Origin of the sequence: Pseudomonas fontis, assembly GCF_028656955.1 — a bacterium.
Taxonomy (GTDB): Bacteria; Pseudomonadota; Gammaproteobacteria; order Pseudomonadales; family Pseudomonadaceae; genus Aquipseudomonas; species Aquipseudomonas fontis.
Map to the genome: position 1 here is coordinate 1 of NZ_JAMDGY010000027.1, position 115,343 is coordinate 115,343.

The 115,343-nt window shown below is 63.5% G+C and carries 92 protein-coding genes, 3 pseudogenes and 1 riboswitch (1 of these 96 running past the window's edge); of the genes and pseudogenes, 37 read left to right on the plus strand and 58 right to left on the minus strand.

The annotated features are described in order from the left end of the window. The coding region (locus M5G11_RS11820; RefSeq protein WP_273925283.1) for a hypothetical protein at positions 1–203 on the plus strand (203 nt) is incomplete at its 5' end. A 115-nt stretch (positions 204–318) separates the two neighbouring features. Here M5G11_RS11820 and M5G11_RS11825 read toward each other — a convergent pair. From M5G11_RS11825 to M5G11_RS11855, 7 genes are all read right to left on the minus strand, one after another. Further along, positions 319–2,121: a monovalent cation:proton antiporter-2 (CPA2) family protein gene (locus tag M5G11_RS11825; RefSeq protein ID WP_273911688.1), complete on the minus strand. Its 1,803-nt coding sequence runs from the start codon at positions 2,119–2,121 to the stop codon at positions 319–321. 183 nt (positions 2,122–2,304) lie between these two features. Beyond that, positions 2,305–3,516: a YeeE/YedE family protein gene (locus M5G11_RS11830; RefSeq protein ID WP_273911687.1), complete on the minus strand. Its 1,212-nt coding sequence runs from the start codon at positions 3,514–3,516 to the stop codon at positions 2,305–2,307. A 103-nt stretch (positions 3,517–3,619) separates the two neighbouring features. Continuing rightward, positions 3,620–4,138: a sterol desaturase family protein gene (locus tag M5G11_RS11835; RefSeq protein WP_273911686.1), complete on the minus strand. Its 519-nt coding sequence runs from the start codon at positions 4,136–4,138 to the stop codon at positions 3,620–3,622. Positions 4,139–4,210: 72 nt separating this feature from the next. Then, positions 4,211–4,516: an addiction module antidote protein gene (locus tag M5G11_RS11840; protein WP_273911685.1), complete on the minus strand. Its 306-nt coding sequence runs from the start codon at positions 4,514–4,516 to the stop codon at positions 4,211–4,213. Positions 4,517–4,518: 2 nt separating this feature from the next. Continuing rightward, positions 4,519–4,812 carry a type II toxin-antitoxin system RelE/ParE family toxin gene (locus tag M5G11_RS11845; RefSeq protein ID WP_273911684.1) on the minus strand — a complete coding sequence of 98 codons (294 nt, stop codon included), beginning with the start codon at positions 4,810–4,812 and terminating at the stop codon, positions 4,519–4,521. Between the two features lie 158 nt (positions 4,813–4,970). Then, a complete protein-coding gene (locus M5G11_RS11850; protein ID WP_273925285.1) occupies positions 4,971–5,357 on the minus strand; it encodes a lysozyme inhibitor LprI family protein in 387 nt (128 codons plus the stop codon). Positions 5,358–5,375: 18 nt separating this feature from the next. Then, positions 5,376–6,281 carry a LysR family transcriptional regulator gene (locus M5G11_RS11855; protein WP_273911682.1) on the minus strand — a complete coding sequence of 302 codons (906 nt, stop codon included), beginning with the start codon at positions 6,279–6,281 and terminating at the stop codon, positions 5,376–5,378. A gap of 93 nt (positions 6,282–6,374) precedes the next feature. On the opposite strand from M5G11_RS11855, the gene M5G11_RS11860 reads away from it, so the two are divergent. Beyond that, on the plus strand, positions 6,375–6,854 hold the full coding sequence (locus tag M5G11_RS11860; RefSeq protein ID WP_273911681.1) for a DMT family transporter: 480 nt from the start codon (positions 6,375–6,377) through the stop codon (positions 6,852–6,854). Here the strand turns inward: M5G11_RS11860 and M5G11_RS11865 are convergent. From M5G11_RS11865 to M5G11_RS11890, 6 genes are all read right to left on the minus strand, one after another. Further along, positions 6,851–7,408: a hypothetical protein gene (locus tag M5G11_RS11865; protein WP_273911680.1), complete on the minus strand. Its 558-nt coding sequence runs from the start codon at positions 7,406–7,408 to the stop codon at positions 6,851–6,853. The genes M5G11_RS11860 and M5G11_RS11865 overlap by 4 nt on opposite strands. Positions 7,409–7,461: 53 nt before the next feature. After that, complete coding sequence (locus M5G11_RS11870) at positions 7,462–8,025, minus strand: GNAT family N-acetyltransferase (protein WP_273911679.1); 564 nt, start codon at positions 8,023–8,025, stop codon at positions 7,462–7,464. A 124-nt stretch (positions 8,026–8,149) separates the two neighbouring features. Next, the gene (locus M5G11_RS11875) at positions 8,150–26,236 is read right to left on the minus strand and encodes an autotransporter-associated beta strand repeat-containing protein (protein ID WP_273911678.1); all 18,087 of its coding nucleotides are present in this window, start codon (positions 26,234–26,236) and stop codon (positions 8,150–8,152) included. Positions 26,237–26,492: 256 nt separating this feature from the next. Then, positions 26,493–26,870 (minus strand): YkgJ family cysteine cluster protein, encoded by a 378-nt coding sequence (locus M5G11_RS11880; RefSeq protein ID WP_273911677.1) that lies wholly within the window; start codon positions 26,868–26,870, stop codon positions 26,493–26,495. A gap of 205 nt (positions 26,871–27,075) precedes the next feature. Beyond that, positions 27,076–28,275, minus strand: coding sequence for an alanine transaminase (gene alaC / locus M5G11_RS11885; protein WP_273911676.1), 1,200 nt, complete (start codon positions 28,273–28,275; stop codon positions 27,076–27,078). A gap of 208 nt (positions 28,276–28,483) precedes the next feature. Next, the gene (locus M5G11_RS11890; RefSeq protein WP_273911675.1) at positions 28,484–29,611 is read right to left on the minus strand and encodes a hypothetical protein; all 1,128 of its coding nucleotides are present in this window, start codon (positions 29,609–29,611) and stop codon (positions 28,484–28,486) included. A gap of 164 nt (positions 29,612–29,775) precedes the next feature. Between M5G11_RS11890 and M5G11_RS11895 the strand changes: the two genes are divergently transcribed. Beyond that, on the plus strand, positions 29,776–30,111 hold the full coding sequence (locus M5G11_RS11895) for a YbaY family lipoprotein (protein WP_273911674.1): 336 nt from the start codon (positions 29,776–29,778) through the stop codon (positions 30,109–30,111). Between the two features lie 67 nt (positions 30,112–30,178). On the opposite strand, the gene cyoE is transcribed toward M5G11_RS11895, so the two are convergent. From cyoE to hmpA, 7 genes are all read right to left on the minus strand, one after another. Further along, complete coding sequence (gene cyoE / locus M5G11_RS11900; protein ID WP_273911673.1) at positions 30,179–31,066, minus strand: heme o synthase; 888 nt, start codon at positions 31,064–31,066, stop codon at positions 30,179–30,181. A gap of 11 nt (positions 31,067–31,077) precedes the next feature. Beyond that, entirely contained in the window at positions 31,078–31,407 is a 330-nt protein-coding gene (gene cyoD / locus M5G11_RS11905) for a cytochrome o ubiquinol oxidase subunit IV (RefSeq protein WP_273911672.1), read from the minus strand. Further along, on the minus strand, positions 31,408–32,031 hold the full coding sequence (cyoC, locus tag M5G11_RS11910; protein ID WP_273911671.1) for a cytochrome o ubiquinol oxidase subunit III: 624 nt from the start codon (positions 32,029–32,031) through the stop codon (positions 31,408–31,410). Between the two features lie 3 nt (positions 32,032–32,034). After that, positions 32,035–34,053 (minus strand): cytochrome o ubiquinol oxidase subunit I, encoded by a 2,019-nt coding sequence (gene cyoB, locus M5G11_RS11915; protein WP_273911670.1) that lies wholly within the window; start codon positions 34,051–34,053, stop codon positions 32,035–32,037. Between the two features lie 3 nt (positions 34,054–34,056). Further along, the gene (gene cyoA / locus M5G11_RS11920; protein WP_273911669.1) at positions 34,057–35,004 is read right to left on the minus strand and encodes a ubiquinol oxidase subunit II; all 948 of its coding nucleotides are present in this window, start codon (positions 35,002–35,004) and stop codon (positions 34,057–34,059) included. A gap of 560 nt (positions 35,005–35,564) precedes the next feature. After that, the gene (locus M5G11_RS11925) at positions 35,565–36,071 is read right to left on the minus strand and encodes a disulfide bond formation protein B (RefSeq protein ID WP_273925286.1); all 507 of its coding nucleotides are present in this window, start codon (positions 36,069–36,071) and stop codon (positions 35,565–35,567) included. Between the two features lie 262 nt (positions 36,072–36,333). After that, positions 36,334–37,515: an NO-inducible flavohemoprotein gene (hmpA, locus tag M5G11_RS11930; protein ID WP_273911667.1), complete on the minus strand. Its 1,182-nt coding sequence runs from the start codon at positions 37,513–37,515 to the stop codon at positions 36,334–36,336. Positions 37,516–37,669: 154 nt separating this feature from the next. On the opposite strand from hmpA, the gene norR reads away from it, so the two are divergent. From norR to M5G11_RS11945, 3 genes are all read left to right on the plus strand, one after another. Further along, positions 37,670–39,223 carry a nitric oxide reductase transcriptional regulator NorR gene (gene norR, locus M5G11_RS11935; RefSeq protein WP_273911666.1) on the plus strand — a complete coding sequence of 518 codons (1,554 nt, stop codon included), beginning with the start codon at positions 37,670–37,672 and terminating at the stop codon, positions 39,221–39,223. A gap of 81 nt (positions 39,224–39,304) precedes the next feature. Then, positions 39,305–40,192: a chemotaxis protein gene (locus tag M5G11_RS11940; protein ID WP_273911665.1), complete on the plus strand. Its 888-nt coding sequence runs from the start codon at positions 39,305–39,307 to the stop codon at positions 40,190–40,192. 157 nt (positions 40,193–40,349) lie between these two features. Then, positions 40,350–41,123, plus strand: a complete 774-nt coding sequence (locus M5G11_RS11945) for a YkgJ family cysteine cluster protein (protein ID WP_273911664.1) — start codon at positions 40,350–40,352, stop codon at positions 41,121–41,123. A 6-nt stretch (positions 41,124–41,129) separates the two neighbouring features. On the opposite strand, the gene M5G11_RS11950 is transcribed toward M5G11_RS11945, so the two are convergent. After that, on the minus strand, positions 41,130–42,194 hold the full coding sequence (locus tag M5G11_RS11950; RefSeq protein ID WP_420793826.1) for a methyl-accepting chemotaxis protein: 1,065 nt from the start codon (positions 42,192–42,194) through the stop codon (positions 41,130–41,132). A 240-nt stretch (positions 42,195–42,434) separates the two neighbouring features. Further along, a pseudogene (locus M5G11_RS27565) lies at positions 42,435–42,782 on the minus strand (PAS domain-containing protein); the annotation flags it as partial. A 160-nt stretch (positions 42,783–42,942) separates the two neighbouring features. Between M5G11_RS27565 and M5G11_RS11955 the strand changes: the two are divergent. The 7 genes from M5G11_RS11955 (at position 42,943) to M5G11_RS11985 (ending at position 53,040) form a co-directional block, all read left to right on the plus strand. Then, the gene (locus M5G11_RS11955) at positions 42,943–44,115 is read left to right on the plus strand and encodes an efflux RND transporter periplasmic adaptor subunit (RefSeq protein WP_273911662.1); all 1,173 of its coding nucleotides are present in this window, start codon (positions 42,943–42,945) and stop codon (positions 44,113–44,115) included. Further along, positions 44,112–47,213: a multidrug efflux RND transporter permease subunit gene (locus M5G11_RS11960; RefSeq protein WP_273911661.1), complete on the plus strand. Its 3,102-nt coding sequence runs from the start codon at positions 44,112–44,114 to the stop codon at positions 47,211–47,213. Before M5G11_RS11955 ends, M5G11_RS11960 begins: the two co-directional genes overlap by 4 nt. Before the next feature lie 9 nt (positions 47,214–47,222). After that, a complete protein-coding gene (locus M5G11_RS11965) occupies positions 47,223–47,897 on the plus strand; it encodes a heavy metal response regulator transcription factor (protein WP_273911660.1) in 675 nt (224 codons plus the stop codon). Next, on the plus strand, positions 47,872–49,254 hold the full coding sequence (locus tag M5G11_RS11970; RefSeq protein ID WP_273911659.1) for a heavy metal sensor histidine kinase: 1,383 nt from the start codon (positions 47,872–47,874) through the stop codon (positions 49,252–49,254). The genes M5G11_RS11965 and M5G11_RS11970 overlap by 26 nt, the downstream gene beginning before the upstream one ends. Positions 49,255–49,522: 268 nt before the next feature. Next, positions 49,523–49,735, plus strand: a complete 213-nt coding sequence (locus M5G11_RS11975) for a hypothetical protein (RefSeq protein ID WP_273911658.1) — start codon at positions 49,523–49,525, stop codon at positions 49,733–49,735. A gap of 210 nt (positions 49,736–49,945) precedes the next feature. Continuing rightward, the gene (locus M5G11_RS11980) at positions 49,946–51,274 is read left to right on the plus strand and encodes an OprD family porin (protein ID WP_420793825.1); all 1,329 of its coding nucleotides are present in this window, start codon (positions 49,946–49,948) and stop codon (positions 51,272–51,274) included. A 272-nt stretch (positions 51,275–51,546) separates the two neighbouring features. Then, on the plus strand, positions 51,547–53,040 hold the full coding sequence (locus tag M5G11_RS11985) for a sensor domain-containing diguanylate cyclase (RefSeq protein ID WP_273911656.1): 1,494 nt from the start codon (positions 51,547–51,549) through the stop codon (positions 53,038–53,040). A gap of 80 nt (positions 53,041–53,120) precedes the next feature. On the opposite strand, the gene M5G11_RS11990 is transcribed toward M5G11_RS11985, so the two are convergent. Beyond that, positions 53,121–53,597, minus strand: coding sequence for a PA2169 family four-helix-bundle protein (locus M5G11_RS11990; RefSeq protein ID WP_273911655.1), 477 nt, complete (start codon positions 53,595–53,597; stop codon positions 53,121–53,123). 203 nt (positions 53,598–53,800) lie between these two features. Here M5G11_RS11990 and M5G11_RS11995 point away from each other — a divergent pair, with 203 nt between their 5' ends. Together M5G11_RS11995 and M5G11_RS12000 are read left to right on the plus strand one after the other, a co-directional pair. Further along, entirely contained in the window at positions 53,801–54,031 is a 231-nt protein-coding gene (locus tag M5G11_RS11995; RefSeq protein WP_273911654.1) for a DUF3820 family protein, read from the plus strand. Between the two features lie 15 nt (positions 54,032–54,046). Continuing rightward, positions 54,047–55,246, plus strand: coding sequence for an aminotransferase class V-fold PLP-dependent enzyme (locus M5G11_RS12000; RefSeq protein ID WP_273911653.1), 1,200 nt, complete (start codon positions 54,047–54,049; stop codon positions 55,244–55,246). Between the two features lie 7 nt (positions 55,247–55,253). On the opposite strand, the gene M5G11_RS12005 is transcribed toward M5G11_RS12000, so the two are convergent. The 3 genes from M5G11_RS12005 to ptsP are packed head-to-tail and all read right to left on the minus strand — an operon-like array spanning position 55,254 to position 60,795. Beyond that, on the minus strand, positions 55,254–56,984 hold the full coding sequence (locus M5G11_RS12005; RefSeq protein ID WP_273911652.1) for a PTS fructose-like transporter subunit IIB: 1,731 nt from the start codon (positions 56,982–56,984) through the stop codon (positions 55,254–55,256). Beyond that, the gene (gene pfkB, locus M5G11_RS12010; RefSeq protein ID WP_273911651.1) at positions 56,981–57,937 is read right to left on the minus strand and encodes a 1-phosphofructokinase; all 957 of its coding nucleotides are present in this window, start codon (positions 57,935–57,937) and stop codon (positions 56,981–56,983) included. The genes M5G11_RS12005 and pfkB overlap by 4 nt, the downstream gene beginning before the upstream one ends. Beyond that, a complete protein-coding gene (gene ptsP, locus M5G11_RS12015) occupies positions 57,937–60,795 on the minus strand; it encodes a phosphoenolpyruvate--protein phosphotransferase (RefSeq protein WP_273911650.1) in 2,859 nt (952 codons plus the stop codon). The genes pfkB and ptsP overlap by 1 nt, the downstream gene beginning before the upstream one ends. A 296-nt stretch (positions 60,796–61,091) precedes the next feature. On the opposite strand from ptsP, the gene cra reads away from it, so the two are divergent. Continuing rightward, positions 61,092–62,087 carry a catabolite repressor/activator gene (cra, locus tag M5G11_RS12020; protein ID WP_273911649.1) on the plus strand — a complete coding sequence of 332 codons (996 nt, stop codon included), beginning with the start codon at positions 61,092–61,094 and terminating at the stop codon, positions 62,085–62,087. 2 nt (positions 62,088–62,089) lie between these two features. After that, complete coding sequence (locus M5G11_RS12025; protein WP_273911648.1) at positions 62,090–62,866, plus strand: TatD family hydrolase; 777 nt, start codon at positions 62,090–62,092, stop codon at positions 62,864–62,866. 127 nt (positions 62,867–62,993) lie between these two features. Here M5G11_RS12025 and M5G11_RS27570 read toward each other — a convergent pair whose 3' ends face one another. The 5 genes and pseudogenes from M5G11_RS27570 to M5G11_RS12045 form a co-directional block, all read right to left on the minus strand. Continuing rightward, positions 62,994–63,923, minus strand: coding sequence for a methyl-accepting chemotaxis protein (locus M5G11_RS27570; RefSeq protein ID WP_420793887.1), 930 nt, complete (start codon positions 63,921–63,923; stop codon positions 62,994–62,996). Further along, positions 63,897–64,991, minus strand: a pseudogene (locus M5G11_RS27575) (methyl-accepting chemotaxis protein); the annotation flags it as partial. The pseudogene M5G11_RS27575 and the gene M5G11_RS27570, both read right to left, overlap by 27 nt. A gap of 201 nt (positions 64,992–65,192) precedes the next feature. Next, positions 65,193–66,026, minus strand: a complete 834-nt coding sequence (gene ampE / locus M5G11_RS12035) for a regulatory signaling modulator protein AmpE (RefSeq protein WP_273911646.1) — start codon at positions 66,024–66,026, stop codon at positions 65,193–65,195. Next, a complete protein-coding gene (gene ampD / locus M5G11_RS12040) occupies positions 66,023–66,589 on the minus strand; it encodes a 1,6-anhydro-N-acetylmuramyl-L-alanine amidase AmpD (protein WP_273911645.1) in 567 nt (188 codons plus the stop codon). Before ampD ends, ampE begins: the two co-directional genes overlap by 4 nt. A gap of 79 nt (positions 66,590–66,668) precedes the next feature. Continuing rightward, positions 66,669–68,864 (minus strand): DUF1631 domain-containing protein, encoded by a 2,196-nt coding sequence (locus M5G11_RS12045; RefSeq protein ID WP_273911644.1) that lies wholly within the window; start codon positions 68,862–68,864, stop codon positions 66,669–66,671. 261 nt (positions 68,865–69,125) lie between these two features. Here M5G11_RS12045 and nadC point away from each other — a divergent pair, with 261 nt between their 5' ends. Then, positions 69,126–69,974: a carboxylating nicotinate-nucleotide diphosphorylase gene (nadC, locus tag M5G11_RS12050; protein ID WP_273911643.1), complete on the plus strand. Its 849-nt coding sequence runs from the start codon at positions 69,126–69,128 to the stop codon at positions 69,972–69,974. Positions 69,975–70,054: 80 nt separating this feature from the next. Here nadC and trxB read toward each other — a convergent pair whose 3' ends face one another. Together trxB and M5G11_RS12060 are read right to left on the minus strand one after the other, a co-directional pair. Continuing rightward, complete coding sequence (gene trxB, locus M5G11_RS12055; RefSeq protein WP_273911642.1) at positions 70,055–71,017, minus strand: thioredoxin-disulfide reductase; 963 nt, start codon at positions 71,015–71,017, stop codon at positions 70,055–70,057. A gap of 128 nt (positions 71,018–71,145) precedes the next feature. Continuing rightward, positions 71,146–71,745 (minus strand): peroxiredoxin, encoded by a 600-nt coding sequence (locus M5G11_RS12060; RefSeq protein WP_273911641.1) that lies wholly within the window; start codon positions 71,743–71,745, stop codon positions 71,146–71,148. Positions 71,746–72,001: 256 nt separating this feature from the next. Between M5G11_RS12060 and cysZ the strand changes: the two genes are divergently transcribed. Then, on the plus strand, positions 72,002–72,730 hold the full coding sequence (cysZ, locus tag M5G11_RS12065) for a sulfate transporter CysZ (RefSeq protein ID WP_273911640.1): 729 nt from the start codon (positions 72,002–72,004) through the stop codon (positions 72,728–72,730). 97 nt (positions 72,731–72,827) lie between these two features. Here the strand turns inward: cysZ and M5G11_RS12070 are convergent, their stop codons facing one another. Then, on the minus strand, positions 72,828–74,144 hold the full coding sequence (locus M5G11_RS12070) for a methyl-accepting chemotaxis protein (RefSeq protein ID WP_273911639.1): 1,317 nt from the start codon (positions 74,142–74,144) through the stop codon (positions 72,828–72,830). A gap of 177 nt (positions 74,145–74,321) precedes the next feature. Between M5G11_RS12070 and M5G11_RS12075 the strand changes: the two genes are divergently transcribed. Continuing rightward, complete coding sequence (locus M5G11_RS12075; protein ID WP_273911638.1) at positions 74,322–75,539, plus strand: glycosyltransferase family 4 protein; 1,218 nt, start codon at positions 74,322–74,324, stop codon at positions 75,537–75,539. Here the strand turns inward: M5G11_RS12075 and M5G11_RS12080 are convergent. The 3 genes from M5G11_RS12080 to M5G11_RS12090 form a co-directional block, all read right to left on the minus strand. After that, on the minus strand, positions 75,508–76,611 hold the full coding sequence (locus M5G11_RS12080; protein ID WP_273911637.1) for an NADH:flavin oxidoreductase: 1,104 nt from the start codon (positions 76,609–76,611) through the stop codon (positions 75,508–75,510). The genes M5G11_RS12075 and M5G11_RS12080 overlap by 32 nt on opposite strands. Positions 76,612–76,783: 172 nt before the next feature. Beyond that, positions 76,784–77,266, minus strand: coding sequence for a glutathione peroxidase (locus tag M5G11_RS12085; RefSeq protein ID WP_273911636.1), 483 nt, complete (start codon positions 77,264–77,266; stop codon positions 76,784–76,786). A 156-nt stretch (positions 77,267–77,422) separates the two neighbouring features. After that, positions 77,423–77,908: an FKBP-type peptidyl-prolyl cis-trans isomerase gene (locus M5G11_RS12090; protein ID WP_273911635.1), complete on the minus strand. Its 486-nt coding sequence runs from the start codon at positions 77,906–77,908 to the stop codon at positions 77,423–77,425. Here M5G11_RS12090 and M5G11_RS12095 point away from each other — a divergent pair. Genes M5G11_RS12095 through M5G11_RS12105 form a run of 3 tightly spaced genes read left to right on the plus strand, consistent with a single transcriptional unit; the run spans position 77,877 to position 81,243 of the window. Further along, positions 77,877–78,215, plus strand: a complete 339-nt coding sequence (locus tag M5G11_RS12095) for a DUF3565 domain-containing protein (RefSeq protein WP_273911634.1) — start codon at positions 77,877–77,879, stop codon at positions 78,213–78,215. The genes M5G11_RS12090 and M5G11_RS12095 overlap by 32 nt on opposite strands. 33 nt (positions 78,216–78,248) lie before the next feature. Then, a complete protein-coding gene (pta, locus tag M5G11_RS12100) occupies positions 78,249–80,345 on the plus strand; it encodes a phosphate acetyltransferase (protein WP_273911633.1) in 2,097 nt (698 codons plus the stop codon). A 4-nt stretch (positions 80,346–80,349) separates the two neighbouring features. Continuing rightward, positions 80,350–81,243, plus strand: coding sequence for an acyltransferase (locus tag M5G11_RS12105; RefSeq protein ID WP_273911632.1), 894 nt, complete (start codon positions 80,350–80,352; stop codon positions 81,241–81,243). A 105-nt stretch (positions 81,244–81,348) separates the two neighbouring features. Here M5G11_RS12105 and M5G11_RS12110 read toward each other — a convergent pair whose 3' ends face one another. The 9 genes from M5G11_RS12110 to M5G11_RS12150 form a co-directional block, all read right to left on the minus strand. Then, positions 81,349–82,041 (minus strand): YiaD family glycine zipper/OmpA-like lipoprotein, encoded by a 693-nt coding sequence (locus tag M5G11_RS12110; protein WP_273911631.1) that lies wholly within the window; start codon positions 82,039–82,041, stop codon positions 81,349–81,351. A 175-nt stretch (positions 82,042–82,216) separates the two neighbouring features. After that, positions 82,217–82,717: a methylated-DNA--[protein]-cysteine S-methyltransferase gene (locus M5G11_RS12115; RefSeq protein WP_273911630.1), complete on the minus strand. Its 501-nt coding sequence runs from the start codon at positions 82,715–82,717 to the stop codon at positions 82,217–82,219. A gap of 105 nt (positions 82,718–82,822) precedes the next feature. After that, positions 82,823–83,515: a sensor histidine kinase gene (locus tag M5G11_RS12120; RefSeq protein WP_273911629.1), complete on the minus strand. Its 693-nt coding sequence runs from the start codon at positions 83,513–83,515 to the stop codon at positions 82,823–82,825. Then, positions 83,512–85,119, minus strand: a complete 1,608-nt coding sequence (locus tag M5G11_RS12125; RefSeq protein ID WP_273911628.1) for a tetratricopeptide repeat-containing response regulator — start codon at positions 85,117–85,119, stop codon at positions 83,512–83,514. The genes M5G11_RS12120 and M5G11_RS12125 overlap by 4 nt, the downstream gene beginning before the upstream one ends. Positions 85,120–85,472: 353 nt before the next feature. Beyond that, complete coding sequence (locus M5G11_RS12130) at positions 85,473–88,202, minus strand: winged helix-turn-helix domain-containing protein (RefSeq protein ID WP_273911627.1); 2,730 nt, start codon at positions 88,200–88,202, stop codon at positions 85,473–85,475. Between the two features lie 379 nt (positions 88,203–88,581). Then, on the minus strand, positions 88,582–89,946 hold the full coding sequence (locus tag M5G11_RS12135; RefSeq protein WP_273911626.1) for a DUF1329 domain-containing protein: 1,365 nt from the start codon (positions 89,944–89,946) through the stop codon (positions 88,582–88,584). Positions 89,947–89,973: 27 nt separating this feature from the next. Next, entirely contained in the window at positions 89,974–91,857 is a 1,884-nt protein-coding gene (locus M5G11_RS12140; protein ID WP_273911625.1) for a DUF1302 domain-containing protein, read from the minus strand. 336 nt (positions 91,858–92,193) lie between these two features. Beyond that, complete coding sequence (locus M5G11_RS12145; RefSeq protein WP_273911624.1) at positions 92,194–93,876, minus strand: fatty acid--CoA ligase; 1,683 nt, start codon at positions 93,874–93,876, stop codon at positions 92,194–92,196. 137 nt (positions 93,877–94,013) lie between these two features. Then, positions 94,014–94,643, minus strand: coding sequence for a LysE family transporter (locus M5G11_RS12150; RefSeq protein WP_273911623.1), 630 nt, complete (start codon positions 94,641–94,643; stop codon positions 94,014–94,016). Between the two features lie 143 nt (positions 94,644–94,786). Here M5G11_RS12150 and M5G11_RS12155 point away from each other — a divergent pair, with 143 nt between their 5' ends. The 5 genes from M5G11_RS12155 to M5G11_RS12175 all read left to right on the plus strand — a co-directional run bounded on the left by M5G11_RS12155 (position 94,787) and on the right by M5G11_RS12175 (position 98,740). After that, positions 94,787–95,362 (plus strand): NAD(P)H-dependent oxidoreductase, encoded by a 576-nt coding sequence (locus M5G11_RS12155; protein WP_273911622.1) that lies wholly within the window; start codon positions 94,787–94,789, stop codon positions 95,360–95,362. A 153-nt stretch (positions 95,363–95,515) separates the two neighbouring features. After that, positions 95,516–95,878 carry a MerR family transcriptional regulator gene (locus M5G11_RS12160; protein ID WP_273911621.1) on the plus strand — a complete coding sequence of 121 codons (363 nt, stop codon included), beginning with the start codon at positions 95,516–95,518 and terminating at the stop codon, positions 95,876–95,878. 14 nt (positions 95,879–95,892) lie between these two features. After that, positions 95,893–96,855 carry a 2-hydroxyacid dehydrogenase gene (locus M5G11_RS12165; RefSeq protein WP_273911620.1) on the plus strand — a complete coding sequence of 321 codons (963 nt, stop codon included), beginning with the start codon at positions 95,893–95,895 and terminating at the stop codon, positions 96,853–96,855. A gap of 51 nt (positions 96,856–96,906) precedes the next feature. Next, a complete protein-coding gene (locus tag M5G11_RS12170) occupies positions 96,907–97,905 on the plus strand; it encodes a class I SAM-dependent methyltransferase (RefSeq protein ID WP_273911619.1) in 999 nt (332 codons plus the stop codon). Between the two features lie 38 nt (positions 97,906–97,943). Further along, positions 97,944–98,065, plus strand: a riboswitch (yybP-ykoY riboswitch). Between the two features lie 87 nt (positions 98,066–98,152). Then, the gene (locus tag M5G11_RS12175) at positions 98,153–98,740 is read left to right on the plus strand and encodes a TMEM165/GDT1 family protein (RefSeq protein WP_273911618.1); all 588 of its coding nucleotides are present in this window, start codon (positions 98,153–98,155) and stop codon (positions 98,738–98,740) included. A 77-nt stretch (positions 98,741–98,817) separates the two neighbouring features. Here the strand turns inward: M5G11_RS12175 and M5G11_RS12180 are convergent, their stop codons facing one another. Further along, positions 98,818–99,636, minus strand: a complete 819-nt coding sequence (locus M5G11_RS12180; RefSeq protein WP_273911617.1) for a M48 family metallopeptidase — start codon at positions 99,634–99,636, stop codon at positions 98,818–98,820. 1,241 nt (positions 99,637–100,877) lie between these two features. Here M5G11_RS12180 and M5G11_RS27580 point away from each other — a divergent pair. Together M5G11_RS27580 and M5G11_RS27585 are read left to right on the plus strand one after the other, a co-directional pair. Beyond that, a pseudogene (locus M5G11_RS27580) lies at positions 100,878–101,081 on the plus strand (HAMP domain-containing protein); the annotation flags it as partial. Positions 101,082–101,192: 111 nt separating this feature from the next. Next, positions 101,193–101,936 carry a methyl-accepting chemotaxis protein gene (locus M5G11_RS27585; RefSeq protein ID WP_420793888.1) on the plus strand — a complete coding sequence of 248 codons (744 nt, stop codon included), beginning with the start codon at positions 101,193–101,195 and terminating at the stop codon, positions 101,934–101,936. Positions 101,937–102,076: 140 nt separating this feature from the next. On the opposite strand, the gene M5G11_RS12190 is transcribed toward M5G11_RS27585, so the two are convergent. Genes M5G11_RS12190 through M5G11_RS12200 form a run of 3 tightly spaced genes read right to left on the minus strand, consistent with a single transcriptional unit; the run spans position 102,077 to position 103,150 of the window. Next, on the minus strand, positions 102,077–102,697 hold the full coding sequence (locus M5G11_RS12190) for an SOS response-associated peptidase (RefSeq protein WP_273911615.1): 621 nt from the start codon (positions 102,695–102,697) through the stop codon (positions 102,077–102,079). A gap of 10 nt (positions 102,698–102,707) precedes the next feature. Then, positions 102,708–102,968, minus strand: a complete 261-nt coding sequence (locus M5G11_RS12195) for a putative signal transducing protein (RefSeq protein WP_273911614.1) — start codon at positions 102,966–102,968, stop codon at positions 102,708–102,710. Continuing rightward, the gene (locus tag M5G11_RS12200) at positions 102,968–103,150 is read right to left on the minus strand and encodes a CPXCG motif-containing cysteine-rich protein (protein ID WP_273911613.1); all 183 of its coding nucleotides are present in this window, start codon (positions 103,148–103,150) and stop codon (positions 102,968–102,970) included. The genes M5G11_RS12195 and M5G11_RS12200 overlap by 1 nt, the downstream gene beginning before the upstream one ends. 120 nt (positions 103,151–103,270) lie before the next feature. Between M5G11_RS12200 and M5G11_RS12205 the strand changes: the two genes are divergently transcribed. Then, entirely contained in the window at positions 103,271–104,437 is a 1,167-nt protein-coding gene (locus M5G11_RS12205; protein ID WP_273911612.1) for a 1-acyl-sn-glycerol-3-phosphate acyltransferase, read from the plus strand. A gap of 99 nt (positions 104,438–104,536) precedes the next feature. Here the strand turns inward: M5G11_RS12205 and M5G11_RS12210 are convergent, their stop codons facing one another. Next, a complete protein-coding gene (locus M5G11_RS12210) occupies positions 104,537–104,797 on the minus strand; it encodes a hypothetical protein (protein ID WP_273911611.1) in 261 nt (86 codons plus the stop codon). Positions 104,798–104,962: 165 nt separating this feature from the next. On the opposite strand from M5G11_RS12210, the gene M5G11_RS12215 reads away from it, so the two are divergent. Continuing rightward, positions 104,963–105,169 (plus strand): hypothetical protein, encoded by a 207-nt coding sequence (locus M5G11_RS12215; RefSeq protein WP_273911610.1) that lies wholly within the window; start codon positions 104,963–104,965, stop codon positions 105,167–105,169. A 71-nt stretch (positions 105,170–105,240) separates the two neighbouring features. Here the strand turns inward: M5G11_RS12215 and M5G11_RS12220 are convergent, their stop codons facing one another. Then, entirely contained in the window at positions 105,241–105,825 is a 585-nt protein-coding gene (locus M5G11_RS12220; protein ID WP_273911609.1) for a YajG family lipoprotein, read from the minus strand. Between the two features lie 151 nt (positions 105,826–105,976). Between M5G11_RS12220 and M5G11_RS12225 the strand changes: the two genes are divergently transcribed. Beyond that, positions 105,977–106,210, plus strand: coding sequence for a hypothetical protein (locus tag M5G11_RS12225; RefSeq protein ID WP_273911608.1), 234 nt, complete (start codon positions 105,977–105,979; stop codon positions 106,208–106,210). A 608-nt stretch (positions 106,211–106,818) separates the two neighbouring features. Further along, positions 106,819–108,324 carry a malate dehydrogenase (quinone) gene (gene mqo, locus M5G11_RS12230; RefSeq protein ID WP_273911607.1) on the plus strand — a complete coding sequence of 502 codons (1,506 nt, stop codon included), beginning with the start codon at positions 106,819–106,821 and terminating at the stop codon, positions 108,322–108,324. A gap of 56 nt (positions 108,325–108,380) precedes the next feature. Here mqo and M5G11_RS12235 read toward each other — a convergent pair whose 3' ends face one another. From M5G11_RS12235 to M5G11_RS12250, 4 genes are all read right to left on the minus strand, one after another. Then, positions 108,381–108,668: a PA4642 family protein gene (locus tag M5G11_RS12235; protein WP_273911606.1), complete on the minus strand. Its 288-nt coding sequence runs from the start codon at positions 108,666–108,668 to the stop codon at positions 108,381–108,383. Between the two features lie 71 nt (positions 108,669–108,739). Further along, positions 108,740–109,210, minus strand: coding sequence for a hypothetical protein (locus M5G11_RS12240; RefSeq protein ID WP_273911605.1), 471 nt, complete (start codon positions 109,208–109,210; stop codon positions 108,740–108,742). Between the two features lie 154 nt (positions 109,211–109,364). Next, positions 109,365–109,838 (minus strand): WbuC family cupin fold metalloprotein, encoded by a 474-nt coding sequence (locus M5G11_RS12245; RefSeq protein WP_273911604.1) that lies wholly within the window; start codon positions 109,836–109,838, stop codon positions 109,365–109,367. A 3-nt stretch (positions 109,839–109,841) separates the two neighbouring features. Then, positions 109,842–110,399: a hypoxanthine-guanine phosphoribosyltransferase gene (locus M5G11_RS12250; RefSeq protein ID WP_273911603.1), complete on the minus strand. Its 558-nt coding sequence runs from the start codon at positions 110,397–110,399 to the stop codon at positions 109,842–109,844. 162 nt (positions 110,400–110,561) lie between these two features. Here M5G11_RS12250 and upp point away from each other — a divergent pair, with 162 nt between their 5' ends. Together upp and M5G11_RS12260 are read left to right on the plus strand one after the other, a co-directional pair. Continuing rightward, positions 110,562–111,200, plus strand: a complete 639-nt coding sequence (upp, locus tag M5G11_RS12255; protein WP_273911602.1) for a uracil phosphoribosyltransferase — start codon at positions 110,562–110,564, stop codon at positions 111,198–111,200. Between the two features lie 2 nt (positions 111,201–111,202). Continuing rightward, the gene (locus M5G11_RS12260; protein WP_273911601.1) at positions 111,203–112,477 is read left to right on the plus strand and encodes a uracil-xanthine permease family protein; all 1,275 of its coding nucleotides are present in this window, start codon (positions 111,203–111,205) and stop codon (positions 112,475–112,477) included. Positions 112,478–112,576: 99 nt separating this feature from the next. Here M5G11_RS12260 and hemH read toward each other — a convergent pair whose 3' ends face one another. Both hemH and M5G11_RS12270 read right to left on the minus strand, forming a co-directional pair. Then, on the minus strand, positions 112,577–113,593 hold the full coding sequence (hemH, locus tag M5G11_RS12265) for a ferrochelatase (protein ID WP_273911600.1): 1,017 nt from the start codon (positions 113,591–113,593) through the stop codon (positions 112,577–112,579). A 12-nt stretch (positions 113,594–113,605) separates the two neighbouring features. Continuing rightward, positions 113,606–114,508, minus strand: coding sequence for a TIGR01777 family oxidoreductase (locus M5G11_RS12270; protein WP_273911599.1), 903 nt, complete (start codon positions 114,506–114,508; stop codon positions 113,606–113,608). Between the two features lie 185 nt (positions 114,509–114,693). Here M5G11_RS12270 and M5G11_RS12275 point away from each other — a divergent pair, with 185 nt between their 5' ends. Further along, positions 114,694–115,343 carry the 5' portion of an NAD(P)/FAD-dependent oxidoreductase gene (locus tag M5G11_RS12275; RefSeq protein WP_273911598.1) on the plus strand. The gene runs 337 nt beyond the window's last position, so only the first 650 of its 987 coding nucleotides appear in the window; the start codon lies at positions 114,694–114,696; its stop codon lies beyond the right edge, outside the window.

Consider the following 115,343-nt stretch of genomic DNA (forward strand, 5'->3'; position numbering starts at 1 on the left):
GCTGCCGACAGGCTGCGCTGGAGCCCGTGAGGGCTCCCAAAGGCGGCGCCTGCGATGCAGGCGAGCGCAGCCTTACGGCAGCGGCTACGTTTCCCGATGAAGAGTCCAAGCCGGCGCCCACAGGATATTCACTGACCCTGCAGGAGCAACTGTCGCGCACCGTTTTTGTAGCCGCTGCCGACAGGCTGCGCTGGAGTCCGTGAGGGCTCCCAAAGGCGGCGCCTGCGATGCAGGCGAGCGCAGCCTGACGGCAGCGGCTACGCAGGAGCTGGCCTTGCCAGCGAAGTCATGGCAGCTACAGAGGGTCGGCCCAGACAGTTAAGTAGACCCAGTTTCACCATCTGACTCAAACAACCGCGCCAACTCGAACCGCGCTTCCTGCGTCGTCTGCATGACCTTGTCCCTATCGCCCAGTACCATACGCTGCGCCTCAAGCACCTGTTCGTCATGCTCGGTGAACAGCTGAATGCGTTGCTCGGCCTGTGCATTGCTCAGCCCCAGGCCCACCAGGGTACGCCGGGTCATCTCCAGGCTCGAATAGAACGTCTCGCGAATCGGCTCCGCCCCCGCCTCCACCAACCGGTGCACATGCTGCCGGTTGCGCGCGCGGGCGATGACCTTCAGGTGCGGGTACAGTCGCTTCACCAATTCGGCAGTCTTGGTGCTGATGTCCGGGTCATCGGTAGCAATCACGAAGTACTCCGCCTCCCCCACCTTCGCCGCATGCAACACCTCCGCACGCATCGGGTCGCCGTAGAACACCGGCACCTTTTCAAAGGTGCGGATCAGCTCGATGGTGTCCACCGAGGTGTCCAGCGCAATAAAGGGTACGTTCTGCGCCCGCAGGATACGCGCGACAATCTGCCCCATTCGGCCCATGCCGGCAATCACCACGCGCGGCCCATCGCCTTCGATGCGCTTGTATTGCTCAGGTACTTCTCGCACAGGTTGCGTCAGTTTCTTCGACCACTTCGCACAGGCCAGCATCAGCAGCGGTGTCACGGCCATCGACAAGGTGATGGTCAGCAGCAGGATGTCGTAGGTACGCGCATCGAACAGGCCCTGGTCCTTGCCCAGCTTGAACACCACAAAGGCAAACTCACCGCCCGCCGCCAGCACCACCCCCAAGCGCAATGCGCTGGTACGGTTCAAACCACCCGCCAAACGCCCGACCGCCATCAGCAAAGGCAACTTCACCAGAATCAGCAACAAGGTGAAGCCAACGATGACTACCGGTATCTCGGCCAGCAACGCCAGGTTCGCGCCCATCCCGACACTGATGAAGAACAACCCCAGCAGCAAACCCTTGAACGGTTCGATCTGCGATTCCAGCTCGTGGCGATACTCGGAGTCCGCCAACAGCAGCCCCGCAAGAAACGCACCGAGGGCCATCGAAACACCTGCCAGTTCCATCAGCCATGCAGTACCGATCACTACCAGCAACGCCGTGGCCGTCGACACTTCCGGCAAGCCCGAACGGGCAACCGTCCTGAATACCGGGCGCAGCAAATAGCGACCACCAATTACAACGATGGCAATACTGCCGACAACCTTCAAGACGCTATTGAACGTCTCGCCTTGAGCCACCTCCGGGCCGGTTGCCGCCAGCAGCGGCACCAGGGCAATCAATGGAATTGCCGCAATGTCCTGGAACAGCAGGATGGCAAACGCCAGACGCCCATGCGGGCTGGTCAACTGCTTGTTCTCGGCAAGACTCTGCAGGCCAAGCGCCGTGGACGACAACGCTAGCCCCAGGCCAAGCACCACGGCGGCCGGCAGCGACTGGTCGAAGAACAACAGCGCAATACCGCCAATCACCGCCCCCGTCACCACGACCTGCGCCAGCCCCACGCCGAACACGGCTTTGCGCATCAGCCACAAGCGCTTGGGCGACAACTCCAGGCCGATGATGAACAGCAGCAACACCACGCCAAGCTCGGAAAAGTGCGCAACGCTCTGCGGGTTGCCGATCAAACCCAGCGCCTGCGGCCCGATCACCACGCCGGCCAGCAGGTAACCCAGGACCGCGCCCAGCTTCAGGCGTTTGGCCAGCGGCACGGTGATGACTGCGGCGAGCAGAAAGATCACCGCGCTTTGTAGCAGACTGCCTTCATGTGGCATTGCTCATTCTCCATAAATGCTGAAAGCAGCTTTTCGAGTCAGTGTAACCGCGCCAACAAAAAGCCCGCCTGGTTCCGACCAGGCGGGCCTGTTCAACAGCCGATCAAGCGGGATTTGGGGATAATCCATCCAGGCCAACCCACTGGAAACCCGCCAATTCATCCACTAAACCCAGCAGTCCTTTCAGCAGCCGCTCAACGCCACCGGGCGACGCTCGCCCTCGAAGAAGAACGGGCGAATACGCACGCCAATCACGTTGCCGGCATACGCCGCGATCAACCACAACCAGCCATGCAGGCTGCCCGAGGCGATACCGCTAAAGTACGCACCGATGTTGCAGCCATACGCCAGGCGCGAACCGTAACCGAGCAGCAAACCGCCGATTACCGCCGCCACCAGCGAGCGTTTCGGAATGTTCAGGCTCGGCGCAAATCGCCCGGCCAACCCTGCCGCCAACAACGCACCGAGGATGATGCCAATGTCCATCACCGTGGTGACGTCCTGCCACAGCGGCGCAGCCAATGCCTTGGCGTTGCCCGGCATTTGCCAGAAAGCCCAACTGCCGACATCCACACCCAGCCCCGAAAGGGTTTTCGCGCCCCACAAGGCAAACGCCGAGGTGATGCCCCACGGGCGCCCGGCCAGCGCCAGGGTCGCGTAGTTCAGCAATGCCAACGCCACTGCGCCCCACACCAGCGGCCATGGGCCACGCAGGAAACGACGCAGGCCCTGATGCTCACTGGCAACCGGTGCCTCAAGCTGACCATGACGACGCTTTTCCAGCAGCACGGTCGCCCAGGCGATTACCGCAAATACCGCCAGGCTCAGCACCAGCGCAGGCGCTACACCGAAGGTCTGGACGATGGAGGTCGCCGGGAACGACGGCAGCGAGAACCACCAATCGACATGGTGCGTGGCCGTCACCGAACCGATGATGAAGAACAGCAAGGTCACCAGCATGCGTGCATTGCCGCCGCCCACGGTGAACAGGGTGCCGGAAGCACAGCCACCGCCCATCTGCATGCCGATGCCGAAGATGAAGGCGCCGAACACCACGGAAACACCGGCCGGGGCCACCAGGCCGGTCACCGGCTGACCGAACAAGGTGCCGGCACCCAGTGCCGGGAAGAACAGCAGCACGGCCAGCGCCAGCATGACCATCTGTGCACGCAGGCCAGCGCCGCGGCGCTCGTTGATGAACACACGCCAGGCCGAGGTGAACCCAAAGGCGGCGTGGTACAGCGTCAGGCCCAGGGCCGCGCCGACCATCAGCAGCAACACCTGCTTGCTACCCACGCTGGCGTTGAGGAATACAGCGCCGATCAGCAACAGCGCCAAGGCGAACAGCGGCGCACCGAAACGGCGTTCGGGCGTAACGGGGACGGAGAGACCCATGGCAATACTCGGATATAAATTGGGGAGCAGGCGAGTATAGCGTTGCAGGGCGGGGATGTGGCCTTGCCTGGCCCACTAGGGCAATTCTGTGAAGGCTGCGCCGTCAATCGCCGGCAAGTCCGGCGCCCATGGGGGGCAGTGTTTTGGCTGGGGTATTTTCGGCGCGACGGGCTGCGCGCAACTGACGCTTCAAGCGGTGGATAGGCGGCGCATACAGAAAACCGAACGACACGCTGTGCTCACGCCCCTGCACCCCGTGATGCATCAGGTGCGCGTGGTACAGGCGACGCAGGTAGCGATTGCGCGGCTTGGGCCGCAGCGGCCAATGCCGGTGCACGATGCCGTCATGCACGACCACATAAATGATGCCAAATGCCGCCACACCCGCGCCAATCCACTGCAAGGGATCATGACCGCTGTTGCCCAGCACAATCAGCGTGATCGCCACCAACGCCAGCACCAGCAGGTAGACGTCATTGGTCTCGACCGCGCCCAGGTGCTTCTCGTGGTGCGAACGATGCAAAAACCAGCCCCACCCATGCATCACATACTTGTGTGCCAGGAAGCCGACCGCCTCCATGGCAACCAGGGTGCAAAGAAACAGGGCGATATGGGCAATCATAGGTCAGGTGGCTCGGGGGAACGTCGCGCTCAGGGTAAGGGAAGCGTGGGCGCGGGTCCATGCCTGCGCCAGTCAGGTAGACGCGTGGGTGACACCGTGAGGTTGTGCACGCAGGTCGATACCCAAGGCATGTATTACTTTGAGCACCGTATCGAAACGCGGCTTGGCACCTGGGGCAAAAACCTTGTAGAGGCTTTCTCGCCCCAGGCCGGTAGCGCGCGCGACCTGGGTCATGCCACGCGCCTTGGCAACATGCCCAAGGGCACGCAGCAGTTCGTCGGTGTCGCCATCTTCAAGCACCTGGGACAGGTATTCGCTGATCGCCTCGTCGCTGTCCAGCAGCGCGGCCATGTCGAATGAAGTGAGTGCTACGGTCATGATCAAACCTCTTTTGCCAAACTGCGGGCCAATCGGATATCTGCTGCCTGGGATGACTTGTCACCACCCGCCAGCAGCACAATGACAACACCGGTACGCACCGTGAAATACACCCGGTAACCTGGCCCGGTATCCAGGCGCATCTCGGATACGCCCTCGCCAATACACCTGACATCCCCCAGATTACCCACCGATGCACGCTCCAGGCGCCGACCAATGGCGATCTTTGCCCGCAGGTCCCGCATGCCTTCAAGCCAGCTTCGAAAGCGTTGTGTCTGCTCGATGGTGTAGATCATGGAGTGCCCCTACTGTATCCCTGTAGATACAGACTGACAAGCGACAGATTGGAAAATCTGTGGGTGACAGCCTGCTTCCTTGAGCCAGATACCTTGAGGCAACACACTTGGTGCAGCTAGATAGACTGGTCGGGGTTTCGAGTAGGAGACTTCCGAGGTTAAAGCCCCTGCAGCGCTTCCAGCTCATCGGCCCGCGCCTTGGTCATGCTCAGGCTGCACCCGCCGCCATTGAGGATGTCCATGGTGCCGCCGGTCAGTTGGTAGTACATCGAGCAATTGCTGTCGCGGTACTTCACCCACAAGCGCTGCGCATCGCGCAGTCGCCCCTGGCTATCAGCCTCAAGCCCGGCCATGGCTTTCTTGTAAGCCTGGTTCAAGCGCGCATCCTCACGCTTGAGCTCGGCAGCGCTGCATTCGCTCATGCTGGCGGTGCTTTGCGCGCTCTCCATGCAACTGCGGTAAACCGCCGAATACTCCGGCGCGTCCTGCGCCCATGACGCCCCCGCCAGCACCGCCAATGCCACGCCTGCTACCCCATGCTTCATCGTCTATCTCCCTTGTGATTACTGTTCAACCTGACACGCCTGCAGTACCCGCCCACGCAACCAGCGATGCGCCGCATCACCCTCGCGCCGTTCATGCCAGGCCTGTTGGAAGGCAAAGGCACGGATCGCCAGCGGCGGCTCGAAGCAGCGTAGCTGACGCTGCCTGAAGCCCTCCAGGTTACGCCGCGCCACGGTCAGGATCAGATCGGTACCGGCGATCACTTCGCTGGCCGCCGTCCAATGCGGTAATGCCAAGGCTACCCGGCGGGTAGCCCCCAGGCCCGCCAATGCCTGATCAATTTCGTTGTCAGCCCCCGGCCGCACCGCCACCAGCACATGCGGGCGCGCCAGCCATTGCTCCAGGGTCAGCCCGCCGCGTGGCGGCAAGCGGTCGCGGTCTGCCAGGCAGGCGAAACGCTCCTCGAACAACTGCTCCGCTCGCAGCGGATCGGCCAGCGTCGGGAACACGCCCAACGCCAAATCAGTCTCGCCATCGAACAACTGGCTGAGCATCGCCTCGCGGCTGCCTTGGGTAACCACCAGATCGACACCCGGTGCGTCTTCGCGCAACCCGCGCATCAAACGCGGCAATACCACGCGCGCGCCATAGTCCGACATCGCCAGGCGAAAACTGCGGCGCGCCCGCGCCGGGTCGAAACCTGGGCTGCTGAGCAAGGCGTCAAGCTGCTGCAAGGCCTCCTGCAACGGCTGAATCAGTTCCAGTGCGCGAACGGTCGGCTGCAAACCACCGCCCCGGCGCACCAGCAACGGGTCGGCGAAGATCTCGCGCAATTGCGCCAGCGCATGGCTCACCGCCGGCTGGCTGCGATGCAGGCGTACTGCCGCACGCGAAACGTGCTGCTCAGCGAGCAAAGCATGCAGGGTCAACAACAGGTTGAGGTCGATGCGGCGCAGATCATCCATCTGGCGAATAGCTCCTGTGCAACGTTCGAATTTCCATCATTGGCATGGATAACCAAGACTGCACCGGTGTACCGCTCACTTCAAGGAGTTCTCATGAGCCTGAACATTGCCCCGGCTGTCGTCATCCCGCTGCTCATCGCCCTGCTCGCCGGCGCGGCCGTACCTTTCCAGGCCGGCAGCAACGCGGCGCTGGGCAAGCTGCTGGGGCACCCGCTGTGGGCCACGCTAATTTCGCTGGCGGTCAGTGTGCTGATGGTGTTGCCGGCGCTGTTGCTGATGCGCGCCCCTGCCCCGCAGCTGGCCGCTCTGGGGCAGGCGCCGTGGTGGGCGTGGTTTGGCGGCGTGGCGGGGGTCGCTTACATCACTGCGGCGTTGATCCTGACTCCACGCCTTGGCGCTGCCGGGTTTATCGTCTGCGTGGTGGCCGGCCAGGTGCTGTCGTCGCTGGCCATCGACCAGTGGGGGCTGATGGGCCTGCCGGTGCGCCCGGTGAACGGGCTGCGGATTGCTGGCGTGACGCTGATCGTGGTCGGCATGCTGCTGGTGCAGTGGGCGACCAGCGCACAGCGCTAGATCGCTTCATCCCGACGCGGGGCTTCGTACTGCCAGCTCGGTGGCGGCTCGAAGGCCCGCTCAAGCTTGAAGCGCAGGCTGTCGTTCTGCGTTGCCATCACCACAACCGCCACCAGCAGCACGGCCAGGCCGCCGTCCGGCAGGCTCCAGCGCGGCACCTCATCGCGGCCGCGATAACACCACCAGGCCTGTCCGGCACAGAAGGCCGCGATGGCCAGCACCCAGAGGTAATAACCTGCGGCAAAGCCGGTAACGTCGAAGAAGTCATAGCTGCGATTGTTCGGCAGACGGTCGAGGTTCCAGCTTGCCAGCGCCAGGTACAACGCCCAGCCAGCGATCACCAGCGAAGGCCAGCGAAAGCGCCGGCGCAGCAGCAACGCCAGCCCGAGCAACGGATTGGCAAACCAGCCGAACATGCCGAAGACCACGCCCCACGGGCCATAAATCAGCATCTGCAACGCCGCCATGCTGTTCCCGCCGGTCATCCTGACCGCATCGAAACACAGCGCCAGCAGGTAGATCAGCAAAGTAATGGAGACGTAGTACCGCGCCATGCGTCAACCTCATGAATAATCCAGCTCGCGACGATACGCCAAAAACCCCAGGCTCAGTTCGAGCGATTGTCGTCGGCCAGCAAACCGTAAAGGGCAGAGTCGGACAGTTCGCCATCAATGCACCAGCGTTCGCGCAGCAGCCCTTCGCGAACAAAGCCGAGGCGTTCAAGGCTACGGGCCGAGGCCAGATTGCGCGGGTCGATCTCGCCTTCAAGGCGACGCAGGTTGCGCTCGGTAATCAGGTAGGCGACGAAGCCGTCCAGCGCTTCGCTCATGAAGCCCTGGCCTTGCGCGTTGCTCGCCAGGCAATAGCCGATTTCGCCACGCCGCGAGCTGTCGTCGATATTGAAGAACTGGCACATGCCGATCAGTTGATCGTTGTCGTTGCGGTAGATGCCCAGCTTGAGGGACTGGCCGGCGGCATAGGCCGCGCGGTCTTGTGCGAGAGCGGATTCGGCTTCAGCAAGGGTGGCCCAGGGGGCGTGGTTCCAGTAACGCATGACCTGCGGGTCGGCCATGATGCCCAGCCATTGCTCGGCGTCTTCGGCGACCATCGGGCGCAGTTGCAGACGCGCGGTTTGCAGGCACAGGTCTGAGGGGAAAGCCGGTGTACCCATTACGCTGAACTCCTTGTTCAGTTGATCCGAAATGGGCGCAACTCTATCACTCGCTGCCGCCACCGTGGGCGCTGTCGTTGCTGGCGATGAGGCCGGTAACGACAACGCCCACGGTGGTCACAGGTTAAAAGCCCATGCTGAAGCTCACGGTCACTGCATGGTCGCGGTTGTCGCTGGACAACTGCCCCGAGTACCCCAGGCCCAACTTGCCGGCCTGGCCAATGCTCAGGTCCACACCCGCCTCCACCACCGCCGCATCCTTGGCAATCGGCACACCCTGGGTGGTAAACCCGGCGCCGCCCTCGATGAAGCGCAGGTCAGCTTGCGGATCCGTGTCACCAAACGCATGCCGCCAGCCAAGGCTGCCGCGCGGTGTCAGCGTGGTGCCATTGTTCAGGGTGAACGACTTGCCCACCCGCAGGCCAACCGTGGAGAACGTCACGTCCTGATCGGCACTTGCCTCAAGCCGCCCAGCCCCACCTTTCTCATGGGCGTTGTCGCTGTCGTAGTTGACGTAGGCCAGCCCCGCGAACGGCTCCAGCGCCACGCCAGCGGCATCGAAGGTGTACGCGACTTCGCCAAACACCTGGGCACTTTGTGCCTTGTAGCTGGCCTTCAGACGGTCATTGTAGGTGCCCGCCACCACATCACGCTTGGTGTCGATGTCATGCCAGCTGTAGCCAACGCCCATGCGTGCGGCAAAGGCGTCGAGCTGGTAGCTGAGGTAGCTCGCCAGGTGGTAGCTGTCCACCGACGCATCGCCCGAGTGGTGCTTGCCGTCGATGCTGCTGTTGGTATACCCGGCTGCAACGCCGAGGCGCCATTCATCGCTCAGGTTGTTGTCGACCCCCAGCATGAAGCCCGACAGTTCGCGATCGACACCCGAGGCGTCGTGGCTGGCGTCATAGGTGCCCCAACCACCCAGAGCCCGCACCCAACCCACGCTCTCACCCTGGCAACCTTCGCTGGTCAGCTGCTGGTTGCCGTTTGGCGCCAGCACCCGACGTGGATCGTCGCTGCTGCTGCAACCCGATTGGCGCATGCGGTCGTTCACTGCGTCGCGGATGTAGCGCGAGTCTTCCAGCAGCACGCTCGCGGTGCTGGCGTGAATCTCCCCGGACAAACTGTCGAACGCCGCCAGCGCCGCCGCCCGGTCAAGGGTGACGATCTGGTTGCGCAGGCTTGCCGGTGCGGCGCTGCTGTCGAGTGCATTGGCCACGCCACGCTGGTTGCCGGTAGTGGTGATATCGGCGAAGGCGGTCTGATTGCGCCCCAGCGACAAGGTGACGTCATTGGCACCATAAGTCAGCTCGGTGCGCAGGAACGCCAGGTTGGTCAGGTTGGTGCTGGCAAAGGTGCCGGTGACCCCACCGGTGGCTTCAAGCAGCGTGTACTTCGCTTCGCCGGCGTAATCCCCCAGGTTGAGCACCTGCAGACTACCGCCCAGGTTGGCAGTGCCACCCACATCCAGGTAGCTGGTGGTGCTCGGTTGCAAGGCAATGGTCAGCGTGCCGCTGCTGCCATTGGTGAAGTTGCCGGCGACCGACAGATTGCCGCCAGGCCCTGGCATCACGTTGCCGTTGTTGACCAGCGAGGCGACGCTGCCGGTACCGCTCAGCGCTGCGCCATTGGCGACCGTGACCTGGGCGCCGAGCACGGTGCCCGGGTTGGCCGCGTTGCCAACGATCAATTGCCCCTGGTTGACGGCAAAGGCCCCGCTGAACGGCTGGTTGCCGGTCAGCAGCAGCGAACCGTTGCCTTGTTTGCTGGCACTGCCCGTCCCGCTGAGGGTGCCCTTGAACTGCCCGTCAGCATCCTGCTGGAACACCAGGCTGGCGTTGTCGAGGATGTTGCCTTGCAGGCTGGTGGTGTTGCCCACCAAGGTGCCGCCACTGATGGTGGTACCGCCGCTGTAGGTGTTGGCACCGGTCAGTACCAGGGTTCCGGAATCCAGCTTCTCGATACCGCCAGTGCCCACCAACGGTGCCGAGATGGTTGTACTGGCCCCGCTATTGACGCGGATACCCGCCAGGCTGCCATTGGCACCGTTGACCGGCGCCAGGCTGCCGCCACTGCCCGGCACGACCTGATAGCCGCTGCTGAGGAACTGCATGCCGGTGAACGACTGCGGGCCCTGCACGGTGACCGTGCCGCTCTGCCCGCCGAATACCGCGTACTGGCTGCCCCAGCCTTCGCCGGCACTGCCGCTGGCGTTGGTCCAGTTGGTGCCTGGGCCCCACACGCCGCTGCCGCCACCAATGCTGCCATTGGGATTGTTCTGACCACCGTTCCAGAACTGCAATTCGCCGGCGCTGCTTTGCACCACCAGGTTGAGCTGGTTGGCGATGGCGGTTTGCAGGGTCAGGTCAGCCGGCAAGGTGCTGCCGGGCAACTGGCCGAACAACAGGCCGTTGTTGGTCAGGCTGCCACCGTAGGTGAACAGTTGGTAGACCCCGGTGCCGAAGCCACCGGCATTGCTGATGTTCAACGTGCCGTCGAGTACCAGGTTGCCCCCCACCTTGACCACCGTGCTGGAGCTGCTCGGGTTGCCAAGGGCGAAGTCCAGGTTGGAACCCGAAGAAAGGCTGAGGTTTCCGACCGACAGTGGGCTGGTTGCAGTACCGGCGAGCAGGGTCGCGCCGTCAGCGATGTTGACGGTGCCTGCGTAGCTACCGCTGCCCCCCAGCTTGGCGCCACTGGCTACCTGCACATTGGCGCTGGCCAATGTGCCGTTGACCTTCAGCGTGCCGGCATTCACCAGGGTGTTGCCGGTGAAGCCGTTGCTGCCCGCCAACAGCAACTCACCCGTGCCGGTCTTGTTCAGCGTGCCGCTGCCGGTGAGGTTGCCGGTGTAGCTGCCGTTGCTGTTCTGCTCGAAGGTCAGTACGGCATTGTTGAGGATCGCCCCCTGCAAGCTGGTGGTGCTGCCGGCCACGCTGCCGGCATTGATCGCCGTGCCGCCGCTGTAGGTATTGGCACCGGTGAGCAGCAACGTGCCGTTGCCGTTCTTGACCAGGCTGCCATTGCCGGCGATTACACCGTTCAGGGCCAGGTCCTGGGTGCCGGCCAGGGTCAGTTGCGCGGCCAGGTTGATGCCGTTGGCCAGTTGCAGGGCCGTTGGCGCATTGAGCTGGGTGTTGCCGGCAACGCTCAATACCCCGGTCCCCAGCGCAGTGTTGCTGCCCAGGGTCAGGCTGCCCGCGTTGAGCAGGGTGCCGCCGCTGTAGGTGTTGTTGCCGTTGAGGGTAAGGTCGGCTGCGCCATTCTTCTGCAAGCTTCCTGCGCCGCTGAGCACACCGTTCAACGTCAGTGCATTGCTGCCGCCGATGGCCAGCGCACCATTGAGCACCGCTGCGTTGCCAAGGGTGATGGCCGCGTTGCTGTCCAGCGTGGTGCCATTGGCCGCGGTCAGCACACCCGTGCCCAGGGCGCCGTTGTTGCCGACGACCAGGGTGCCGCCATTGAGCGCAGTACCGCCGGTGTAGCCGTTGGCGCCATTGAGCACCAGGGTGCCGGTGTCGAGCTTGGTCAGCGTACCACTGCCATTCACCGCCACGTTGAGGGTGCCGGTGCTGCCACTGTCGACCCGTACATTGGTGATGCCGCTGGTGAGCAACTCACCGCCCGCACCACCATTGAGGGTGTAGCCGTTGCTGACGAACTGCAGGCCGCTGATGGCTTGCGAGCCATCCACGGTGACTGTGCCGGCCGCGCCCTGGAACACCGCGAAGGTGCTGTTCCAGCCTTGGTTGAGTGACCCGTTGGCGTTGGTCCAGTTGCTGTTGGCGGTGTTCCAGGTACCACTGCCGCCGTCCACTGCGCCGTTGCCGACCAGTTGGCTGCCGTCCCAGAACAGCACACCGCTCAGGCCCCCGACCACCAGGTTGACCTGGTTGCCGATTGCCGTCTGCAGCAGCAAGTCGCCCGGCTGAACCATGCCCGGCAGCGCGCCGAACAGCATGCCGTTGTCAGTCAGTGCACCGGTGTAGTCGACCAGGCGGTAGACCCCGGTGCCGAAGCCACCGGTGTCGGTCACGTTGAGCTTGCCGTCCAGGGTCAGGTCGCCACCGACACTGATCAGGCTCGGGCTGCCCAGCGCCGCGCCAAGGCCGGCATCCAGGTTCGAATCGTTGTTCAGCACCAGCGAGCCGACGCTCAAGGTGCTGCCGCTGTTGACCGCCAGATGGCCGCCGTCAGCAATGGTCACGCTTCCACCCAGGCTACCGCTGCCGCCCAGCGTACCGCCGCTGTTGACCAAGACGCTGCCACTGGCCAGGCTGCCGCCGACCAGCAGGCTGCCGGCGTTGACCGTGGTGTTGCCGGTGAAGCCGTTGCTGGCGGTGAGCAGCAACGCGCCGCTGCCGTTCTTGATCAGGCTGCCAGTACCGGTAAGGTTGCCGGTGTAGCTGCCGCTGCTGTTCTGCTCGAAGGTCAGCGCCGCGTTGTTGAGGATCGCCCCCTGCAGGCTGCTGCTGTCGCCCGTCACGCTGCCGGCGTTGAGGGTGGTGCCGCCGCTGTAGTTGTTGGCACCGCTGAGCAGCAACGCACCGTTGCCATTCTTGACCAGGCTGCCGGCGCCGGTGATGCCGCCGCTGAGGGTCAGGTCCTGAGTGCCGGCCAAGGTCAACTGCGCCCCGAGGTTGATGGCATTGGCCAGTTGCAGTGCCGACGCTGTGTTGAGCTGGGCATTGCCCGTGACACCCAGAGTGCCACTGCCCAGTGCGCTGTTGTTGCCCAGGGTCAGGCTGCCCGCAGCCAGCGTGGTGCCGCCGCTGTAAGTGTTGTTGCCATTGAGGGCCAGGTCGGCCGCGCCATTTTTCACCAGGCCGCCCGCACCACTGAGCACTCCGCCCAGCGCCAGCGCATTGCTGCCGCCAATCGTCAGTGCACCGTTGAGCACGGCGGCATTGCCGAGGGTGACGGCCGTATTGCTGTCCAGCGTGGTGCCACCGGCTGCGGTCAGCACACCCGTGCCCAAGGCGCCGTTATTGCCCACGACCAGGGTGCCGCCATTGAGTGTCGTGCCGCCGGTGTAGCCGTTGGTGCCATTGAGCACCAGGGTACCGGTGTCGAGCTTGGTCAGGGTACCGCTGCCATTCACCGCCACGTTGAGGGTGCCGGTGCTGCCGCTGTCGACCCGCAGATTGGTGATGCCGCTGGTGAGCAACTCGCCGCCCGCACCACCGTTGAGGGTGTAGCCGTTGCTGACGAACTGCAGGCCGGTGATGGCTTGCGCGCCATCCACGGTGACCGTGCCCGCCGCCCCCTGGAACACCGCGAAGGTGCCGTTCCAGGCCCCGTTGAGTGAGCCATCGGCGACGGTCCAGTTGCTGGTGCCGGTGCTCCACACGCCGCTGCCGCCTTCGATGATGCCGTTGCCGACAATCTGGCTGCCGTCCCAGAACAGCACGTTGGTAGCACCGCCCACGATCAGGTTGACCTGATTGCCGACGGCGGTTTGCAGTTGCAGGTCGCCAGGTTGCACCAGGCCCGGCAGCGTGCCGAACACCATGCCGTTGTCGGTGAGGGCGCCGGTGTAGTCGATCAGCCGATAGACCCCGGCACCGAAGCCACCGGTGTCGCTGATGTTGAGCTTGCCATCCAGGGTCAGGTTGCCATTGACGTTGACCAGGCCCGGCGAGCCCAACGGCGCGCCGAGGGCTGCATCGAAGTTGGCGTCATTGTTGAGCACCAGCGAGCCGACATTCAGCGTGCTGCCGCTGCTCACCGCCAGGTGGCCGCCATCGGCAACCGTCAGGGTGCCGCCCAGGGTGCCGGTACCGCCGAGGGTCGCGCCGCTCTGCACTTGTACGTTGGCGCTGGCCAGGCTGCCGTTGACCGTCAGCTTGCCAGCGTTGATTGTGGTGTTGCCGGTGAGGCCGTTGCTGCCGGTGAGCAGCAAGGTCCCCAGGCCGTTCTTGCTCAGGCTGCCAGTGCCGGTGAGGTTGCCGGTGTAGCTGCCATTGCTGTTCTGCTCGAAGGTCAACGCCGCGTTGTTGAGGATCGCCCCTTGCAGGCTGGTGCTGTCGCCCGTGACGCTGCCGGCGTTGAACGTGCTGCCGCCGCTGTAGCTGTTGGCACCACTGAGCAGCAACGCGCCGTTGCCGTTCTTGACCAGGCTGCCAGTGCCGGTGATTGCGCCGCTGAGGGTCAGGTCCTGGGTACCGGCCAGAGTCAGTTGCGCACCAAGGTTGATGGAATTGGCCACTTGCAGTGCCGATGCGGTGTTGAGCTGGGCATTGCCCGTGACACCCAGGGCACCCGTGCCCAGTGCGCCGTTGTTGCCCAGGGTCAGGCTGCCCGCTGCCAGCGTGGTGCCGCCGCTGTAGGTGTTGTTGCCAGAGAGGGTCAGGTCGGCGGCGCCATTTTTCACCAGGCTGCCCGCACCACTGATCACTCCGCCCAGCGCCAGCGCATTGCTGCCGCCAATCGTCAGTGCACCATTTAGCAGCGCTGCATTGCCGAGGGTGACGGCCGTGTTGCTGTCCAGCGTGGTGCCATTGGCGGCGGTCAGCGCGCCTGCGCCCAGCGCATTGTTGTTGCCAACCACCAGGCTGCCGCCGTTGAGAGCGGTGCCACCGGAATAGCTGTTGGCACCGTTGAGCACCAGGGTGCCAGCGTCGATTTTGGTCAGGGTGCCGCTGCCATTTACCGCCACGTTGAGGGTGCCGGTGCTGCCGCTGTCGACCCGCAGATTGGTGACGCCGTTGGTCAGCAGTTCCCCGCCGACTCCGCCATTGAGGGTGTAGCCGTTGCTGATGAACTGCAGGCCGGTGATGGCTTGCGAGCCATCCACGCTGACCGTGCCGGCCGTGCCCTGGAACACCGCGAAGGTGCCATTCCAGGTACGGTTCAGCGAACCGCTGGCGCTGGTCCAGTTGCTGCTGGTGGCATTCCATACACCGTTGCCGCCGTCGATGACGCCGTTGCCGGTGATCTGGCTACCGTCCCAGAACAGTACGTTGGTGGTCCCGCCAACCACCAGGTTGATCTGGTTGTTGATCGCCGTTTGCAGGGCCACGTCACCAGGTTGCACCACCCCTGGCAGCGTGCCGATCACCATGCCGTTGTCGGTGAGTGCACCGGTGTAGTCGATCAGCCGATAGACCCCGGCGCCGAAGCCGCCGACATCGCTCACATTGAGCTTGCCGTCCAGGGTGAGGTTGCCGCCGACATTGATCAGGCCGGGGGTGCCGACGACCGGCGCACCCAGCCCGACATCCAGGTTCGAATCGTTGTTCAGCACCAGCGAGCCGACACCCAGGGTGCTGCCGCTGTTGACCACCAGGTGACCGCCGTCGGCGATGGTCACGCTGCCCCCCAGGCTACCGCTGCCACCCAACGAAGCACCATTGCTCACGTTGACCGCAGTGCTCGCCAGGCTGCCGTTGACCACCAGGTTGCCGGCACTGACCGTGGTGGTGCCGCTGAGGGTGTTGTTGCCACCCAGGGTGAGCAGGCCGCTGCCGATCTTGTCCAGCGTGCCGCTGCCGCTGAGGACACCATCGAAGGTACCGCTGCCGACACTCAGGTTGTTGGCGCCGAGGATGTTCACCCCGCCGCTGCCAGCCAGCGCGCCCAGGCTGGCGTTGCCACCCAGGTTGAGCGTGGCGCCACTGCTCAGGTTCAGTTGCGACGGATTGCCCAGCGCGCCATTGCCCTGGGTACTCAAGCTACCGGCAAGAATGTTGAAGATACCGGCGAAGGTATTGTTGCCGCTGAGGGTCAGGTCAGCCAGGCCATTCTTGTTCAGGGTGCCACTGCCGCTCAGCACGCCGGCAAGGGTCAGGTTGTTGGCACCGGCGGTCGACAGGGCTCCGCTGACGTCGAGGTTGTTGGCCACGGTCATCGCAGTGCTGTTGTTCAGCACAGAGGTGCCCGCGACACTCACGTTGCCGATGCCCAGGGCTGCGCCATTGCCCAGGGTCAGGTTGCCGCCGTTGACTACGGTGCCGCCGGCATAGGTGTTGATGCCGTTGAGGGTGAGGTTGGCAGTGCCGTTCTTGACCAGTTGGCCGGCGCCACTGACCACGCCGCCCAGGGTCAGGTCGTTGTTGCCCGGCAAGGTCAAGCCGGCGTTGAGCAGCACATTGTTGCCCAGCGTCAGCGCGCTGCTGTTGTCCAGCGTCGCGTTGCCGGCGACGGTCAAGGCGCCACTGCCCAGCGCACTGGCAATGCCCAGGGTCAGGCTGCCATCGCTCAGGGTAGTACCACCGGTATAGCCGTTGGCGCCGTTCAGGGTCAGGTTGCTCGCGCCTTGCTTGATCAGGCCTCCGGCGCCGTTGACCAGCCCGCCAAGGGTCAGGTCGTTGCTGCCGAGGAGCGTCAGGTTGCCTGCCAGGTTCACGGTGTTGCTCAGGCTGACTGCTGCGCTGCTGTCCAGCTGGGTGCCGTTGGCCGCGTTCAGCGCGCCAGCGCCCAGCGCCGTATTGGACGCCAGGATCAGCGCGCCAGCATTCAGTGCGGTCGGGCCGAGGTAGGTGTTGTTGCCGCCTAGGGTCAGGGTTGCGGCGCCATTCTTGGCCAGGCTGCCACTGCCGCTGATCAGGCCGTTGAGGGTCAGCGCGTTGCTCCCGCCCACGCTCAGCAGCCCGGTCAGGCTGGTGTTGTTGCCCAGCGTCACGGCCTTGTTGCTGTCCAGTGTGGTGCCCGCCGCGGTGCTCAGGTTGCCCGTGCCGAGGGCGCTGTCATCGCCGACTACCAGCGTGCCGCCGCTGAGCAACGTGCCACCGGTGTAGCCATTGGCACCGTTGAGCACCAAGGTGCCGGTGTCGAGCTTGTTGAGGGTGGCCGCGCCGTTGATCCCGACGTCGAGTGTCGCCGTGAGGCCCGGGTCGACCCGTACGGCAAAGCTGCCGCCGTTGCCATTGAGCGCATTGAGCACGCCACCCATGCCGGCCAGCAGGCGGTAGCCATCGGTCATAAACTGCATGCCGTTGATGGTCTGCGAGCCCTGCACCGTGACGTCGCCTGCCGCGCCCTGGAACACCGCGAACTGGCTGAGCCAGTTGCTGTTGATATTGCCGTTGAGGTCGGTCCAGTTAGTGTCACCGCTGGTCCAGATGCCGCTGCCACCCTGAACCACACCATCCGGGGCATTGTTACTGCCATCCCAGAACTGCACGATCGAGTTGGGTGAGTTGACCAACAGGTTGATCTGGTTGGCGATCGCCGTCTGCAAGTTCAGCTCGCCCGGGTTCACGCCTCCGGGCAACGTGCCCAAGGCCATGAGATTGTTGGTCAAGCTGCCGCCGAAGTTGAACAGGCGGTACACGCCATTGCCAAAGCCGCCGGCGTCGCTGATGTTCAGGGTGCCGTCGAGCACCAGGTTGCCACCCACGCTGAACACCGGCGTGTTGCCGGTAACCGGCGAGCCGAGTGCGACATCCGTGATGGAGTTGGCAGCCAGGGTCAGCCCCCCCAGATTCAGGGTACTGCCACTGGTACCGGCCAGGTGGCCGCCGTTTTGCACGGTCACAGGCCCCGCTACCGTGCCTGTACCCGTCAGGGTGCCGCCGGCATTGACCGACAGGTTGCCACCCCCCAAGGTCCCGCTCACCTTCAAGGTGCCGGCGCTGACCTGGTTGTTGCCGGTAAGGCTGCTGCTCCCGCCCAGCTCAAGAACCCCGGTCCCCACTTTGTTCAGCGCACCGTCGCCATTCAGGACACCGGCGAATACGTTGTCGAGGTTATTGCCGCCCAGGCTCAGGGTACTGCCCAGGGCAATGTTGCTGGTCCCGGTCCCGGTCAGGCTGCCGATGCTGGTATTGCCATTGAGGTTCAGCGTTGCAGCGCTGTTGAGGTTGGCTGAGCGAAGGTTACCCAGCGCCGTCCCACCCAGCGCGGTCACGGTACCGTTGAGGATGTTGAGCGTGCCGTTGAAGGCGTTGTTGCCCACCACCACCAGTTCGTCGAGACCGTCCTTGATCAGGTTGCCGCTGCCATTGAGCTGGCCGCCCAGGGTCAAGGAATTCAGGGTATTGAGGGTCAGGTCGCCATTCACGTTGAGGGTGTTGGCCAGTGCCACCGCCTGGGTATTGGCCAAGGTGCTGGTACCCGTGGCAGTCAGTGCACCGATACCCAGCGAATTGCTGTTGGTCAGGGTCAAGGTGCCACCACCAAGCGCGACGCCACCGCTGAAGCTGTTGGCCCCCCCCAAGGTCAAGTTGCCCGTACCGTTCTTGATCAACTGGCCGGCGCCGAAGATCACCCCGTTCAACCCGAGGTTGTTGCTGCCATTGACGTTGAGGTTGGCGTCCAGGGACAGGTTGTTGTTCAGGACCACGCCGCTGTTGCCACTGTTCAGGGTCGAAACGCCGCTGACCTGCACGTTGCCCACACCCAGGGCACTATTGCTGCCCACCACCAGGGTGCCCGCGTTGAGCTCGGTGCCGCCCAAATAGGTGTTGTTGCCATTGAGGGTCAGGGTGGATGCGCCATTCTTGACCAGGGAGCCTGAGCTGTCGACGATGCCGTTCAGCGTCAGGTCGGCGCCGCCGGCGATGCTCAGCGCGCCGAGCAGGTGCAGATTGTTTACCAGGGTGACGGCCGTGTTGGCGTCGAGCACGGTGTTGTCCGCCGCGCTCAGCGCGCCCGCGCCCAAGGCGCTGTTGCTGCCGACGATCAGCTTGCCTGCCGACAGGGTGGTACCGCCGGCATAGGTGTTGTTGCCGGCCAGGGTCAGGTCGGCCGCGCCGTTTTTGGTCAGGCTGCCGCTGCCAGCGATGGCGCCACTGAGCACCAGGTTCTGCGCGCCGGTCAAGGTCAGGTTGCCGGTCAGGTTGAGGGCGTTGGCCACGGTCATCGCCGTGCTGGTACCCAGCGTCGTGCCCCCGCTTGTTGTCAGCGTGCCGCTACCCAGCGCGGTGCTGGAACCCAGCACCAGGCCGCCAGCGTTCAACGAGGTACCGCCCTGGTAAGTGTTGTTGCCGTTGAGGGTGAGGACGCTGCCGCCATTCTTGATCAGCCCGCCGGTACCGCTGACGACACCACCGAGGGTCAGGTTCTGGCTGCCGGCCAGGGTCAGGTTGGCGCCCAGGCCGATGGCATTGGCCACGCTCAACGGAGCGCTGGAGTCCAATGTCGAACTACCGGTGACGCTCAGCGCGCCGCTGCTCAGTGCGCCGGCATTACCCAAGGTGAGTGTGCCGGCATTGAGGGTGGTGCCGCCCTGGTAGGTGTTCACGCCGTTGAGGGTCAGGTTGCCGATACCGGTCTTGGTCAGGCTGCCCGTGCCGGCAACCACACCGCCAAGGGTCAGGTTGCTGGCCCCGCCAACCGTGAGGTTGGCCGCAAGGTTGAGCTGGTTGGCCAGGGTCAGTGCGGTATTGCTGGCCAGCGTGGCGTTGCCGCCGACGTTCAGAGCGCCCAGGCCGAGCGCCAGGCTGTTGCCCAGGGTCAGGGTGCCGGCATTGAGCGTGGTGCCGGCCAGGTAGCTGTTCAGGCCATTGAGGGTCAGGTTGCCTGCGCCATTCTTGGTCAACCCACCCACGCCATTGACTTGCCCGGCGAGGGTCAGGTCCGAACTGCCGCCGATGTTCAGGTTGCCGGCCAGGTTCAGGGTATTGCCCAACTGCACGTTGCCGATGCTGTCCAGCGTGGTGCCGCCCGCCGCATTCAGGCTGCCCAGGCCCAAGGCCTGGTTGCTGCCGACCACCAGGGTCCCGGTATTCAGCGCGGTGTTGCCAAGGTTGCCGTTGACGCCGCTCAGGGTCAGGGTGCTGGCGCCATTCTTGATCAAGCCGCCGACGCCATTGACTGCGCCACTCAGGGTCAGGTCGTTGCTGCCGGCAATGATCAGGTTGCCAATCAGGTTGACGGAATTGTTCAGGCTGGCGGCCAGGCTGCTGTCCAGCGTGGTGCCCGCCGATGCGTTCAATGCCCCCGTACCCAACGCGCTATTGGCGCCAACGATCAGCGAACCGCTAACCAGGTTGGTGGCGCCCTGATAGGTGTTGTTGCCACTGAGGGTCAGGCTGCCGACACCGGTTTTGCTCAAGCCACTGGTGCCACTGATGTCACCTGTCAGCAGCAGGTTGTTCGCCCCGGGCAGGGTCAGCACCGCGCTCAAAGTCAGGTTGTTGCCCAGGGTCAGTGGGCTGCTGTTGATCAGGTTGGCTGCACCCGTGACATTCAGTGCGCCGCTACCCAGTGCCCCGCCGTTGCCCACGGTGAGGGTGCCGGCCCCCAGGATGGTCCCACCTTGGTAGGTGTTCACGCCATTGAGGGTCAGGTTGCCGGATCCGGTTTTGCTCAGGCCTCCGGCACCACTGACGACACCGCCGAGGGTCAGCGCATTGGTGCCGCTCACGATCAGGGTGGTACCCAGGTCGATGGCGTTGGCCAGGGTGGTCGCCGCCGTGCTGCCCAACGAGCTGGCGCCGGTCACATGCAAGGCACCGGAGCCCAGGGCCAGGTCGTTGCCGACCAGCAGGCTGCCGCTCGCCAGGGTGGTGCCGCCCAGGTAGCCATTGGCCCCGGTCAGGGTGAGCGGCCCCGCACCATTGATGCTCAGGCTGCCGGCGCCATTGACCAGGCCCGCGAGGGTCAGCGCATTGCTGCCGGCGATGTTCAGGTTGCCCAGCAGGTTGACGCCGTTGCCCAGCACCACCGGCGTATTGCTGTCCAGCGTGGTGCCATTGGCGGCGGTCAGCAGGCCGGTACCCAGAGCGGTGCTGCTGCCCACGACCAGCGTGCCGCCATTGAGCGTAGTGCCGCCGGTATAGGTGTTCAGGCCACCGAGCACCAGGGTACCGGCGTCTACCTTGTTCAATTGGCCAAGCCCGGCGAGGGAGACGTTCAGGGTTGCCGTGGCCCCCGGATCAACCCGCAGGGTGGTGTTGCCGCTGCTGCCGTTGACCAGGTTCAGCACACCCGCCACACCGCCATTGAGGGTGTAGCCATCGGTCACGAACTGCAGCCCGGTGATTGCCTGCGGCCCATTCACCAGCACGGTGCCAGCCGCGCCCTGGAACACGCCGAAGTTGCCGCTCCAGTCACGGTTGTTGGCACCGTTGACGTCGGTCCAGTTGCTGCTCAGGGTGTCCCAGGTGCCGTTGCCGCCATTGATCGTGCCGTCGCTGATCAACTGGCTGCCATCCCAGAACAGCACGCTGCCGTTGGCACCGCCGACCAGCAGGTTGACCTTGCCATTGATGGCCGTCTGCACTTGCAGATCACCGGGTAGCACGCTGCCCGGAATGCTGCCGATCACGATGCCGTTGTCGACCAGCAGGCCACCGTAGCTGATGACGTTGTAGACCCCGGCGCCAAAGCCGCCGATGTCCCTGACATTGAGAGTGCCGTCGAGGGTCAGGTTGCCGCCGACGTTGATCAGCGGCGTGCCGCCAGTAGCCGGTGAGCCGAGGCCGACGTCCAGGTTGGCGTTCGCCCCCAGTAGCAACGAGCCCAGGCCCAGTGTGCTGCCGCTGTTGACGGCGAGGTGGGCGCCATCGGCGATGGTCACCGCGCCTGAAAGCAGACCGGTACCGGTCAGCGTCGCGCCGGTGTTGACCTGCACGTTTGCGCTGGCCAGCGAGCCGCTGACATTGAGAATGCCGCCATTGACCTGGGTGTTGCCGGTCAGTCCGCTGATACCCGCCAGTTCCAGGCTACCGGTACCGACCTTGATCAAGCCGCCGGCACCGTTCAGGCCGCCGCTGAACAGGCTGCTCAGGTTGCCGGTGCCGAGGGTCAGGTCGGTCCCCGCACCGAGGTTCACCCCGCCCGCCCCTGTCAGGCTGCCGAGGCTGGTGCTGGCACCCAGGTTCAGGTTGGCGCCAGCGGCCACATTCACCAGGGGGGTATTGCCCAACGCCGCGCCGCCGACCGTGGTCAGGCTGCCGCCGAGAATATTCACCGCACCGCTGAAGGTGTTGGCGCCGGCCAGGGTCAGGTCGGCCAGGCCGTTCTTGATCAGGCCGCCCGCGCCGCTGATGACGCCGCCCAGGTTCAGGTTGTTGTTGCCGGCAAGCGTCAGGTCGGCATTGAGCACGACGTTGTTGCCCAGGGTGAAGGCGCCGCTGTTGTCCAGGGTGGCCGCGCCACCGATGGTCAACGCACCGCCGCCCAGTGCCGCACTGTTGCCCAGCGTAAGGGTGCCGGCGTTGACCAGCGTCCCGCCAAGGTAGCTGTTGATGCCGTTGAGGGTCAGGTTGCTGGCGCCGTTCTTGATCAACCCGGCGGCGCCGTCGATGGCGCCGCCCAGGGTCAGGTCGTTGCTGCCGTTCAGGGTCAGGTTGGCGCCAAGGGTGATGGCATTGCCCAGCGCGAAAGCGGCGCTGGTATCCAGGTTGCCCGCGCCCGCCACGTTCAGGGCACCGGTGCCCAGTGCAGCCGCATTACCCAGCAACAAGCCACCGGCATTGAGCAAGGTGCCGCCGGTGAAGCTGTTGAGGCCATTGAGGGTCAGGGTGGCCGCGCCATCCTTGATCAGCTTGCCGCTGCCGGCGATGACGCCACTCAGGGCCAGGGCATTGCTGCCGCCGATAGTGAGGTCCGCCCCCAGGTTGATCAGGTTGGCGAGATTCACCGCCGCGCTGCTGTCGAGCTTGGCCGCACCGGTGACATTCAGTGCGCCGCTGCTCAGGGCCAGGTTGTTGCCGACGATCAGGCCACCAGCATTGAGCGTGGTGCCGCCAAGGTAAGTGTTGACGGCATTCAGGTTGAGGTTTGCTGCGCCGTTCTTGACCAGGCTACCCGAGCCACTGACCACGCCATTGAGGGTCAGGTCTGCCGTGCCGCCGATACCCAGGTTGCCGGCCAGGCTGATCTGGTTGCCGAGACTGACTGCCGTGCTGGCATCCAGGGTGGTATTGCTCGCGGCATTGAGAGTGCCCAGGCCCAACGCGGTATTGCTGCCCAGTACCAGCGAGCCACCGTTGAGGTTGGTGTTGCCGAGGTAGCCGTTGTTGCCGCTCAGGGTAAGGCTGGCGCCGCCGGTCTTGGTCAGGCCGCCAGCGCCATTGATCACGCCACTCAGGGTCAGGTCGTTGCTGCCAGGCAGATTCAGGTTGCCAGCCAGGTTGATGGCATTGGCAACGCTCAGCACCTTGTTGGCGTCCAGTGAGGTACCGGCTGCTGCGGTCAGCGCACCGGTTCCCAATGCAGTGTTGCTGCCCAGAATCAATCCACCGGCATTGAGCAAGGTGCCGCCACTGAAGCTGTTGTTGCCGTTCAGGGTCAGGTTGGCCGCACCGTTCTTGATCAGGCCCGCCACACCATCGATGACACCGTTCAGGGTCAGGTTGCTGGTGCCCGGCACGGTCAGGCCGGCGTTCAGGTGCACGGCGTTGACCAGTACCAGTGGGGCACTGCTGGCGAGGGTCGCCGCACCGCCGACGGTCAAGGCGCCGGTGCCCATGGCAGAGGCGTTGCCAAGGGTCAGGGTGCCGCTATTGAGCGTGGTGCCGCCCAGGTAGCCGTTGACACCATTGAGCGTCAGGTTGGTGGTGCCGTTCTTGATCAGGCCGCCGTTACCGCTGACCGTGCCTTGCAGGGTCAGGTCGGAAGTGGCGCCGATGTTCAACCCGCCACCCAGGCTAATGGCATTGTTCAAGGTAAGGGCGCTGCTGGCATCCAGCGTGGTGCCCGCCGCCGCAATCAGCGTGCCCTGCCCCAGGGCGCCGGCATTGCCGAGCAGGATCCGCCCGGCATTGAGTGTGGTGTTGCCCAGGTAGTTGTTGGCGCTGCCGAGAATCAGGTCGGCTGCGCCATTCTTGATCAACCCGCCTGCGCCGTTGATCGGGCCACCCAGGCCCAGGTTGGCGGTGCCACCGATGGTCAGGTCGGCGCCGAGATTGACGGCGTTGCCCAGGTTGACCGCCACGCTGGCGTCCAGGCTGGTGCCGACGGCAGTGTTCAAGGTGCCGCTACCCAGGGCGTTGTTGGACCCCACGAGCAGCCCGCCAGCATTCAGCAAGACCCCGCCCTGGAAATTGTTGTTGCCCGTGAGGGCCAGGGTCGCACCGCCGTTCTTGACCAGGCCACCAATGCCGGTCACGACGCCATTGAGGGCCAGCGCGTTGCTGCCGCCGATGTTCAGGTTGCCACCCAGCGCAATGCCATTGCTCAGTGCCCACGCAGCATCACTGTCCAGCGTGGTGCCGGCAGTGGTGGTCAGCACCCCCGTACCCAGCGCCGTGTTGCTGCCGACGATCAGCTTGCCCGCCTGCAACTGGGTGCCGCCGCTGAAGCTGCTGGTGCCGCTCAAGGTCAGATCGGCTGCGCCGCTTTTGACCAACGCTCCAGTGCCGGTAATGCCCCCCGCCAACGTGGTTGCATTGCTGCCCAGCAGGCTCAAGGTGCTGGCACCCAGTGCGATGGCATTGTTCAGGTTCACGCCTGTGCTGGCGTCCAGGCTGGCGTTGCCGCTCAGGGTCAGCGTCCCTGTACCCAGCGCGGCGCTGTTGCCGACGGTCAGCAGGCCGCCCGCCAAGGTCGTGCCGCCGCTGAAGGTGTTGACACCGCCAAGGGTCAGCGAGGTGCTGCCGTTCTTGATCAGGCTGCCGGCGCCCGAGATCACGCCGCCCAGGTTCAGGTTGTTGCTGCCGGTCAGGGTCAATGGCCCGCCGAGGTTGATGGCATTGCTCAAGGTTTGGGCGGTCGCAGTGTCCAGGTTGCTCGCGCCGCTGACTGTCAGCGCGCCACTGCCCAGCGCAGCGGCATTGCCGAGGATCAGGTTGCCAGCGCCCAGCGTCGTGCCACCACTGAAGCTGTTGGTGCCGTTCAAGGTCAAGCTGCCGGCACCGGTCTTGTTCAGCGAGCCGGCGCCCGTCAGTTGGCCGCCCAGGGTCAATGCGTTGGCGCCCGGCAGTGACAGTTGCGCATTCAGTTGCACGGCATTGGCCAGCACCAGCGGCACGCTGCCTTGCAGGGACCCGGCGCCGGTGACGGTCAGGGCGCCTGCCCCGATCGAGCCAGCATTGCCCAATTGCAGGCCACCTGCCGACAGCACGGTGCCCCCCGCATAGGTGTTGCTGCCACCCAGGGTCAGCACACTCGTGCCGGCCTTGGTCAACGCACCGGCGCCCGACAGCAGGCCACTCAAGCTCAACGCATTACTGCCTTGAACAGTCAGCCCGCCGGCCCCCAAGGTCATCGCGTTGGCCAGGGTCAGCCCGACGGCATTGGCTTGCAGGGTACCGCCGCTGCTGGTCACCGCGCCGCCGCCCAGGCCCAGTGCATTGTCGACCCCGACCACACCGCCATTGAGGGTGGTGCTGGTGGTGCCGCTCAACACCTGGCCAAGCAGGCTCCAGGTACCGCTGTTGACGATGAGGTTGCTGAAGTTGATGTAGTTGGCGCTGGAAATGCTGCCGACACCTGAGCTGCCACTGCCGCCGCCGATGGCGTTCTGCAGGGACAGGGTGTTGCTGCCGCCCGCGCCGCCATCGACCACCCCGGTCGGGGCAAAGGCAATGTTCAGGCCCAGCACCGGCAGGTTGATCCCAAGCCCTACGCCCTTGTCGACCGATGAGCCGGTGACCGCATTGAACAGGTTGTTGCCACCGCCAGCGCCCATGGACAGCCCGCCCACGATGCTGCCGACGTTGGTGAAGACGTTGCCGGCGCTTGAGGCCTGGAAGGTCATCCGGCCAGTCACGTTGCCGGTGTTGGTCATGTCGACCTTGCCCCCGCCCCATACCGCGACCACCGGTGCATCCGGAGCCAGCAGCGAAATGGCGAGCAAGGCGCCCGAGGCAATGGTCCCGCTGTTAATGATGGTGGTGGTACCGCTGGCACCGTTCTGCACGTTCAACGCCATGCCGGTCAGGCCCGACAGGGTCGCGCCAAGCAGGCCCGTGGTGCCTTTCAGCAGCCCGCTATTGTTGACGCTGACGGTGCTGTTGGCGGCATTGCCGATGGTGACGCCCGAGGTGAGCAGGCTGATCAGGCCCAGCAGCGAAGGGTCGACCGAACCGGCGTTGCTGAAGTTGATGTTGTTGCCGGTCAAGGCAATTGCACTGCCCGCCAGAATGGGGGCGGTGATCGTCGCGCCGGTTTGCACATTGACCGTGAGGTTGTTGGCCGAGGAAGTGACCCCGGTGATGGCCCCGACACAGCTGGCAGTGCCGCCCGCCAGTAACGGGTCACACGCAGCCAAGGCCGCAGGGCTGAGCAGGCTGGCAAACAGGCCGGCAGCGGCGAGGCGGATCGCCAGGGGTAATGGCGCAAAACGAACGGGCAATACCTTGGCGACTTTTCTGTCCACGTGCGACTCCTTCGTGGATCAGGCAATTCAGTCCTTGAATGCGTGTCTGGCGCGGCGCCGTGGAATCCTCACACACTACTTGTCGAACAGCCTGACCTTGGCGGCTACTGGTTCCATTGCAGGAATATGTAGCCGTCGCGTTGGATCCACGCAGGAAAAGGCCTACTAAAAATAGTGTTAATACTTTGGTAAAGAAGCACGGGAACCCTGGGCTTCAGCACAGGGCTTACTAAGATAATCAGACGAACGGTAGCAGTCAGGCCACCGCGTTGTCGTCTTCCAGCGGCCAGAGCGGCTCATTGGCCTCCAGCGGCGGCAGGCCGTGGGCGGCGCGGGCGGCGTCGCAGCTAGGGTTGGCTTCACCGTTTACCCAGGCTGCATCGAACTCCCGGCACGGGGTACTGCGCTGTTCATAAATAGTGCAACTCACGCAACTGCCCACCTCGCCAGCCAGGGCGATGCAGCGGGTCGGCTTGGCGTCGGTGCCGATCATCGCCACCCGGGTCGGGTTGATCTGCACCACCAGGTCATCGGGCACGATACCCCCGGACGATGTGCACTCACCCCAGAAGAAAGACACACGAAAATGCGCGCAGCAGGCGCCACAAGTCATACACGGATTGTTATCAGACATGATCTAGAAGGGATCTGGGGGAGAGGGAGGGGGATTTATCGTTATTAGGGAGAATCCCGGCGGCTATTCTTATTGAACGGCAGGGTATTGAGAAGAGGGGGAATGAAAGAAAAAATGTCCGCCGTCGGAAGGGCATGAAGCGCCTGGCGGTAGAGACTTGTGTATGGGCCGGCATGGCCGGCCCATACAGTTCGCGTGGAACCTATTACTTGGCGTCAGCCCGGAACATCTGCCGGATACCGCGCACCGCCTGGCGGATGCGGTCCTGGTTCTCGATCAGGGCGAAACGCACATGGTCGTCGCCATAGTCACCAAAACCAATCCCCGGTGACACGCAGACCTTGGCTTCAGCCAGCATCTTCTTGGCGAACTCCAGCGAACCCAGATGCGCGTACTGCTCCGGGATCTTCGCCCAGACATACATCGACGCCTTGGGGTTCTCGACCATCCAGCCCATCTCGTGCAGCCCCTTGACCAGCACATTGCGCCGCTGGCGGTACTGCTCGGCGATATCCAGCACACACTGCTGGTCACCTTCCAGTGCGGCGATGGCCGCCACTTGCAGCGGGGTGAAGGTGCCGTAGTCGTGGTAGCTCTTGATCCGCGCCAGGGCGTTGACCAGCTCCGGGTTGCCGACCATGAAGCCGATCCGCCAGCCCGCCATGTTGTAGCTCTTGGACAGGGTGAAGAACTCCACCGCAATGTCCTTGGCGCCCGGCACCTGCATGATCGACGGGGCTTTCCAGCCGTCGTAGACGATGTCGGCGTAGGCCAGGTCGTGGATCACCAGGACGTCGTACTGCTTGGCCAGGGCCACCACGCGTTCGAAAAAGTCCAGCTCGACGCACTGTGCGGTCGGGTTGGACGGGAAGCCCAGGATCATCATCTTCGGCTTGGGGATCGATTCGCGAATCGCCCGCTCCAGCTCGTTGAAGAAGTCCACGCCGGGAATCAACGGCACCGAACGCACCTGGGCGCCGGCGATGACCGCGCCGTAGATATGGATCGGGTAGCTGGGGTTGGGCACCAGCACGGTATCGCCATGGTCGAGGGTGGCGAGCATCAAGTGCGCCAGGCCCTCTTTGGAACCGATGGTGACGATGGCTTCGCTTTCCGGGTCAATCTCGACCTCGTAGCGGTCCTTGTACCAGCGCGAAATGGCCCGGCGCAGGCGCGGAATGCCGCGGGAGGTGGAGTAGCCGTGGGTGTCTTCGCGCTGGGCGACCTGGACCAGTTTTTCGACGATGTGCGGTGGCGTAGCCCCGTCGGGGTTGCCCATGCTCAAGTCGATGATGTCCTCGCCACGACGGCGTGCAGCCATCTTGAGTTCGGCGGTGATGTTGAAGACGTATGGGGGGAGACGATCAATGCGCGCAAAGCGGCGCGGCGAACCTTGGTCAGCCATGGTTTCCTCGAAAGACGTAAGCGCCCGGAACCGTCCGAGCGACGCTGGCCACTGCGGTGGCCGAGGGAGAAGATAGGGCTTTGCGGGGGGCCCTGTAAAGCGCTGTCGTACTCACGGCGGCTATCGCCGGCAAGGCCGGCTCCCACAAGACCTGCAAGCACCACGCTAACTGTGGGAGCCGGCCTTGCCGGCGATGGCGCCCGCCTGATCAACGCAGATGCTTATAGGCCGTCACATCCCAACTGCTCACCGCCAAGCCAGTCAGCGGCACCAGCGGGTTGCCCTTGACCTGGCCAAACCCGGTCCCGCGCAAGCCCTGATGGACAAAACGCTCGGCCACATCGCCTTCGGTCAACAGCGTGTAGGACTGCGAACGCATCGCCTGATACCGCAGATCATCACGCATCAGCTCACGGTGATAATCCATCAGTTGCCTGTCCGTCAGTTGCAAACGCTTGTCCAGCTTCACCCCCCAACGCGTCAGACAGCACTCGGCAAAATGCCGCACGATCAGCCCCGGCTGGGTCAGCACCTTGCCCGCCCCTGCCCCGTCCAGCGAGGCATTGCCAACCAGGGTGGCGTGCCGCCCAGGCAGCGGATAGATGTGCATCCGGGCATTGCCGCGCAATGCCGGGATCACGCAGGCAAAGCCCTTGGAACGCTCGTCACGCGAGTAGAAGCCCACGTACTCCTTCACGTTGGCCTCCAGCTGGATGCGATGCTCCTGCAGGTTGAGCACCCCGGGCACCGGGTCGACGGCAAAGATGTTCACCGGCACATGCCGCAATTGCGCATCCTTGAACATGGCATTGGCCAACATGTGACAGCTGATCCCGCCACGGCTCCAACCCACCAGGTTGACCTGGGTCGGGATCAGCCCGTCCCGGCGGAACATCTTGATGATCTGCTCCTGCAACTGCTGCGGGGTAATGCCGCGCTTGCCGTAGTTGTAACGCCGCCACAGCCACGACCCGGACTCCTCCAGGTCGTCGATGGGTACCCCCGCCGCCTTGAGCCGGTTGTACTCGGCCTCGCTCAGTTCGATGCGCCGCCAGTCGCAACGCCCCTTGATCATCTGCAGGGCATGGGCGACGTTTTCTTCCCAGCCGGTGCCAAACAGGGTGCCGGTCAACCCGTACGCCGCAGTCTTCACGAACAGGTCATCGGCCTGCAGGTTGCCACTGCCCGGGCCGTCGATGACCACCCAGTTGGCGAACTCCTTGCCCTGGTCATTGGAGGCCAGCGTGGACACCAGCTCACCATTCCAGAAATTGGGGTTCTTGTGGTCGAAACGGTGCGAGCCCGTTCCGCAAAAATACACCGTGAATACGCTCATGTGTGATCTCCCCTCCATGGTTGAGTGGGGCTTACGCTAGCAAGCGCTATGGTCTGCCAATCAGAGGGCAGGCCTGCCGACCTGTGGGAAAGGCTGCTGGCTGGCAGCGCCTAGCGAGTCCGCGCAGGCTTGCCAGCCTCCCCCTGCGACAAGGACGCTCGACCATGCACAGCACACGTTTTGCCTACCTCAAGGGCCACGTCAGTTACCCCCAGCCGATCACCCTGCTGCCAGGCACCACGCTCACCGTCGAGCTGCTCGACACAACCCTGGAGGACGGTGCCTACGTGACCCTGGCCAGCCACTGCATGCGCGTAGGCGGTGAGATTCCCCTGCACTACTGCCTGACCCTGGACCGCGCACTGCTGCACCCCGGCCACACCTACCAGCTCAGTGCGAGCATCCGCCTGGAGCCGCACCTGCTGATGTACACGACCGAACCGCAGCACGTCGAGCTCGACCCATTGCCCTGCGCCGACGTCGACGTGCTGGTGCGCTGAATCGCGCACAAACAAAAACGCCCCGGACCTTGCGGCCCGGGGCGTTTTTTTGTTCAACCCATCACACTCAGTGTGCGTAGGTCAGCAGCAGCTCGGCGGGCACCTTGGTGTCCAGCGACATCATCACGCTCAGCGCGGTGATGGTGAAGATCGAGAACACGAACAGCTTGCGTGCCCAGACACGATCATCCACTGCCTTGTAGCCGGTCCAGGCCATGTACAGCCAGTACATGCCCATCGCCGCAGCAACGGCCAGGTAGCTCATACCGGCGTAGCCGCCGAAGGTGAGCATCAGGGTCGCCACGAGGAAGGCCACGATGTACCAGAGGATGTGCTTCTTGGCCACCAGGATGCCGCGCTTCACTGGCAACACCGGAATCGATGCAGCCAGGTAATCGTTGAAGCGGAAGATCGCGATGGCGTAGGAATGCGGCATCTGCCACAGGCTGAACATCACCAACAGGGTCAGTGCAGCCAGGTCGAAGGTACCGCTCACGGCGCAATAGCCGATCACCGGAGGCATGGCACCGGACAGGCTGCCAACCAGGGTGCCGTGCACCGATTTGCGCTTCAGGTACAGGCTGTAGAAGCCGACGTAGATCACGAAGCCGATCAGGCCGAACAGCGCCGCCAGGGCATTGGCCTGCACATACAGCAGGCCAAGCCCGGCCACCCCCAGGAGGGTGGCGTAGACCAGCGCGACTTTCAGCGAGATCTGCCCCTGAACCATTGCACGGTTCTTGGTGCGCTCCATCTTGATGTCGATGTCACGGTCGATGCAGTTGTTGAACACGCAACCGGACGCCACCACCAGCGAAGTGCCAATCACCGTGGCCAGGAACAGCATGAAGTCGACATGCCCTTGCGCGGCAAGGAAGAAACCGCCTGCCACAGAAAGCACGTTACCGAAAATGATCCCCGGTTTGGTGATTTGGATAAAGTGCTTAATGGACATGCGGACTTACCTCACTTCGCCATCATGTTGGTGTGGATGCTGAACATGATCCACAGCGACAGGCCGACCAACAGGGCGATAACCACTGCGGTGAACAAACCGGCACTGACGTTCGACCGCTGAGCAGGCGAAGTGTCCAGGTGCAGGAAGTAGTACAGGTGAACGACAATCTGGATCACGGCGAAAGCCACCACGATCAGGATGGTCATGTCCTTCGGCAGGCTTGGGTACATCACCAGGCCGAACGGAATGACGGTCAGGATCACCGACAGGATGAAACCGATTGCGTAGGACTTCACGCTGCCATGGCTGGCTTCGGCATGGTTATGGGCATTGGCCATTTACAGAACCCCCAACAGATAAACGACGGTGAACACGCAGATCCAGACCACGTCCAGGAAGTGCCAGAACAGGCTCAGGCAGCTCATGCGGGTCTTGTTGGTCCCGGTGATACCGTGCTTGTTGATCTGGTACATCATCACTGCCATCCAGATCAGACCGCCGGTCACGTGCAGACCGTGGGTGCCGACCAGGGCGAAGAACGCCGACAGGAAGCCGCTACGCTGAGGGCCGTAGCCCTCGCTGATCAGCAGATGGAATTCGTTGATTTCCATCGCGATGAAGCCGGCACCCAGCAGGAAGGTGATGGCCAACCAGCCCAGCACGCCCTTCTTGTTGCCCTTGTACATCTGCAGCATGGCAAAGCCGAAGGTGATACTGGAGAACAGCAGCAGCGCTGTTTCAGCCAGTACATACGGCAGCTCGAAGATGTCGTGACCCGACGGGCCGCCGGCAAAGTTGCCGGACAGCACCGCGTACGCAGCGAAGATCGACGCAAACAGGATGCAGTCGGTCATCAGGTACAGCCAGAAACCGAATACGGTCATCTCGCCGGAGTCGTGGTGTTCCTCATGCTCATGGTCATGACCATGAGCAACATCAGCATTGATTACATGACTGGACATTGATTAAACCCGTTCAAACGATTCGACACGCGCGCCAGTAGGCGAGCCGGTAGCCAGACCGAGGTGCTTCAGACGCTCACCTTCGATGCGCGCCACTTCCTCGGCAGGAACCATGTAGCCCTGGTCGTCACGCGCAGCGTGAGCAACGAAGACCGCGATGGTTGCCAGCAGGCTTGCACCTACCAACCACCAGATGTGCCAGACGAAAGCGAAGCCGAACACAGTGATCAACGCGCCCATGTACACGCCAGTGGCAGTGTTGTTAGGCATGTGGATCGCGGAGTACTTGGCAGGCGCCTTGTACGCGTCACCAGCACGCTTGGTTTCAGTCCACGCATCCAGGCCAACTTCTTTAGGCATGGTGGCGAAGTTGTAGAACGGCGGTGGCGACGAAGTCGACCATTCCAGGGTGTGGCCGTTCCATGGGTCGCCAGTGACGTCCATGTTGTCCTTGCGATCGCGAACCGAGACGTAGATCTGGATCAGCTGGCAAGCGATACCGAACAGGATCAGCACGGCGCCGGCAACGGCAACGTACAGGTACGGTTCCCACGCCGGGTTGTCGGAGTGGTTCAGACGACGGGTCATACCCATGAAGCCCAGTGCGTACAGTGGCATGAAGGCCACGTAGAAGCCGGAGATCCAGAACCAGAAGGCAGCTTTGCCCCACTTCTCGTTCAGGGTGAAACCGAAGGCTTTCGGGAACCAGAAGGCGAAGCCGGCAATGTAGCCGAACACCGCACCACCGATGATCACGTTGTGGAAGTGAGCAATGACGAACAGGCTGTTGTGCAGAACGAAGTCAGCACCTGGAACGGCCAGCAGTACGCCGGTCATGCCACCGATGGAGAAGGTGACCATGAAGCCCAGGGTCCAGAGTACAGGCGCGGTGAAGCGCAGGCGGCCCTGGTAGATCGTGAATAGCCAGTTGAACAACTTCACACCGGTCGGGATCGAAATAAGCATCGTCGCCAAACCGAAGAAGGTGTTGACGCTCGCGCCAGACCCCATGGTGAAGAAGTGGTGCAGCCAGACCGCAAAGCCCAGGACCGAGATCGCGCCGGAAGCGTAGATCATCGACTTGTGGCCGAACAGTCGCTTGCCGGTGAAGGTCGAGATGACTTCAGAGAACACGCCGAACGCTGGCAGGATGAGGATGTACACCTCAGGGTGACCCCACGCCCAGAACAGGTTGACGTACATCATCGGGTTCCCACCAAGCTCGTTGGTGAAGATGTGGAAGTCCAGATAACGGTCAACGGTCAGCAGTGCCAGGGTAGCGGTCAGGATCGGGAACGAAGCCACGATCAGGACGTTTGCCCAGGTGCAGGTCCAGGTGAAGATCGGCATGTCCATCAGCTTCATGCCAGGGGCGCGCATTTTCAGCACGGTGGCAAGGAAGTTGACGCCCGTCAGCGTTGTACCCAGACCCGAGATCTGGAGTGCCCAGATGTAGTAGTCCATGCCCACGCCAGGGCTGTACTGGATGCCCGACAGCGGCGGATATGCAACCCAGCCAGTCTTGGCGAATTCACCAACGCCCAGGGAGATGTTGACCAGCGCAACGCCGGACACCAGCAGCCAGAAGCTCAGGGAGTTCAAGAACGGGAAGGCAACGTCACGTGCACCGATCTGCAGAGGCAGGGCCAGGTTCATCAGGCCGGTGAAGAACGGCATCGCCATGAAGATGATCATGATCACACCGTGCGCGGTGAAGATCTGGTCATAGTGTTCAGGCGGCAGGTAGCCTTCGGATCCGCCAGTGGCCGCAGCCAACTGCATCCGCATCATGATGGCGTCGGCAAAGCCGCGCAGCAGCATGACCATCGCGACGATGATGTACATCACCCCGATTTTCTTGTGGTCGACCGAGGTCAACCACTCGGTCCACAAGTAGGTCCACTTGCGGAAGTAGGTGATGAGACCAATCAACGCGAGACCGCCGAGCGCAATCATGGCGAGTGTCACCATGACTATCGGCTCGTGGTACGGGACCGCGTCCAGACTTAGTTTACCGAACATCTTTTACTCCTCTGCCCCAGCAGCTGAATGCATACTCACGTCCATCCCTTCGGTGCCGGCCGCTTCAACGTGCTCTTTCTTCTCGTGCACTACCGGCTTGCCACGGTTCATGCCTTCGTACTTGTCGACGATGGTCTGGAACATGTTTTCCGGAGCCACGCTGTAGAGCGCAACCGGGTTGTTTTCGCTAGCCTTGGCCAAAGCTTCGTATTCCGCTTTATCCAGCTGCTTAGGCGACTGCTTGACTTCGTTCACCCATGCCTCGAAATCGGCCTGGGAGGTGGCGGTTGCCTTGAACTTCATGCCGGTGAAACCAGCACCGCTGTAGTTGGCGGAAATACCGTCGAACTCAGCGTTCTCGTTGGCGATCAGGTGCAACTTGGTGGTCATGCCAGCCATTGCGTAGATCTGGCCGCCCAGACCCGGGATGAAGAACGAGTTCATCACCGCATCGGAGGTCACGCGGAAGTTCACTGGCGTGTTGGCCGGGAAGACGATCTTGTTGACCGTGGCAATGCCTTGTTCCGGGTAGATGAACAGCCATTTCCAGTCCAGAGCGACCACGTCGATCTGCACCGGCTTCACGTCGGAAACCAGCGGACGATACGGGTCCAGCTCGTGGGTGGTCTTGTAGGTGACCCAGCCCAGGGCAATGATGATGAGTACTGGAATGGTCCAGACCGCGATTTCGATCTTGGTCGAGTGCGACCAGTCAGGCGTGTAGGTAGCGGCCTTGTTCGAGGCGCGGTACTTCCAGGCAAACGCGAGGGTCATGAAAATGACAGGAATCACCACCAGCAACATCAGGCCGGTAGCGATCAGGATCAGGTTCTTTTGCTCAATGCCGACTTGGCCCTTCGCATCGATCAGGGTCCAGTTGCACCCACTGAGTAAAAGCATGCCTAAAAAGGGCAAAATGCCAAACAGTCTGGGGTAACGCTTTTTACTCATCTCACGACCTCTAGAGCAGCTTGCTTCAATGCAATTTGTGTTTTGGTCGCCAACACTTCGTCCTGCCAAGCGTTAGCATTTTGGGATCGAATACGGTCGTACCTTGTGCTTCCAGCGGGGGCTGCACGGCAAAACCGGTCATGCGGTGTTTATTGTTTTGACTTCAGTAGGCAACGGCCTGCATTCAGACCAATTCCATTTGGTGCGGGAAATCACGGAGGGGGTCAGCCCGGCATCGCCGCAGGCGATGCTCGTCAGAGTCAGCGAAAGGGGCCTGGGGCTCCTTTAATCCTGCGACTCGCAAGCGGTGCCGAACGGAAATTGGGGGCGATTGTAGTGAGGTCGCCCCCCATTGACTATGACTTATTACGCAACAGTCCTTTGCAGATCCTGCAACAATAGCACCCTGAAAATCAGTTTCGCGACAGTTTGTCGCACCCCTTCAAGCGACCTTGGAACGCACGTCCCACAAGGGTTGTAGCGTTCCACAAAGTACCCGTGTGCGGTGCAATGTGAAAATTCCATTGCACGTCTGACTTGCATCAACACGGGACTTTTGTCTAAGCCTGACGGCGGTTGCGCCAGATGCCCAACGGCACCAGCACGGCGGTCAGGACAAAGGCCACCAGGGCCCACTGCGCCAGGGACAGGCCGAGTACCGGCGGGTACGGGGTGGAGCAGAAACCATCGACCTGGAACACCAGCGGCAGCACGGAAGCCAGCGGCAGCCCGTCGACGATCGGTTGCAGGGTATCGATGCCGCAGCTGACATCCGGGTTGGCGAGGGTATAGACGTGGTTGCCGGCCGCCGCGATGCCGCCGATGGCGCTGAGCACTACCAGCCCTTCGAACACGGTCAGGCTGCGCTTGCCGGGCATGGCTGCACCGATAAAGGCAAACAGGGCGATGAACAGCAGTGCATAGCGTTGCAGGATGCACAGCGGGCACGGGGCCTCGCCGAGGACGATCTGCATGTACAGCGCGCCGCCGATCAGCGCCAGACAGATCATGCCCAGCAGCACCAGAAAGCGCCGCTCCCGATTCAGGTGCTGAGTTTGCTCGTTCATTCCTGTGTCCTTCGATTGGTAGGTAGACCCAGACAGGTGTCCGTTGTGCGCAAGTCTACACGCTGCCCTTGACCTTTCAGAACCCGGAAGGTTCCTGGAGTGCGCCATGGGCAGTGAATGTTCGAGGGATTAAAGCAGGATTAACATTGAACAAAACCGAAAAAACATCGCCGCCAAGGCCGACCCCCACACAGGCTGCACACACTGCATTCCCTATGGGAGCCGGCCTTGCCGGCGATGGCAGCGTTACCGCCGCTGCTGTTTACTCCAGCGCAGACGCCGGCCCGAAGAACTCGTAGCGGCTTTGTTTCTCCGGCACACCCAAACCTTTGAGGTGCTGCTTGATCGCCGCCATGAAACCTTTAGGCCCCAGGAAGTACGCATCCAGGTCACGCTCCTGCGGCAGCCACTGGTCAAGCTGATCGCGACTGAGCATCCCCAGCGCGTCGGCAGGCTCGCTCACACCGTCATCTTCGGCATAGCAATAGAAGCGCTTGAGTTGCGGATGACGCGCCGCCAGCCCATCGACCCACCCACGGAACGCATGTACCGAACCATTGCGTGCGCTGTGAATGAAGTGCACCACTCGCCCGCTTTCCAGGGCGGCTTCCAGCATGGTCAGGGTCGGGGTGATGCCTACCCCGCCGCTGATCAGCACCAGCGGTTTGTCGCTGGCGGCCAGGGTGAACTCACCCGATGGCGGGAACAGTTGCAGGGTGTCACCCACCTGCAATTGCGCGTGCAGGTAGTTGGACACCTTGCCGCCCTGCTCGCGCTTCACGCTGATGCGGTACTGGCCGCCTTCGGCCAGCGCCGACAGCGAGTAGTTGCGCCGATGTTCTTCGCCATCAATAAACAGCTGCACACCAATGTACTGGCCCGGCTCAGCCTTGAGGATCGCCGCGCCGTCGACCGGGGCGAAGTAGAACGAGTCGATCTCGCTGCTCTCCTGCACCCGCTTGGCCAGTTTGAACGCCCGCGCACCGCGCCAGCCGCCGAGTGCTTCGGCTTTCTGCTGGTACATGCCTTCTTCGGCACCGATGAGGATATCGGCCAACTGTTGATAGGCAGCGCCCCAGGCGGCGATCACTTCGGGGGTGGCGATGTCCTTGCCCAGCACTTCCTCGATGGCACGTAGCAGGCAGCTACCGACGATCGGGTAATGCTCCGGGAGGATCTGCAAGGCCACATGCTTGTTGATGATGGTGCTGACCAGGCCGCCCAACTGCTCCAGCTGGTCGATGTGCCGGGCGTACATCAGCACGCCATTGGCCAGCGCACGGGGCTGGTCGCCGCTGGCCTGGTGGGCCTGGTTGAACAACGGACGCACTTCGGGGTATTCGCTGAGCATCAGTTGGTAGAAATGGGTAGTCAGCGCTTCGCCACCGCTTTCCAGCAGGGGGACAGTGGCTTTGACGATGGCACGGTCTTGGGCATTGAGCATTGCGAACTCCAGAGCCTTTGGCTTCTTGAATGACTGCCTTGGCTATTACAGGTTTCATGCCAACTATTTAATCGTTATAAATCAATGACTTGAATTTTAATAAGTCAAAATAACAACAACCCTGATAGAGTCACAATGACCAACTGGAGTCATTATGACCGCAAAATCCTTGCTCACCGCCCTGCTGCCCCTGGTCAGCGATCTGTCTCGCGAGCTGCCTGAGCGCGAGCGCTACCGTCGCCTGCTCGAAGCCATGCGCGCGCTGCTGCCCTGCGACGCGGCCGCCCTGTTGCGCCTGGACGGCGAGTGGCTGGTGCCGTTGGCGGTCGACGGGCTGAGCGCCGATACCCTCGGGCGGCGTTTCAAGGTCAGCGAGCACCCGCGCTTTGCGGCGATCCTCGACAGCCCCGACCCGACCCGCTTTGCCAGTGACAGCAAGCTGCCCGACCCCTACGACGGCCTGGTCGAAGGCCTGCACCAGCACCTGGAGGTGCATGACTGCATGGGTTGCCCGTTGTTTGTCGATGAGCGCCCGTGGGGCTTGATCACCCTCGACGCGCTGGACCCGGAGCAATTCCAGCCTGCCGAACGCGATGCCTTGCAGGCTTTCGCCAGCCTGGCTGCCGCCACGGTGAATGTTGCCGAGCGCATCGAACGCCTGGCCCTGCGCGCCGAAGACGAACACCAGCGTGCCGAGATCTACCGCCAGGCCAGCGGCCAGCAACACAAGGAACTGATCGGCCAGAGCAAGGTGCACAAGCGCCTGATCGAAGAGATTCGCCTGGTCGGTGGCAGCGACCTAACGGTGTTGATCACCGGTGAAACCGGGGTCGGCAAGGAATTGGTCGCCCAGGCCATTCACCAGGCCTCGGCCCGCGCCGACAAGCCGATGATCAGCCTGAACTGCGCCGCCCTGCCCGACACCCTGGTCGAGAGCGAGCTGTTCGGCCATGTGCGGGGCGCCTTCACTGGCGCGGTAGGTGAGCGCCGTGGCAAGTTCGAGCTGGCCAACGGCGGCACGCTGTTCCTCGACGAGGTTGGCGAACTCTCGCTCACGGTGCAGGCCAAGCTGCTGCGCGTGCTGCAAAGCGGCCAACTGCAACGCCTGGGCTCTGACCAGGAGCACCGCGTCGATGTACGCCTGATCGCCGCGACCAACCGCGACCTGGCCGAAGAGGTACGCGCCGGGCGCTACCGCGCCGACTTCTACCATCGCCTGAGTGTCTACCCGCTGCAGGTCCCGGCACTGCGCGAACGCGGCCGCGACGTGCTGTTGCTCAGCGGCTACTTCCTTGAGCAGAACCGCTCGCGCATGGGCCTGAACAGCCTGCGCCTGAGCCCCGACGCCCAGGCTGCGCTGCTGGCCTACGATTGGCCGGGCAACGTGCGTGAACTGGAACACTTGATCGGCCGTTCGTCGCTTAAAGCCCTGGGGCAGCACCCGGAGCGACCGCGCATTCTCAGCCTGGAAGCCCGCGACCTCGACCTGCCGGGCGTCGGCAATGCGCCAGGCATCAACGCTGCCGAATTGGCGCCAGCACTGCCCGACAGCGCGGGCGACCTGCGCCAGGCGCTGGACGTCTACCAGCGCCAACTGATCGAGGCCGCCCTGGCCCGCCATGAACAGAACTGGGCCAGCGCTGCGCGCGAACTGGGGCTGGACCGCGCCAACCTCAGTCGCCTGGCCCGGCGCCTGGGTCTACGCTGATTGCAGCTCACGATTAAAGACCGGGGCTGTCGGGTCGATAACCCGGCATCTCCCTTATTTCATTTGCCTTGAAGGTTGCTTATGGCCTCGCAAAACGCTCGCGCGGACTCGCTGTCCCTGCTGCTCTTTACCCTGCGCAGCGGCAAGCTGATGGCAATCAACCTGCTCAAGGTCAGCGAGATCATTCCCTGCCCGCCCCTGACCCGCCTGCCGGAGTCGCACCCGCACGTCAAAGGCGTGGCGACGTTGCGCGGCAACTCGCTGTCGGTGATCGACCTGTCCCGGGCCATTGGCGAAATGCCGTTGGCCGACCCGTCAGGCGGTTGCCTGATCGTCACTGACATCAGCCGTTCCAAGCAGGGCCTGCATGTGCAGGCGGTGAGCAAGATCGTTCACTGCCTGACCACCGACATCAAGCCGCCGCCATATGGCGCCGGGAGCCGTTCGTTCATTACCGGGGTAACCCGGGTGGACAACAACCTGGTGCAGGTGCTGGATATCGAGAAGGTCATCCACGGGATCGCGCCGCCGCCACCAGAAGTGACGGCCCACGAACTGAGCCCCGAAGATGCCGCCGCGTTGGCGTTGACCAATATCCTGGTGGTGGATGACAGCCAGGTGGCGCTGCAACAGTCGGTGCATACCCTGCGCAGCCTGGGCATCGAGTGCCATACCGCGCGTAGCGCCAAGGATGCGATCAACACCTTGCTGGAGCTGCAAGGCACGGCGCAGGAGATCAACGTGGTGGTCTCGGACATCGAGATGTCCGAGATGGACGGCTATGCCTTTACCCGCACGCTGCGTGAAACGCCCGACTTCAAGCACCTTTATGTGCTGCTGCACACCTCGCTGGACAGCGCGATGAACAGCGAGAAGGCCAAGGCGGCGGGGGCGAATGCAGTGCTGACCAAGTTCTCTTCACCGGACTTGACCGATTGCCTGATCGTTGCGGCGCGGGCCGTGGCCTGAGACCTATGCGCCCGCGTTCGGTAGCCGCTGCCGTCAGGCTGCGCTCGCCTGCAACGCAGGCGCCGCCTTTGGGAGCCCTGCGGACTCCAGCGCAGCCTGACGGCAGCGGCTACAACAGGCGCGCTCTCAGGCATAATCGCCTGATCTCTTCCGCCTGATGGACCCCCGCCAAACCGTGAGCACCGCCGCCCCCGCCAATATCCAGTTCAACTGCACCGGTTGCGGCAAATGCTGCAACGGACACCACGTTCCACTCACCCTGAACGAAGCGCGCCAATGGGCAGAAGACGGTGGCCAGGTCATCGTGCTGGTCGAAGCCTTCCTCAGCAACGGCCTGGGCCTGCCCGCCGATCAACGCGAACACGCCCTGCGTCGCTCCTGCGCAGTACCCTGCGGCAGCACCGAAGCCCATGTGGCAATCACTTTCGCCGCGTTCAACCCGGGCGCTTGCCACAACCTCGATGCCGACAACCTGTGCCGCATCTACGAACGGCGCCCGTTGGTCTGTCGCATCTACCCGATGGAAATCAACCCGCACATCCCCCTGCGCCCAGAGGCCAAGGATTGCCCGAGCGAAGCCTGGGACAGCGGCCCGCAACTGATTCACGGCCAACGCCTGGTCGACGTGCGCCTGGCTGAATTGATCGAGCAATCCCGTCAGGCCGACCGCGCTGACATTCGCGCCAAGGCGCTCATCTGCCAACGCCTGGGCATCACCACCAGCGCGCTCAAGGGCAATGGCTTCACCGCCTACCTGCCGCTGACCAGCGCCCTGCACACGGCGATCATCGAGGTCGATGCGCACTCATCCGAAGCGCCCGCGCCCTGGGCCCTGCACGTGGTCGACAATGCCCTGATCGAACAGCTGCAAGGCGCAGGCGCCCTGGTCCACAGCGCACCCGCCGAGCACTACAGCTTCATCGGGTTCTAAGCCAACTCAAGACTGGCGACGGCGCCAGAACTCATCGGCCAGGCGGCGCAGGTCTTCGGCCAGCCCGGCCACGTCGCTGGCGCTGGAATGCCCCTGCTGACCAGCATGCACGCTGGTTTCGCTGGCCTGGCGAATGCTGATGATGTTGCGGTTGATGTCCTCGCTGACCAGGCTCTGCTGCTCGACCGCCGCCGCAATCTGCAGGCTCATCTCGCTGATCTGGTTGACCCGCTGGCTGATGCCATCCAGCGCACTTGCCGCGCGCTGCGCCTGCTCGACGCTCTGCCCGGCGTGCGCGCTGCTCTGCTGCATGGCCTGCACGGCATCCCGCGTGCCGTTCTGCAGGGCATGGATCATGCGCTGGATTTCCCCGGTCGATTCCGCCGTGCGCTGCGCCAGCCCACGCACTTCGTCGGCAACCACCGCGAAGCCACGCCCATGGTCCCCGGCACGCGCCGCTTCAATGGCCGCGTTGAGCGCCAGCAAGTTGGTCTGCTCGGCGATGCTGTGGATAACCGCAAGCACCCCGGAAATTTCGCTGCTGTGGTTCTCCAGGGTGTGGATAACATCGGTGGCCGAACCCAGCGCCGTGGCCAGTTGCAGGATGGCAGTGCGGCTCTGGTCGACCAACTGGTGGCCCGCCTGGGTTTCATCTTCGGCCTGATCCGCGGCGTGTGAAGCCTGCTGCGCACTGTTGGCGACTTCCGCCACGCTGGCGGCCATCTGGTTGATTGCCGCCGCTACCTGGTCCGCTTCGCCTTGTTGGCCGAGGTTGGTGCTGTGGCTGTGGTGCAGGTGTTGGGCTAACTCGGCGGTATGCCCGGCCAAGCGCCGGGAGGTATCGCCAATGCGCCCGACCACCGCGCCAATCTGCGCTTCGAGCATCTGCAAGGCGAACTCGATCTGGCCGATGCCATCGCGCCGCCCGGTGTACAGCATCTGGCTCAGTGGGTTGTCAGCCACGCCCTGGGCCCTGGCCCGCAGCTTTTCCAGTGGGCGCAGCACCACGGCAATCAGCGCGGCGCCCAGGCCGCAGGCGATGGCCCATTCGATCAAGGCCTTGGCCGGCAAGTCGGGCAACAACCAGCGGCTCAGGCCCATGACCAGCGCCATCACCAGCGCAAAGCCCAGGCCCAGTTGCCAGCCCAGGCCGAGTACCGGCAGGCGTTGGCGCCAGCTGCGGCGGCCATTGCGCAGTTGTTCATACAGGCGCTCGGCTGCCTCGACCTGGCGCGCCAGTGGTTTGGTGCGCACCGACTGGTACTCCACCGTCTTGCCGCCACTGGTGATGGGCGAGGCGAAGGCGCTGACCCAATAATGGTCGCCGTTCTTGCAACGGTTCTTCACCAGCCCCATCCACGAGCGGCCGCCCTGCAAGGCTTGCCACATCTGCTCGAAAGCCTGGCTTGGCATGTCTGGATGACGGACGATATGGTGTTTGTTGCCGATCAGCTCTTCACGGGTAAAACCACTGACGCGGATGAAATCGTCATTGGCATAGGTGATGTGGCTGTTCAGGTCTGTGGTAGAGAGAATATTGGCGTCACCGGGGTAATCCACATTGCGACCGGTCACAGGCAGATTGCTCTTCATCGAAGGCGCTCGTTGTATTTTAAGGGGTGGAGGATCGGCAGGGCGTAAGACTTTACGTTGCAACATTCTGTAAAACCTTGATCCAAGGCAGCATATTGGCACTTGGCCATCCCTGCCGTTTCACCCAGCTGTCACGGCTGTCAGTTAGCGGTCACGCTGCTGACCCGATTGAGCGTCTATAAACAGCACATAGCCCCTTCTCCTTTTCGTATTGGCGCCTTAACGCATGCGTACTCCGAGCACTCGAGTGGTCTTCATCGGCCTTGCCGTCCTTCTGCTGGGCATCGGCGCCTACGTTGCCTTGAGCCCGCCGAAGGCGGCCAAGGCCCCCGTGGTCACCGGCATTCCGGTGCGCGTGGTGGCGGTGCAGCAGCAGGATGTGCCGCATGTGATCAGTGCCATCGGCACCGTGCAGTCGCTGCACAGCGTGATCGTCCGGCCGCAGGTCGAAGGCGTGCTGACCCGGATCCTGGTCAAGGAAGGCCAGTCGGTGCAGCAGGGCGACCTGCTCGCCACCCTCGACGACCGGGCCATCCGCGCCAGCCTCGACCAGGCCCGCGCCCAGCTCGGGCAGAGCCAGGCGCAGCAACAGGTGGCCCAGGTCGATCTCACCCGCTATCGCCTGCTCAGTGTCGACAACGGCATTTCGCGCCAGACCCTCGACCAGCAACAGGCGCTGGTCAACCAGCTGAAAGCCACGATGCTGGGCAACCAGGCCGCCATCGCGGCAGCCGAGGTGCAGCTGTCGTATACCCAGATCCGTTCGCCGGTTACCGGCCGTGTGGGCATTCGCAATGTCGATGAGGGCAACCTGGTACGAACTACCGACACCCAAGGGCTGTTCAGCGTGACCCAGATCGATCCGATCTCGGTGGAGTTCTCGCTGCCGCAGCGCTGGCTGCCGACCTTGCAGGGGCTGGTTGCCGGCACCGTTGCCGCGCCGATCCGGGCCTTCCTGGAGGGTGACGGCGGCAGCGGCGGCACCTTGCTCGGCGAGGGCCACCTGAGCCTGATTGACAACCAGATTGCCGCCGGCACCGGCACCTTGCGCGCCAAGGCCGCCTTCGACAATGCCCAGACCCGCCTGTGGCCGGGCCAGTTGGTGACCCTGCAGATCCAGACCGGCATCGACCGCGATGCCCTGGTCGTGCCGCCCGGCGTGGTACAGAACGGCATCGACCAGCACTTCGTCTACCGGGTCAGCGGTGACAAGGTCGAGGCCGTGCCAGTACAGGTGGTGTACCAGGACAGCGCGATCAACGTGATCAGCGGCGTGGCGGTCAAGGACGTGCTGGTGGCCGATGGTCAGTCGCGGCTCAAGCCCGGTTCGCGCATCGTGGTCAACAGCACCCCGGCTCCCGCCAATGAAGACCTCACCCGCGCGAGCGTGCAGCCATGAACCCGCGCGGCTCGATTTCGGCCTGGTGCATCGACCGCCCCGTAGCCACCCTGCTGCTGACCTTCGCCCTGGTGCTGCTGGGGGTGATCGCCTTCCCGCGCCTGCCCATCGCGCCGCTGCCCGAGGCCGACTTCCCGACCATCCAGGTGTCGGCCCAGTTGCCCGGCGCCAGCCCGGAAACCATGGCCTCGTCGGTGGCGACACCGCTGGAGGTGCAGTTCAGTGCCATCCCCGGCATGACCCAGATGACGTCGAGCAGCGCCTTGGGCTCGACCAACCTGATCCTGCAATTCACCCTCGACAAGAGCATCGACACCGCCGCCCAGGAAGTCCAGGCGGCGATCAACACCGCCTCCTCGACCCTGCCGCAAGACATGCCGAGCCTGCCGACCTGGCGCAAGGTCAACCCGGCCGACAGCCCGGTGCTGATCCTCACGGTCAGCTCCGCGCAGATGCCGGCCAATGAACTGAGCGACTACGCCGAAACCCTGCTGGCCCGCCAACTGAGCCAGATCGACGGGGTCGGCCTGATCAACATCACCGGCCAGCAGCGCCCTGCGATTCGCGTGCAGGCCCAGCCGGAGAAACTCGCCGCCATCGGCCTGACCCTCGCCGACTTGCGCCTGGCGATCCAGCAAACCAGCCTGAACCTGGCCAAGGGCGCGTTGTATGGCGAGAACAGCGTGTCCACGCTGGCAGCCAACGACCAGTTGTTCCACCCCGAGGACTATGCCCAGCTGATCGTCTCCTACCGCGACGGCGCGCCGGTCCATCTGCGCGATGTCGCCAAGGTCATCAACGGTGCCGAAAACGCCTACGTCAAAGCCTGGTCCGGTGAAGACCAGGGGCTGAACCTGGTGGTGTTCCGCCAGCCCGGGGCGAACATCGTCGAAACCGTCGACCGGGTCATGGCCGCCCTGCCGCGCTTGCAGGGCATGCTGCCGGCGTCGGTGCAGGTCTCGGTGCTCAACGACCGCACCCAGACCATCCGCGCCTCGCTGCATGAAGTCGAAATCACCCTGCTGATCGCCGTGCTGCTGGTGATCGCGGTGATGGCGCTGTTCCTGCGCCAATGGTCGGCCACGCTGATCGTCTCCAGCGTGCTGGCCGTGTCGCTGATTGCCAGCTTTGCCCTGATGTACCTGTTCGGCTTCAGCCTGAACAACCTGACCCTGGTCGCCATCGTGATTGCCGTGGGCTTTGTGGTGGACGATGCGATCGTGGTGGTGGAGAACATCCACCGCCACCTGGAGGCCGGCGATTCGATGCGCGAAGCCGCGTTGAAGGGCTCGGGGGAGATTGGCTTCACGGTGATTTCGATCAGCTTCTCGCTGGTGGCCGCGTTCATTCCGCTGCTGTTCATGGGCGGCGTGGTCGGCCGGCTGTTCAAGGAGTTCGCCCTGACCGCAACCTCGACCATCCTGCTCTCGGTGGTGGTCTCGCTGACCCTGGCGCCGACCCTGTGCGCGCTGTTCATGCGCAAGCCCGAACACCCCGAGCAGCACAAGGCAACCTTCGGCGAACGCCTGCTGGCCGGCTACGAACGTTTGCTGATCAAGGCCCTGGCCCACCAGCGGCTGATGCTCGGGATCTTCGGCCTGACCCTGGCGCTGGCCGTTGTCGGGTATGTGCTGATCCCCAAGGGCTTCTTCCCGGTGCAGGACACCGGTTTCATCCTCGGCACCAGCGAGGCCGCCTCGGACGTCTCCTACCCGGACATGATCGAGAAGCACAAGGCCCTGGCCAGGATCATCGAGGCCGACCCGGCGGTGAAGGCGCTCTCCCACGCCGTCGGCGTCACCGGCAGCAACCAGACCATCGCCAATGGCCGCTTCTGGATCTCGCTCAAGGACCGCAGCCATCGCGACATCTCGGTCAGCGAGTTCATCGACCGCATCCGCCCCAAACTGGCCCAGGTACCGGGGGTGGTGCTGTACCTGCGCGCCGGCCAGGACATCAACCTGAGTTCGGGCCCCAGCCGCGCCCAGTACCAGTACGTGATGAAGAGCAACGACGGCCCGGCGCTGAACCTCTGGGCCCAGCGCCTTACCGAAAAGCTGCGCGCCAACCCGGCGTTTCGCGACCTGTCCAACGACCTGCAGCTGGGCGCCAGCGTTACCCGCATCGACATCGACCGCCAGGCCGCCGCCCGTTTCGGCCTGACCACCAACGATGTCGACCAGGCGCTGTACGACGCCTTCGGCCAACGGCAGATCAGCGAGTTCCAGACCGAGACCAACCAGTACAAGGTGATCCTCGAACTGGACGCGCGCCAACGCGGCAAGGCCGAGAGCCTCAACTACTTCTACCTGCGCTCGCCACTGACCAACGAGATGGTGCCGCTGGCAGCGGTGGCCAAGGTCGCAGCACCGAGCACCGGGCCGTTGTCGATCAGCCATGACGGCATGTTCCCGGCGGCCAACCTGTCGTTCAACCTGGCGCCGGGCGTGGCCCTGGGCGATGCCGTGCAGATCCTTGAACGCACCCAGCGCGAGCTCGGCATGCCGGCCTCGATCGTCGGCACCTTCCAGGGTGCGGCGCAAGCCTTCCAGAGTTCGCTGTCGAGCCAGCCCTGGCTGATCCTCGGTGCGCTGGTGGCGGTGTACATCATCCTCGGCGTGCTCTACGAGAGCTTCGTGCACCCGCTGACAATCATCTCCACCCTGCCCTCCGCCGGCCTGGGGGCGTTGATCCTGTTGTGGCTGATGGGCCAGGACTTCACCATCATGGGCCTGATCGGCGTGGTGCTGCTGATCGGCATCGTCAAGAAGAACGGCATCCTGCTGATCGACTTCGCCCTGGAGGCGCAGCGTCACCACGGGATGTCGCCGGAGGAAGCAATCCACCAGGCGTGCATCACGCGGTTCCGCCCGATCATCATGACCACCCTGGCGGCGTTGCTCGGTGCGGTGCCGCTGATGCTCGGTGCCGGCACCGGCGCCGAGTTGCGCCAGCCGCTGGGCATTGCCGTGGTCGGTGGCCTGCTGGTCAGCCAGGCGCTGACACTGTTCACCACCCCGGTCATATACTTGGCCCTGGAGCGCCTGTTTCACCGGCGCCGGCACGTCGCCGAGACGTCCCGACCGCTTGCCCATTGAGAGCCCACCATGCGCGTGCTGATTATCGAAGACGAACAGAAAACCGCCGACTACCTGCACCGCGGCCTCAGCGAGCAGGGCTTCACGGTGGACCTGGCGCCAGACGGCATCGAGGGACTGCACCTGGCTCTGGAGAGCGACTATTCGGTGATCGTCCTCGATGTGATGCTGCCGGGCCTGGACGGCTATGGCGTGCTGCGCGCCTTGCGCGCACGCAAGCAGACCCCGGTGATCATGCTGACCGCCCGTGAGCGGGTCGAAGACCGTATCCACGGCTTGCGTGAAGGGGCTGACGATTACCTGGGCAAACCGTTTTCCTTCCTTGAGCTGGTCGCCCGCCTGCAAGCCCTGACCCGGCGCAGTGGCGGCCACGAGCCGGTGCAGATCCAGGTGGCGGATCTTTGGGTCGACCTGATCAGCCGCAAGGCAACGCGGGCCGGGCAGCGCCTGGAACTGACCGCCAAGGAGTTCTCGCTGCTCAGCGTGCTGGCCCGGCGCCAGGGCGAGATCCTCTCCAAGACGGCAATTGCCGAGCTGGTCTGGGACATCAATTTCGACAGCGATGCGAATGTCGTCGAAGTGGCGATCAAGCGACTGCGCGCCAAGCTTGACGGGCCCTTCGAGAACAAGCTGCTGCATACCATCCGAGGCATGGGTTATGTCCTGGAAAACCGTGCGAACTAATTCCATCGCCCTGCGCCTGAGCGCACTGTTCACCCTGGTGGCGCTGGCGGTGTTCCTGTTGATTGGCGGCGCCCTGTACAAGCAGGTCGACCGCAGCCTGGACCTGCTGCCCGCCGCCGAGCTGGATGCGCGCTACAGCGTGTTGGAGTCGGCACTCACCCGCTTCGGTACGCCGGAGCACTGGGTGAAGATCACCAACAAGCTCAACCTGCTGGGCGAGGAAGACCGGCGCATTCGCTTCTGGGTGGTCAGTGGCGACAGAGGCTACGAGTACGGCACGCCGGATACCGATATCCGCCACTTTGCCGCCGGCCCGCTGGGCATGCGTGACCTGCGCCTGGCCGACAGCCCTTACCCGTACAAAGTGCTGGTCAGCGAGCTGCCGGCCCTGCAAGGCCGCCCACCGCTGCGCTTTCTGATCGGCATCAACACCGAGACCTTCTGGCATACCCAGCACACCCTGCTGATCGCCTTGATCAGCCTGGCGGTGATTGGCGTGCTGCTGGCGTCGGCGTTGAGTTATTGGGTGGCGCGGATTGGCTTGCGCCCGCTGCTGGCGTTGTCGCAGGAAGCCCAGGAGCTGGCACCGCCGCGCCTGAGCGGGCGCTTGCGCTTGTCGGCCCTACCGCCGGAGCTTGAGCAGTTCGCGCGGGCGTTCAATGCGGCGCTGGAAAAGGTCGACCAGGCCTACTCGCGGCTGGAGGCGTTCAACGCCGATGTGGCCCACGAGTTGCGCTCGCCGCTGACCAACCTGATCGGCCAGACCCAGGTCGCGCTGACCCGTGGGCGCAGCGCGGAGCATTACTTCGAAGTGCTGCAATCGAACCTGGAGGAACTGGAGCGGCTGCGCAGCATCATCAACGACATGCTGTTCCTGGCCAGCGCCGACCAGGGCAGCAAGGCCACGGCGCTGACCAGCAGTTCGCTGGCAGAGGAAGTAGCCACCACCCTGGATTACCTGGATTACATCCTCGAAGACGCCCAGGTGCGGGTCGAGGTCAGGGGCGATGCGCAGGCGCGGATCGAGAAGGCGCAGTTGCGCCGGGCGCTGATCAACCTGCTGAACAATGCGGTGCAGCACACGGCCCCACAGCAGGTGATTCAGGTGCATATCCACAGCGAGGGGGCCCAGGTGTGCATTGCCATCAGCAACCCGGGGCCGGCGATTGGCGATGAGCACTTGCCCAAGTTGTTCGAGCGGTTCTACCGCGTGGATGCGGCGCGCAGCAACAGCGGCAGTGGCAACCACGGGCTGGGGCTGGCAATCGTCAAGGCGATTGCGCTGATGCATGGCGGCAGCGTGTTTGCCCGCAGCCAGGCGGGGGCGAACACCTTCGGGATGCTGTTGCCGGCTTGAGCCCAATGAATACCTCTGAAACTGTGGGAGCCGGCCTTGCCGGCGATGAGGCCCCAACAGCCACTACCGCCCGTCGGGTTGACCGCGTCGCCTTCATCGCCGGCAAGGCCGGCTCCCACAGAAGGGCTGTGACCTGCCTGGCTATTCCTCTCATACTATTACCCTACAAGTAATAGTGCTTCTCCAAAACCCGACTGTTTCCCCCGGACATTCAGCACTACCGTACGCCCACCAAAACGAAACTTGCATCGCAAGAAGGTAGCTACAAATGTCCAACAGCATGGGGTTTGCCAGTATTTTTGTTCTGTCGTCCGTATTGCTTTCGCCTCTGGCCATGGCCGAGGAATCCCAGGCGTTCGTCGCGCGCAACGCCAGCATCCAGCATGAACGTGAAGTCTTCGCCCAACAAAGCCAGGACCACGCCAAAGCCTCGGAACAGACCGCTTCGCAGAATTCGCAGAGTGCCGACAAAGACAGCTGAAGGCTGCCCGCACTGCCGTTATACTCCCTCGACGCCCGCACAGGTGACTCGCGCACCCGTGCGGTTGTCTTTCAAAGCCGCTGCTCTTGAGCGGCTTTTTTTCGTCTGGCGAAAAGTACCGCTCATGCCATTCGTTACCCCACAAGAAAACACCGTTTCACACAATAAAAACTGCCGTACCCCCACCACAAGGAGTTCACACCGGTGACCATGGTTTTACGCTTCACCCCCCTGTTCGTTGCACTCGCTGCAACGATGCCCCAGGCCCAGGCCAATGACGAAGCGCCGGAAGGTTTTGTCGAAGGCTCAAGCCTCAACGTGCTCGCGCGCAACTACTACCTCAACCGCAACCAGCGGCTGCAGGGCGTGCGCGACAACCGTGAATGGGGACAGGGCTTCATCGGCAAATTCGAGTCGGGCTTCACCCAGGGCACTGTCGGCTTCGGCCTCGACGCCCACGCCATGCTCGGCCTGAAACTGGACGGCGGTGGCGGTACCGCAGGCTCCAGCATCCTGCCCTACAGCACCACCAGCAAAGAAGGCTACGCCTACGGCAAGGCCCCGGACTCGTTCTCCAACGCCGGCGCCGCCGTCAAGCTCAAGGCCTTCGACACCGTGCTCAAGGCCGGTGACCTGTTCCTCACCAACCCGGTGATCGCCGGCGGTGAGTCGCGCATGCTGCCGCAGACCTTCCGCGGTTTCAGCCTGGCCAACAACAGCATCGAAGGCCTGCTGCTCGAAGGTGGCCAGGCCAGCTTCACCAAGCTCTACAACCAGAGCGGCCGCCAGCGCATCGGCACCACCTACGGCGCCCTGCCGGATGACCGCGAAAGCCGTCACCTGAACTGGGTCGGCGCAGCCTGGACCCCCGCCGAGAACCTCAGCACCAGCCTGTACGGCGCCGAGTTGAAGGACATCTGGAACCAGTACTACTTCGACCTGGACTACACCTGGCAGTTGAGCGAGTTGGTCAGCCTGAACCCGGGCCTGCACTACTACCATACCCAGGACACCGGCAACGCCCTGCTCGGCAAGATCGACAACAACACCTACAGCCTGCACCTGGCGCTGAACGTTGGTTATCACAGCGTCACTGCCGTGTACCAGCGGGTCAACGGCAACACCCCGTTCGACTACATCACCCTGGGCGACAGCGTCTACCTCGACAACTCGCAGATCTACTCGGACTTCAACGGCCCGAACGAGCGCTCGTGGAAACTCAAGTACACCTATGACTTCGCCGGCCTCGGCATTCCCGGCCTGAGCACGGCAGTGTCCTACTCGCGTGGTGAAACCGACCTGACCAAGGCCGACCCGAACAGCGCCGGCTACGCCCGCTGGTACAGTGCCGAAGGCCAGAACGCCCAGCACTGGGAACGCGACGCCGACCTCGCCTACGTGTTCCAGGAAGGCGACTTCAAGGACCTGACCGTACGCCTGCGCTGGGCCACCCACCGTGGCAGCCAGGGCTACTCGGCGATCGACAACGATGTCGATGAATACCGGGTGATCGTTGATTACCCGGTAAACATCTTCTAATCGGTACTTGCGTGCATAAAAGAGTCGGCGCAACGCCGACTCTTTTCTGACGTCATTTGTTTCCAGCACTTTTATCAGCATTCACTGTTAAGTAATTCTTGTCCGACAATCCGCCGGCACCTAGAATATCGCCGCCGTAATCCGGCCAGAACTCCAACGAAAAAGCCCAATACTCGAAATAATCCTGTCCAGTTCCATGGATATGCTTTATTTCGAGTGTTGGGCTTTTGCTCTACTTCCTTTACTCATATCGGTCTGACCATTCTTCGACCATGAACGCGCGCTTTTTGCCTCCGCACAAGAACCTGTACAGGGCCCACCCCGAGTTGGTCCTGAACCTGTGCAGCTGCGTGGCAGTCATGGCGATTGTCGCGATTGTCACCTTCCTGCTGATGCGCGAACGCGCCAGCGTGGAGCAGTCGGCCGCGCGTTCGGCGAGCAATATCGCCCAACTGATCGACACCGATATCGAGCGCAATGTCGAACTCTACGACCTGTCCCTGCAAGGGTTGATCTGGGCCGTGCAGCGCCCGGAGCTGCTCAGCGTGCCGGTGCCGTTGCGCCAGCAGGTGCTGTTCAACCAGGCCTTCACCGCGCCGGTGCGCGGCGACATTCTCTGGCTGGACAAGGACGGCAACGTGGTCGCTGACTCCTCCAGCGCCATCCCGCGTACCGCGAACTTCGCCGACACCAAGGTGTTCCAGGGCCACCGCGATAATGCCGACCTGGGCATGGTCATCAGCCCGCCGTTCAAGGCGCGCCTGGGCGGGCTGGACTGGTGCATCAGTTTCAGCCGGCGCATCGACGGGCCCAACGGCGAGTTTGCCGGGGTGGCCGCCGGGGCGTTGCGCCTGGGGTATTTCAGTGAGTTGTTCGAGCGCCTGGACATCGGGCGCGACAGCAGCGTGAACCTGATGAACACTGACGGCGTGTTGCTGGCCCGCCACCCTACCTATAAGAACGACCCGCTGATTGGCGGCAACTTTGCCAACAAGCCGAACTTCCAGCGCGTGCTGGCTGAAGGTGATGGCAGCTTTACCAGCAAATCGAGCCTGGACGGCAAGCACCGGCTGTATACCTTCTCGCGGGTGAGCGACCTGCCCCTGGTCGTGGTGGTGGCCTTGTCCACCGATGACGTCTACAGCTCGTGGCGCCGTACCGCGCTGGTGGTGAGTGTCGCCACCAGCTTGCTGTGCATCGCGATTCTCTGGCTGACCCTGGCCCTGGGTCGCGAGTTGCGTCGGCGCCACAGTGCCGAGCAGAACCTTGCGGAACTGGCGGCCACCGACAGCCTGACCGGGCTGGCCAACCGTCGCCAGCTGGACCAGGTGCTGCGCCGCGAATGGTCGCGGGCCCAGCGCAATAGCCGGCCACTGGCGGTGCTGATGGTCGATGTCGATCACTTCAAGGCATTCAACGAACGGCATGGGCATGCCGGCGGCGATGTCGTGCTGCGTCAGGTGGCGGCGGCGATCAGCCGGAGCATTCGCCGGCCAGCGGACCTGGCGGCACGCTATGGCGGGGAGGAGTTCCTGGTGGTGTTGCCGGAGACCGAACTCAAGGGAGCACAGACCTTGTCGGAGCGCATCCGCAGCAGCATCGAGGCGCTGCCGCCATTCGGCCAGGACAGCCAGCCGGTGACCGTGAGCATCGGCATCGGCCTGCATGAGCCGGGGGTGCACGAGGACCTGGCAGCGGTGCTGGGTGATGCCGATGAAGCGCTGTACCGGGCCAAGGCCAATGGGCGCAACCGCACAGAGGTTTGATCTCAACAGCATCGCGGGACCCGCCCGCTCCTACAGTTTCCTGTAGGAGCGGGCGGGTCCCGCGATGCTTTTATCGAGCGTTAGGCACTGGCCCGCGCCGCATTGCGCATCGCCTTGACCTGGTCATGGTTACGCTGCACGCCATGATACTGGCGCTCCACCGTGGCGTACACAGCACTGCCCGGCATCATGTTCAGCCGGCTCAATTTCTCCAGCGCCTCCTTGTAGGCCTTCAGCGCGTGGTCCTCACCACGTTCCACTTCTTCCAGCACGGCCTTGTCATCCTTGCTGGTGAGCAGGGTTTTCAGGTTGACCCAGGCGCGGTGCAAATCACCGCTGACGCTGGTCGAGGTTTCCGGATCGCCACCCAAGGTACGCACATGTTGCTGCAACTCGGCAGCGGCCGAAGCGCACTCGCCAGAGCGTTGCAGGAAGTAGGTTTTCAGCTCGGCACTCTTGGCATCGTCGGCAGAAGTCTTGAAGCCTTTCTCACCATCCTTGCTGAACTCGATCAGGTCGTTCAGAACCGAAATCACATCTTTATTCGGGTTGGTCATGATGATGCTCCTGTGCATGATGAAAGTTGCAATACACCGGAGCAGGCTTCATGCCAGATTTCCACTTGAATAAATAATGATATTTATCAACAAGTTATAAAAAATTGAACGATCTGTATGCTTGTTTTATGCATGATCTGTCCTTTGGCCCTCATGCAGATTGCCTGTATCGTCGAGGCTTCTCGATTCAAGTTCTGCATGCCATGACCCCCGAAACACTCGAACTGCTCGTCATCCGCGAAATGCCTTACGGCAAGTACAAAGGCCGGCTGATTGCCGACCTTCCCGGCCACTACCTCAACTGGTTTGCCCGCCAGGGTTTCCCCAAGGGCGAACTCGGTGGCCTGCTGGCCCTGATGCATGAAGTTGACCACAACGGCCTTGCCGACCTGCTCGTCCCCCTGCGCAAGAAACATCCACGTCCACGCCCCTGACTTGCGAGTTCACCGATGACCGACCTGCTCTTGTCCGACCCTTCCACCCTGGCCCGCGACGAGGGCTACTGGCAACGGATTGCCGCCCAGTACGACGTCGAGCCAGGTCCGATCAACCTTGAGTACGGTTACTTCGGGCGCATGACCCGTCATGCTGGCGCCACCTACCAGCAGCACATCGACGCCATCAACCGCTGCAACTCGTTACCGCTGCGCCAGCACTTCGATGACATCGGCAGCGTCGAGATCCGCAACGCGGCGGCCGAGCTGCTCAACGTGCCGCACGCCAGCGTCGCGCTGACACAAAGCGCCTCCGCGTCGCTGCAAACGCTGATCCGCAACTACAACCGCCTGCAAGCCGGCGACCAGGTGCTGGTCAGCGACCTGGACTACGACAGCGTGGCCAACGCCATGCGCTGGCTGGCGCGCCAGCGTGGCGCCGAGGTGGTCGAACTCAGCCACCCGCACCCGGTCACCTACGACAACCTGATGCAAAGCTACCGCGAGGCCTTTGCGCGCAACCCGCGCCTGAAGTTGATGCCGCTGACCCACGTCACCCACCGCACCGGGCTGGTGATGCCGATCAGGGAGATCGCCGCGCTGGCCCGTGAACACGGCATCGATGTGGTCCTCGATGGTGCCCATGCCCTGGGCCAGATGGAATTCGACCTGGAAGCACTGGGCATCGAATTCGCCGGCTACAACCTGCAAAAGTGGATCGGCGCACCGCTGAGCCTTGGCCTGACCTACATCGCCCCCGCGCGGATCGGCGACATCGACCCGGACATGGCCGACTCGCGCTTTGCCTTGGACGATGTGCGCTCACGCGCCCCCTATGGCACGCCCAACGTACCCGCCTGGCTGACCCTGCCCACGGTTTTTGCCGAGCACAAGGCAATCGGTGGCGCAGCGGTGAAAGGCGCACGGCTGAGCTACCTGCGCGACCTGTGGGTAAGCCAGGCACGGGATATCGAAGGCATTGAAGTGTTGGTGCCCGATGACCCGCGCCTGTACTGCGGCATCACCTCGTTCAGGTTCACCCGCCATGCCGACCAGGCCGCCATGGTCCAACGCCTGCTGAACGAGTACAACCTGTTCACCGTGGGCCGCGAAGGCTCCGCCTGCGGCCCGTGCATCCGGGTCACGCCGGGCTTCACCACCACCCCGGCCGAAGTGCAGCAACTGGTCGACGCCCTGCGTCAACTCAGCCGCTGATCCGCGTTCAGGCCTTGACCGGCTGAACCGCCAGCTCGACGACCTCGCCACGCTTGAGCACCGCGTACAGCAACGCGGTGAGCAAGCTGCCGGCAAGGATCGCCAGCAGGTACGGCAGCGCATGGTTGATCGCATTCGGGATCAGCATCACGAACAACCCGCCATGCGGTGCCATCAGCTTGCAGCCGAAATACATCGACAGCGCCCCGGTCAGCGCGCCGCCGGCAACGCTCGCCGGGATCACTCGCAGTGGGTCCTTGGCGGCAAACGGAATCGCCCCTTCGGAAATAAAGCACAGCCCCAGCACCAGCGCCGCCTTGCCGGCTTCGCGCTCGCTCTGGGCGAACTTGCGCCGGGCGATGAAACTGGCGATGCCCAGGCCAATCGGCGGCACCATGCCGGCGGCCATGGTCGCGGCCATCGGCGCGTAACTCTGCGACGCCAGCAACCCCACCGAGAACGCGTAGGCGGCCTTGTTCACCGGCCCGCCCAGGTCCACGCACATCATGGCGCCGAGCAGAATGCCCAGCAGGATCGCATTGGTGGTGCCCATGCTGTCGAGGAAATGGGTCAGCCCTTCGAGCATCCCGGCCACCGGTTTGCCGACCACGTAGATCATCACCAGGCCGGTGAACAGGCTGGCCAGCAAGGGGATGATCAGGATCGGCTTGAGCGCTTCCAGGCTAGTGGGCAAACGCACCCAGCGGCTGATGGCCTTGGCGCTATAGCCCGCCAGAAAGCCTGCGACGATGCCGCCGATAAAACCCGCACCCAGGGTGCTCGCCAGCAACCCGCCGATCATCCCCGGCGCCAGGCCCGGACGGTCGGCGATCGAATAGGCGATGTAGCCGGCCAGCAGCGGCACCATCAGTTTGAACGCGGCCTCGCCGCCGATCTGCATCAGCGCGGCAGGTAAGGTGCCGGGTTCCTTGAAGGCCTCGATGCCGAACACGAATGACAGGGCGATCAGCAGCCCCCCGGCCACCACCATCGGCAGCATGAACGACACACCCGTCAGCAGGTGTTTGTAGACGCCGGTCTTTTCGCCTTGGGCGGGTGCGGCGCTGCCGCTACCGGCGGCAGTCTCCTCGCGAGCCTCTGCCAAGGCCTTGTGCAAGGTGGCCTGCGCCTGCTTGAGGGCAATGCCGGTGCCGCAGCGGAAGATCCGCTTGCCGGCGAAACGCTCGGTCGGCACCTCGATATCGGCGGCCAGCAGCACCACATCGGCATCGGCAATCGCCGCCGCACTCAACGGGTTGCGCGCGCCCACCGAGCCCTGGGTCTCGACGGTCAGTTGATAGCCCAGTTGCTGCGCCGCCTGCTGCAAGGCTTCGGCGGCCATGAAAGTATGCGCCACCCCTGTGGGGCAGGCCGTGATGGCGACGATCTTCGGCACGCTCGCGCTGGCCACTGCCTCGGCTGCGGGCTGATAGACCTGCGCCTGCTCGGCGGCCTGGCGCAGGAAGCCCTGCACATCGCCCAACGCCTGGGATGGCGTGCTCTGGAACAGTCGCTTGCCGACAAAGCGGCTGAGCTCCAGCGGCCCGGTGCTGATCACCAACACCCAGTCCGCCGCGTCGATCACCGCCTGCGACAGTTGCCGCTCGGGACGTTCGCGATCATGCACTTCAACGCTGGTGCTCCAGCCCTGGCGCTGCGCGGCGGCATCCAGCAGGCGCGCACTGAGCAGGCTGGAGACCTGGCCATTTGGGCAGGCAGTAATGATGGCAAGTTTCATTGGGCACCCTCTTGTTCTGCGCTTGGGGTCTGTACTCGGACCTGCGTTTCCAGCTGCGCCAGTTGCGCGCGGTCATGGATGCCAAAGCCGATCTGGGTCACCGCCTGGGCGGCAATCGCGGTGGCGCGGCCCAAAGTCTGCGCAGCTGGCTCTGCACTGAGCAGGCCATGCACCATGCCGGCCAGCAACGAGTCGCCGGCGCCGACGGTGCTGGCGACGGTGACACGCGGCGGCAGGGCCTGAAGGGTCGGCCCACGGCTGAACCACAGGACCCCCTGTTCGCCCTGCGACACCACCACATGCTCGACACCCTGGGCGATCAACTGCTGCGCAGCGGCCTGCTGCTCGGCCACGCTGTGCACCGCGCGGCCGAGCACTTCGCTGAGCTCATCGGTGTTCGGCTTGACCAGCCACGGCGCACTCAGCAGGCCGGCCTTGAGCGCTTCGCCGCTGCTGTCCAGCGCCACCTTCAGGCCCATGCCCTTCAGCCGGGCCAGCAGCATCTGCAGCCATTGCGGGCTGACCCCGCGTGGCAAGCTGCCCGCCACCACCACCGCGTCATAGCCGGGTGCGATGCGCTCCAGACGGGTGAGCAGGGTCTGCCGGGCATGCTCATCGACTTCCGGCCCCGGCCCGTTGATATCGGTGACGCGGCCATCCGCTTCGACCAGCTTGATGTTGCTGCGGGTCTCGCCCGGCACACGGACAAAGGCATCGGCAAAACCGCGCCGGGCAATCAGCTGCTCGAACGGTTGCAGGTTGTCCTGGCCGAGAAAGCCGCCAACCGTCAGGCGATGGCCGAGGTCGGCGAGCACTTGCGCCACGTTCAGGCCCTTGCCGGCCGCATGGCTGTGTTGCGCCTGACTGCGGTTGACTGCGCCTGGACGCAGGGCGTCCAGGCCGACGGTCAGGTCCAGCGCCGGGTTCAGGGTCAGGGTCAGTATCTTGGCCATCAACGGTTCTCCACCAATGCCCGCACATCGGCGGCACTGCCCAGCAGCAGCGCTTCACGCGCCAGCTTGCGGGCCTGTTGCATATTCACTGCACGCACCTGGGCCTTGACCTCGGCAATGCTGCGCGCAGCGACACTCAATTCATCGACCTCCAGCCCCAGCAGCACCGGCACGGCTTGCGGATCGGCGGCCAGCTCACCGCAGATCCCCACCCACTTGCCATGGGCATGCGCGGCGCGCACGGTGATGTCGATCAGTTGCAGCACCGCCGGGTGCAGGCCATCGGCCTGGGCCGACAGGCTCGGGTGACCACGGTCGATGGCCAGGGTGTACTGGGTCAGGTCGTTGGTGCCGACGCTGAAGAAGTCCACTTCGCGAGCCAGCACCGGGGCAAGCAAGGCTGCCGAAGGCACTTCGACCATGATGCCGATTTGCAGGTCGGCGACCGGGATGTCCTCACGCAAGCGCTCGACCATCGCCCGCGCCTGGCGCCACTCCTCGACCTGCCCGACCATCGGGAACATGATCCGCAGCGGGCGCGCATCGGCCGCGCGCAACAGTGCGCGCAGCTGGCTTTCCATGACCTGTGGGCGTTGCAAGGTCAGGCGGATGCCGCGCACGCCGAGGAAGGGGTTTTCCTCTTCGGCAATCGGCCAGTACGGCAGCGGCTTGTCGCCGCCGACATCCAGCGTGCGCACCACCAGCGGCCGACCGCCCAGGCCGTCGAGCACGCGGCGATACTCGGCTTCCTGGGTGGCTTCGTCGGGCAGTTGCGGGTGGGCCATGAAAATCAGTTCGGTACGCAGCAGGCCAACACCTTCAGCGCCCAGCTCGACCACCTTGTCGATGCCGGCGCTCTCGCCGATATTGGCGAACACTTCCACGGCATGGCCATCTTCGGTAATCGCCGGTTCCAGGCGCCGGGCATTGGCGGCCTGCAAGCGCGCATCGCGTTGCGCACGTTCGGCCAGGGCACGTGCCAGTTCATCCGCTGGCGGGGCGACGATCACGCGACCCCGTTGGCCATCGAGCAGCAGCGGCGTGCCGGGGGCAATCAACACCACCGCCTCGCCGGCCCCGACCACGGCCGGGATACCCAGCGCCCGCGCGACGATGGCGCTGTGTGCGGTGGCGCCGCCACGTGCGGTGAGGATGCCGGCGACCCGTGCCGGGTTCAGCCGGGCTACATCGGAGGGGCCGACTTCTTCCATGACCAATACGTAAGGCTGTTCCGGCTCGGGCTCATCCTTGACTCCGCAAAGGCTGGCCAGTACGCGGCGGCCAACATCCCGCAGATCGGCCGCGCGTTCCGCGAGCAGGGCATCCTGGAGGCTTTCCTGTTGGCGCGCGGCGGCCTCGATCACTGCCATCCAGCCCGCCTCGGCGCTTTCACCCTGGCGCAGGCGCAGTTCCACCTCATCGCCCAACGCCGGGTCGGCGAGCATTTCCTGATGGGTGACGAATATCTCGCGAATGGCCTTGGCCTGGCTGCGCTGGATCAGCCCTTGGATATCAGCTTGCACAGCGCCCAGCGCCGTGTGCAGGCGCTCGCGCTCAGTGGCCGGCGAGCTGCCCCGCAACGGGTAGTCGAACACCCGCACCACCTGAACATGCGCCGGACCACTGGCGATGCCCGGTGCAGCCGCCACGCCTTGAATGCTTGCGCCCGCCGGCGGTGCACTCGGCGACGGCTCGGCAAACGTTTCGAGCACGGCCTCGACAACCGGTGCCAGCACTTCAACTTCTTCACCGAGCCCGGCCTTGACTGCCGCCAGCAGCGCCGGCAAGGCCTGCGCGGCGATATGCGGTTCAACCGTGAACTCCAAGACCTGCCCGCGACGCGCGCCGAGGCTGAGCAAGCGGCTCAAGCTCTTGACCGAGACGGCGGCCTCACCGCTGTCGACCACGCGCAGGCGGATCTCGCCGTCGTAGTCCTTGGCCAGCAATGCCAGGGCCATGGCCGGGCGCGCGTGCAGGCCGTGGGCGTTGGCCAGGGTAATCCGTGCGCTGGGCCAGTCGCTGGACTGCACGCCGCCAAGCACTTCCAGCACCGCATGGCTGCTGGATGCACGGCACAGCTCATGGCCACGCCCTTCAATCAACAGCGAACACAAGCGTTCGAGCAAGGCCTGATGAGCCGCGCCGAGGCTGGCGAGGCAGAACAGGCCAGTGAGCGGTTGACCGAGGTAACGCAGCGGCTGCTCCGGCGTGACGAATGCCAGGCCCGGTTTGCGCACGGTCTGCTCGCTGTGCAGCCACCACAGGCCATCGCCCAGCGGCAGCGCCTCGGCCTGTTGCAGCACCGCGGCAAAGCCACTGCCCGCGCACTCGGCACGGCGCAGCAGGCGCGCGCCGCGCCACACCAGCTCTTCGAAATCTTCGGCGGGTACGCCCAGGCCGATCATCTGTGCATCCAGCGCCAGCTCTTGCGGTGCGCCTTGCAGCAGCTTGAGCAGCGCTTCGGCGCTGCTGGCCCGGCGCAGGGCTTCAGCCAGGTCGGTTTCACCCAGGGCGCGGGTCAACAGCTGGAGCAATCGCAGGTGTTCGTCGGAGCGCGCGGCAATGCCGATGGCCAGGTAGACCTTGTGACCATCGCCCCAATCCACCCCGTCCGGGAACTGCAACAAGCGCACCCCGGTGGTAAACACCAGGTCGCGGGTTTGCGGCGTGCCATGCGGGATCGCGATGCCCTGGCCAAGGAAGGTCGAACCCTGCGCTTCGCGCGCCTGCAAACCGTCGAGATAACCCTCGGCAACCAGCCCGTCGCTGACCAGGTATTCGGCCAGCAAGCGCAGGGCGGCGGGTTTGTCCGCAGCCGTCTGGCCCATGGAAATCTGCTCAACAGTGAGCTCGAGCATGACCTTCTCCTTTGCAGCACCGGGGCGGCGCCGAGGTATTGTTGTGAACTTTCAAGCATAGGGCCAGTTGCTTCAACACATTGACCTTCAGCGTGCAGACGGGTGACGTGGCAGAAAATTCGCCTGCTGAAACGTTTAATCTAAAATAGTGAGCACGTTACTCGATAACCTGAGAACAATGAAGCCCCATCTTGTCGGACAATTGCGACAATGGTCGTCTGCGCTTGTCCTTGAGGATCGGCGACAATACCCGGTCAGGCTTCGTAGTCAGCCCCGGTAATAACAAGGAAAATGCGGTGAAACTCAGCGATATTGCCCGTCTGGCTGGTGTGTCCGTGACCACTGCCAGCTACGTCATCAATGGCAAGGCCGAACAGCAACGTATCAGCAGCAGCACCGTCGAGCGCGTGCGCGCGGTGGTCGAGGCGCATGGCTTCACGCCCAACCCGCAGGCGGCGGGCCTGCGCAGCCGACACACGCGCACCCTCGGCTTCATCCTCCCGGACCTGGAAAACCCCAGCTACGCGCGCCTTGCCAAGCAGCTTGAACAAGGTGCCCGGGCCCGTGGCTACCAACTGCTGATCGCCAGCAGCGACGACCAGCCAGACAGCGAGCGCCAGTTGCAGCAGCTGTTCCGCGCGCGGCGTTGCGATGCCCTGTTCGTTGCCAGCTGCCTGCCGGCCGATGACGACAGCTACCGCCAGTTGCAGGCCAAGGGCCTGCCGATCATCGCCATCGACCGAAGCCTGGACCCGGAGCAATTCTGCTCGGTGGTCAGCGACGATCAGCATGCCAGCCTGCAATTGACCCGCAGCCTGCTGCAACCGGCACCGGCGCATATCGCCCTGATCGGTGCGCGGCCGGAGCTGAGCGTAAGCCAGGCACGGGCCAGCGGTTTCGACCTGGCCCTGGAGGGCTTCAAGGGCCAGGTGCACCACCTGCAAGGCGAGGCGTTCAGCCGTGAATGCGGGCGGCGCCTGATGAGCGAATTGCTGGCCAAGCTCGGCCATCTGCCCGATGCACTGGTGACCACCTCCTACGTCTTGCTACAGGGCGTGTTCGATGTGTTGCAGACCCGCCCGGCGGATTCGCGCGCGGTGCGCCTGGCGACCTTTGGTGACACTCAACTGCTGGACTTCCTGCCGCTGCCGGTCAACGCCATGGCCCAGCAGCATGGCCTGATTGCCGAAACGGCGCTGAACCTGGCATTGGCTGCGGTGGAAGAGCAGCGCTACACCCCGGGCGTGCAGGCTGTGGCGCGAACCTTCAAGCAACGGATTTTCGCGGGCTGAACATGCGCCTGATCGACACCCACACCCACCTCGACTTCCCCGACTTCGACGCTGATCGCCAGGCCCTGTTGGGCAACGCGCGGGCGCATGGGGTGGAGCGGATGGTGGTGCTGGGGGTGTACCGCGACAACTGGCAGCGCGTGTGGGACCTGGTGTGCAGTGACCCGCAGTTGTATGCGGCGTTCGGCCTGCACCCGGTGTACCTGGAAGAACACACGCCTGCGCAGGTGGCGGAGCTGGGCGACTGGCTGACCCGCCTGCGCGGGGAGCGGCAGTTGTGTGCGGTGGGGGAAATTGGCCTGGATTACTTCCTGCCCGAACTTGATCCGCAGCGCCAGCAGGCCTTGTTCGAGGCGCAGTTGCAGTTGGCTGCGGACTTCAACTTGCCGGCGTTGCTGCATGTACGGCGCAGCCATGCGCAGGTGATTGCCACGCTCAAGCGCATCAAGCTGGCGCGGGGCGGGATCATCCATGCGTTTGCCGGCAGCTTCGAGCAAGCGCGGGAGTACCAGAAACTTGGCTTCAAGCTCGGTCTGGGCGGGGCTGCAACGTGGCCGCAAGCGCTGCGCCTGCGCAAGGTGCTGCCGCGGTTGCCGCTGGACTGGGTGGTGCTGGAGACGGATTCGCCCGACATGGCCCCCGCGATGTTTGCCGGGTTGCGCAACAGCCCGGAACATCTGCCGGCGATTGCCGAAGCGCTGGCCGAGGTGATGGGGGTCGATGTCGAGGTGCTGGCCCAGGCCAGCACGCGCAATGCCTGTGCCTTGTTCGGCTGGTGAGATGTTGTAGCCGCTGCCGATAGGCTGCGCTCGCCTGCAACGCAGGCGCCGCTTTGGGGAGCCCTTGCGGACTCCAGCGCAGCCTGACGGCAGCGGCTACAACAATGGATTCAGGCCAAACACCCGGTCAGACGCGGAACGCGCCGATCAACTGCTTCAACTCCACCACCTGCGCCGACAACTGCCGACTGGCATCTTCGGTCTGGTGCGCGCCCTGGGTGGTGTGCTCGGCCACCCGATTGATCTCGACGATGTTCAGATCGATGTCATGCGCCACCGCCGTCTGCTGCTCCACCGCCGCGGCGATCTGCTGGTTCTGGTCGACAATGCTGCCAATCGCCCCAAGAATGTTTTCCAGCGCCTTCTGCACCTGCTGCGACTGGCTCACCGTGCCCGCCGCCATCTGGTGGCTGCTGTCCATCGCCTTGACCGCCGCGCCCACCCCACCCTGCAAGCGCGAAATCATCTGATCGATTTCCTCGGTGGACTGCTGCGTGCGCTTGGCCAGGGTGCGCACTTCATCAGCCACCACGGCAAACCCGCGCCCCTGCTCGCCCGCCCGCGCCGCCTCGATGGCCGCGTTGAGCGCCAGCAGGTTGGTCTGCTCGGCAATGCTCTTGATCACCTCCAGCACCCGGCTGATCGCCTGGCTGTCGGTCACCAGCTGGTTGATCACCACCACCGACTGGTCGATCTCCGCCGCCAGCCCGGCAATGCTGCCCTGCTGCGACTCGACCAGGCCACGCCCACTGACCGTCTCGCGGTTCACGCTGTGCGCACTGTTCACCGCTGCCGCCGCGCTGCGTGCCACTTCCTGCGCGGTCGCCGACATCTGGTTCATCGCCGTCGCCACCTGCTCGATCTGGCCACGCTGGCCACTCACCGCCTGGTTGCTGCGCGACGACACGTCATGCACCTGCGCCGCCTGGCGCTCGACCTCGGTGACGGTATGCCCGACCCGCTCGATCAGGTCGTGAATGCGCTGCACCGTACCGTTGAACACCTGGCCCAGTTCGCCCAGCTCATCACGGCTTTGCGGCTGGAAGTTGACCGTCATGTCGCCCGCCGCCACCTTGTCCATCACCTCGCCGAGGCTCTTCAAGGTATTGCGCGTGGAGGCATAGAAGCCGCTGTAGAGGTAGACGATCAGCAGGAACACCGAGGCCAGCGCCACCACCAGCAGGATCATGTGGCTGCGGTAGTCGGCCAGGCGCTCCTGCAATTGCTGCTGAAGAAAATCGAGGGTTGCGGCGTTGAAGCCGTAGGTCTGCGCCATCAGCTCGCTGACCTGCTGGTAGAACGCCGGCCACGGCGCATCCAGGGTTTCCGCGATCACCACCTGCTCTTCAAACAGTTCGCTGGCCTTTTTCAACGACGCCTGGCTGTCGGCCGCCACGCCGCCCAGCTTCGCCTGTACCCGTGGCTCGCTGGCCAGTGCATCCTGGACCTTCATGCCGTAGTCGGCAGAGAGCTTTTCCAGGCGCTGCAACAGGTCTTCGAAACGGGTGCTGGAGGACGAGTTGAGGAAGCCCTGCCCCAGCGAATACGAACCCATGGCGCGGCCATCGCCCAAGGCCTGGGTCACTTCGGGGGTGACGCTGGTGACCAGGTCGCTGAGCTGGCGAATCGCGCTGTCGCCATCCTGGCTCAAGCCGGCCTGGCTGGCGATCATCTGCGTCAGCACCTGGGCCTGGGCCAGCAACTTGTCGGAGAGCGCCTGCTTGTTCTGCAACGAGCTTTCGACCTGGGCGCGCTTGAAGGCCGCTTGCAGTTCGTCGCGCTTCTCCTGGAAGGCCGCAAGCTGCGCTTCATCGCTGACCACCGCAGTCATGCTGCCCAGGCGCGCCAGCACCTGCTGCTCCAGCGTGCCGATGCGCGCCTCGACATCACCGGCCTTGCCGGACTGCCCCAGCACGGCATTGATTTGCAGGAGGTTGCCCAGGGTTTCCAGGTCACCACGCAGCACAAGGCTGCTGCGCAGCAGGTCGAGGCTTTGCAGCTCGATCCGGGTCGCATGGAACTTGGCGTAGGAATCCTGCACCAGGTAATAGTTGGTCACCAACATAGGCAGGAAGAACAGAATACTGATCAGGCTGAACTTCATCCCGAAGCTCAGGCGATTCATTAGCGCGATGGCCGGATACAACAGCGTCTTCACTCGTCGTCTCCTTCGATTTTCTTATTGTTGTATCGATGCGGTGGCACAAAGCCACGTGCCGCAGTAAACAGCATCTGTATAACGCATATCGGAAGGGAGGTTTGTAACTTAAGGTTAACCGGATAACCGGTCGGGCCGCCGTTGCAGCGACCCGACCTGCCTGGGGTATCAGCCGAGCACGGTCCACAGGGCAAAACAGGCATACCAGAGCACCGCCGAGCGCAGCAGCAACTCCCAGAGGTTGTCCAGCCCCAGCAGGCCTTCAGGGCCGGGGGTGACCGTGGCTGGCAATTCGGCGGCGACGCTGCCGGTGTTTTGCACCAGGCGGGCGGCAGAAATGTTCCAGTTCAGCAGCTCATGCAGCATCACCCGGCTGACCGCGACAAAGTTGCCCACCAGGGCAAAGCTTGCCGACAACACTCGCACCGGCGCCCAGTCGAAGGCGTGACGCAGTTGCCGCGCCCGCTCCTGCAAGGCCGGGTTGCGCGAATGCTCGGCGGCCAGCGCCAGCAAGCGGTAGGCCAACGCCGCGGCCGGGCCCAGCAGCACGTACCAGAAGATCACCGCGAAGAAGCTCTGGTAGGCCTCCCACAGCAGATGCCCCTGAACCTTTTGCAGCAGGCTCTGCTCATCGTCTGCCGTCAGCCCCAGGTCGCGTTCGGCCACATGCAGGGCGGCTTGTTCGTCACCACGGCGCCAGGCATCGCGAAACGGACCCAGTGAACCCTTGGCATCGCCCCGGCCCAGGCTGTAGACCAGCACCAGCAAATGCACCGGCAAGGCCAGCAAACCATAGGCCACCGGCTCCAGCACATGCAGCAGCAACGCCAGCAGCGCCACCGGCAGCAATACCAGGATGGCCAGCACCCACCAGGAGTGGTGCTTGTCGTTGCGCTCCAGGCGGGCCAATTCGGTCAGGAAGAACCCGTCGCGCTGCAAACGTTGACGCAAGGCCGAGAACTTCTCGACCCACAACACCAGCAGTAACACCAGAAAACTCATGATCTCTCCTCTTTGGCCCGCAGCCCTTGGCGATAGCGCGCCCATTCGAACATCGGGCCGGGGTCGGTCTTGCGGCCCGGGGCAATGTCGCTGTGGCCACGAATGGCGTCACCGTGCAGCACCGGCCAGGCCGTCTGCAACTGCAAGGTCAAAGCTTGCAGCGCGTGATACTGGGCGTCGGTGAAGGGCAATTCGTCGGTGCCTTCCAGCTCGATCCCCAGGGAAAAGTCGTTGCAGCCCTCACGCCCGGCAAAGCTGGACACCCCGGCGTGCCACGCACGGTCAAGACAAGAGACGAACTGGGTGACGTGCCCATTACGCTCGATCAGAAAATGCGCGGAAACGCGCAGGTCCTTGATGGTCTCGAAAAACGGATGCTCGCTCGGGTCCAGGCGGTTCTGGAAGAACGCCTGGACCTTGCCGGTGGCGAACTGTGCGGGCGGCAGGCTGATGTTGTGAATCACCAGCAAGGCGATGGCTTCACCGTCCGGTCGCGCGTTGAAATTGGGAGAGGGGCAATGGGTGACACCGGCAAACCAGCCAGTGTTGCGGTCCAGCTGCATAAGGGTTCCTGAAACACAAGGGCACGCCAGCAGTATGCCCCGAGCGGATAGCGGATGTATCGTTAAAAAGTGTGCGGGTTCAGGCGTCCTGGCTCAGTTGGCTGACCACCGAATCCAGCGCGCGGTCAAACAGCAGGGCGTCGTCCAGCACGTGCAGGTCACCGCTGTGCAGGGCCACCGCCAGGGCCATGCGCGACCACTCACGCACCTTCATTCCGGTGCGATTGACGAAGACATACTTGTCGGTGCTGTCGATGATCGCGATCAGCTTGCAGCGCAGCGGCTCGCCGTCGTCCTGCAATTCGACCCAGGCGCCGGGGCGCAGGCGCTTGACCTGCTGCAGGGCGGGGTCGTCCGTCTCCAGGTGCAGGTCGCCCTCGACATGTACATGGGTTTCCGGCCCGCGCAGCACGATGGCGTTGCGTACCAGCACGCGCTCGTCAGTGCCTGAAGCCGGCTGCTGGCCGCCCTGCGCGGGGTCGAACGCCTCGACATGCAGGGCTTCAAGCTGCGCGAAGAACTCGCTGGTGGCGAATGGATCGAACGCCGCGCTGGCCAGGCCATCGCGCAGGGCCTTGAGCAGGCCCGGCACCACTTCCAGCAGGCGCATGCGGTCTTCGACCCGGTCGTGCGGCTCGACGCTCCAGATCAGCGTGTCCATGGTCTGCAAGCCGTCGCGCCACTGTGCTGAGGCTTCACCGTGCTTGAGCGAAGCCAGCAACAGCACCTGGCTCCAGGCTTCCTCCAGCACCCGCACTACCGCGCGCGGCAGGCGTTTGCCCAGCAGGCGGCGGTTCAGCTCATCCTGCACCCTGCGCCGGGCCAGCTCGGTACGCGCACGGCCCTCTTCAGCATCGCGGGTACGCTGTTCGAGCAACTCGCTGCGGCGGCGCTCGTCGGTATTGAAGGTGAGGAACTCGGCCAACAGCTCGGAGAAGATCGCCGGGTCGTCGACAAAGTCGTTGAGCAGGCGCTGCACGATCTTGTCGACGCGCAGGTACAGGCTATCGCGCTGGCAGTCATCACAGGCGCCCCAGCCCATCGCGGCGGCGGCAATTTCGTTGAGCAGGCGGCGCGCCGGGTGGCTGGCGCGGCTGAAGAAGCTCTTGTCGAGCACCGCCACCTTGAGCATCGGGATCTGCATGCGGCCGATCAGCACGCGCAGCGAATGCGGCAGGTTGCGGTCATCGAGGATGAATTCGAAGAGCATGGCGATCAGGTTGATCACATCCTCGTCGCCGCCTTCCACCTTGCGGTACTTGCCACTCTGCACGCTGACCCGGGTGAGCAGTTGCTCAAGCTGGTGGCGCAGGTCGAAGTCCTGCGCTTCTTGCGCGCCGGGCACGTACTGCTGCAAGTGCGAGAGCAGGCGCAGCAGGTCGCGTGTGCTGATCGGCTGGGTCGGGTTGACCGCCTCCAGGCGTGGTGCCACGCGACCGCGCACCGGGGTGAGCAAGGCTTGCAATGAAGAGAACACCGCCTGGGTATTGGCATCCACGCCGCTGGCAAGGGCGCCCTCGTCGGCTTCGTTGGCCGGGGTACGCGGGGCGCTGCTCACCCGGTCCTTGGCGCGACGGCTGGGCAAGGCCTTGAGTTCGGGAAGAATGCCGGTGGCGATCAACAGCTGGTTGGCTTCAGCGTACAGGTGATCGGCGTCGCGCAGCACGTAGCGCTCGAACAGCTTGAGCAGGATCAGCTTGACCTTGATCCCCACCCCCAGGCTGCGCCCGGCCTGGAGGAAGTATTCACACAGCAGGGTCGGCCCGAGCGGGTTGTTGCGGTCGTCCACCGGGCGCTGGATCAGGGTGTTGATGCGCAGGGTCAGTTGCCCGAGGGCCAGGCCGTCACGGGTCAGCACCCGGGCAACCATGGTGTCCACCGCCACGGTGCGCTCCAGCTCGTCGTTGGCCACCAGCGCGAGCTTGTCGTAGCTCAGCGGGCGAGTTACCAGGGGGGCTACCGGCTCGCGTTCAGCGATGTGGATAAACGCCGCATAGACGGTATCGAGAAAGCCACGCTCGATGCTTTTGCGCTTGAGGCGCAAATCGCGCATGGCTTCAAAGAACAGGTTCTGGTCGAGGTTGTTGGCGGCCTTGTCGGCCATCTCGAACAGCGTGTCGTCGGCATTGTCGAACAGGGCCTGCAAGGCCAGGCGCAGATGCAGTGCAGCCTTGTCGCGAACCTGCAGCAAGGCAACCGGCAGACGAGCGAGCGGCGCGTACGGCGCCTGAACGGCGGCGGCCTTGAAGGGCACCACCTTCCCGTCTTTGAGCATCCCGGACTCCTTGCAGGGTTACGAACGATTGGAATTGGCTGATCGTCAAAGCTATGACGCCAATTACTGGGCGCGCATTATCTTGCAAAACGGCCTGACTCGCCAGCAGCGTGTAGTCCACTGGCTGCGATAGACCCCCGCCACGGCAAAAAGCTCATTCGGCCCGACCAAAGGTGCCCTGCCTATATGCAATGCGCTGCTTGCTGCACGTGTAGGGCGCCCTGCCCTATAATCCCGGCCACTTAGCTTGTGGAGCCGACCATGCCGAACCTACGCCTCGCCGACCTGACCGCCGAAATTGAAGCCAACGTGCGCCGTGCGTTGCTCGAAGACGTCGGCAGCGGCGACATCACCGCCCAGCTGATTCCGGCTGAACGCCTGGCCAAGGCCACCATCATTACCCGCGACGATTGCGTGATTGCAGGGTCTGCCTGGGTCGATGCGGTGTTCCGTCAGTTCGACCCACGGGTGGCGGTGCATTGGCAGGTCAAGGATGGCGACCGCGCCAAGGCCAATCAGCCGTTGTTCCATCTGGAGGGGCCGGCCCGCGCCTTGCTGACCGGTGAGCGCAGTGCGCTGAACTTCCTCCAACTGCTCTCGGGTGTCGCCACCCGCGCGCAGGCGCTGGCCGATATGGTCCAGGGCACCCAGGTGAAACTCCTCGATACCCGCAAGACCCTGCCGGGCCTGCGCCTGGCACAAAAATACGCGGTGACCTGTGGCGGTTGCCACAACCACCGCATCGGCCTGTTCGACGCCTTCCTGATCAAGGAAAACCATATCGCCGCCAGTGGCGGGATTGCCCAGGCGATTGCTGCCGCACACCGTATCGCGCCGGGCAAACCGGTGGAGGTCGAGGTGGAAAGCCTGGAGGAATTGAAAGAGGCGCTGGCGGCGGGTGCCGACATCATCATGCTGGATGAGCTGAGCCTGGACGAGATGCGTGAAGCGGTACGCCTGAATGCCGGCAAGGCCAAGCTTGAGGCCAGCGGCGGCGTGACTGAAAGCACCCTGCGGGTGATCGCCGAGACCGGCGTGGACTACATCTCGATTGGTGCGATGACCAAGGATGTGAAGGCGGTAGACCTGTCGATGCGTCTTAGCCTCTAAAAGCATCGCGGGACCAACCCGCTCCCACAGGAGCATTGAACTACCTGTGGGAGCGGGCTGGTCCCGCGATCAGCGTCCTATCAGAACGATGCGTTCTGCAGGCCGTCCAGGTAACGCTCGGTGTCCAGTGCCGCCATGCAGCCGGCGCCGGCCGAGGTGATCGCCTGGCGGTACACGTGGTCAGCCACGTCACCAGCGGCAAACACACCTTCAATGTTGGTTGCAGTGGCATTGCCTTCACGGCCGCCATTGACCACCAGGTAGCCGTCCTTCAAGGTCAGCTGGCCTTCGAACAGCGAGGTGTTCGGCGTGTGGCCGATCGCGATGAACACGCCGTCGACCTTGATTTCGTCGAAGCTGCCATCGTTGTTCTTCAGGCGCGCACCGGTCACACCCATGTTGTCGCCCAGCACTTCGTCCAGGTTCGCGTTGAGCTTCAGCTCGATCTTGCCTTCGGCCACACGGGCGTTGAGCTTGTCGATCAGGATCTTCTCGGCGCGGAAGGTTTCGCGACGGTGAACCAGGGTGACTTTGCTGGCGATGTTGGCCAGGTACAGCGCCTCTTCAACGGCAGTGTTGCCACCACCGACCACGGCGACCGGCTTGTTGCGGTAGAAGAAGCCGTCACAGGTAGCGCAGGCCGAAACGCCCTTGCCCATGAACGCCTCTTCCGACGGCAGGCCCAGGTAACGAGCGCTGGCACCGGTGGCGATGATCAGGGCATCGCAGGTGTAGGTGGCGCTGTCGCCCTTGAGGGTGTACGGCTTGCTGGCCAGGTCGACGGCATTGATGTGGTCGAACACCACTTCAGTCTCGAAACGCTCGGCGTGTTCCTTCATCCGCTCCATCAGCGCCGGGCCGGTCAGGCCGTGGGCATCGCCCGGCCAGTTGTCGACTTCGGTGGTGGTGGTCAGCTGGCCGCCGGCCTGCATGCCGGTGATCAGCAGCGGCTTGAGGTTGGCGCGGGCAGCGTAGACCGCAGCACTGTAGCCGGCAGGGCCGGAACCCAGAATGATCACTCGCGAATGACGTACTTCAGACATGACGCTCTCCTGTCGAGCTGGCGCTGTTTTGCCAGCCTCGTGACGCCGGGATACCCGGCTGGAATAAAAAAGAACCTGCGAAGCCTTGGGGAAGGCCTTGGGTCGCAGGTTCTGAAAATCGTTGACCCTTACAGATGCTTGGCGTTTTCCGCCAAATAGTCGGCGACGCCCTGGGCATCGGCCTTCATGCCTTTCTGGCCTGGACGCCAGCCGGCTGGGCAGACTTCACCATGCTGTTCGGTGAACTGCAGGGCTTCGACCACACGGATCATCTCGTCGACTTCACGGCCCAGCGGCAGGTTGTTGACCACCTGGTGCTGCACCACGCCTTGCTGGTCGATCAGGAACGAGGCACGCAGGGCCACGCCGTCTTCGTGCTCGACGCCGTAGGCGCGGGTGATTTCGTGCTTGACGTCAGCGACCATGGTGAACTCGACCGCGCCGATGCCGCCCTTCTCCACCGGCGTGCTGCGCCAGGCGTGGTGGGTGAACTGCGAGTCGATGGACACGCCGACCACTTCCACACCCAGGTCACGGAAGCGCGACATGCGGTTGTTGTGGGCGATGATTTCCGACGGGCAGACAAAGGTGAAGTCCAGCGGCCAGAAGAACAGCACGACGTATTTGCCGCGCAGCGAAGAAAGTTTGAAGCTGTCGACGATCGAACCGTCGCCCAGAACCGCCGCGGAATCGAAATCAGGGGCCTGTTTGTTGACCAGAATGCTCATGAAAACTCCTTGAAGTTCAAAATTCGAAGGCGTTGAAAAATTGTGCGCACTGTAGCGAGGTGGCAGAGATTAAGGAAATATCCTTAGACAATCCACCTTATAGAGGGCCTCTATTCTGCTTTGCAGCACAGGCCTGTTTGCCTATGAACGACCCTACGGCGGATTTGTTACAGCCCGTTGCCCTTGTGCGGCGGTGCTTTCACCGGGCCGGCAAACTCGGTAAGGTCGGCGCGTTTACCACCGCTCGGAGCCTTTTATGCAAGCCCCTGTACTGTCCGGCCCGCAATACCTGCGCGAGGGCCTCAAGCTGATCCTGAGCCCGGGCCTGCGCCTGTTCGTGCTGTTGCCGTTGGCAGTGAACCTGCTGCTGTTCGTCGGCCTGATCTACCTGGCCGGCCATCAGTTCAGCCTGTGGGTCGATTCATTGATGCCGACCCTGCCGACCTGGCTGAGCTTCCTCAACTATCTACTCTGGCCGCTGTTCGTGGCGCTGGTAGCGTTGATGGTGTTCTTCACCTTCACCATGTTGGCCAACATCATTGCTGCGCCGTTCAACGGCTTCCTTGCGGAAAAGGTCGAGGTGGTGGTGCGCGGCAACGATGACTTCCCGGCGTTCAGCTGGGGCGAGCTGGCGGCCATGGTGCCGCGCACCCTGGGCCGCGAAATGCGCAAGCTGGGTTATTTTGCCCCGCGTGCGTTGGCGCTGTTCATCCTCTCGTTCATTCCGGTGCTGAACATCATTGCCGCGCCGCTGTGGCTGCTGTTCGGCATCTGGATGATGGCGATCCAGTACATCGACTACCCGGCGGACAACCACAAGATGAGCTGGCAGGACATGCTCGCCTGGCTGCGCGAAAAGCGCTGGCAGAGCATGGGCTTTGGTGGCTCGGTGTACCTGGTGCTGCTGATTCCGTTCGTCAACATCGTGATGATGCCGGCGGCGGTGGCGGGGGCCACGTTGTTCTGGGTGCGCGAACGCAAATGACCGCCCTGTAGCCGCTGCCGAAGGCTGCGCTGGGGCCCGAAGGGGCCCTGGTGTGCCTGCGTTGCAGGCAAGCGCAGCCTGACGGCAGCGGCTACGGTCAGCCACCCAGTTGGTTGGAGAACTGCCCTACCGCATTCACCACTTTCTGCGCCCCGTCCTGAATCTCGACAATCACCGTGCCGGTCTCCCCAGCCAGGCTCAAGCCCTGTTCGGCCTGACGCTTGCTGCTGTCGATGATGTCCACCGCCGCCTTGGCCAACTGCGCGTTCTGCTGCACCACCCGGGCGATTTCCTCGGTGGCGGCGCTGGTGCGTGACGCCAGCTGCCGAACTTCATCGGCCACCACGGCAAAACCACGCCCCTGCTCACCGGCTCGCGCCGCTTCGATTGCCGCGTTTAGCGCCAGCAGGTTGGTCTGCCCGGCAATGTCACTGATGGTCTTGATGATCGAACCGATCACCTGCGACTGCTTGTCCAGCGCCTCGATACCCTGCGCCGCTTCCTGCATCGAGGTTTCCAGCCCGCGCATCACATCGACGGTCTGGGTCACCACGTCGGTGGCCTTGCGCGCACTGTTGTCGGTTTCCAGCGAAGTGGTGTAGGCAATGTCCGCCGCGTGGGCAACCGCCTCTTCCTGATTGACCTGGTCAGTGATCACCGTGGCGAACTTGACCACCTTGTACAGCACGTCATGGGCATCGATGATCGGGTTGTACGAGGCCTCCAGCCACACGACACGCCCGTGGGCATCGACACGCTTGAAGCGCTCGGCCACGAACTCGCCACGGCGCAGCTTCTCCCAGAACGCGTGATAGCCCGCCGAGTTGTACTCTTGCGGCTCGCAGAACATCCGGTGATGCTTGCCCCGCACCTGCTCCAGCTTGTAGCCCATCGATTGCAGGAAGCGCTCGTTGGCTGTCAGCACTTCACCCTGCAAGTTGAACTCGATCACCGCCGTGGAACGCATCAGCGCCTTGATCAGGCTTTCGTGCTCGCGGGAGGTCTCGATGGTGCGGGTCAGGTCGCTGGAGTGCAGGGTGAAATACTTGATCCGCCCTTCACCGTTCTTCACCGGTTGCAGGATCGAACGCAGCCAGGCCTCTTCACCGTTGCCACGCAGCAGCCGGAACGCGCCATTGAGGTGCTCGCCACGGGTGATGGCGAGCTTCATGCGCTGGTAGAAATCCAGCGGCTTGACGTGCGTCGGGACGATGTCTTCGATGGCGCGGCCAACCAGTTGCTGGCTGCTGTAGAGCATCTCTTTCTCGAAATTGCTGTTGACCGCCTCGATGCGCCCCTGCGGGTCGAGCTGCAACACCAGCATCTCGCTATCAAGGCTGCTTTTGACCTGTTCCATGGACAGCAGATCTTCGCGCAGCTGGAGGATTTCTTTCTTCAATTTGCTATTGAACATTACCGCTCTCCTGGAGCGCAGACATCAGTCGAATGCCTCTTCATCGGCCGATTGTCAGACATACTTGAGCAACCATTGCTTTATATTTCCAGAGGCTTTAGCGCCAATGATCGGGCGTCATGCATCCGTCACAAACACGTCATTTAGGCGCAATCGAGCCGCCTGAAACTGGCGTTCATGAGCACATCGTCCCTGCGCATCACCCTGATCAGCGAAACCTACCCACCGGAAATAAATGGTGTGGCCAATACCCTCGGCCGGCTCAGCGAGGGCCTGTGCCTGCGCGGGCACAAGGTCGAACTGATACGCCCGCGCCAAGCCGACGATCTCAGCGCGGCTGGCGATGAAAACCTGCTGCTGTGCCGTGGCTGGCCACTGCCCGGCTACCCCGGCTTGCAGTGGGGCCAGGTGTCGATGCACAAGTTGCTGCGCCGCTGGCGCCGCGAGCGCCCGGACGTGCTGTACATCGCCACTGAAGGCCCGCTCGGGCTCAACGCCCTGCGCGCCGCCCGGCGCCTGGGCATTGCCGTGGTCAGCGGCTTTCATACCAACTTCCAGCAGTACTCGCGCCAATACGGCCTCGGCGTGTTCGCGCGGATGCTCACCCAGTACCTGCGCTGGTTCCACCGGCGCACCCACACCACGCTGGTGCCCAGCGTCAGCCAGCGCGTGGAGCTGGAACGACGCGGCTTTGATCGCCTGACCTTGATGTCGCGCGGGGTCGACAGCCAGCTGTTCAGCCCTGCCCGACGCTGCCCGGCATTGCGCGCCCAGTGGGGGCTGGCGGAAAACGACATTGCCCTGCTGTACGTTGGCCGGCTGGCGGCAGAAAAGAACCTCGGCCTGCTCGGGCAAACCCTGCAGACCCTGCGCCAGACTTATCCACAGCAGCGCATCCGCCTGGTCCTGGTGGGTGACGGGCCACAACGCAACCTGCTCGAACAGCAATTGCCGGACGCGGTGTTCTGCGGCGCCCAGCGTGGCGAGGAACTGGCCCGGCACTATGCCTCTGGCGATATATTCCTGTTCCCGAGCCTTAGCGAGACATTCGGCAACGTGGTGCTCGAGGCACTGGCATCCGGGCTGGGGGTGGTGGCGTTCGATGAAGCGGCGGCGGCCCAGCATATTCGCCACGGCCACAGCGGCGCACTGGCGATGCCGGGGGATTCAGCGGCGTTCATCGACGCCGCCAGCTGGCTGCTGGAAGACCACGAAGCGCTGCGCCGGGTGCGCCTGAATGCCCGTCAACAGGCCAGCCGCCAAGGCTGGCCGGCCATCGTCGAGCAATTCGAAATGCACCTGCGCAGTGCCTGCGAGCACACCCCGGCAACCTTGCCCGGGCCTGCTGCACAGGGCGTATCGGTCAAACCAGACTCGTCAGCGCCTCGCGGCTGAACGGCAGGATGTCCTGCTCGCGGCCATCACGCACCTTGGCCGCCCACTGTGGGTCGACCAGCAAGGCACGGCCCACCGCGACCAGGTCGAACTCCTCGTTGTTCAGGCGCTGCAGCAGGTTCTCCAGGCTGGCCGGTTGCGCCACCTTGTCGGTGTCGACCATGAACTGCAGGAACTCGCCGTCCAGGCCGACGCTGCCGACGGTAATGGTGGGCTTGCCGGTAAGCTGGCGGGTCCAGCCGGCCAGGTTCAGCTGGCTGCCTTCGAATTCCGGCTCCCAGAAGCGCCGGGTCGAGCAGTGGAAGATATCCACACCGGCCTCGGACAACGGCTTGAGGAACGCCTCCAGAGCCTCGGCGTCCTGCACCAGGCGGGCGCTGTAGTCCTGCTGTTTCCATTGCGAAAAGCGGAAAATGATCGGGAAGTCCGGGCCAACGGCGGCGCGTACGGCCTTGATCAGCTCGATGGCAAACCGCGAACGCCCAGCCAGGTCGCCGCCGTATTCATCGGTGCGCTGGTTGCTGGCTTCCCAGAAGAACTGGTCGATCAGGTAGCCGTGGGCGCCGTGGATTTCCACACCGTCCATGCCGATGGCCTGGGCGTCGCGGGCAGCCTGGGCGAAGGCGGCGATGACCTCCTGGATATCCTGCTGGCTCATGCCATGGATCAACACCTTGCCGTCCTTGACCTTCTCGCTCGGGCCGTAGCCCGGGACGCTGGCGTCCGGCTCGGTGCCGATACGCCGCACACTGCCGACGTGCCACAGTTGCGGGACGATCTTGCCGCCTTCGGCGTGCACGGCGTCGACCACCTTTTTCCAGCCTGCGAGGGCGTCTTCACCATGGAAGCGCGGCACATTCGGGTAGCCGTTGGCGGCCTTGTGCCCGACCGTGGTGCCTTCGGTGATGATCAGGCCGACGCCGGCGGCTGCGCGGCGACTGTAGTAATCGACCACTTTGCCGTAGGGCACGCCACCGGGGCAGAAGGTACGGGTCATCGGTGCCATGACGACACGGCTTGGCAGCTCGAGGGCGCCCAGGTGGAAGGGTTGGAACAGGGGGTTGACCGACATGAGGCGCTCCTCGGGTTAGTGAGGTGCCGAGGATAGGGTCGTGAGCCTGTGTGGCCCAGTACTATTGATTTGAGTGATCAGGGGGCTGCTTTGCAGCCCATCGCGGGACCAGCCCGCTCCCACAGACAGAATGGGGTGGGAGCGGGCTGGTCCCGCGATCTGCCGCTGTGCTTCAGGCCAAAGCCTTCTCGATAGCCTGCACCACCGCCGGATCATCCGGCGCAGTGCGCGGCGCGAACCGGGCCAGCACGCGCCCGTCCTTGCCGACCAGGAACTTCTCGAAGTTCCAGGTGATATCCCCCGGGAACTCCGCACCTTCCCCCGCCAGCAAACGGTACAGCGAATGACGGTTCGGCCCGTTGACCTCCAGCTTGCCCCCCAGCGGGAAGCTGACCCCATAGTTCAGGCTGCAGAACTCGGCAATCTGCTGCTCGCTGCCCGGCTCTTGCCCGGCAAACTGGTTGCACGGCAACCCGAGCACGCTGAAACCCTGCCCCTTGTACTGCTGATAGAGATTCTCAAGCGCCGCATATTGCGGTGTCAGCCCACACTTGGAGGCGACATTGACCACCAGCACCACGTGGCCCTTGAACGGTGCCAACGGCAGCTCCTGGCCGTCCAGCGCCTGCAATTTCAGCTCGTGAAATGCACTCATGATGAACTCCCCTCTCCCGTTCACGTTCCGCTACGGCCGGCGGCACGTAAAACCAGCCCACTAAAAAGGCGCCCGTCCAAGCCATCTGCCCCCTGTGGAGTGCGAGACTGACTTGCCCGAGCGCCTTCGCGACTTTCTGAGCTTAGCGCAGAAATCTTAGTGCTGATGACCACCTTCGCCATGGACGTGGCCATGGGCGATTTCTTCTTCGCTGGCGTCACGTACATTGACGACTTTAACCTGGAAGTTCAGGCGCTGGCCGGCCAACGGGTGGTTGCCGTCGACGGTAACGTCGTCGCCGTCGAGGTCGCGAATGGTGACGATCTGCATCTGGCCGTCCGGCGCCGAAGCGTGGAACTGCATGCCGACTTCGAGTTGATCAACACCTTCGAACATGCTGCGGTTCAGGGTGCTGACCAGCTCGGCCAGGTATTCGCCGTAGGCGTCTTCCGGCTCGACGGCGACGGTCAGTTCGTCACCAACGGTTTTACCAACCAGGGCGTTTTCCAGGCCTGGAATGATGTTGCCTGCGCCATGCAGGTAAACCAGCGGGGCGCCGCCGGAGGAGCTGTCGATGACCTCACCAGCGTCGTTGGTCAGGGTATAGTCGATGGAGACAGCCTTGTTGGCGGCGATCAGCATGGGGCGAGACCTTTTGCATAAGAATGTAGAACGCACAAGTGTAACCAACGCATCGCCTGAAAGCGAACGCAACCCGGACAAACGGGAAGTGTCGCCCATCAGCCACGTGCTTGGCTTTCACCTCGATGAAGACGGCCACTGGGTGGTCGCGTTGTCCTGCGGGCATACCCAGCACCTGCGCCACCTGCCGCCCTGGCAGTCGCGGGCCTGGGTACTCGACCCGGCCCAGCGCGAGCAACGTATCGGCCAACCTTTTGCCTGCGGCTGGTGCGCTCAGGGTGCCGATAGCGATACCCTTGGCAATTGATTCTTTTGCAACAGCTCACTTCGAGAAGCTCGCATGCAGACATTTTTCATCGCGCCGACCGACTTTGGTGTCGGCCTGACGTCCATCAGCCTTGGCCTGGTGCGCACCCTGGAGCGGGCTGGCCTGAAGGTCGGCTTCTTCAAGCCGATTGCCCAGCCGCACCCCGGTGATACCGGCCCGGAACGTTCCACCGAACTGGTCGCCCGCACTCACGGCCTGAAGCCGCCCACGCCACTGAGCCTGGCCCACGTCGAGCGCATGCTCGGCGATGGCCAGCTGGATGAACTGCTCGAAGAAATCATCACCCTGTACCAGCAGGCCTGCGTCGGCAAGGACGTGCTGGTGGTCGAAGGCATGGTACCAACCCGCCACGCCAGCTACGCCGCACGGGTCAACCTGCACCTGGCCAAGAGCCTGGATGCCGAGGTGATCCTGGTTTCGGCACCGGAAAACGACGTGCTCGCCGAGCTGTCTGGCCGTGTGGAATTGCAGGCCCAGCTGTTTGGAGGCCCGCGCGACCCGAAGGTACTCGGGGTGATCCTCAACAAGGTCCGTGGCGACGAGCCCATGGAGACCTTCGCTGCGCGCCTGCGCGAGCATTCGCCGCTGCTGCGTGGTGGCGACTTCCGCCTGCTCGGCTGCATTCCGTTCCAGGCCGGGCTGAACGATCCGCGTACCCGCGACGTGGCCGACCTGCTCGGCGCCCAGGTGCTCAATGCCGGCGACTACGAAACCCGGCGCATGAACAAGATCATCATCTGTGCGCGCACCGTGGCCAATACCGTGCCGCTGCTCAAGCCTGGCACACTGGTAGTGACCCCGGGCGACCGCGACGACATCATCCTCGCCGTGAGCCTGGCGGCGATCAACGGCGTACCCCTGGCCGGCCTGCTGCTGACCAGCGACAGCAAGCCCGACCCGCGTATCCTCGAACTGTGCCAGGGCGCGCTGCTGGCCGGCCTGCCGATTCTCTCGGTGAGCACCGGCTCCTACGACACTGCCAACCAGCTCAACGGGCTGAACAAGGAAATCCCGGTGGACGACCGCGAACGCGCGGAAATCATCACCGACTTCGTCGCCAGCCACCTGGACGCCGACTGGCTGAACCAGCGCTGCGGCACCCCACGGGAAATGCGCCTGTCGCCGGCAGTGTTCCGCTACCAGTTGATCCAGCGCGCGCAACAGGCCAACAAACGCATCGTCCTGCCCGAAGGCGCCGAGCCGATGACCGTGCAGGCCGCCGCCATCTGCCAGGCCCGTGGCATTGCCCGCTGCGTGTTGCTGGCCAAGCCGGACGACGTCCAGGCGGTGGCCCGTGCCCAGGGCATCAGCCTGCCGGAAGGCCTGGAGATTCTTGACCCGGACTTGATCCGCGAGCGCTATGTCGAGCCGATGGTTAACCTGCGCAAGAGCAAAAGCCTGAACGCGCCGATGGCCGAGCAGCAGTTGGAAGACCCGGTGGTGATCGGCACCATGATGCTGGCTCTGGACGAAGTCGATGGCCTGGTTTCAGGCCTGGTGCACTCCACCGCCAACACCATTCGCCCGGCCCTGCAACTGATCAAGACCGCACCGGGTTGCAGCCTGGTGTCCTCGGTGTTCTTCATGCTGTTCCCCGAGCAGGTGCTGGTGTACGGCGACTGCGTGATGAACCCGCACCCGACGGCGGGCGAGCTGGCGGAAATCGCCTTGCAGAGCGCCGACTCGGCCGAAGCCTTCGGCATCGTCCCGCGCGTGGCGATGATCAGCTATTCCAGCGGCGATTCGGCCAGCGGCGAGGAAGTGGAGAAAGTCCGCGAAGCCACCCTGCTCGCCCAGGAAACCCAGCGTGGCCTGCAAATCGACGGCCCGTTGCAGTACGACGCCGCCGCCAACCAGGACATCGCCCGCCAGTTGGCACCGAACAGCCAGGTGGCTGGTCGCGCCACGGTGTTCGTGTTCCCCGACCTCAACACCGGCAACACCACCCACAAGGCGGTGCAGCGCAGCGCCGACTGCGTGAGCCTGGGGCCGATGCTGCAAGGCCTGCGCAAACCGGTCAACGACCTGCCGCGCGGCGCCCAGGTCGACGATATCGTCTACACCATTGCCCTGACTGCAATTCAGGCCAACCGCTCGATGGAAAACTGATCCCATGCTCGCCTACCTGCCCGCGCCTGTGCGCGGAGTGATTGCCTCGCTGCTGCTGGGGCTCAACACGATTGTCTGCTGCACCCCGCTGTTCATCGTCAGCCTGTTCAAGCTGTGCCTGCCGTTTGCGGCGGCGCAGCGGGTAACCGACGAGCTGATGCGCCACATCCATGAAGCCTGGATCAGCAACAACAAGGGCTGGATGAACCTGCTGGGCAAGACCCACTGGCAAGTCGACGGCCTGGCTGGGCTGGACTACGAGCACAGCTACCTGATCACCAGCAACCACCAGAGCTGGGTCGACATCCTGGTGTTGCAGTACGTGCTCAACCGGCGTATCCGGCCGCTGAAGTTCTTCCTCAAGCAGGTGCTGATCTGGGTGCCGGTGATTGGTCTGGCGTGGTGGGCGCTGGGCTTCCCGTTCATGAAGCGCTATTCCAAGGCGTACCTGGCCAAGCACCCGGAAAAGCAGGGCAAGGACCTGGAAACCACCCGACGGACCTGCGCGAAGTTTCGCGGCAAGCCGACGGCGATTTTCAACTTTGCCGAGGGCACGCGCTTTACCCCGGCCAAGCACCGTCAGCAGCAGTCACCGTTCCGCCATCTGCTCAAGCCAAAAGCGGGGGGTATTGCCTTTGTGCTGGATGCGATGGGGGAGCAGTTGGAGTCGATCGTCAACGTCACCATCTACTACCCACAGGGCAACCCCGGCTTCTGGGACCTGTTGTGCGGGCGAGTGAACGAGATCGTGGTGCAGCTTGAAGAGCTGGCGATTCCCGAGGAGTTCCTGGGGCGCAGCTATGACCAGGACGAGACCTACCGGCTGGCGTTCCAGCAGTGGGTCAACCGGTTGTGGGAAGACAAGGATGCGTTGTTGGAACAGCTGAAAAAACGTTGAAGCCGGGCTGCTGCACAGCCATCGCCGGCAAGGCCGGCTCCCACAAGGTCAGCAGGTACTGACGCTGAACACTGTGGGAGCCGGCCTTGCCGGCGATGCTTTGGATTACTGGTACTGCTGGCCAGGAATCGGCTTGAGGTTGACCTCGACACGACGGTTCTGCGCACGGCCGTTGGCGTCGGCATTGCTCGCGATCGGCTGATCCGGGCCCAGGCCACGTGCCGATACCCGCGATCCATCCACGCCCTGCGACGTCAGGTAGGTCACGACCGACTGCGCCCGGCGCTGCGACAGGTCCATGTTGTGCTGGCGGCTGCCGGTGCTGTCGGTGTAGCCGACCACTTCAATGGTGTTCTGGTTGAACTGCTTGAACGAGTTCGCCAGGTTGTTCAGCGGCGAGTAGAAGCTTGGAGCGATGTTCGCCGAGTCGGTGGCGAAGGTGATGTTGCCCGGCATGATCAGCTTGATCTGATCACCCTGACGCTGCACTTCAACCCCGGTATTGGCCATGCTCGCGCGCAGGGCGGCTTCCTGCTTGTCGGCGTAGTAGCCGTAGCCGGCACCGATGGCACCTGCGGCAGCCGCGCCGATCAGCGCACCCTTGCCACGGTTGTTGTGGTTGATCGCGGCACCGGCGACAGCACCGGCCAGTGCGCCCAGGCCACCATACTTGGCTGTGTTGCTCATCCCGGTGGAACCTTGTGCCTGCCCCTGGTTGTCGTAGGGGTTCTGGCTGGCACAGCCCGTCATCAGGGTGGCGACGGTAGCGACGATAATCAAACGACGCATGGTGAACATGGACAAGCTCCTTTCAATTCGAGAGTGCAGCGGGCCAAATGCGCACCGATGCCAGGCTTGGAACGCACAGGTACCAGAAAATTCCATGAACATCCGTTCATGAATACTCACGCACCTGTCAGCGCTGCTTGCTCGAACGATAGTTGCCCGATCAACGCCTCACAAATCGAATGATTCAGAACGCCAGTTGCAGGCTGCTGCGGCCTTCCAGTGCCAGCAGGTACTGCTTGGCCTGCAGGCCACCGGCAAACCCGGTCAGGCTGCCGGAAGCGCCGATCACCCGATGGCACGGGGCAACAATGGAAATCGGATTGCGGCCATTGGCAGCGCCGACGGCGCGGACCGCCTTGGGGCTGCCGATCTGCCGGGCGATGTCGCTGTAGCTGCGGGTTTCACCGAAGGGGATGGTCAGCAGCGCGCGCCAGACCTGACGCTGAAAATCGGTGCCTTCAAAGTCGAGGTCCAGCTCGAAACGGTCGCGGCTACCGGCGAAGTATTCGCTGAGCTGACGCTGGGTTTCAAGCAGCGTGGGATGCTCGCGGTCCTCGTGCAGCGGGCCGAGTCGAACCCGGTTTTCCCGCTCGCACTCCCAGAGAATGGCCGCCAGTTTCGTCCCGCGTGCCACCAGGGTGAGCACGCCGACGGGGGACGGGATCTGAAGATAGCTGCATGACATGGGCAAGGCTCCGCGAATTCGGCACCTGCCCACTCTAGGGTGTGGGGCGACCGAGGGAAACCGGTTTCTTGCGGTTGAATTCGTACTGCCTTTATCCAGTCGACATCACGGCAGATAGAGCGTGAACAACCCGCCGCCCAACGCCCCGCCATTGCTGATCTCGATCCGCCCACGCACGCCATTGCGCTCATGCAGCGCGGCAATCCGCGAGGCGAAATACAAGCCCAGCCCGGTGCTGCCGGTGTGCGGGTTGATGCCCTGCACATAATCCGCCTGACGGTCGATCATCGCCTGTGGATAACCCGGTCCGTCATCGTTGATGCTCATCAACACCTGCTCACCCTCCTCGCTCACCGTGATCAACATGGCGTGGCCGGCATAGCGGATGGCATTGTTGATCACGTTGGAGATCACCGAGCCCACCAGCTCGCGGTCAAAGAACCCCAGCGGGTTCAACGCATCGATCTGGTAGCGCGTGGTGATCTCGCGGCTATCCAGCGTCTGCTGGTGCGCCGCCAGCTGTGCTTCGACAAAGTCGTCCAGCTCGTGATAACCCGGGCACATCGGCAACTGGTTGACGTCCAGCTTGTACAGCCCCAACAACTGCACCAGCATGCCATTGAGGTGGGCGAACTCATGCTCGATCACCGCCTGTTCGGCGCCCTGCGCCTGGCCGGCCGGCAGCCGCGCCAACCACTGGCTGTGCGCTTGCATCAGCATGGCCAGGGAGTTCTTCATGTCGTGCACGGTGGAGGCGATCACCGTGGAAAACGTCAGCCCCTGGGATTCATCGTTCATGCACTCACCGCCCGGATCCGCAGTTTGCGATAGCGCTCATAGCGCGGGTCACTGTCGGGAATGCCGGCGACCTTGCTCAGACAGGTCCGGCACTCTTCCAGCACGCTTGCCGGTGGGCTCTCGCCGCCAACGCGCAGCAGTGCCTGCGCCGTGTTCAAGGCAATGCTGATGTTCTTCGGCTGCATGCCCAGCGCTCGCCGGAACAACGCCAGCGCCTCGCTCAACTGGCCGGCCTGGTAGCTGCGCACGCCTTGCCGATTGAGGTCCACCGCTTCGTTGCCGGCGCCGAGGATGCTCGGGTCATCGGTCAGCTTGGCGACGTCCTTCATCACCGCCGGATCGTCACCGTAGACTTCCACGCAGTTCTTCAGGATCGCGCTGCCCGCCGAGGCCTGGCCCAACTGCTGCAACTGCGCGGCCACCGCCAGGGCGGTTTCGGCAGAGAAGAACTGGTCCATGTTTTCCAGGCGAGCAATCGCCGCCTCGGTGAGCTTGGCCGCCGTTTCCGCATCCCCGGCCTGGGCCAGGCCCGTGGCCTTGATCAGGCGCGCCCGTACTTGCAGGCCCTGGTCATCGGTGTATTCCTTGGCGACATCGCCCAGCACCTGGTTGATCTCGACCCGCGTTCGCGCATCCAGGCCATTGCCATGGTTTTTCTGGATCAGCGCCTGGGCCAGGCCGAGGTTGCTTTCCGGGTCTTTGAAGCGCGAGTTCTGCCCTTGGCTGACCGCCTGCCGATAAGCCCGCGACGCGCTGTCAAAGTCGGCGTTGTTCAGCGCCAGCTTGCCCAGTTGCATCTGCCGGCGCACCGCCAGCGGCGACAAGCGCACGGCATCTTCCAGCACCGTCTGGGCGCGGCGGGTCTCACCGCTGGCGGCGAGTACTTCAGCCAGGCCGTCGTAGAGGCCGGGCATCATCGAGAAGGCCTTGATCGCCTGCTCGTAGATCTCCTTGGCCTGGGCCGCGTGGCCACGCTTGAACAACAGTTTGCCCAGCGCCGCATACGCCCAGGGTGTCGGGCGGTTGGCGAGAATCGCCTTGAGGAAACGCTCCAGGTCTTCATGGCGGTTCAGCGCCGCCAGTGCATCGGCGCGGTAGCGCAGGCACAACGGGGCGAAGCGCGGGTCCTGTTTGCACAGGTTGTCGCAGGCCAGCAATACCTCGGGCGGGCGACCACGGTCCAGTGCCTGCAGGATCGGCTTGAGCAGGGTCTTGCGCTGGACCAGCTTGTCGAGCCGCTGGGTCAGCCCGAGGCGGTTGAACGGCTTGGTCAGGTAGGCATCCGGCTCGTGCTCCAGGGCACTGAGCACCACCGCCTGGCTGCTTTCGGCAGTGACCATGAGGAAGATCGATTCGTGGCTGATCAGCTTGTCCAGCATCAGGTCTTCGAGCACCTGCTGGCCATTCTTCTTGCCGTCGCCCATGTGGAAGTCATGCAGGACAAAATCGTAGCGCTTCTGGGCGCACATGCGGATCGCCGTTTCGCCGCTCTCGGCAACGTCCACGTCCTTGATGCCCATTTCCCGCAGCATCGAACGGACGGAGGTGCGGAAGTCGGTGAAGTCATCGACGATCAGAAAGCTTTTTTGGCTGTACACCAGCATCCACACAACCTGCTTGAAAAGAATTAAGAAAACGCAGCGCCCCGGACAGGCTCGGCTTCAACAGGTAATTCGAGGGTGACGTTCATCGTCTTGGAGCGGGCACAGGCAAACACCTTTACACACCACTCACCGCCACCGATCCCAGCCACGGTATCGGCAGCACGCAGCAATTGCTTGAGCCGCTCGCGGCGCCAGGAACGCACAAGCAGCAACAAAGAGGAGCGACAGCGCACCAATGGCAAGCCAGTCAGAGATCATCCAGGACGGTCAACGAGAGGGAAAGGCCGTGCCACAATATCGAACTGCCATCATGCTCGTCCATCGCCAGCGCTACAGGGCGCACTGAGCGACAGCTAGAGCAAGCCGATTTCCTTGGCCCGCGCCACCGCCTGGGTACGCCGCTCCACGCCGAGCTTGCCGTTGATATGGCTGGCGTGGGTTTTCACGGTGTGCAGGGAGATGAACAGCTGCTCGCTGATTTCCTGGTTCGAGCACCCTTGGGCAATCAGCTTGAGCACCGACATTTCACGGGCGCTCAGGTCGCTGGTGGTGGCCGTTGTCGGAGCCGGGTTTGGCAGCGCCTCGCTGTGCGGCAACAGCGCCAGCACGCTCGTTCGGGTCGGGCTGTCCGGTTGCAGGAGCAATTGCTCGCGCAACCAGTCGGGTTGTTCGTTGAGCAAGCGCTGGAATGGTTGCAAGGCGCCGCCACTGGCGGCCTCCAGGGCCTGGCTGAACAATTCGCCTGCCGCCTGCCGGGCATCGCCAGCCAACAGCGCGGCCAGGTGCTGGCACAGCGCAGTCACACTGAGCATGTGCCCGCCGCTGCGCTGCCCGCGTGCGTGCAGCTTATGCAAGCGCTGCCCGGCTTGCTCCAGGCGACCCTGCACTTCCTCCAGCCGGGCTTGCTGCAATTCGATGTGCAGCGGCAGCAAGGGGTGGAACTCCGGCGCCGCCGCAGCCTGCTCGCCACCGTAGGTCTGGCCAAGGCGCAGCAACCAGGACTCGGCCAGGTCATTGCGCCCCTGGGCCAGCCACAGCTCGCATTTGACCAGGGTAATCATCGCCAGATAGAAGATCGGCGGCACATCCCAGATATGCATCAGGCGCTCGGCTTCGGCCAGTTCGGCAAAGGCTTCGGCAAAGCGCCCCTCGCGCCCATCCAGGGTGGCCAATGCGCAGTGACCGATCAGCACGCTGATGTCACGACAGGCGCGCGCCTCGACCAGACCGGCGCGCAGGCGACTGCGACCGGCGTCCGATTGCAGGCGGGTTACCAGCAGGTACCCCTCATACAACATCAGGCGTGCACGCACGGCATACAGGCGCTGGGACGACAGGCCGTGCAGGCGCTGCAAACCCTGGCGCACTTCATCCATCGAGCGCAGCACTTCACCGCGCGCATGCAGCACCCGGGCACGGTCGTAATGCGCCAGCGCTTCGAACAGCGGGTTGCCGACCCGCTGCGCCAGCTCCAGCGCTTCGCGGTTCCAGCCCCGGGCGTGCCAGAAGTCGGCATCGGCGATGGCCAGGTTGGACAAGGTCGACAGGCACAGCAGGCGCTGGCCATAGCGTTTTTGCGGCAGGCTTTGCAGAGCTTGCTCGCAGTAGCTGCGGGTGCGGGCACGATCTCCACGTCCGCGGGCAATGATCCCGCTGAGCGCCAGCCACTGCGCCAGCATCGACTTTTGCGCGGTGGCCGAGGGTGCCGGCAGGAAGCGGCTGAGGTGATTGGCCAGCTCTTCTGCCGCATCCAGCTGGCAGGCCAGGCCCAGCGCCCAGCTGTACAGCACGATCAGCCGTGGCGTGCTGATCAACAGGCTGTCGGGCAGGTCCATCTTCCAGCGCAGCAGCATGCCGACGTTCTGTTCGGCGAGCAGTTGTTCTTCTGACAGGTTCTGTACCAGGTTGGCCGCCACATCCAGATGGCCGGCGCGCAACGCCTGCTCCACCGCCTCGTCAAGCAGGCCCTGGCCATGGAACCAGCGACAGGCCCGCAAGTGCAGGCTGGACAATGGCAGGCTGGCCTGGCGGCTGCGCAGCAGGTCGGAAAACAGATGGTGATAACGGAACCAGTGGCCGTTCTCGTCCAGCGGTACGAGGAATACCTGGTGGGCTTGCAGGTAGCGCAGGATCTCGGCGCTGTCATGGCTTTCGCGCAGGGCATCGCACAGGTCGCTGCAAAAGCGCTCCTGGCAGGCCGTGTCGTAGAGGAACGCCTGGACTTCCGCAGGCAGGCAATCGATGACTTCTTCGAGCAGGTAATCGCGGATCAGCCCTTCGCCGCCATGCAGGGCCTGGGGCAAGGCGCTATCGGCACCGGCCTCGGTGGCCGCCAGTTGCCAGAAGCGCAAGCCGGCGACCCAGCCGTCGCTGCGCTGGATCAGGTTGTCCAGCGCCTGCCCGCGCAGCACGTTGGGGTGCTGGCCGAGTACGGCAAGGGATTCGTCGGGCGTCAGGCGCAGGTCCTGTTCGTTCAACTCCAGCAATTGCCGCGACAGGCGCAGGCGGGCCAGGTGCCAGTCCGGGCGCTGGCGGCTGGTGACCAGCAACAACAGGCCCGGCGGCAAGTGATTGATGAAGAACTGCAGGCAACGATCGAGTACCGGGCCCTGGGCCAGGTGGTAGTCGTCGAGGATCAGCAGCAGGGGTTGTTGCGGTTGCAGGTGCAGGGCCAGTTCGTCGAGCAGGCCGTCGATCCACTCTTCAAAGGCGAAGGGCTGATGGCGCTGGCGCATCTTCAGCAGGCCCAGGGCCTGGCTGCCGAGTCTGGGGCAATATTGCTGGAGACCTTCGAGCAGGCGCTCAAGGAAGCGCCCCGGATCGCTGTCGCGGCGGCTCAACCCCAGCCAGAGGCTGCGCCAGTGCGTGGGCAGGCTTTCGCAGAACTCCACCGCCAGCGAGCTTTTGCCAAAGCCGGCCGGGGCGTTGACCAACAGCAGCCGACCACCGAGCCCGGCCTGCAGGCGCTGGCACAGGCGTGCGCGCGGTACATGGCCTTCGGGCAGTGGCGGGCGAAAGAAACGTCCTTCCAGGGCCGTGATGGCCTGGCTCGCGAACCCTTGCGTACGGGACAGATCAGACATGGCCGGCTCGTTATAGTTGGAAGTCTTCGGCGGAGCAGATGCACCGGAGACTATCGCTTTAAACGACACATTTGAAGATGATTGCCGCATGAAGTGAAAAAAAGACTACAACAAGAAGCGACAAGACTGATGCAGATCAGGGGGATTGCAGTGATTCTCGTGGGGGTCGGCCAATGCCACGACGATCTCTGTGGGAGCCGGCATTGCCGGCGATTTGGCCAGAACTGCCAGCATGAATCGGTGATCGAGCGGCACACTGGGGGCTCCCGGAGATTCGCCGGCAAGGCCGGCTCCCACAAGGATTCTCTTAGGCCCGTTAAAACAGAAACGCCCCGGGCAAGCCGGGGCGTTCTGGGGATCACACGGAGGGGTTCAAGCGTTAACGCACACCGGACTGACGCAGCGCTGCTGGCTGGAAGTCGGCTTTCGAAGCAGTGAAGCCGAAGTCATATGCCTTCTTCTCTTCGTTCTTCATGCCCAGTGCCAGGTAACGACCAGATTGCAGGTCGTAGATGGCTTCCAGGGTGTACCACGGCACCTGGACGTTGTAGTAGTCCTGGCCATGCGCCTCGGATACGCGCCACAGCTGGTCACGACCGTCGTACTGGTCGATCACCGATGCCTGCCAGGTGTCTTCGTCGATGTAGAAGTCACGCTTGGCGTAGATATGGCGCTGACCCGGTTTCAGGGTTGCCACCACGTGCCACACGCGACGCAGCTCGTAACGCGTCAGGTCCTGGTTGATATGGCCAGCCTTGATGATGTCGGCATACTTCAGGGTTGGCGAATCGAGCTTGTAGCTGTTGGAGGCAATGTACATCTCCTTCTTGCCTTCCAGCTTCCAGTCGTAACGATCTGGCGCCCCGTTGAACATGTCCAGGTTGTCGGAGGTACGCAGGCCATCGGCTGCGGTACCCGGGCCGTCATAGGACACTTGCGGCGCCTGACGCACACGACGCTGACCGGAGTTGTAGATCCACGCCTTGCGCGGCTCCTTGACCTGGTCGAGGGTCTCGTGCACCAGCAGCACCGAACCTGCCAGACGTGCCGGCGCGGTCACTTCCTGCTTGAAGTAGAACAGCACGTTGCCCGGGTTGGCCGGATCGAAGTCCTTCATCTTGTCACGGAAGACGAACTGGTCCTGGAAGTACACCAGGCTGTACGAGCCGTTGGTCTGCGGCGTGGCCTGGGTCACCAGGCGGGTCACGCTGCCACCGCGATAGCGGGTGATGTGGTTCCAGATCACCTCGACACCGCTTTTCGGAATCGGGAACGGGATCGCCGTCTGGAAGTTCTCCAGGCCGTTGCCGCCCCCCACCAGCGTGGTCTTGGTTGCGTTCTGCTTGATCGCGGCGAACACATCATCCGGCACGGTAGCGCCGCGGTGGCTCGGGTAGACCGGCAGCTTGTAGGTGTCCGGGTAACGCTTGATCATGGCGATCTGACCAGGCGAAAGCTTGTCCTTGTACTGGTCGACGTTCTGCGCCGTGATGGTGAACTTCGGTTTGTCCGCACCATACGGGTCCGACAGGAAGCCCTTGGCATCAACGGAACCTGCGGTTTTCGCCAACGGCGCCCAGGCCGGGATCGAGCCATCCGCGTTGCCGGCTTTTTCCGCGCCCATCGGGGTCAGGCTGGTGCCCAGCTTGGCCGCTTCGTCAGCGGACACCGCCGCCATCACGCTGGAGGCCAACAGGGACAATCCCAGCACCCCGGCGGTGAGCAGACTCTTGGTTGTATTCATTGTCATAGTCATCCTGGCTCAATACGGTTAGAAGTTCACGCCGAAGCTGAGTGCGACGAAGTCACGGTCATCCACAGTGCTGTACTTGCCATCAAAGAAGTTGGTGTACGACAGGCTGGTGGTGTAGGTGTTCTGGTACTCGGCATCCAGACCCAGGCTGACCGCCTTGCGACCTTCTTCGAAGTTGCCGCCAGGGCCAGGCGAGTAGCCCGACACGTCATGCGACCAAGCCACGCTTGGCTTGAGGTTGACCCCGGCAAATACGTCCGGGTAGTCCCAGATGGCACGCGCACGGTAGCCCCACGACGTGGAGGTGGTGAAACCATCGTTTTCGCAGTTGCGGCTGAGGTTGGCGGTGGACGTACCAGGGCCTGCGCCTGCAATGGTGCCGGCATTGAGGATCGCCGAGCAGGTGTTGCGGCCGCCCGTAGAAGCCAGCGGGCCAGGACCAAAGACCGGGTCGCGGCCGTAGCGCATCTTGTCCGTGCTTTCCAGGCCACCGACGTGCGTTACCCCCAGTTCACCGACCAAGGTGAGGCGGCTGGCGCCCATGACCTGATCGAAGAAGTGCGTCAGCGTGGTCTGGAACTGGGTGATTTCCTTACGGGTGTAGCCGTGCAGGTCCTGACCTGGCACGCCTTTGAGCGGTGAGGCGTTGCCCAGGCCGAAGGCGGTTGGCAGGGCGGTGACACCGGCGTAGAGGATGTCCGTGGTGTTCAGTTGCACCGGGGCATTCGGCCGGTAGCTGATTTCACCGCTCCACGCCGTGCCGGTAGGCAAGGTGGTGGAGAAGCTCAAGCCGTACAGGCGGATGTCTTCAGGGTACTCGACGAAGTAGTTGGAGTTGCCTGCCACCACCAGCGGTGCTGCCGTACCGGCGCCTGCGGCAATGGCATACGCCCGCGCCGATGCACCTTGGGCGCTGAAGATCGGTGCCCGGCTGTGGTAGTTCATCACATAGGCGCCGAACTCGGTGTTCAGCGGCTCGAACACGTAGTGCATGGCCGCGCCCCACTGGCCACTGTCACGTGCATCACGGTCTGGGCCGCGGCGCACCAGCACGCCTTCGGAGTTGACGTCGACGCCCAGCGGACGCAGCCCCGCTTGCTGCGCGGCAGACAAGGTGCGAGAGCTGTTCAACAGGCGCAGGTTGTTGGTGCAGCCGTCGGCGATCACGTCTGGCTGGGAGAAGAACGTCCCGCAGTTGTCGACGACAGTCTGGTCCCATTCGATCTGGTAGAACGCCTCGGCCGAGAGGTTGTCGGTCAGGCTCTGGGACAGATAGAACATGTTGACCGGGATCAGGCCTTCCTTGATCTCGGCGCCTGGACGGCGGAAGGCGGACACGTCGATCGGGTTGACCGCGTTGATGCCGCCACCGATGAAGGTGCTCTCACCCCAGCTCACGACCTGCTTGCCCAGACGCACGGAGCCCGGCAGGTCAGCAATGGAATAGTTGTGGTAGACAAAGGCGTCTAGAATCTGTGCGCCAGAGGATTTGGCGCCCTCTTTACGATTCGAGTCGCTGATGTCCTTGAACGGACGGCTTTCGTCCTTGAGTTCGAAGTCGTACCAGTACTTGCCACGGACGAAAATGCCGGTGTCACCGTACTTGAGCTCCAGGTCATGGATGCCCTTGAAGATCTTCGAGAAGGTTTCACCGCTTTTGAAGTTCAGGTGGCCGTCATCGGAGGTTTGCGACAGGCCCTTGCCACCGTTGTTCACGCCGATCAGGTTCCTGTTCGCGCTCTGGGTTGACCAACTGGCCCCCACGGACAGCGACGAGTCGAACGAGCCTTCGATTTCCCCGATGTTGAAACTGACGCCGAATGCAGGACCGGCGAGCGTAGAAGCGAGGCTGACGGCCAGCGGCAGTTTCGCCCGGCGCCAGAACAGATTTGCTGATGTCATCGACGCTACTCCATGTACTTTATTTTTATGGCAGTGAGTCCTTCTGGAAACGTCTCGAACGACTGGCAACAAATTAGGTGCGCCGGTCGGCCAAAGCGAAATGCGCAATCTTGCGCGGTCCCCCATTCCCAAGAATCCCCTGACCCGACTATAGCCAGCAGGTACTAGTGCTTGATCCCTCTAAAGTGTGATTTGCACATTTCGACCTCGCCGCCCAGGCCGAAAAGCCCGACCCAGACACTGGCTGGAGGGAAGAATGGCTGAAAATGTCGATTTGACAAGGCGCGAACGTCTGGACCGCGCCTCGCATCCTGATAGACGCGAGGCGGGTGGGCCTCAAAGTGTGGAGAGGAAAGCGCTGTTGCTGGCCTGCCACTGGCTTATATCGATGCGGATACGCTTCTTGTCGAGCTTGCCGACACTGGTCTTGGGAATTTCGGTAACAAGGGCAATCTGGCTGGGAATCGCCCACTTGTTGATGTGCCCGAGTTCCACGAAGGGCTTGAGGTGCTCCTTGAGTTCACGCGCGTCGATGCTGTTGCCCTCGGCCACCACCAGCAGGGCAAACGGGCGTTCCCCCCACTGCGGGTCGGCGACACCGACCACCGCCACTTCGCGCACGGCCGGGTGACGGCTGATCAGGTCTTCAAGCTCCAGCGAGGACACCCATTCGCCCCCCGTCTTGATCACATCCTTGATGCGGTCGCGGATATCCACCACACCCATACTGTCGAGAGTCGCCACGTCACCGGTGTGCAACCAGCCGCCCTGCCAGAGTTCGGCGCCCTTCTCGGGTTCACGGAAATAACCCATGGTCAGCCAGGGCGCACGCAGCACCAGCTCACCCTGGGACTCGCCATCGGCCGGCAGGAAGCGGCCCTCGGCGTCGACGACCGCCGCTTCCACCAGCGGCACCGGCACCCCAGCCTTGATCCGGTAGGTGATGCATTCGTCTTCGCTGCCAGCCAGCAGTTCCTCGTTGAGGTGCGCGCAGGACACCAGCGGGCAGGTTTCCGACATGCCATAAGCCGCCGTCAACTGGATGCCCTGGGCCTTGGCGGCCTCGTACAAAGCGCGGGTGAGCGAGCTGCCGCCAATGATGATTTTCCAGCCGCCGAAGTCCTGCTGCTGCGCGCCCTTGGCGTTGAGCAGCATCTGCAGGATGGTCGGCACGCAATGGGAGAAACTGACCTTCTCCTTGCGCCACAGCTCGCAGAGCATTTCCGGCTCGTAACGCCCGGGGTAGACCTGCTTGAGCCCAAGCATGGTGGCCACGTACGGGATGCCCCAGGCATGCACGTGGAACATCGGCGTGATGGGCATGTACACATCGTCGGTGCCCAACAGGCGCATGCTGTCGATGCTGCCGGTAGCGGTCGCTACGCCCAGGGTGTGCAGCACCAATTGACGATGGGTGAAGTACACACCCTTGGGGTTACCCGTGGTGCCGGTGGTGTAGAACGTGGTGGCCACCGAGTTCTCGTCGAAATCCGGGAAGTCGTACTCGACGCTGGCCGCGGCCAGCAGTTGCTCGTATTCGCCGATCAGGTTCGGCAGGTCGGCGGCGGTCTGCTCGCCGTCGGTCAGCAGCAGGGTCTTTTCCACCGTGGTCAGCTGCGGCGCAATGCTGTTGTAGAGCCCGACAAAGTCGCTGTTGACCAGAACGAAACGGTCGTCGGCGTGGTTCATGGTGTAGAGGATCTGCTCCGGCGAGAGGCGCACGTTGATGGTGTGCACCACCGCGCCGATCATCGGGATGGCGAACATGCACTCCAGGTAGCGATGGCTGTCCCAGTCCATCACTGCCACGGTGTCACCGGCCTTGACCCCGGCAGCAGTGAGCACGTTGGCCAACTGCGCGATGCGCTTGTTGAGGGTCAGGTAGTCGTAGCGCATCACGTCGCGGTAGACGATCTCGCGGGTTTTCTCGTAGCGGCTGCCGGACATCAGCAGGCGCTTGATCAATAGCGGGTATTCATAAGCGCCCTCGGCGGGGGCAATTACGCGAGTCTGCAACATTCGGAGTCCCTTTTCTGGAGTGCACGACGTGGGCAATGTAGACCCTTACTCTAGATCGGGGAGATGACAGTCAAATCAGCCAAAGGAATGATTTGACTGTCGCTCCAGGCTTAGCAGCCAGTGGCCATCAAGCCGTTTCAATGCATTTCGGTAAAGGCGATCTTGATCCCCAGGGCGACCAGTACAGCGCCCATGCCACGGTCGAACCAGTGGCCCATGCGGGCGAAGCCTGCGCGCACGCGGGCCTGGCTGAACAGCATGGCAACCAGGCAGAACCACAGGCCGGTGGCCAGGGCCAGGTAGACCCCGTAGCCGGCCTGGATCAGCAATGGCGTGTGCGGGTTGATCACCACCGTGAACAGCGACAGGAAGAACAGCGTGGCCTTGGGGTTCAGGCCGTTGGTCATGAAGCCTGCGACGAAGGCAGCACGCGGCGTGCGCGCGACCGTCGAGACCTGGATCGACTCGCTGCCGGCCGCTGCCGGACGGGCGCGCAGGGCCTTGATACCGATGTACACGAGGTAGGCGGCGGCCAGCCATTTCAGCACGTTGAACAGCATGATCGACTGCGACACGATCAGGCCGATGCCCAGCAACGAATAGCCCACATGCAGGAAGATCGCGGAACCCACGCCAAAGGCGGTCCAGGTGCCGGCGCGGCGCCCGTGGGTCACGCTCTCGCGCACCACCACGGCGAAGTCCGGCCCGGGGCTGGCCACGGCCAACAGGTGGATCAAGGCGACGGTGAGAAATTCTGCCCAGTACATGGGGGCTCCTGAATGCGTTGGCGGGCGGCTAACTTACCTGCTTGAAGCATCTTGCAACAGATACAGTTGCCGGCAAACAGGGTTTGACTCTCCCCCAAGGGGAAGACTTTAGCCTGCGCGCTTTCCTCGACGGAGCGGTATTCATGGCTAAACGCATTCTGGTCATTCTGGGTCACCCGGGGGACCACAGTTTCTGTGCTTCACTGGCCCACCACTACCGGGAGGCCGCGCAACAGGCCGGGCATGAAGTGCGCTTGCTGGCACTGGGGGAACTGCAATTCGACCCGGTATTGCGCCAGGGCTATCAACGCGAACAGGTACTGGAATCGGACTTGCTGGCTGCGCAGGCGATGATCACCTGGGCCGAGCACCTGACCTGGGTGTTTCCGATCTGGTGGGGTGGCGTGCCGGCGTTGCTCAAGGGCTTTCTCGACCGGGTGCTGTTGCCCGGGTTTGCCTTTCGCTATCGGGCCAACTCGGCGTTCCCGGAGAAGCTGCTGGCCGGGCGCACCGCTGATTTGCTGGTCACCATGGACACGCCGCCCTGGTATTACCGCTGGGTGTACGCCATGCCCGGGCTGCACCAGATGCGCCGGACCACGCTGGCGTTCTGTGGCATCGTGGCGAAAAAGACGTTAACGTTCGGGCCGATTTTGGGCTCAAGCGACGCAGCGCGCGAAACATGGTTGGCGCGGGCGCGGGATCTTGCCCGGCATTGACCGCCGTAGCCGCTGCCGTAAGGCTGCGCTCGCCTGCATCGCAGGCGCCGCCTTTGCGGCCTGCGTTGGCAGCCCTGCGGACTTCAGCGCAGCCTGACGGCAGCGGCTACAAAGCTCGAAGCATCTGCGCCCGACGCTCGAAAAGGACCTTCAATGTACATCGGCAAAGCCGCGCAACTCTCCGGCGCGACCATCAAGAGCATCCGCCACTACGAAACCATCGGCCTGCTCCCTCCTGCCAAGCGCGAAGGCAAATACCGCGTCTACGACCACGATACGGTCAACCTGCTCGCCCTGATCAAATGCGCCCAGACACTGGGCTTTACCCTCAAGGAGATGCAGGCTCTAATGCTTGCCGGGCCTGAAACAGGCACGCTGAACGAGAAAATCCGCGCCGCCCTGGCCAACAAGTCGGGCCAACTGCGCGAACGTATCGCCAACCTCGAGCAGCAACTGGCCGACCTGCACGCGTTCGACCTCAGCCTGCTGTCCCGACCCGACGTCTGCCACCTCTGAACCCAGGAGTCCCCATGCCCTTTCGCCGTGCCGTTTTCCTCGACCACAGCTCGTTGGACCTGGGCGACCTCGACCTGGGCGGCCTGCACGCCTGCTTCGATGACCTGCAAGTGCATCCGGTGAGCAGCCCCGAGCACGTCGCCGAACGCCTGCAAGGCGCCAGCGTGGCCATCAGCAACAAGGTCCACCTGGATGCCGCCACCCTCGCCGCCTGCCCGGACCTGAAGCTGATCCTGGTCGCCGCCACCGGCACCAACAACGTCGACCTGCAGGCCGCCCGCGCCCAGGGCATCGTGGTCAGCAACTGCCAGGGTTATGGCACGCCGTCGGTGGCCCAGCACACCCTGGCCCTGCTGCTGGCCCTGGCCACCCGCCTGCCGGACTACCAGCAGGCAGTCGCCGATGGCAAATGGGCCCAGGCCAAGCAGTTCTGCCTGCTGGATTTCCCCATCGTCGAGCTGGAAGGCAAGACCCTCGGCCTGCTCGGCCACGGCGAGCTGGGCGGCGCGGTGGCCAGGCTGGCCGAAGCCTTCGGCATGCGCGTACTGCTTGGGCAACTGCCTGGCCGCCCCGCCCGCGAAGACCGCCTGAGCCTTGACGAGCTGCTGCCGCAGGTCGATGCGCTGACCCTGCACTGCCCGCTCAATGACGCCACCCGGCACATGATCGGCGCCCGCGAACTGGCGCTGCTCAAGCCTGGTGCCTTTGTAATCAACACCGCGCGCGGTGGCCTGATCGACGAGCAAGCCCTGGCCGACACCCTGCGTGCCGGGCACCTGGGCGGCGCTGCCACCGATGTGCTGAGCGTCGAGCCGCCGGTCAATGGCAACCCGCTGCTGGCCAGCGACATTCCGCGCCTGATCGTCACCCCGCACAGTGCCTGGGGCGCACGCGAAGCGCGCCAGCGCATCGTCAGCCAGCTCAGCGAAAACGCCCAGGCGTTTTTTGCCGGCAGCCCGCGGCGGGTGGTCAGCTAAGCCGGTCGCGCATCTGGTAGACTTCGCCACTTTTTTCAGGAGCCGCCGTCCATGGACCCGCGCAGTGAAGTGTTGCTTCGTCAGGCCGACTTGTTCCAGGGCTCGCTGCTGCTGGCCGGGCTGCCCGCCGACGACCTGCTCGGCACCTTGAAGGCCGCCCGTGGCTGGTGCTGGCATGCCGGCGACCAGGCCGCGCTGAACGCTCGTTTCAGCGAGCGCAGCCACTTTGGCGTCGAAGCCCCCGAGCAGCCGTTCGAGGCTGCCGTGCTGTTCCTGCCCAAGTCCCGCGACCTGGCCAATTACCTGCTCAACGCCCTGGCCTCGCGCCTGGCTGGGCGTGAGCTGTACCTGGTGGGTGAAAAGCGCGGCGGCATCGAAGGCGCGGCCAAGCAACTGCATGCCTTCGGCAAACCGCGCAAACTCGACAGCGCCCGCCATTGCCAGCTGTGGCAGGTCACTGTGGAGCACCCGCCCGTCGCTCAACCCCTGGAAAGCCTGGCCGAACGCTTCGAGCTGCCGCTGGCCAGCGGGCCGCTGCAGATCGTCAGCCTGCCGGGAGTATTCAGCCACGGCCGCCTCGATCGCGGCACCGACCTGCTGCTCGAACACCTCGACAACCTGCCCGTTGGCCGCGTGCTGGACTTCGGCTGTGGCGCCGGGGTACTCGGCGCGGCACTCAAGCGCAGTTATCCACAGAGCCAGGTCACCCTGCTCGATGTCGATGCCTTCGCGGTCGCTGCCAGTCGTCTGACCCTGGCAGCCAATGGTCTGCAAGCCGAGGTGATCTGCGGTGACGGCATCGATGCCGCGCCACGGGACCTGGATGTGATCTTGAGCAACCCGCCGTTCCATACCGGGGTGCACACCAATTACCAGGCGTCGGAGAACCTGCTGAAAAAATCAGCCGAACACCTGCGAAAAGGTGGCGAAATGCGCTTGGTCGCCAACAGCTTCCTGCGCTATCAGCCGCTGATCGAGGGCGCGCTGGGCAATTGCCAGGTTCGCGCCGAAGGCAACGGTTTCCGGATTTACCAGGCAACCCGTGGCTGAAAAAGTCGCTTGCCGAAACGGATTTGCCTAGGCAGAATCCGCTCCGTCCTAGGGGAGTAGTCTCCCGCGAGCACCCAGCTCGCCCGGTACGCGTCAACATACTTGGTCCTCAGACCATGGCGCGTACGACCCACGGTCCGCATAGACGGATCCAGGGTTTGACAAGACCTATGACACGAACACCTTACCCGGGGCGGGAAGGCTGTACGTGTCATAGCCGTGTCGACCCGCCCCCGTAGGAATCCTGATGCTGGAATCGTTACTCGTCCCCACCGCTATCGTTGCGCTCGCTGAAATCGGCGACAAGACGCAACTGCTCGCGCTCATTCTCGCTGCACGCTTTCGCAAGCCCTGGCCGATCATCGCCGGGATCGTCGCCGCGACCCTGGCCAACCATGCCGCAGCCGGTGCCGTAGGCGCCTGGGTCGGGGGCTTCTTCTCCCAGGCCACCTTGCACTGGATCCTCGCCGCGAGCTTCACCGCCACGGCATTGTGGACCCTGGTGCCAGACAAGATGGACGACGACGAAGGCAGTACGGCGCGCAAGTTCGGGCCGTTCCTAACCACGCTGATCGCGTTCTTCATTGCGGAAATCGGTGACAAGACCCAGGTGGCCACGGTGATGCTGGCCGCCCAATATCCGCACCTGATCATGGTGATCATCGGCACCACCCTGGGCATGCTGATTGCCAACGTGCCGGTGGTACTGGCGGGTAACTTTGCCGCAGACAAACTGCCACTGACGCTGATTCGTCGCCTGGCGGCAACTGCGTTCGTGGTACTGGCATTGGTGGCGGTGTATTCGGCAATGCAAGTCAGCGGCTGGGTTGGCTGATCTCGGCGCTGAATTCATCGCGGGACGAGCCCGCTCCCACAGGGACTGCAAGTCCCTGTGGGAGATGAAGCAAACGCTTACTTGCTGGCTTGCTCGTACAGCGGCATCACCTTCGGAATCGCCGCCTGCAACGAAGCAATCCGGCTGGTCGACGCCGGGTGGGTACTCATGAACTCAGGCTGCCCGGCACCACCGGACGCTTCGCTCATCTTGTTCCACAGGGTGATCGCCGCATTCGGGTTGTAGCCGGCACGCGCCGCCAGTTCCAGGCCGATCAGGTCAGCCTCGTTCTCGTTGTCGCGGCTGTTGGGCAGGGTCATGCTGTACTGCACCACGGTGTCAGCCAGGGCCATGGTGTCCTGGCCCAGGCCCAGCAAGGCGCCCGCGCCCTGACGGGCCATCTGCACGCCATACGCCTTGGACATTGCCTCACGACCATGCTCACGCAGGGCGTGGGCAATTTCATGGCCCATCACCGCCGCGAGTTCGTCGTTGCTCAGCTTCAGCTTATCGATCAGCCCGGTATAGACGATGATCTTGCCGCCTGGGCCGCAGTTGGCGTTGAGCTCGTCGCTCTTGATCAGGTTGACCTCCCACTGCCATTGCGCCGAGTCCGGACGGAACTGCGGGGCCTGGGCAATCAAACGGTCGGCAATCACCTGCACGCGCTTGGCGGTGGCGCTGGTCTTGTCCAGAACGCCCTTGCTCGAGGCTTCGCCGAGGGTCTGCTGGTAGGACTGCGCATACATCTGGTTGACCTCACTGGTCGACAGCATGCTGAACATATATTGCTTGCGCTCGACACCGACCGCACCACCGCTGGTGGTGTTGACTGCCTGGCAACCGCCGAGCAGTACGCTGGCGCTCAACGCGCCCATTACAAAAAGCCTACGCATGAAAACACTCCCTTCGATCATGCCGCGTATCCTAGGCTGGCGCGATTAAAGGCGCCACCGCCGTTCGCGAAGTTTTCGCATCGGCGCGCTCATGCTTTCCAAGCTCAACGCCGATAACGCAAAGCAGGCGACTTTCTTTGCGCTCGGAGCCCCACCCCATGAAGTTCAAGTCGATCCAGTTTTCCGTGGCCGCCCTGGCCGGTGCCATCGTGTTGAGCATTGTTGCAGCGCTGGTGCTGTACGCCGTGTTTTCCGGCGCACGCACTCAGGAGCTGGTGCAAACGCGCACCCAGCAACAGTACGAAACCGTCCTCGAACAGCGCCTGAGCGCGTTGGCGCAAACCCAGGTCAGCCAGATCCAGCGTGGCCTTGAAGCGCCACTGCTGATCGCCCGCGGCCTGGCCACCAGCAACGCACTGCTGGGCATGCGCGATGCCAGTGGCAACCCGCAACTGAAGATCGAACGCGAACAACTGATCACCCTGATCAAGCAGACCGTCGCCAGCAACCCGCTGATCCTCGGCACCTATATAGGCTGGGAGCCCAACGCCCTGGACCACGACGACGCCCGTTATATCGGCACCGGCGTCGTCGGCATCGACAAGGCCAGTGGCCGCTTCCTGCCCTGGTGGTTTCGCAACGAGGACGGCAGCCTGGGCCTGGACGAGCTGGACGACGTCAACGACCAGACCGTCCTCGCCACGGGCGTGCGCGCCAGCGAGTACTACCTGTGCTCCAAAGAATCGAGAAAGGCCTGCGTGATCGACCCGGCGCCCTACAAGGTTGGCGACAAGGTGGTGATGCTCGCCTCCTTTATCGAGCCGATCCTGATCGATGGCCAGTTCCAGGGCATCGCCGGCGCCGACCTGTCGGTGAACTTCATCCAGGAACTGCTCAAGACCGCCGACAGCCAGCTGTACAACGGTGCCGGCGAGCTAGCCCTGGTTTCCAGCAATGGTCGCCTGGTGGCCTACACCAAGGATGCGAGCAAGTTCGGCGAGAAAGCCAGCGATGTGCTCGACCCGAACGAAGTGGCCGGCCTGGGCAAGCTGCAAGGTGAAAACCTGCGCTACGAGATGGACCGCGCCAGCGGCAAGATCGAGCTGTACCTGCCGTTCAAGATCGGCAACACCGATGCCCGTTGGACCCTGCTGCTGCAACTGCCGATCAGCGCGGTGATGGCTGATGCCGAGCAACTGCAACAGGAACTGAGCGAGCAACGGCGTACCGACCTTGCCGGCATGACCGTGGTTGGCCTGGCCATCGCCGCCATCGGCCTGCTGGTGATCTGGTTGCTGGCCCACGGCATCGCCCGGCCGCTGCGCCAGATGGTGGCGATGCTCGATGACATCGCCCAGGGCGAAGGCGACCTCACCCGTCGCCTGAGCAGCGAGCGTGCCGATGAACTGGGCTCGATAGCCAAGGGCTTCAACACCTTCCTCGGCAAGCTGCAGGCAATGATCAGCCAGGTGGTGGCCTCGGTGCAGAAGGTCAGTGATTCCTCGGAGCACACCGCCGACATCGCGATTCGTACCAACCTGGGCGTGCACAAGCAAATGGCCGAGATCGATCTGGTCGCCACCGCCGTGCATGAAATGACTGCCACCGCGCAGGACGTGGCGCGCAACGCCACCCACGCGGCGCAGGCGGCAAGCAATGCCGACCAGGCGGCCAACCAGGGCCTGGCGATTGTGCGCAGCACGTCGCATTCGATCAGTGCGCTGGCCGATGAAATTGGCCGGGCGGTGGGCGTGGTCCAGGCGCTGGCCCGTGACAGCGAGAACATCAACGCGATCCTCGTGGCCATCCGTGCGATTGCCGAGCAGACCAACCTGCTGGCCCTGAACGCGGCCATCGAGGCGGCGCGGGCGGGTGAGCAAGGCCGGGGCTTTGCGGTGGTGGCCGATGAGGTGCGCAACCTGGCGCAGAAAACCCAGCAGGCGACTGAAGAGATCCAGCAGATGATCCAGCAGTTGCAGCAAGGCACGCGTGACGTGGTGCGGGTAATGGAAGACAGCCAGGGCAAGACCGATATCAGCGTGCAGCAGGCGGCCAAGGCGGCCGAAGCGCTGGAGAGCATCACCCAGGCGGTGTCGGTGATCAACGACATGAACACCCAGATCGCCAGCGCCGCCGAAGAGCAGAGCGCGGTGGCGGAAGACATCAACCGCAACGTGATCAATATTGGCCAGGTGGCCAATGAAGTGGCCGGCGGGGCGGACGAGTCGAGCGCGGCCAGTGCCGAACTGACCAAGCTGGCGGAGCAACAGCGGCGCTTGATCAACCAGTTCCGCGTGTAAGGTCAACTGTAGCCGCTGCCGTAAGGCTGCGCTCGACTGCAACGCAGGCGCCGCCCTTGGGAGCCCTTGGGAGCCCTGCGGACTCCAGCGCAGCCTGACGGCAGCGGCTACAGGGTCGATGCAAGGCCGGCCCCACAGGGTCAGGCCGGGGTCAGGCACTCGGGGGCATTGAGTTTCGGGTCGTTGACCAGGTTGGCCAGCACCCGCTCCCGCAGCGCGGCTTGCGGGCTGGCCAGCAGCTCCTGCAACTGCGCCAGCGGCGTGTCCGGATTCAACCAGGCCGCCTGCCCCTCTGCATCCAGAATCAACGGCCGCCGCTGGCTCACCGCCGCCTGGGTCACCACGGCGGTGCTCAGCCAAACCTGCTCCTGCACCGGGTAGGCATCCCAGATCCCGGCAAAGAACAACGAAGAGCCCTCCCCCGGGGTCAGCCAATACGGACGCTTGCGCACCGTGCCGCGCCATTCGTAAAACCCATTGGCCGGGAGCAGGCAGCGGCGCAAGCGAAACGCCTCGCGAAACATCGGCTGCTCCGCCAGGGTCTCGGCACGCGCCTGCGCGGGGGTTTTCGACAGGTCGGTGAGCCAGGCCGGGGTCAGCCCCCAGCGCGCACGCGCCAGCTCAAGTTGCCCGTCCAACTGACGCTGGATCAGCACCGAAGCGCCTGGCGAAATGTTCCACTGGGCCTGCTGGTCGGCGGGAAACCCCGGCAGCGCAGCAAAACTCGAAGACCAGCGGAACAGGGCGTAACGTCCACACATGAGGCAAAACCTAGCAGATCAGAATTCCCGGAAGATTCTCCGGCTCGTCGCCAGGAAGCGGCTGGGCGCTATTGTACGCGGCGATCAGCTCCCGTGCGTAATCAGCCTGTTCATCGGCCACCGCCAAGCCCAGCAGGCCCTGCATCGGCAGCTCGCCAACACCGCCCATAAGGTCGCGCCCGGCCAGGTGCACGTCAATACCTTCGCTGGCGAGCATGCCGATCAGCACTTCGGCTTCCAGCAGGTTTTCCGGTTCGTAGATTCGCTGCATCAGTCATTCTCACCGTAGACATCGAGCATCCATTCGCCGTCGTGCACCTGCAACTCGAATCGAATCGGTTTGCAGCACACCTGACAGTCCTCGATATAGCTCTGATCACCTGCCGACAGGTCCACCGTCGTCTCCACTTCCTCACCGCAATAGGGACAATCGTAGATCGCAGCTTCGAGCATCGCGGCCTCCTCAGTGACTTGTGCGTATAATTGCCGGTCTATTTACAGGCCCTGTCTGTGTCCGAGCCGTTTTTCGGGCCGCAGCCCTACTATTACCCTAGCCGTTTCCAACAAGAGAGCATGATGGGCGAATTCGATGCCATCCGACCGTACGACGATGCTGAGGTCCCTGCCGTTCTGGCACGCCTGCTCAGCGACCCGGCATTCCTCGATATCCTCACCCACTTCCGCTTCCCGCGCATGGCCGGGGCCTTCGGCTGGCTGCTCAAGCCGCTGATCGCCCGTCGCCTGCGCAAGGAGTTCGCCGGTGTCAGCTGCGTCTCGACGCTGCAGGACAAGGTCGAGTACTACGTCGACCACACCATCGAGCGGGCCACCGACGGCGTCACCTATACCGGTGTCGAGCAGTTCAAGTCCGGCAGTGCCTATCTGTTCCTGGCCAACCATCGCGACATCGTCATGGACCCGGCCTTCGTCAACTACGCCGTGTACCACGCCGGCCTGCCGACCCCGCGCATCGCGATCGGCGACAACCTGCTGCAAAAGCCGTTCGTCAGCGACATGATGCGCCTGAACAAGAGCTTCATCGTGCACCGCTCGATCAGCGGCCGGCGCGAGAAGCTGGCGGCCTACCAACTGCTGTCGGCGTACATCAGCCATTCGATCCGTACCGATTGCACCTCGATCTGGATCGCCCAGGCTGAAGGCCGCGCCAAGGACGGTGACGACCGTACTGATTCGGCGATCCTGAAAATGTTCCACATGAGCCGCAAGGACGAGCCGTTCGGCGCAGTGATCCAGTCGCTGAACCTGAGCCCGGTGTCGATCAGCTACGAGTACGACCCGTGCGACCAGGCCAAGGCCCGCGAGCTGTACATCCGCGCTACCAGCGGCAGCTACACCAAGGCGCCGGGCGAGGATGACCTGAGCATCGCCCAGGGCATTACCGGCTACAAAGGTCGGGTGCACATCAACTTCGCAGCGCCGATCACGGCGCACTTCGAAGACACCAAGCAATTGGCGGCGGAAGTGGATCGGCAGATTCTCGGCGGCTACCGCTTGTTCCCGGCGCACTACCTGGCGTACGCGCAGTGGGACCAGGCCGATGCGCAGTTGCAGGTGCCGAAGGCGGCCGAGTTGTTCCCGGCGGAAGAACTGGCCAAGGCACAGGCCGAATGGCAGCGTCGCCTCGACGCGTGCCCGGCCGAACACCGGCCGTACCTGGTGTTGCAGTATGCGATGCCGGTGCGTAACCAGTATCGGGTGAAGGCGGGGCTAGCACTCTAAGACCGCGTCGACTTCATCGCCGGCAAGGCCGGCTCCCACAGTGAATTGCAGCAGCATCACAATCCTGTGGGAGCCGGCCTTGCCGGCGATCGACCCAGCTCAGATCCAGGTACTGAACCAGGACAGCAGCAGCGCCATCGCCAGCATGGCAAAACCCAGCACGTAGTAGAACTGGCTGACTCGCCCGACCCAACCACCCACCATGGTTTCTTCGCTGCGCCCGGCGCTCAGCGCCACTGCGGCCCGACGCCGGGCACTGTGCAACAACATCCCGCCAGGGCAGGTGAACAGCAAGGCCAGCAGATTGATCAGCTTGGCCGGATGGGAGGCGAACAGCCCCCAAAGCACTTGCAACGACATTTCGAAACCTCGAAAAACACTACTGAATCAACAGAACGCGCGCATTCTACCCAAGCCGCTCGCCCCTGCCCGCCCTTTGCGACCAACGACGATTAATTCCCTGCGTCACACGTTCGTCATCCAGACACGCCACTCTACCGGCCTCTAAACCTACCGGAGCTTGTCATGCTGCACGCCGAAAACCAGGATCGCCTCTACCTGATCGCCCAGAGCGACGAGCAGCAGGCGCTGATCGACGGCCTCGCCTTCAACGTCCAGGACCGCCAGTGGCTGGTGTACTGCGCGCTGGGTGGCCATGCGCATGACGACTTGCCGGAAGTCGACAGCCACACCGGCATCAGCATGCTCGAACTGTACGTCGAAGCCGCCTGACGCCGCCTGCGGCACAAAAAAGCCCGATGCCTGCAACCAGGCATCGGGCTTTTTGCTGCGCAGTCGCGGGGTTACTCGCCCAGCACCTGACCGACGGTCGGGTCCTTGAACAGACGGGTCAGCGCATCGCTGAGCACGTCGCTGACCAGCTTGGTGTTGGTTTCCTGGTTCGGCGCCATGCCGAAGCGCTGGTCCAGGGAGGCGCCATAGCGGCCGCTGTAGCGACGGTTGGCGTTGGACACATCAGCCTTGAAGGTAGCGCCGATCGTGGCCTCAGTGACGTACAGGCCCTCTTTGGGGGACTGATACTTCAGCTCCGCCAGGGTCACGGTCAGTTGCGGCGCGTTGTAGGCGTTCGGCGTCGGGGTGAAGCCCAGCAGACGCACTGCAGCTTCGGCCTGAGCCTGCAGCTTGGGCAGCACGTCGTTGCCCGTCACGGTGATCGCGCTGGTCTCCGGGTACAAGCCGCCACGGGTGCCCAGGGTTTGCGTTGGACGACCGTCCACCACCTTGACCACTACCGGCTGGCCGCGACCCACAGGGGCAAGTTGAGCGTTAAGCTTCGGTTGCGGGCTGAGTTGTTGCGGGCTGTGGGCGCAACCCACCAGGGTCAGACTGGTCACCGTGATCAAACCGAACAACAAACGTTGCAACATGCTCATCTCTCCAGGAATAGCAGCAAAGGCCGGCAGTATATATCGGCTGGCCACCAGCGCTATAGACCGGCCGCCACACAGGCGGTTCGCTGTCACAATCGCTTCATTCTCCGGCGCTAGGCTAGCCTCAATTCCCCACAGGCAGGCCATCATGACCTCACTCTGGAAGCTTCTGTTCAAACGCCCCGCCGAGCGCCACTTCGCCCGCCTTGATAGCCACGGCCTGTGCCAGGCCTTCAAGCGCTGCCAGCAGCAGCCGGCCGGCAGCGGCTGGGTCGAAATCAGCGAAATTCGCCTGCACTGGTTGAACCGCCCGCTGCCCGCCAGTGCCCGGGTTTGCCCGCCTGTACGCCAGCACAAGGTGCAACCGGCACTGGCCGCCTGACGGACAAACAAGAAAAACAATTAATAAAGGTCGTTTCTGCTGGCGACCTCGCTATAATCTCCCCCCGATTATAAGGACGTCTCCTGATCGGGCCTCGCAGCACCGCCAATGCCATGCATCGGCTATCCCCGCATTGCCCACAGAGAGCCTTCCACACAGGTCTTGCCAAGCCGGTGTGCCCGCTTTTTTCGGCCCCCCTACGCTGCGCCAGAACCTGCCGGGCCTGCCCTGCACGGCCTTTTTTGAGGTTCACGACTCCAAAAGAGCGTGAAAAAAACGGGTTTTCACAACTTCACAAGAGTGTGGCGAGCAATGAACAGTCTGGCATGTGCAACAGCACCAATAGTGTCCCGATCAGCCCCGAACAGCTGGCAACAGTGCTCATCATCGATGGGTGCCTAAGGCCAGTCCATAACGCACGACGGATACCTTGACCATAAGTCGAATTGCCGCACCGGCCATAAAATGCGTTCATATGACCACGCAAAGCCCGGTTGGCGGTGTCCGCTGAAGTTGGAAAAACTGCGAAGTATCGGACATGGCGATCCTGGCTAGCCCAGGGATCCTATGCTGTCAATTTGGTGCTGAAGATTTTGGAGACGCGTTACATGGCGCAGAACGAAACAGTCGATGTGGTACTGGTAGGGGCAGGCATCATGAGTGCCACCCTGGCGGTCCTGCTCAAGGAACTCGACCCGGCCCTCAAGCTGGAAGTCGTCGAGTTGATGGACTCGGGTGCCGCGGAAAGTTCCAACCCGTGGAACAACGCCGGGACCGGCCATGCCGGGCTGTGTGAACTGAACTACACGCCCCAGGCCGCCGACGGCAGCATCGACATCAAGAAAGCGGTGCATATCAATGCTCAATTCGAGGTCTCCCGGCAGTTCTGGGCGTACCTGAGCAAGAAAGGCGCCTTCCCTTCGCCACGGGCCTTTATCAATCCCGTGCCGCACCTGAGCTATGTCGAGGGTGACAAGGGTGTTTCCTTCCTCAAGAAACGCTTCGAGATGCTCAAGCAGCATCACGCGTTCTCGGAAATGGAATACACCGAAGACAAGAGCGTGATGAGCCAGTGGATGCCGCTGATGATGCCAGGTCGCCCAGCCGACCAGGCCATCGCTGCCACCCGCGTGATGAAAGGCACTGACGTCAACTTCGGCGCCCTGACCAACAAGCTGCTCAAGCACCTGGGCAATGCCCCGGACGCCCAGGTCAAGTACTGCAAGAAGGTCACCAACCTGCGCCGTAACGGCAGCGGCTGGACCGTCAGCATCAAGGACGTCAACAGCGGCAGCAGCCGCGAAGTCGACGCCCGCTTCGTCTTCCTCGGCGCCGGTGGCGCGGCCCTGCCGCTGCTGCAACTGTCGGGCATCGAAGAGAGCAAGGGCTTCGGCGGCTTCCCGGTCAGCGGCCAGTGGCTGCGTTGCGACAACCCGGAAGTGGTCAAGCACCACCAGGCCAAGGTCTACAGCCAGGCGGCAGTCGGTTCGCCACCGATGTCGGTGCCGCACCTGGACACCCGCGTCGTCGACGGCAAGACTTCGCTGTTGTTCGGCCCGTACGCCGGCTTCACCACCAAGTTCCTCAAGCACGGCTCGTTCCTCGACCTGCCGCTGTCGGTACGCATGGGCAACATCGGCCCGATGCTGGCGGTAGCCCGCGACAACATGGACCTGACCAAGTACCTGGTCAGCGAAGTGATGCAGTCGATGGAGCAACGCCTGGATTCGCTGCGCCGCTTCTACCCAGAAGCCAAGGCAGAAGACTGGCGCCTGGAAGTGGCTGGGCAACGGGTGCAGATCATCAAGAAAGACCCGAAAAAAGGCGGCATCCTGCAGTTCGGTACCGAACTGGTTGCAGCCAAGGACGGCAGCCTCGCCGCCCTGCTGGGTGCATCGCCTGGCGCTTCGGTGACCGTCTCGATCATGCTCGACCTGATCGAGCGCTGCTTCCCGGAGCAGGCCAAAGGTGCCTGGGCAGCCAAGCTCAAGGAAATCTTCCCCGCTCGGGAAAAGGTCCTGGAAGCCGATGCCGCGCTGTATCACAAGATCAGCGCCTACAACGACGAGGCCCTGGGCCTGGTCGAAAACAGCCCGGCGCAGAACTACGCCTGATCCGGCTGGTACAAAAAAACGCCCCTCGGGGCGTTTTTTTATGCGCGGGCTAAACCTCAGCCACGGGCTTTGTCGATGATCTCGATGTAGTCCGGGGCGTTGCGCTGGTCCTGGATGACCTGGCTGAAGGTCTGGCCGTGCTCGTCCTTGCCGTCGACGTCGTAGCCGGCCTCGACGAAGAAGCCGACGAAGCGCTCGAAGTCGTCGATGCGCAGGCCGCGGTAGGCCTTGATCAGTTTGTGCTGCGCTGGCGAGGTGGCGTCAGCCGGCTCGAACTGAAGGAACGACTTGATGTAGTCGTCGCTGATTTCATCGCCAATCACCTGCTTCTTGTCTTTACGCATTACCGACTCCAACTGAACCATCACGGACATTTTTCACGGGCCGGCAGTGTACCCCCCGGCGGCGCTGCCACTCAACGCGTGCGCACGGTTCCGGTGTGCACATCAGCCCAGATGTGGCCGTTGGCGTAGCTGAGGAACTGCACGTAGAGGGTTTCAGTGCGTAGCAGGTCAAGGATGATCCGGTACTGGGCGACTGGGTAATTCAGGGTCAGGGTGCGGGTCTTGTCGTCGAACGCGGGCTTTTTCAGGCTCTTGCCGGCCTCGCCGTCGAAGTTGATCAACACCTGGCTGATGGTCGCGCCCTTGCTCAGCGGTTTGCCTTTGAGGCGCACGATCAGCGGCGCGGTGATCGGGATCGGTTGCTGGCTGGATTGGCGCTGGTTGCCGACCACCACCGAATAGTCGGTGACTTGCAGCAGTTGCTGCGCTTCGGGGGTTTCCTGGCGCAGGGTCAGGTCATCGGGCGGGAGGAACTGGCTGTGCAGCGGGGCCGCAGTGACAGGCAGGCTCAGGAGGAACAGAAGGGGAAGAAGTGCGCGCATGACAGGCTCCTTGGGGCAGCCCGGCACTCTAGCATGAGATGTGCAGTGATATTGATGGCCTCATCGCCGGCAAGGCCGGCTCCCACAGGTTACCAAGGTGCAGCACACACCCCTGTGGGAGCCGGCCTTGCCGGCGATGAGGCTGACGCGGTGTTCAGTCGAACTGCGCGCGCATCCAGGCCTGATACTCAGCCACGCCCGGCTCGCCTTCACGCGGCGCCCAGGTGGCCAGCTCGCCATCGCCAACCGGCCGATATGGCCCGGACTTGCACTCGAACATGATGCTGTCTGCCTCAAGCACGACCAGGCTATGGAAAGTCCCCGGCACCAGATCCACCCCAAGGCAATCACCACCAGCGGTCATCACCCGCTTGTCGAGCACCTGGCCCTGATCATCGAAGATCAGCACACCCAGGCTGCCCTTGAGCACAATCAGGCACTCGGCCTTGTCGGCGGACATATGCCGATGAGGCTGGACATAGGTTGCCGGCTGCAAGCCAACCGCCATGCGGTGGCACGGCTCTGCCATCTCGTGGAAATTGTGGTTCTGGCGACCACGCGGGTTGGCGTGGGCTTGTTGCGCCAACGAGGTAAACAACGATTGATCGAGAAAACCAGGTTGGCGCATGTGTCAGAGTCCCTTGACGGCGAAAATGCCATTGGCGTTACGCCAGTAGCCTTTGTAATCCATGCCATAACCGAAGATGTACCGATCAATGCACGGCAGGCCAACGTAGTTGGCTTTCAGGTCCGGGCGGGCCTTGCGGTCATGGTCCTTGTCGATCAGCACGGCAGTATGCACGGCACGCGCGCCGGCATGTTTGCAGAAGTCGATGATCGCACCGAGGGTATGACCTTCATCAAGGATGTCGTCGATAATCAGCACGTCACGGTCGATGAACGACACTTCCGGCTTGGCTTTCCAGAACAGATCACCACCGCTGGTCTGATTGCGATAGCGGGTGGCGTGCAGGTAGGACGCTTCCAGCGGGAACTGCAAATGGGTCAGCAGTTTGCCAGCGAAGATCAGGCCGCCGTTCATCACGCAGAACACCACCGGATTGCTCTCGGCCAGTTCTGCGCTGATCTGGGCCCCGACGCGCGCAATGGCCGCTTCGACTTCAGCTTCGGTGTAAAGGCAGTCAGCCTCGCGCATGACTTGACGGATGTGCTCGAGATCAGCGGACATGACGCTCTCCAGGGGCTGCATTTAAGAAAAGCGGGCAAAGGTACGCATCCACGCTCCCCAGATCAAGCATTTCTGGACTAACGTCCAGTATGCCTATAGGACACGCGGCGCTGAATAGATTAATCTAGCGCGGTTTTTTGCCCGCCCCGGAGCCTTCCCCCTATGCCTACCCGTGAGATCCGCCATCCGCTGATCCGCCACAAGCTCGGCCTTATGCGCCGCGCTGATATCAGCACCAAGAATTTTCGCGAACTCGCCCAGGAAGTCGGCACGCTCCTGACCTACGAAGCGACCAAAGACCTGCCCCTCGAAAGCTATGAAATCGATGGCTGGTGCGGCAAGGTCCAGGTCGAGAAAATCGCCGGCAAGAAAATTACTGTAGTACCAATCCTGCGCGCCGGTATCGGCATGCTCGACGGCGTGCTCAGCCTGATCCCGGGCGCCAAGGTCAGCGCCGTCGGCGTTGCGCGCAACGAGGAAACCCTCGAGGCGCACACCTACCTGGAAAAGCTCGCACCGGAAATCAACGAACGCCTGGCCCTGATCATCGATCCGATGCTGGCCACCGGCGCATCGATGGTTGCCACCATCGACCTGCTGAAGAAAGCCGGCTGCAAGGACATCCGTGCGATGGTCCTGGTCGCCGCGCCCGAAGGCATCGCCGTGGTCGAGAAAGCACACCCGGACGTGCAGATCTTCACGGCCTCGATCGATGAGCGCCTGAACGAGCACGGTTACATCATCCCTGGCCTGGGCGATGCGGGCGACAAGATCTTCGGCACCAAGCAGAAGGACGCTTGAGCATGCAGGACGAGTTCAACGACCCGCTCTGGCGCCAGGTCCTTTCCGGTGCGCAGATGCTCTTCGTAGCATTTGGCGCACTGGTATTGATGCCGCTGATTACCGGCCTTGACCCGAACGTAGCGCTGTTCACCGCGGGCCTGGGGACTCTGCTGTTCCAGATCGTGACGGGCCGCCAGGTACCGGTGTTCCTGGCGTCGAGCTTTGCCTTCATCACCCCGATCATCCTCGCCAAGGGCCAGTTCGGCCTGGCCGAGACCATGGGCGGGGTCATGGCTGCCGGCTTCGTCTACACCTTCCTCGGCCTGGCCGTGAAGATCAAAGGCACCGGTTTCATCGACCGCCTGCTGCCACCGGTAGTGATTGGCCCGGTGATCATCTCGATCGGCCTGGCCATGGCCCCGATTGCCGCGAACATGGCAATGGGCAAGTCCGGTGACGGCGCCGAGCTGCTGCCATACAGCACCGCGATGATGATCTCGATGCCGGCGCTGCTCACCACCTTGATCGTCGCCGTGTTCGGCAAGGGCATCTTCCGCCTGGTGCCGATCATTTCCGGTGTGCTGGTCGGTTTCGCCCTGTCGTTCTACTTCGGCGTAGTCGACACCGCGAAAATCGCCGCCGCGCCATGGCTGGCCATCCCGCACTTCACCGCGCCAGCGTTCAACTGGCAAGCGATCCTGTTCATCGTACCGGTGGCCCTGGCCCCGGCGATCGAGCACATCGGCGGGGTGATTGCCGTGGGTAGCGTGACCGGCAAGGACTACCTGAAAAAGCCTGGCCTGCACCGCACCCTGCTGGGTGACGGCATTGCCACCACCACTGCCGGCCTGTTCGGCGGCCCGCCCAACACCACCTACGCCGAAGTGACTGGCGCGGTGATGCTGACCAAGAACTACAACCCGAAGATCATGACCTGGGCGGCGGTGTTCGCCATCACCCTGGCGTTCATCGGCAAGTTCGGCGCGCTGTTGCAGAGCATCCCGGTGCCGGTGATGGGCGGGATCCTGTGCCTGTTGTTCGGTTCGATTGCGGCCGTGGGCATGAACACCATGATCCGCCACAAGATCGACCTGGGCGAAGCACGCAACCTGGTGATCGTCTCGGTGACCCTGGTGTTCGGGATTGGCGGTGTGCTGGTCGGTAGCGGTACCGGGCCAGACGATTGGGGCCTCAAAGGCATCGCGCTGTGCGCGGTGGTGGCGATTGCCCTGAACCTGCTGCTGCCGGGCAACGACGGCTGGAAGAACAAGACACTGGACGACCAGTTGCCTTGATCTGAAAAGCATCGCCGGCAAAGCCGGCTCCCACAAGGGTCAGTGTTGCGACTCGATACCCTGTGGGAGCCGGCCTTGCCGGCGATGGGCTAACTCAGCTCAATCAGCCTTCTCACACAACGTCTTCAACGCCTGCACCCACTGCGGGTGATCGTTCAGGCAAGGCACCAGAACCAACTCCTCCCCGCCCGCCTCGACAAACTGCTCGCGTCCGCGATCGCCGATCTCTTCCAGCGTCTCGATGCAGTCGGCAACAAACGCCGGGCACATCACCAGCAGCTTCTTCACCCCCGACTTGCCCAGCTCATCGAGCCGCGCCTCGGTATAGGGTTCGATCCACTTCGCCTTGCCCAAACGTGACTGGAACGACACCGACCACTTGCCGTCCGGGATGCCCATCTGGCGGGCGAACAATTGCGCCGAACGCAGGCACTGCCCGCGATAACACACCGCCAACATTTCCGGCGACGAGTCCTTGCAGCAATCGGCGGCCTGGAAGTCGTGATTGCCGGTCGGGTCGAGCTTCTTCAGGTGCCGCTCGGGCAAGCCATGGAAGCTCAACAGCAGGTGGTCGTAGTCCTGCTGCAGATACGGCCGGGCGCTTTCAACCAGGGCGTCGATGTACTCCGGCTGATCAAAGAACGGACGCAACACTGCCATCTCCAGCGCCAGCTTGTGCTCGGCCACCACCTGCCTGGCCTGCTCGACCACCGTGGTCACCGTGCTGTCGGCGAACTGTGGATAAAGCGGCGCCAGCGTCACCTTGCGTACACCCTGGCTGGCCAGGCGCTGCAAGACGCTGGGCAAGGAGGGCTCGCCATAACGCATGGCCATCTCCACCGGCCCGTGCGGCCAGTGCTCGCGCATCGCAGCTTGCAGGCGGCGGGTCAGCACCACCAGCGGCGAACCCTCCTCCCACCAGATCGAGGCGTAGGCATGCGCCGACTGTTCCGGGCGCTTGATCAGGATCAGCGAGACCAACAGCCGCCGAACCGGCCACGGCAGGTCGATCACGTACGGGTCCATGAGGAACTGGTTGAGGTAGCGACGCACATCGGCGACAGACGTGGAGGCCGGCGAACCGAGGTTGACCAGCAACAGAGCATGATCGGTCATGCAACATCCTTTTCAGAGGCGTCGGGACAGTTCGTCCAGCGCCGATTGCACATCGTTGAAACGGAACGTGAAGCCTGCCGCCAGCGCCCGCACCGGGCGGGCCCGCTGGCCGCCGAGCAACAGTGTCGACAGCTCGCCAAGGCCAGCCTTGAGCAGCAGCGCCGGCACCGGCAGCAAGGCCGGGCGATGCAGGGTGCGGCCCAGGCGCTTGGCGAACTCGCGGTTGCGCACCGGCTCCGGAGCGCAGGCATTATAAGGACCGCTGGCGTCATCGTGCTGCAAGAGAAAATCAATCAAGGCGATTTCGTCATGAATATGAATCCACGGCATCCATTGCCGCCCCTCGCCAAGCGGCCCGCCCAGCCCAAGTTTGAACGGCAGGCGCAGGCGCGACAAAAAGCCGCCCTCGCTGGCCAGGACCAACCCGGTACGCACCAGCACCACGCGCATCCCCAGCGCTTCGGCACGCGAGGCGGTTTCTTCCCAGGCGATGCACAGTTGGCTGGCGAAATCCTCCTTCACCGGCCTTGAGGCTTCGGTCAGTTCACGCTCGCCGCCATCACCGTACCAACCCACGGCTGACCCGGAGATCAACACCGCAGGGCGCTGCGAGCGACGCTCAAGCCAGGCCAGCAGTTGCTCGGTGAGGGCGATGCGGCTGCCCCAGAGCACCGCCCGTCGCGAAGTTGTCCACGGGCGATCGGCAATCGGCGCGCCTGCCAGGTTGATGACGGCATCCACCGGCTCGTTGTCGAGTTCTTCCAGCGCGGCAACGCCACGCACACCGGCACCACACAATCGACCCACCTGCTCCGGGCGACGACTCCAGACACTCAGTTGATGCCCACGGTCAAGCCAGTGTCGACAGAGTTGCTGTCCGATCAAGCCAGTACCGCCTGTCAGCAATATATGCATGGCTGTGTCCTCACTTGGCGCTGCCTGGTCTATTTTTAATTACAAGGCACTTTTTTGACCGATTGCTCTCGGATAAACATAGGCGAACCTGTCTCAACGAGCGGAATCACCTTATACAAGATTCGAGCATTGTACAGGTTTGCCCTGCAGCGTAGGCTGTTTCCTAAAGGTTCGAAGAGGCCATCATGACAGTACCTATTGCCATCATCGGTGCCGGTATCGCCGGTCTGTCCGCCGCCCAGGCACTACAGAAGGAAGGGTTGACCGTCCACCTGTTCGACAAGGGCCACGGCAGCGGCGGACGCATGGCGAGCAAACGCAGCGAGGCCGGCGCGCTGGATCTTGGCGCGCAGTATTTCACTGCCCGCGACCGGCGCTTCGTCGAGCAGGTGCAGCTCTGGCAAAGCCTGGGCTGGGTCCAGGAATGGAAGCCGCAGCTCTACAACTACCGCGACGGGCAACTCACCCCCTCCCCCGATGAACAGACCCGCTGGGTAGGCGCACCGCGCATGAGCGCGATTACCCGCGGCCTGCTCAAGGACCTCACGGTGAACTTCAGTTGCCGTATCGCCGAAGTCTACCGGGGCCAGAAGTACTGGCACCTGCAAGACACCGATGGCTGCAGCCACGGCCCGTTCAGCCAGGTAATCATTGCCGTGCCGGCCCCCCAGGCTACGCAGTTGCTGGCGGCGGCGCCCAAGCTTGCGGCGGTGGCGGCTGGCGTGCAGATGGAACCCACCTGGGCGATTGCCCTGGGCTTTGAAACCCCGCTGGACACCCAGATGCAGGGCTGTTTCGTGCAAGACAGCGCACTCGACTGGCTGGCCCGCAACCG

Bases quoted from the DNA above. Each gene is read 5' to 3' on its own strand.
- M5G11_RS11825 (WP_273911688.1), bottom strand. From the start codon at position 2,121: ATGCCACATGAAGGCAGTCTGCTACAAAGCGCGGTGATCTTTCTGCTC.
- M5G11_RS11830 (WP_273911687.1), bottom strand. From the start codon at position 3,516: ATGGGTCTCTCCGTCCCCGTTACGCCCGAACGCCGTTTCGGTGCGCCG.
- M5G11_RS11835 (WP_273911686.1), bottom strand. From the start codon at position 4,138: ATGATTGCCCATATCGCCCTGTTTCTTTGCACCCTGGTTGCCATGGAG.
- M5G11_RS11840 (WP_273911685.1), bottom strand. From the start codon at position 4,516: ATGACCGTAGCACTCACTTCATTCGACATGGCCGCGCTGCTGGACAGC.
- M5G11_RS11845 (WP_273911684.1), bottom strand. From the start codon at position 4,812: ATGATCTACACCATCGAGCAGACACAACGCTTTCGAAGCTGGCTTGAA.
- M5G11_RS11850 (WP_273925285.1), bottom strand. From the start codon at position 5,357: ATGAAGCATGGGGTAGCAGGCGTGGCATTGGCGGTGCTGGCGGGGGCG.
- M5G11_RS11855 (WP_273911682.1), bottom strand. From the start codon at position 6,281: ATGGATGATCTGCGCCGCATCGACCTCAACCTGTTGTTGACCCTGCAT.
- M5G11_RS11860 (WP_273911681.1), top strand. From the start codon at position 6,375: ATGAGCCTGAACATTGCCCCGGCTGTCGTCATCCCGCTGCTCATCGCC.
- M5G11_RS11865 (WP_273911680.1), bottom strand. From the start codon at position 7,408: ATGGCGCGGTACTACGTCTCCATTACTTTGCTGATCTACCTGCTGGCG.
- M5G11_RS11870 (WP_273911679.1), bottom strand. From the start codon at position 8,025: ATGGGTACACCGGCTTTCCCCTCAGACCTGTGCCTGCAAACCGCGCGT.
- M5G11_RS11880 (WP_273911677.1), bottom strand. From the start codon at position 26,870: ATGTCTGATAACAATCCGTGTATGACTTGTGGCGCCTGCTGCGCGCAT.
- alaC (WP_273911676.1), bottom strand. From the start codon at position 28,275: ATGGCTGACCAAGGTTCGCCGCGCCGCTTTGCGCGCATTGATCGTCTC.
- M5G11_RS11890 (WP_273911675.1), bottom strand. From the start codon at position 29,611: ATGAGCGTATTCACGGTGTATTTTTGCGGAACGGGCTCGCACCGTTTC.
- M5G11_RS11895 (WP_273911674.1), top strand. From the start codon at position 29,776: ATGCACAGCACACGTTTTGCCTACCTCAAGGGCCACGTCAGTTACCCC.
- cyoE (WP_273911673.1), bottom strand. From the start codon at position 31,066: ATGTCCATTAAGCACTTTATCCAAATCACCAAACCGGGGATCATTTTC.
- cyoD (WP_273911672.1), bottom strand. From the start codon at position 31,407: ATGGCCAATGCCCATAACCATGCCGAAGCCAGCCATGGCAGCGTGAAG.
- cyoC (WP_273911671.1), bottom strand. From the start codon at position 32,031: ATGTCCAGTCATGTAATCAATGCTGATGTTGCTCATGGTCATGACCAT.
- cyoB (WP_273911670.1), bottom strand. From the start codon at position 34,053: ATGTTCGGTAAACTAAGTCTGGACGCGGTCCCGTACCACGAGCCGATA.
- cyoA (WP_273911669.1), bottom strand. From the start codon at position 35,004: ATGAGTAAAAAGCGTTACCCCAGACTGTTTGGCATTTTGCCCTTTTTA.
- M5G11_RS11925 (WP_273925286.1), bottom strand. From the start codon at position 36,071: ATGAACGAGCAAACTCAGCACCTGAATCGGGAGCGGCGCTTTCTGGTG.
- hmpA (WP_273911667.1), bottom strand. From the start codon at position 37,515: ATGCTCAATGCCCAAGACCGTGCCATCGTCAAAGCCACTGTCCCCCTG.
- norR (WP_273911666.1), top strand. From the start codon at position 37,670: ATGACCGCAAAATCCTTGCTCACCGCCCTGCTGCCCCTGGTCAGCGAT.
- M5G11_RS11940 (WP_273911665.1), top strand. From the start codon at position 39,305: ATGGCCTCGCAAAACGCTCGCGCGGACTCGCTGTCCCTGCTGCTCTTT.
- M5G11_RS11945 (WP_273911664.1), top strand. From the start codon at position 40,350: ATGGACCCCCGCCAAACCGTGAGCACCGCCGCCCCCGCCAATATCCAG.
- M5G11_RS11955 (WP_273911662.1), top strand. From the start codon at position 42,943: ATGCGTACTCCGAGCACTCGAGTGGTCTTCATCGGCCTTGCCGTCCTT.
- M5G11_RS11960 (WP_273911661.1), top strand. From the start codon at position 44,112: ATGAACCCGCGCGGCTCGATTTCGGCCTGGTGCATCGACCGCCCCGTA.
- M5G11_RS11965 (WP_273911660.1), top strand. From the start codon at position 47,223: ATGCGCGTGCTGATTATCGAAGACGAACAGAAAACCGCCGACTACCTG.
- M5G11_RS11970 (WP_273911659.1), top strand. From the start codon at position 47,872: ATGTCCTGGAAAACCGTGCGAACTAATTCCATCGCCCTGCGCCTGAGC.
- M5G11_RS11975 (WP_273911658.1), top strand. From the start codon at position 49,523: ATGTCCAACAGCATGGGGTTTGCCAGTATTTTTGTTCTGTCGTCCGTA.
- M5G11_RS11980 (WP_420793825.1), top strand. From the start codon at position 49,946: ATGGTTTTACGCTTCACCCCCCTGTTCGTTGCACTCGCTGCAACGATG.
- M5G11_RS11985 (WP_273911656.1), top strand. From the start codon at position 51,547: ATGAACGCGCGCTTTTTGCCTCCGCACAAGAACCTGTACAGGGCCCAC.
- M5G11_RS11990 (WP_273911655.1), bottom strand. From the start codon at position 53,597: ATGACCAACCCGAATAAAGATGTGATTTCGGTTCTGAACGACCTGATC.
- M5G11_RS11995 (WP_273911654.1), top strand. From the start codon at position 53,801: ATGACCCCCGAAACACTCGAACTGCTCGTCATCCGCGAAATGCCTTAC.
- M5G11_RS12000 (WP_273911653.1), top strand. From the start codon at position 54,047: ATGACCGACCTGCTCTTGTCCGACCCTTCCACCCTGGCCCGCGACGAG.
- M5G11_RS12005 (WP_273911652.1), bottom strand. From the start codon at position 56,984: ATGAAACTTGCCATCATTACTGCCTGCCCAAATGGCCAGGTCTCCAGC.
- pfkB (WP_273911651.1), bottom strand. From the start codon at position 57,937: ATGGCCAAGATACTGACCCTGACCCTGAACCCGGCGCTGGACCTGACC.
- ptsP (WP_273911650.1), bottom strand. From the start codon at position 60,795: ATGCTCGAGCTCACTGTTGAGCAGATTTCCATGGGCCAGACGGCTGCG.
- M5G11_RS12025 (WP_273911648.1), top strand. From the start codon at position 62,090: ATGCGCCTGATCGACACCCACACCCACCTCGACTTCCCCGACTTCGAC.
- M5G11_RS27570 (WP_420793887.1), bottom strand. From the start codon at position 63,923: ATGACGGTCAACTTCCAGCCGCAAAGCCGTGATGAGCTGGGCGAACTG.
- ampE (WP_273911646.1), bottom strand. From the start codon at position 66,026: ATGAGTTTTCTGGTGTTACTGCTGGTGTTGTGGGTCGAGAAGTTCTCG.
- ampD (WP_273911645.1), bottom strand. From the start codon at position 66,589: ATGCAGCTGGACCGCAACACTGGCTGGTTTGCCGGTGTCACCCATTGC.
- M5G11_RS12045 (WP_273911644.1), bottom strand. From the start codon at position 68,864: ATGCTCAAAGACGGGAAGGTGGTGCCCTTCAAGGCCGCCGCCGTTCAG.
- nadC (WP_273911643.1), top strand. From the start codon at position 69,126: ATGCCGAACCTACGCCTCGCCGACCTGACCGCCGAAATTGAAGCCAAC.
- trxB (WP_273911642.1), bottom strand. From the start codon at position 71,017: ATGTCTGAAGTACGTCATTCGCGAGTGATCATTCTGGGTTCCGGCCCT.
- M5G11_RS12060 (WP_273911641.1), bottom strand. From the start codon at position 71,745: ATGAGCATTCTGGTCAACAAACAGGCCCCTGATTTCGATTCCGCGGCG.
- cysZ (WP_273911640.1), top strand. From the start codon at position 72,002: ATGCAAGCCCCTGTACTGTCCGGCCCGCAATACCTGCGCGAGGGCCTC.
- M5G11_RS12070 (WP_273911639.1), bottom strand. From the start codon at position 74,144: ATGTTCAATAGCAAATTGAAGAAAGAAATCCTCCAGCTGCGCGAAGAT.
- M5G11_RS12075 (WP_273911638.1), top strand. From the start codon at position 74,322: ATGAGCACATCGTCCCTGCGCATCACCCTGATCAGCGAAACCTACCCA.
- M5G11_RS12080 (WP_273911637.1), bottom strand. From the start codon at position 76,611: ATGTCGGTCAACCCCCTGTTCCAACCCTTCCACCTGGGCGCCCTCGAG.
- M5G11_RS12085 (WP_273911636.1), bottom strand. From the start codon at position 77,266: ATGAGTGCATTTCACGAGCTGAAATTGCAGGCGCTGGACGGCCAGGAG.
- M5G11_RS12095 (WP_273911634.1), top strand. From the start codon at position 77,877: ATGGAGACAGCCTTGTTGGCGGCGATCAGCATGGGGCGAGACCTTTTG.
- M5G11_RS12090 (WP_273911635.1), bottom strand. From the start codon at position 77,908: ATGCTGATCGCCGCCAACAAGGCTGTCTCCATCGACTATACCCTGACC.
- pta (WP_273911633.1), top strand. From the start codon at position 78,249: ATGCAGACATTTTTCATCGCGCCGACCGACTTTGGTGTCGGCCTGACG.
- M5G11_RS12105 (WP_273911632.1), top strand. From the start codon at position 80,350: ATGCTCGCCTACCTGCCCGCGCCTGTGCGCGGAGTGATTGCCTCGCTG.
- M5G11_RS12110 (WP_273911631.1), bottom strand. From the start codon at position 82,041: ATGTTCACCATGCGTCGTTTGATTATCGTCGCTACCGTCGCCACCCTG.
- M5G11_RS12115 (WP_273911630.1), bottom strand. From the start codon at position 82,717: ATGTCATGCAGCTATCTTCAGATCCCGTCCCCCGTCGGCGTGCTCACC.
- M5G11_RS12120 (WP_273911629.1), bottom strand. From the start codon at position 83,515: ATGAACGATGAATCCCAGGGGCTGACGTTTTCCACGGTGATCGCCTCC.
- M5G11_RS12125 (WP_273911628.1), bottom strand. From the start codon at position 85,119: ATGCTGGTGTACAGCCAAAAAAGCTTTCTGATCGTCGATGACTTCACC.
- M5G11_RS12130 (WP_273911627.1), bottom strand. From the start codon at position 88,202: ATGTCTGATCTGTCCCGTACGCAAGGGTTCGCGAGCCAGGCCATCACG.
- M5G11_RS12135 (WP_273911626.1), bottom strand. From the start codon at position 89,946: ATGAATACAACCAAGAGTCTGCTCACCGCCGGGGTGCTGGGATTGTCC.
- M5G11_RS12140 (WP_273911625.1), bottom strand. From the start codon at position 91,857: ATGACATCAGCAAATCTGTTCTGGCGCCGGGCGAAACTGCCGCTGGCC.
- M5G11_RS12145 (WP_273911624.1), bottom strand. From the start codon at position 93,876: ATGTTGCAGACTCGCGTAATTGCCCCCGCCGAGGGCGCTTATGAATAC.
- M5G11_RS12150 (WP_273911623.1), bottom strand. From the start codon at position 94,643: ATGTACTGGGCAGAATTTCTCACCGTCGCCTTGATCCACCTGTTGGCC.
- M5G11_RS12155 (WP_273911622.1), top strand. From the start codon at position 94,787: ATGGCTAAACGCATTCTGGTCATTCTGGGTCACCCGGGGGACCACAGT.
- M5G11_RS12160 (WP_273911621.1), top strand. From the start codon at position 95,516: ATGTACATCGGCAAAGCCGCGCAACTCTCCGGCGCGACCATCAAGAGC.
- M5G11_RS12165 (WP_273911620.1), top strand. From the start codon at position 95,893: ATGCCCTTTCGCCGTGCCGTTTTCCTCGACCACAGCTCGTTGGACCTG.
- M5G11_RS12170 (WP_273911619.1), top strand. From the start codon at position 96,907: ATGGACCCGCGCAGTGAAGTGTTGCTTCGTCAGGCCGACTTGTTCCAG.
- M5G11_RS12175 (WP_273911618.1), top strand. From the start codon at position 98,153: ATGCTGGAATCGTTACTCGTCCCCACCGCTATCGTTGCGCTCGCTGAA.
- M5G11_RS12180 (WP_273911617.1), bottom strand. From the start codon at position 99,636: ATGCGTAGGCTTTTTGTAATGGGCGCGTTGAGCGCCAGCGTACTGCTC.
- M5G11_RS27585 (WP_420793888.1), top strand. From the start codon at position 101,193: ATGGCCGAGATCGATCTGGTCGCCACCGCCGTGCATGAAATGACTGCC.
- M5G11_RS12190 (WP_273911615.1), bottom strand. From the start codon at position 102,697: ATGTGTGGACGTTACGCCCTGTTCCGCTGGTCTTCGAGTTTTGCTGCG.
- M5G11_RS12195 (WP_273911614.1), bottom strand. From the start codon at position 102,968: ATGCAGCGAATCTACGAACCGGAAAACCTGCTGGAAGCCGAAGTGCTG.
- M5G11_RS12200 (WP_273911613.1), bottom strand. From the start codon at position 103,150: ATGCTCGAAGCTGCGATCTACGATTGTCCCTATTGCGGTGAGGAAGTG.
- M5G11_RS12205 (WP_273911612.1), top strand. From the start codon at position 103,271: ATGATGGGCGAATTCGATGCCATCCGACCGTACGACGATGCTGAGGTC.
- M5G11_RS12210 (WP_273911611.1), bottom strand. From the start codon at position 104,797: ATGTCGTTGCAAGTGCTTTGGGGGCTGTTCGCCTCCCATCCGGCCAAG.
- M5G11_RS12215 (WP_273911610.1), top strand. From the start codon at position 104,963: ATGCTGCACGCCGAAAACCAGGATCGCCTCTACCTGATCGCCCAGAGC.
- M5G11_RS12220 (WP_273911609.1), bottom strand. From the start codon at position 105,825: ATGTTGCAACGTTTGTTGTTCGGTTTGATCACGGTGACCAGTCTGACC.
- M5G11_RS12225 (WP_273911608.1), top strand. From the start codon at position 105,977: ATGACCTCACTCTGGAAGCTTCTGTTCAAACGCCCCGCCGAGCGCCAC.
- mqo (WP_273911607.1), top strand. From the start codon at position 106,819: ATGGCGCAGAACGAAACAGTCGATGTGGTACTGGTAGGGGCAGGCATC.
- M5G11_RS12235 (WP_273911606.1), bottom strand. From the start codon at position 108,668: ATGCGTAAAGACAAGAAGCAGGTGATTGGCGATGAAATCAGCGACGAC.
- M5G11_RS12240 (WP_273911605.1), bottom strand. From the start codon at position 109,210: ATGCGCGCACTTCTTCCCCTTCTGTTCCTCCTGAGCCTGCCTGTCACT.
- M5G11_RS12245 (WP_273911604.1), bottom strand. From the start codon at position 109,838: ATGCGCCAACCTGGTTTTCTCGATCAATCGTTGTTTACCTCGTTGGCG.
- M5G11_RS12250 (WP_273911603.1), bottom strand. From the start codon at position 110,399: ATGTCCGCTGATCTCGAGCACATCCGTCAAGTCATGCGCGAGGCTGAC.
- upp (WP_273911602.1), top strand. From the start codon at position 110,562: ATGCCTACCCGTGAGATCCGCCATCCGCTGATCCGCCACAAGCTCGGC.
- M5G11_RS12260 (WP_273911601.1), top strand. From the start codon at position 111,203: ATGCAGGACGAGTTCAACGACCCGCTCTGGCGCCAGGTCCTTTCCGGT.
- hemH (WP_273911600.1), bottom strand. From the start codon at position 113,593: ATGACCGATCATGCTCTGTTGCTGGTCAACCTCGGTTCGCCGGCCTCC.
- M5G11_RS12270 (WP_273911599.1), bottom strand. From the start codon at position 114,508: ATGCATATATTGCTGACAGGCGGTACTGGCTTGATCGGACAGCAACTC.